Below are 111,760 nucleotides of genomic sequence, written 5' to 3'. Positions count from 1 at the left end.
TGTGGACACACAGGTCCGACGACGTCTCCGCGGTTTCGGGACCGACCGCACAGGCGAGCGGGGTGCGGGAGGTCAGGACACAAGGGGGCAGGGCACAACCGGGCAGGGGGCAGACGGGCGCGACACGGCCGGGCGCGACACGGGCGAGCAGGGCGCCAACGGGCGCGGCACGGGCGAGCGGGGCGCCAACGGGCGAGGCACGGCTGAGCGGGACGCGGGCGAGCAGGGCACTGGCCGGCAGAGCGCAGGCGGGCGGGGCACGGTCGGGCGGTGGTTGGCTGCGTTGGCCGGTGAGGTCGCCGACTTCGAGGCCGATCCGGCCGAGGTGAACCAACTCCGGGCCAAGGTGGTCGACTGGGGTGCCGGGGAGGCTCGTGGGAACCGGGTGCGGACGTGTTTTCGGCTGAGTTCGCCGGAGCAGGGCGGTCCCGGTGACGACGGGTGGCGGTTGGAGTTCCTGCTCCAGGCCGTCGATGAGCCCAGCGTGCTGGTGACCGCCCAACAGGTCTGGCGGCGGCAGGAGGCCGTGTTGCGGCGGTGGGTGTCCCGGCCGCAGGAGGTGCTGCTCGGCGACCTCGGGCGGGCCAGTCGGCTCTACCCGGCGCTGGACCGCGCGCTGACCGAGCGGAAACCGGCCGGGCTGGTGCTCGACGTCGACGGGGCGTACGAGTTCCTCACGCACGCGTCGTTGTTGGCGCAGGCCGGGTTCGGGGTGTTGTTGCCGTCGTGGTGGCGGCAGCCCCGGCAGCTCGGGCTCACGCTCACCGCCGCCGGTCGGGGCACGGCCGGCGCGGTCGCCAAGGAGAGCGAACTGGGCCTGAAGGTGCTGGTGGACTACCGCTGGGACCTCGCGCTGGGCGACGAGCGGCTGACCGAGGCGGAGCTGTCGGCGTTGGCCAAGGCCAAGACGCCGTTGGTGCGGCTGCGCAAGCAGTGGGTGCACGTCGACCGGAAGCGGCTGGCCGAGGGGCTCGCGTTCCTGGCCCGCGGCGGTGGGCAGATGTCGGCCGCGCAGGTGCTGCTGCACTCCGGGTTCGGGCCGGAGGACGCCGACCTGCCGTTGCCGCTCAACGCGGTGCGTGGCGAGGGTTGGTTGGGCGACCTGCTGTCCGGTGAGGTGGAGCACCGGCTGGAACCGGTCGAGCCGCCTGCCGGGCTGACCGCGACGCTGCGGCCTTACCAGCTGCGCGGCCTGTCGTGGCTGGTGTTCCTGGACCGGCTCGGGTTGGGTGCGTGCCTCGCCGACGACATGGGACTGGGCAAGACGGTCCAGTTGCTGGCGTTGGAGGCGTACACGCGGCAGCACGAGACGCGGCCGCCGACGTTGCTGATCTGCCCGATGTCCGTGGTGGGCAACTGGCAGCGGGAGGCGGCGCGGTTCACGCCGGGGCTTCGGGTGCACGTGCACCACGGGGTCGAGCGGTCGGCGGTGGGGCTCGGGCAGGGGCACGACCTGGTGATCACCACCTATGCCGTGGCGGCGCGGGACGTCGACGCCCTGGCCGAGGTGGGTTGGGACCGGGTGGTGCTGGACGAGGCGCAGAACGTCAAGAACAGTGCGACCCGGCAGTCCAGGGCGGTGCGGGCGTTGCCCGCCCGGCACCGGGTGGCGCTGACCGGGACGCCGGTGGAGAACCGGCTGGCGGAGCTGTGGTCGATCATGGACTTCGTCAACCCCGGTGTGCTCGGGACGGTCAACACGTTCCGCGCGCGGTTCGCCGTGCCCGTCGAACGGCACCACGACGAGGACGCGGCGGTGCGGCTGCGGCGGATCACCCGGCCGTTCGTGCTGCGCCGGCTGAAGACCGATCCGCGGATCATCACCGATCTGCCGGACAAGATCGAGGTCAAGCAGCTGTGCACGCTCACCGCCGAGCAGGCTTCGCTGTACCAGGCGGTGATCGACGACATGTTCGCGCGGATCGCCGAGGCCGAGGGCATCAAGCGCAAGGGGCTGGTGCTGGCCACCATGTCCCGGCTCAAGCAGGTGTGCAACCACCCGGCGCAGCTGCTCGGCGACGGGTCGCGGGTGGCCGGGCGGTCCGGCAAGGTGGCGCGGCTGGAGGAAATCCTGGACGAGGCGCTGGCCGACGGTGACAAGGCGCTGTGCTTCACCCAGTTCACCGAGTTCGGTGGCTTGGTCGTGCCGCACCTGGCCGCGCGCTTCGACACCGAAGTGCTGTTCCTGCACGGCGGGACGTCCAAGAAGGCCCGTGACGAGATGGTGCGCCGCTTCCAGTCCGACGACGGCCCGTCGATCTTCGTGCTGTCCCTGAAAGCCGGCGGCACGGGGCTGAACCTGACCGCCGCCAACCACGTCATCCACCTGGACCGCTGGTGGAACCCGGCGGTGGAGGACCAGGCGACCGACCGGGCGTTCCGCATCGGGCAGCGCAACCACGTGCAGGTGCGGAAGTTCGTTTGCGTCGGCACGGTGGAGGAGCGGATCGACCGGATGATCGAGGAGAAGCGCGGATTGGCGCAGCTGGTGGTGGGGGCGGGCGAGGACTGGCTGACCGAGCTGTCCACCGGTGAGCTGCGGGACCTGTTCGCGCTGTCCGGGGAGGCCGTCGGTGAGTAGCGGCGAGGTGGGTTCGGCGGAGGGCCGTTGCACACGTGGACACCTCGCAGGTCCTGGTTGGAGGCGTCGAGCGTGGTCGGTGCCGGCGGGGAGGCGCGGATGACCGACTGGCACGGCGAGTACCCCCCGTCGCGGCCGGTCCGGGTCGAAGGCGGGCTCACGTTGCGCAGTAAGCGCGGTGACATCGCCCGGACCTGGTGGTCGCGGCGGTTCATCGAGGTGCTGGAGTCGTTCGGCATGGGTGGGCGGCTGGAGCGCGGGCGCAGGTACGCCCGATCCGGGCAGGTGATGAGCCTTTCGCTGTCCACGAGTCTGGTCGTGGCGCTGGTGATGGGGTCGCGGCCGGAGCCCTACCGGGCGCGGATCGGGGTGCGGAAGTTCGGTGACGACGACTGGCGTCGGATCGAGCACGCGTTGGCCGACCGGGCGGTGTTCGCGGCGAAGCTGCTCGCGGGCGAGATGCCGCCGGAGATCGAAGAGGTGTTCGGCGAACTCGGGTTGACGTTGTTCCCGAGGAGCCTGCGCGAGCTGTCCATGGACTGCACGTGCCCGGACTGGGAAGTGCCGTGCAAGCACCTCGCGGCGACCTGCTACCTGCTCGCCGAATCGTTCGACACCGACCCGTTCGAGATCCTGGCGTGGCGCGGCCGGTCCCGCGAGGACCTGCTCGACCGGCTGCGCGAACTGCGCGACCCGATCCCGGCCGCCGACGAGTCGGCAGAGGACGCCCTGCCCCGGCTCGAGGACTCGCTGGACTCGTTCTGGTTGCGGCCCAAGGTGCCCGCCGTGCCGGAGCCGGAGGAACCGGTGGCCCGCCACCCGGACGCGATCCTGGACCAGCTCGACCCGCTGACGGTGCTGGGGCACTCGATCACCGAAGAACTGCGGCCGCTCTACCGGAGGATCGCCGACGCCTAGCCCCAACCGGCGCCCGACGACGGGTCGGGCGTGATCAGGCGCCGCCGACGACGACCACCGGCCTCGGTCCGGTCGGGGTCAGCCGCCGGCTACTGACGGCAGGATTCGGATCTCCGTGTCGGCGCGGAGGCGGGTGGCGGGGCCGTCGAGGCGGCGGCATTCCTCGCCGTCGACGTAGAAGTTCACGTACCGGCGCAGGATCGAGCGCTCGTCGCGCAGTCGCCGGTCCAGCATCGGGTAGCGGGCGGCCACGACGTCCAGGACGCCGGCGAGGGTCGCCGGTTCCTCGATGTCCAACTCCAGCTTGGAGCGGCCGTCCGCGACCGACCTCAGCACACCGGGCAACAAGACCACGACACGCATCGCCGCCTACACCTCCGCCGCGCGCACGCACACCACGTCCGGCAGGTGCTCGACGATCCGTTGCCAGCTCTCGCCCTCGTCGGCGCTCCCGTACACCTCGCCCGAGCGCGACCCGAAGTACACGCCCGCCGGGCTCGCCGCGTCCACGCACATCGCGTCGCGCATCACCGCCGTCCAGAAGCCGTCCGGCAGCCCGGTGCGCAGCGCCGTCCACGTGTCGCCCGCGTCGGCGGACCGGTAGACGGCGCACCGGCCCTCGGGTGGGAAGCGGTTGCTGTCGGCGGTGATCGGGAAGTTGTAGATGGTGTCCGGGTCGTGCGGGTGGACGACCATCGCGAAGCCGAAGTCGGTGGGCAGGCCGTCCGCTATCGACTCCCAGGTGCCGCCCGCGTCGGACGACCGGTACACGCCGTGGTGGTTCTGCAGGTACAGCCGGTCCGGGGCGGCCGGGTGGCGGGCGACCTTGTGCACGCACTGGCCGTACTCCGGGTACGGGTCGGGCAGGAAGTAGGCCTTGACGCCCCGGTTGCTCGCCTCCCACGACGTCCCGCCGTCGAACGTCCGGTACACCCCGCCGGTCGACATCGCCACGGTCACCTGGTCCGGGTCGTCGGGGTGCGGCAGCACCGTGTGCACGGCCTGGCCGCCGAAACCGGCACCCCACTCCGCCCGGTGCGGGTGCTTCCACAGGCCTTCGACGAGCGCGAACGACCGGCCGCCGTCGACCGAGCGGAACAGCGCGGACGGCTGCGTGCCCGCGTAGACGACGTCCGGGTCCGGGGTCAGCGCCAGCTGCCACACCCGTTCCAGCGCCGCGTCCTCCGGGAACGCGATGGGCGCGTGGTCCGGCTCCTGCCACGTCTCGCCGAGGTCGGTGCTGGTCAGCACGCTCGGTCCGAAGTGCGAGCTGTCGACGCCGACCAGGACGCGGGGCACGCGCGGGTCGATGGCGACCGCGTACACCTCCGTCATCGGGTGGTGCGGACCTCGCACGTCCCAGGACACGCGGTCCTCGCTCGTGGCGAGCCACAGCCCCTTGCGGGTGCCGATCGCGAGCAGGTGCATAGCGTCCTCCGACAGGCGAACCAGCAATCCAAGTGACGTGGAGCACGCTACGCCGGGGGTACGACATTCTCGCTCGGAGAAGGTCGGCCGGATAAGTTACCGACTGGTAGCGTGCGTCGGGGACGAAGGGAGAAGGCCGGTGTTGTTCGATCCCCACGAGTTCGACGGCGCGCACTTGGACCCGGAGAGCAGGCGACTGCTGCGGGCCACCATCGACTGGTTCGAGAACCGGGGCAAGCGCCGGCTCATCGCGGACGACCAGGCCAGGGTCTGGTACACCGACTTCCTCGACTTCGTCGGGCGCGAGAAGCTGTTCGCCACCTTCTGCACCCCTCGGTCCGAGGCCGACGGCGCTCCGGACAAGCGCTGGGACGCCGCGCGCAACGCCGCCCTCAGCGAGATCTTCGGCTTCTACGGCCTCCAGTACTGGTACGCGTGGCAGGTCACCGTGCTGGGCCTCGGCCCGATCTGGATGAGCGACAACGCCGTGGCCCGCAGGAGGGCCGCCGAACTGCTCGACGAGGGCGCGGTGTTCGCGTTCGGGTTGTCGGAGAAGGAGCACGGCGCCGACGTCTACTCCACCGACATGATCCTCACGCCCACCGGCGACGGCTCCGGCACCGATCTCTTCCGGGCGAACGGCGGCAAGTACTACATCGGCAACGGCAACGTCGCCGGCATGGTCTCGGTCTTCGGCCGCCGCGCCGACGTCGAAGGCCCCGACGGCTACGTGTTCTTCGCGGTCGACAGCCGGCACCCGAACTTCAAGCTGGTCAAGAACATCGTGGACTCCCAGATGTTCGTCAGCGAGTTCCACCTGGAGGACTACCCGGTGGGCGCGGACGACGTCCTGCACACCGGCCAGGACGCGTTCGACGCCGCCCTGAACACGGTCAACGTGGGCAAGTTCAACCTGTGCACGGCTTCGATCGGCATCACCGAGCACGCGTTCCACGAAGCCATCACGCACGCCCACAACCGGGTCCTCTACGGCAAGCGCGTCACCGACTTCCCGCACGTGCGGCAGAGCTTCGTGGACGCCTACGCGCGCCTGGCCGCGATGAAGCTGTTCTCCGACCGCGCGGTGGACTACTTCCGCACCGCCTCCCCCGACGACCGCCGCTACCTGCTGTTCAACCCCATCACCAAGATGAAGGTCACCAGCGAGGGTGAGCAGGTGATCGGCCTGCTGTGGGACGTGATCGCGGCGAAGGGCTTCGAGAAGGACACCTACTTCGCGATGGCCGGCCGCGACATCGGCGCGCTGCCCAAGCTCGAAGGCACCGTGCACGTCAACCTGGCGCTGGTGCTCAAGTTCATGCCCGCCTACCTGTTCGATCCGGTCGCCTACCCCGAGGTGCCGACCAGGCACGACGCCGCGGACGACGACTTCTTCTGGCGACAGGGCCCGGCACGCGGCCTCGGCGGGATCCGGTTCCACGACTGGGAGACCGCGTACCGGAAGTTCGCGCACGTGCCCAACGTGGCCCGGTTCCACCAGCAGGCCCAGGCGATCCGCACCCTGCTCACCACCGCCGCGCCGGACCACGAGCAGCAGCAGGACCTGGACTTCCTGCTCAACCTCGGCCACCTGTTCACGCTCGTCGTCTACGGCCAGCTGGTCCTGGAACAGGCCGACCTCACCGACCTGGACGCCGACCTGCTGGACCAGGTCTTCGACGTGCTGGTCCGGGACTTCTCCGGCTACGCCGTGGCGCTGCACGGCAAGGCGTCCTCCACCGACGGGCAGCAGGCGTGGGCGTTGGGCCAGGTCCGCAAGCCGGTCGTGGACCGGGAGCGGTTCGAACGGGTCTGGGCCCGGGTGGCCGCCCTGTCCGGTGCCTACGAGATGAATCCCTAGCGAACGCCGGGTCGGACGGCGCCCGTCAGCCGGGTGCCGTCTTGACTGGCGCACCGCGCCGGGTGTTTGGTCGGGCACCGAGGCGAGGGGAAGGGGACGCATGACCGCGTCCAAGTCGCTCCGGGCGCTGCGCGAGGCGATCGTGCTCGAGCACCTGGAGTCGGAGAACGAGCACGAGTTCGCGGCCGCCGTGGACGCGTTCGACCACCCGCGCTGCGAGATCGCCGCCACCGGCGAGGTGTTCGAGGGGCCGGCCGAACTCGCCGGGTACTACGCGCGCCGCCACGCCGCGTGCCCGGACCAGCGGAGTCGGCTGGTCGCGTTGCACCACGCCGACGACGCGGTGATCGTCGAGCTGGCGCTCGGCGGCACCCGGGCCGGGCGGCCGTTCACCTTGCGCACGACGGCGTTCTTCCTGTTCGACGGCGCGCGGCTGGTCGGCAAGCGGCTCTACGGCGACACCCACACCCCGGCGCTGACCGGGTGAGACGAGTCGAGCCGCCACCCCCTGGCCGGGGCTGGCGGCTCGACTACCCGAGTTGTGGAAACCCCGGTACTAGGTCAGAGCGGTCGGACCGTCTGCGCCTGCGGGCCCTTCTGGCCCTGGCCGATCTCGAACTCCACCCGCTGGTTCTCTTCCAGGGTGCGGTAGCCGTTGCTCTGGATCTCCGAGTAGTGCACGAACACGTCGGCGCCACCGTTGTCCGGGGAGATGAAGCCGAAGCCCTTCTCCGCGTTGAACCACTTGACGGTGCCCTGAACTGCCATCTTGCTACTTCTCCTCTAACAGGTGCCGGATCGCGCTTGCGACCACCGGGTCAGCTAGGGCGACGGCCCCTCCTGGCGGAGAAAGTTCGGCGCCCGCAACTCCGTTCCGCGAGCGTGGTGGAACACGAACACAGAAAGGTACGACCGAAGACAGTCAACCATGACACCCCGCCGGCAGTCGAGCGGTGAAGTTCGGCGAGTCGCACTGCTACCGTGGGCGAGGTCGCGATCACAGGGGGTCTGCCATGCCGGAGCCGGTGCTGGTCTCCATCGCCGCGTCGCTCGCCACCCGAGCCGTCGCCGGCCTGTACGAACTCGTCCGGGCGAGGTTCGCGGGAGACCCGGCCGCCATCGCCGCGCTGACCGCCGCCGAAGGTGCCCCGCCGGATTCTCCGCAGGTCCACGCGTTGGGTGAAGTTCTGGGACGGGCGGCGGCGACGGACCCGCGATTCGGCGAGGAACTGCGCCGCGCGCACGAGCAGGCCGGCGTGGCGCAGACCGGCCGGGTGACCAACCAGATCTCCGGCACGGTGCACGGCAACGTCCTCCAGGCGGGCGACATCCAGGGCGGCGTGAGCTTCAGATAACCAGCCCCGCACCCACCGCAGAGGTGAAGATGGGGCGGTGTTGTCGACGCTCCACCTGCCCCAGTCCCGGCTGCTGTTCTTCCTCCTCGGCCTCGTGGTCACGTTCGTCCTGATCAGGATCAGCGTGCGGCTCATCCGCGCCAAGGTCCGCTGGTGGCCGGGCAACATCAAGCCCGGCGGCACGCACATCCACCACGTGGTGTTCGGCACGGTCTTCATGCTGCTCGGCGGCGTGTTGGGGCTCGCCGCCCCGGACGACGAACACGGACTGCGGGTGTCCGCAGCGGCGCTGCTGGGCGTGGGCGCGGCGCTGGTGCTGGACGAGTTCGCGCTGATCCTCCACCTGCGGGACGTGTACTGGTCCAAGGACGGGCGGCTGTCGGTGGACGCGGTGTTCCTGGCCATCGGCATGACCGGCCTGCTGCTGTCCGGCGCACGTCCGCTGGGCTACGACGAGTTCTACGACGAGGGCGTCGGGCTGCGCGTGCTCGCGATCCTGGTGAACCTCGCCTTCGCCATCGTGGCGCTGCTCAAGGGCAAGGTCTGGACGGGTCTGCTGGGCCTGCTGGTGCCGGTGCTGCCGGAGATCGGGGCCCTCCGGCTGGCGCGACCGGGTTCGCCGTGGGCGCGCTGGCGGTACACCGAGGGTTCCCGCAAGCTGCGCCGCGCCTACCGCCGGGAAGCCCGGATCAGGCAGCCGCTGATCCGGGTGAAGATCCGGTTCCAGGAGTTCATCTCGGGCAGGCACGACGACGACTAGTCGTCGAACCCCATGCTCAGCCACCGGTCGGGGCGCGCCGTGAACAGCACGAACGTCCCGCTCGGCGCGGCGGTCTCGGCCTCGGCGAACCCGCGCGCGTCGGCCTCCGGCACGTACCGGCCGATCACCCCGAGCACCTGCTCCACCGCCGGTGCGCGGTCGGCGGCGACGACCGTGCACTCGGCGGTGATGGTCCGGTACGGCATCTCCGCCCGCTGCACGCACACGCTGACCTGCCCGGCGCGCTTGATCAGCTTCGTCTTGCGCGCCTTGCGGCCCTGCGTGCCGGTGAAGAACGTGATCAGCCCGTTCTCGTACCCGTAGAACACGGGCACGGTCAACGGCGGACGGCCGTCGTCCGCGGCCACGCTCAACACCGCCACCCACGGTCGCCCGAAGAACTCGTCACGAACCTCGTCCGTGATCGGCACGGCTCAGCCCTCGTACTCGTCGCGGACGCGCAGCCACTGCATCGTCGGCGTCTGCGGCCATCCCGCCGGCGAGTCCTCCCACTCCTCCTGACGCCCGTACGGCGTGAGGTCGAGCAGGTTGAAGTCCAGCCGAAGCCGGTCCACGCCCCTCGCGGTGGTGTAGTAGGTGCGGAACACCTCGTCGCCGTCACGCAGGAACACGCTGAGCCGAAACCCGCCGACCAGGCCGATCTCGTCGTAGAACGCGGGGTCGGCGGAGTACCACGGCACCTCGTAGCCCAGCCGGTCCCGCACGGCGCCGATCTCGTCCTGCGACGCGCGCGACATCAGCACCAGCGTCGTGTCACGGGCGTTCAGGTGGTCCTGGCGGCCGATGTTGTCGGTGAACGACGTGCAGCCGCCGCACAGCCAGTCCTGGCCGGGTTCGAGCATGTGGTGGTAGACGACCAGCTGCCGACGTCCGGCGAACAGGTCGAGCAGCCCCACGGGCGTGCCGTCTGGTGCGACGAACCGGTGGTCGGCCGACACCCGTGCCATCGGCAACCGACGGCGCGCGGCGGCCAACGCGTCCAGCGCACGGGTCTGCTCCTTCTCCTTGACCAACAGCTCGTCCAGGGCGGCCTGCCACTCGTCCGCCGAGACCACGTTCGGGCGATCCACGTCCACGCACCTCCGTTGAGTTCCCTGAGGGAACCGTAACAGCTCAAGTTCCTTGAGGGAACCTGGCGGCGTAGACTCGGTCCGTGCAGCGGACGAACTTCGGGGAGATCACGTGCTCGATCGCGCGCACCATGGACGTCATCGGGGAACCGTGGTCACCGCTGGTCCTGCGCAACGTCTACGTGGGCATCAACCGCTTCGACCAGATCCAGCAGAACCTCGGCATCTCCCGCAAGGTGCTCGCCGAACGCCTTCGCTGGCTGGTCGAGCGGAACGTGCTGGAACGCCGCGAGTACGCCGCCAACCGCTACGAGTACGCGCTCACCGAACGGGGCACGGAGCTCGTCGGCGTGCTCATGGTGATGGTCGCGTGGGGTGACAAGTGGCTGGCGGGCGAAGCCGGGCCGCCCGCGCTCTACCGCCACCACGCGTGCGGCGGGATCGGCCACGTCACCCTGACGTGCTCCAACTGCGGCGGCCCGATGAGCGCCACCGACATCGACGTCCTGCCCGGTCCGGGCCTCACGGCCCCGGCAGCCGAACCCGCCGGTTGATTCCACCGGTCGATCTCCGCTGGTGAATCGTCGCGGCGGGCCCTCGTCAGTTGACGAGGATGCCCAGCTCCTCGCAGTCCGACGCGATGTCGCCCGCGCACAGGTCGGCCGACTTGACCACGTTCTTCGCCACCAGGCCCCGCACCTTGTCCCGTGTGATCGGCTCCGCACCCAGCAGCACCGACTTCACGTCCCGCCGCGACACCAGGTCCCGGGTGTTGCCGGTGGCCAGGTCGTCCGCGCCGCTGATGTCGCCGCGCGCCACCGCGATCGCCAGCCGTGCCGCCGCGTCGGCCTCGTCCCGGATGGGCTTGTGGACGGTCATGCACTGGTCGCCGCGCAGCACCGCGCGCAGGCCCTCCAGCGTGGCGTCCTGGCCGGTCACCGGTACGCGCCCGGCCAACCCCTTGGCCCTGAGCACCTCGATCACCGAGCTCGCGAGCCTGTCGTTGGCCGCGATCACGCCGTCGACCCGACCCGAGTTGCCGTTCAGGATCTGCTCGAAGACGGCCTTGCCCAACACCGGATCCCATTTGTCGATCGCCTGGCTCTTCACCAGCCGCAGCGCGTTGCTGTCGTACTTCGGGCCGAGCACGCGGCGCTGCCCGTCCGCGAACAGGGTGGCGTTGTTGTCCGTCGGGGCGCCCTGGATCTCGATGATCTGCCCGCCCGGCTTGTCGCCCAGGCACCGCAACAGGCCCTCGGCCTGCAACTCGCCCACGTTCAGGTTGTCGAACGACACGTAGTAGTCGGCCGTGCCGCCCAGGCTGATCCGGTCGTAGTTGATCACCGGGATGCCCGCCTGCTTGGCCTTGCGCTCGACGGTCGCGCCGCCCTCGGTGCTCAGCGGCGTCGTCAGCAGCACCTTCACGCCGCGCTGGATCATCTCGTCGGCGATGCTCGCGAACTTCGCCTCGTCACCCCCGGCGTTCTCGATCACCGACTCGATGCCCGCGACGGTGAACGCCGAGGCGAGCAGCGGGCGGTCCTGCTCCTCCCACCGGGTGGACGACTCGCGGTCGGGCAGGATCACGCCGACGAGCAGCTTGTCCCCGGCCGGTGCGGCGGTGCCGGGGGACGACGCGCCACCGGTGCCCTTGGCGCCGCAGGACGCGACGAACGTGACGAGCACAGCGCAGGCCGCTGCTCTGCGTAGCCTTCGCATTCGCCAACCCCCTGCACGGACCGACCGCCCGTAGACCGCGAAAATCGGATTGTGCGGATTCCATCCCCCGGAGCCCGGCTTCGTCAAGACGTAGCAACCGCACAGCGCCGAATGGTCCGCACCAATAGGCTTGTTGACCATTAGAGGACATCGAAGCCGCTGGCAGGCTCGTTACCAAAGCGCAAAATGTCACGCTCCGCGCTCACTCGACTACGTTCCCGACTGACTACGAACGACGTCTAACCACATCGACTTTTCTGTGCCAGGGTGTCGCCCGTCCCGAACCTGACCGGACGTGAGGAGACAGCGTGAGAACACTCGGATTCGTTCTGTCAGCGCTCGTGGTGGCAGCCACCGCGGCTGTGCTGGCGGCCTGGGCGCAGCCCCCCGTCGCGAGCTCCGCACAGCCGGTCGCCGCCTCCGACGCCGTGCTCGGCGCGCCCGTGGTGAAGCCGCTCGGCGAGCCCCCGACCGACAGCGGCCCCGGCAACCGCGAGTGGTAGGCCCTATCAAGGCGGCAGTCCAACGATTCCGTCCATTCCGGACCGTCCCGCATGAAACCTTCGGCCACCTCGCAGAATCCACCGACACCGAAGAAACCAAGCCCAAACGGTTCCCACGGCCACGGAACCACCTCCGTCACACAAACGACGGAGACGATTTCACCCAATGCCGACCACTCACAATCAAGCCGCGCGCCAGCGCACACCCCTACCGCGCTGCGTGTCATCCCCGTACGGCCTGCGCGCAGCGAACCACGCTTGTCTTGGGGGTGCAAGCACGCTTCACCGCTTGCACCCCCAAGACAAGCGTGGTTGTCTTTTGACCAGGCCGTACGGGGATGACACGCAGCACCACGCCCACAAAGCTCGTAGAGCTTTGCCCTCATCCTTGGTGGTCTGCCCGTCCGGCGAGGACGCTTTTTCTTTTTAGCGGGATCGGTCGGCGACTTGGTGCTGGATCGCTGCCGGTCCAAAGAAAGGAGCGACGCTCGCCGCTTGGCAGACCTCCGGGGAGGAAAAACGGAAGGCGTCGTGTTCTCCCCGCATGGCCTGCCAAAGACGACCACCCTTGTCCAGGTAGTGCAAGCGGTGAAGCGTGCTTGCACTACCTGGACAAGCGCGGTAGCCCTGCGGGCAGGCCATACGGGGAGAACACGAAGAGACACTTCTGTACGGGCGCGTGCACGTGCGTCAAGCGTCGGTGTCCGTGTTCTGGTGTCGGCGGAAGTGAACAGCTCCTGGTGTCGGCGGAAGTGGTCAGCCCAGTGCCGTCCCCAACGCCTGCCAGTCCAGCACCGGCGCGGCCACGTCCCGGATCGCTGCCAGCAGGCCGAGCCGCGCCTGCTTGACCGCCGGGTCCTCGGCCATCACCAGCACCTCGTCGAAGAACGTGTTCACCGGTCCGGTCAGCCCGCCAGCCGCGGCCACGAAAGCGGCCAGACCGGTGACCCCGGCGGGCACGTCGGCGAAAGCCTTGTGCAGAGCCACTTCCGCCGGTTCGACCAGCACCGCGGGGTCGTACTCCCCCGCCGTCTCCGCCGGCACGATCCGCCGTACCCGTTGCAACGCCGCGACCAGCGCGGCGAACTCCTCGTCGCCGGCCAGCGCGCTCAGCTCGGCCAACGTCTCGTCGGCGCGAGCGGGCGCGTCGGCGAGGGGAAGCACGGCGTTGACGTACCGGTGGTCGTGCCCGGCGTCCAGCAACTGCTGCTCGTACCGCCGAACGGCGAACTCCCGCGCCACACCCAAGGCCTCCGCCGGGACGGACTCGACCGAACCCGAGCCGGCCGAAGCCTCCAGCCCTTCCGCCGCGAGGGAGAGCGCTCGGGACAAAGTGATCTCCCGCAGCTCCGGGAACGCCCGGAGCACGCTCACCGCGCCCAACGCCGCGCGCCGCAGCCCGAACGGGTCCGAACTGCCCGTCGGGTTGGCGCCGATCCCGAACAGACCCGCCAGCAGGTCGAACCGATCCGCCAGCGACAGCAACGCGCCGGCCTTCGACTCGGGCAGCGCATCCCCGGCCGACCGAGGGAGCTCCATCTCGTACAACGCCCGCGCGACCGCGGGAGTCTCGCCGGCGCGCTCCGCGTACTCCCGGGCCATCACCCCGGCGAGGCTCGACAGCTCGATCACCATCTGCGAACCGAGGTCGAACTTGGCCAGCTCGCCGGCGCGCACCAACGTCTCGTCCGCCCCGCCGACCACACCGGCCAGCCGCGACGCCAACGCGGCGATCCGCCCGGCCCGGTCCGCCATCGACCCGAGCTTGTCGGCGAACGTGAGCTTCTCCAGCCCGGCCTTCATCTGCTGCAACGGGGTCCGCAGGTCCGCCCGCCAGAAGAACGCCGCGTCCTCGTACCGCGCCCGCAGCACGGCCTCGTTGCCGGCCCGCACCAGGTCCTCGTCCACCGCGCCGTTCGCCACCGCCACGAAGTGCGGTAGCAACGCCCCGTCCGCGGCCCGCACCGGCAGGTACCGCTGGTGCTTGCGCATCACGGTGGTCAGGATCTGCCCGGGCAGCTCCAGGTACTTCGCGTCGAACGACCCGAGGATCGGTGTCGGCTGCTCGACCAGGTTCGTCACCTCGTCCAGCACGCCGGCGAAGTCGACGACCCCTCTCACCGACGCGGCCAGCTCCTCCGCACGGGCCACGATCGCCGCCCGTCGCGCCTCCGCCGAAACCGTGATCCCGTGGCCGGCGAGGAACTCCGGGTAACCGTCCGAAGTGGGCACTTCGACCACGGGCACCGGAGCGGTCCGGTGGACGCGGGTGGTGGTCCCGGACACCAGCGACGACACCGCGAACGGCACCGGCACCGGACCCAGCCGCGCCAGCAGCCACCGGATGGGCCGGGTGAACGACAACTTCGGGTCGTTCCACTTCATGTTCTTCTCGGCCCGCAGCTCGGCCACCACCGACGCGAGCAACGGCCCCAGCACCTCCACCGCGCCGCCGCCGACCTCAGTGCGCACCACGGCGACGTGCTCGACGCCGTTCTCGACCACCCGCGCCAACTCGGCGACAGCAGCACCCTGGCCCCGAGCGAACCCGAGCGCGGCCTTCGTCGGCTCACCGGAGGCGTCGAACGCCGCCGACACGCGAGGACCGCGCACGGTCTTCTCCGCGTCCGGCTCACGAGGCGCGACATCCGGCACCAGCACCACGATCCGGCGAGGCGTGCCGTGCACCTCCACCGCCCCGTGCGCGAGGCGCGTGCCAGCGAGCTTCTCGGTGACCGCAGCCCGCACCGCTTCCACGGTCCGCGTGACCTCGGCCGGCGGCAACTCCTCCGTGCCGATCTCGAACAGCAACGTCCCGGGCTGGTCGACCTCCGCCGACACCGCCGGCACGGCGGGCGCCGCCAACGGCTCCACCAGCCCCAACGGGTGGCCCAGTTCCTCCCGCCGCGCCGCCCAGAGCTGCGCCACCTCACGAGCCAGCCCCCGCATCCGGGCGAACGCGCGGGCCCGCTCGGTGGTGCTGATCGCGCCACGGGCGTCGAGCACGTTGAACGCGTGCGAGCACTTGAGCACGTAGTTGTGCGCGGGCACGGGCAGCCGGGCGTCCAGCATCCGCCGCGCCTCGGCGGCGTACTCCTCGAACAGCCGCTTGTTGGCCTCGACGTCGGCGTCGTCCAGGTAGTACCGGGACATCTCGTACTCGGCCTGGCCGAACGCCTCGCCGTAGGAGATGCCGGGCGCGTAGGCGATGTCCTTGAAGTGGTCCACGCCCTGCAACGCCATCATGATGCGCTCGATGCCGTAGGTGATCTCCACCGACACCGGGTCCAGCGACATGCCGCCGGCCTGCTGGAAGTAGGTGAACTGGGTGATCTCCAGCCCGTCCAGCCACACCTCCCAGCCCAGCCCCCACGCGCCGAGCGCGGGCGAGGCCCAGTTGTCCTCCACGAAACGCACGTCGTGCGCGCGCACGTCGATGCCGAGCGCTTCCAGGCTGCCCAGGTAGAGCTCCTGCGGGTCGCCCGGGTCGGGCTTGAGGACGACCTGGAACTGGGTGTGCGTCTGGAGCCGGTTCGGGTTCTCGCCGTACCGGGCGTCGTCGGGCCGCACGCTGGGCTCGGCGTAGGCGACCCGCCACGGTTCGGGACCGAGCACCCGCAGCACGGTGGCCGGGTTCAACGTGCCCGCACCGACCTCGGTGTTGTACGGCTGCACGGCGATGCAGCCCCGTTCGGTCCAGTACCTGGTCAGCGCGAGCAGCGCGTCCTGCATCGTGAGCACGGGTGGAGTCTACGAACGAGCCATCACGCAGTTCACAATCGGGCTACTTCGCTGGTCACGGTCCGTCAAGACCCGGTATCACCTCGTCGTGATGTGGGGCTGTGCCACGCTGTGGGCAACCCCAGAGGCGACCGGTACGTCCAAGAGGGCACAACCGGGCACAGGGAGGAGCACGAGTGGACAACCGGCCGCCGAGGCCCGGCGAACCCGACGGGTTCCGCAGGCGACCAGTTCCCCCTCGGAGTCCCTCCGCAGGCCACCCCGGTGCGCAGCCGCCGCGCCGCCCCGTCGACCGGGGTCGTGGTGAGGCCATGCCACCCCGGTCGGGTGGCCTTCCGCCTGGTGACCGCGCTCCCCGCGCCTCACGCGACAGCGACCGCACTCCCGGAGAGCGCTTCCCGAACAACCCGACGCGCAGTGGCGGAGGTACTCCGCCCCGGTCCGGTGACCGCACGCCGAACCCACCCCGCAACGCCTCGGGCACTCCGCCGCGTGACGGCGACCGCACTCCCGGCAACAAGGCGCGCAGTGGCGCGGGAACACCCCGCGCCGGTGACCGTCCCGCCGACCGCGAAGGCGCACGCACGCCGCACGACTCCCGTGGGGCAGGCCGGACCCCACCCGCCGACCGGACCGCGGCACGCGCCGAACGCGACCCCGAGGCCACCCGGGCCCGCCCCCAGCGCACGGACCGCCCCGCCGCCAGGCCGCGCACCGCACCACCCCGCCGCCCCCCGGCCCGGGAGAAGAACGGCTCCCTGGCCGGCCGCACGGTCGCCGCGTTCTGCTCGGTCGTGGTCCTGCTGGGCACCGGCTACGCGTGGTCCAACTTCCAGACGCTCAGCCAGAACCTCACCACCACCGACGTGATCAGCGCGGACGGCGGCGGCGAGCGGCCCGCGGACGGCTCGATCGACATCCTGATGGTCGGCATGGACAGCCGCACCGACGCCAAGGGCAACCCGCTGCCCCAGCACGTCCTGGACGAGCTCCAGGCGGGCGACGAGTCGTCGGGCGGGCTGAACACCGACACCCTGATCCTGATGCACATCCCGAACGACACCGGCAAGGCGGTCGCCGTGTCGTTCCCCCGCGATGCGTACGTGAAGATCGCGGGCGGCTACGGTCGGCACAAGATCAACTCCGCCTACGGGTACGGCAAGAGCGACGCCATCGCGAACCTGCAGAAGAAGGGCGTCACCGACGCCGGGCAGGTCGAGCAGGAGTCCAAGAAGGCGGGCGCCAAGAACCTCATCAAGACGGTCGAGGACCTCACCGGCGTCACCGTCGACCACTACGCCGAGATCAACCTCGTCGGGTTCTACGACATCACCAAGGCCGTCGGCGGCGTGGACGTGTGCCTGAACGACGACACCCGGGACGAGTTCTCCGGCGCGGACTTCCGGGCCGGCCCGCAGTCCGTCGAGGGGCGGGACGCGCTCGCGTTCGTCCGGCAGCGGCACGGGCTGCTGCGCGGCGACCTGGACCGGATCGTGCGCCAGCAGGTGTTCATGGCCGGCCTGGCGAAGAAGATGCTGTCCGCCGGCACGCTGTCCGACCCGGCCAAGCTGCGCGCCCTGATCGACGCGCTGACCAAGTCGATCGTGCTGGACAAGGACTGGGACGTGCTGAGGTTCGCCACCCGGATGAAGGACCTGTCCGGTGGCAACATCCAGTTCGAGACGATCCCGACCGGCGACCCGGAGCTGCAGACGCCCGAGGACGGCCAGGCGATCGAGGTCAACGAGTCCGAGGTCAAGCGGTTCTTCAAGAAGCTGAACGCCGAACCGGACGCGGGCAGCGCGGCCACGCCGAGCGTCGACCCGGCGACCGTCACCGTCGAGGTGCGCAACGCCTCCGGCGTGCCGGGGCTGGCGGCCCGGGTGCTGGAGGCGCTGGTGGCCAAGAAGTTCGTCGACGGCGGCGCGGACAACGCCGGCCAGAGCATGAAGACCTCGGTGGTCCGCTACGGCCAGGGCGGCGAGGCCGCCGCGGAGGCCGTCGGGCAGGCGCTGGGCGGCGTGAAGACCGAGCAGGACGACGACATCCCGGCCGGCAAGGCGCGGGTGTTCGTCGGCAGCGACTACTCCGGTCCCGGGACGCAGAACCTGGCGGGCTCGCCGCTGGTGGGCCTGGACGGGGCGCGCCGGGCACAGCCGGAGACGACGACGGAGCAGCCGATCACCGCGGACGGGGTGCGCTGCGTCAACTAGGGGGAGCTGTCGTGAAGGAGTTCGTCCGGCGCATCCGCTGGAAGCGCGTGCTGGTCGCGGCGGCGCTGCTGGGGGTCCTGGCGGCCACGCCGTGGGTGTGGGTGCGGACGGCCAGTGCGCCGCACCGGTACGCGGCGGCGGACGTGCCCGAGGCGCCCGTCGCCCTCGTCCTCGGCGCGGGCCTGCGCAACGGGCAGCCGACGCCGTTGCTGGCGGGCCGGTTGGACGTGGCCGCCGACCTCTACCGGCGCGGCAAGGTGAAGGTGCTGCTGGTCAGCGGTGACAACAGCCGCAAGGAGTACGACGAGCCCAGCGCGATGCGCGGCTACCTGGTCGCCAAGGGCGTCCCCGAACGCGTGATCGTCGCCGACTACGCCGGACTGGACACCTGGGACTCGTGCTCGCGGGCCAAGCGCATCTTCGGCGTGTCCAGGGCCACCGTGGTCACCCAGGAGTTCCACCTGCCGCGGGCCGTGGCGCTGTGCCGGGAGGCCGGGCTGGAGGCGTTCGGCGTGGGCCACGACACGTCCCGGGCGTTCCGGGCGACCACCGCGTACGGGCACTTCCGCGAGGGGTTCGCCAGCGGCAAGGCGATGTGGGACGGCCTCGTCGCCAAGCCGGACCCGACTTTCCTCGGACCGCTCGAAAACAGCGTGACCAGGGCTCTTGACTCCTGAACCAGCTACCGTGAGTACTTCTCGATTAGCCCGATCGGGTTATGTTTGGGGCGAGTCGCGTAAGCAGACGGCAAGTCGCGCTTTCCATCTGCGTGGGGTCTGTCGGGGCCCCCGCGAACATGGAGGACTTGACGGTGCAGATCGACACAGCGGCGTACCAACGCGTGCTCGGTGATGAGCTCCGCAGCCTTCGCAAGCAGCGTGGATGGACCCGCAAGGAGCTCAACCGCAGGCTGCAAAGCGAAATCTCGTTGCAGACGCTCGCCACGTACGAACTGGGCACCCGCCAGTGCTCGGTGGTCCGACTGGTGGAGATCTGCGTCGCGCTCGGCGTGCCCGCCCACCAGGTGCTGGCCCGGGTGCACGACCGGGTGTTCGGCGACGCCCCCGCCGGCCACCTGTCGGTCGACCTCGCCGCGGTCGTCGCCGACACCCGACCGCAACTGCTGCCGCTGCGCCGCTGGGCGCAGGGCAGGCTGCACCAGCTCTCCCCCGACCAGGCCCCCGAGGTGCACCTGGACCTGCCGGCGCTGGAGTACATGGCGCAGTTGTGCCGGCTCAGCACCGTGGACCTGATCCGGACCCTGCGGGAACTGGACGACCACCGCCCCCGGTAGCATCGGTGACACCCTCCTACCGATGCGGGAAGTCGCTTGCCGAACACTCCTGGTGCAGACCCAGCCCGCCTGCCGCTGCGCACCGCGGCGGCCGTGCGACTGGGCAACATGAGCTCGAAGCTGTCGCAGAAGATGGGTTTGGGCGCGGGCGGCATGATCGGCGGCCGCGTGGCGCTCAAGCTCGACCCGCAGGCGCTGGCGCACCTGACGTCGGGTCGTTCGGTCGCCCTGGTCACGGGCACCAACGGCAAGACCACGAGCACGATGATGCTCAGCCGCGCCGTGTCGTTCCTCGGGCAGGTGGCCACCAACCACGGTGGCGCGAACATGCCCGACGGGCACGTGACCGCGCTGTCCAAGCAGCCCGACGCCCCGTACGCGGTGCTGGAGGTGGACGAGGGCTACTTCCCCGAGGTCTGCCGCGCCGCCGCGCCCGCCGTGGCCGTGCTGCTGAACCTGTCGCGCGACCAGCTCGACCGGGTCGGCGAGGTGCGCACCATCGAGAAGTCGCTGCGCACCGCGCTCGGGTCGGTCGCCGGCGTGGTCGTGGCCAACTGCGACGACATCATGGTGACCTCCGCCGCCCGGGACTGCGCGAACGTCGTCTGGGTCGCGACCGGCACGGGCTGGCACAACGACGCGGCGTCCTGCCCGCGCTGCGGCGACCCGATCCGCTGGGAAGGCGAGCACTGGCACTGCACCGGCTGCGACCTGGCCCGGCCGCGCCCGGACTGGGTGACCGGCGACGGCTACCTGGTGGCTCCCGACGGTGAGAAGGTCGCCCTGTCGCTGCGCCTGCCGGGCAAGTTCAACCTGGCCAACGCCGTGATGGCGACCGCCGCCGCGTTCGCGCTCGGCGTGCCGGTCCGCGAAGCCGTGGAACGCCTCCGCGCGGTGTCCGACGTGGCCGGCCGCTACCGGACCATCCAGCGCAGCGGGCACCGCGCCCGCCTGCTGCTGTCGAAGAACCCGGCGGGCTGGAGCGAGACGCTGACCGTGGTGCGGGAGGCCGACCACCCGGCGGTGCTGGTGATCAACGCCCAGGAAGCCGACGGCCGCGACCTGTCGTGGCTGTGGGACGTGCCGTTCGAACGGCTGCGCGGCCGGCGGGTCATCGCCTCCGGCGAGCGCGCCACCGACCTGGCCGTGCGCCTGACGTACGCGGAGGTGGAGCACACCATCGTGCCGGACCCGCTGAAGGCGATCGACGCGATGCCACCCGGTGCGGTGGAGGTCATCGCCAACTACACCGCTTTCCGCGACCTGAACGCGAGGGCCGCCCAGTGAGCAGCAAGGTTTCCGTCGCCCTCGTCCTGCCCGACCTGCTCGGCACCTACGGCGACTTCGGCAACGCGGTGGTGCTGGAGAAGCGCATGACGTGGCGCGGCATCCCGGCCGAGATCGTGACGGTCCGCTACGGCGAGCCGGTGCCCGACTCGTGCGAGATCTACGTCGTCGGCGGCGGCGAGGACACCGCGCAGACCCTCGCCGTGCGCCACCTGCGGGAACACCCCGGGATGCAGCGCGCCGCGTCCCGCGGTGCGGTCATCCTGGGCATCTGCGCGGGCATCCAGATCTTCGGCGAGACGTTCACCCGGGCCGACCAGGTGACCCACCCCGGCCTGGGCCTGCTCGACTCGACGTCCCACGCCGGCGGCAGCCGCGCCATCGGCGAGGTCGTCGCGACCCCGGCCGACGGTCTGTTCGAAGGCGTCCTCAGCGGCTTCGAGAACCACCAGGGCCGCACCGTGCTGGGCCCCTCGGCCCGTCCGCTGGCCCACGTCAAGGTGGGCACCGGCAACGACGGCTCGGTGGAAGGGGCGGTGCAGGGCCGGATCGTCTGCACCTACCTCCACGGCCCGGTGCTGCCCCGCAACCCGCAGCTGGCCGACCTGCTGATCGAGTGGGCCACCGGCACCAAGCCGGCCCCGCTCGACCTGCCCGCGGTCACCCGGCTCCGCGCCGAACGAGCCAAGGCCGCCGGCGTCTGAGAGGGGACCTCGCGAACAGGCGAGGTCCCTTCCCCATCACACGGACACACGCTCCCGCCGGGCACGCGTCAACGTGTAGTCGTCCGCCCGCACGCTCTTGGTGCGCATCCAGTACCGCCACGTGAAGCCCGGCCACACGGTCCGGTTGATCCCCTGGGCGTCCAGGTACCAGCTCTTGCAGCCGCCCTCGGTCCACACGCCTCTGGTCAGCTTGCGCTGCAACTGCTCGTTGAACCGGGCCTGCACGTCCGGCCGGACGTCCAGCTCGTCGGCCTGGTGCCGGTCGAGCAGCTCCAGGCACTGCCGCACGTACCGGATCTGCGACTCGATCATGAACACCACCGAGTTGTGCCCGAGACCGGTGTTCGGTCCCAGCAGGAAGAAGAAGTTGGGGAACCCGGAGACCGTGATGCCGTAGTAGGTCTCGATCCCCCGCTCCCGCCACTGCTTGGCGAGGTCCACCCCGCCCTTGCCCCGGATGTCCAGGTAGTCGAAGCTGTCGACCACGTGGAACCCGGTCCCGTAGATGATCGCGTCGACCTCGTGCTCGACGCCGGCGTTGTCGACGACGCTGTGCGCCCGGACCTCCGCCACCCCGTCGACGTTGAGGTCCACAGTGGACTTGGCCAGCGCGGGGTAGTAGTCGTTCGAGATCAGGACCCTCTTGCACCCCATGGTGTAGTCCGGCAGCAACTTGGCCCGCAGTTCCGGATCCGACACCTGGGACCGCAGGTGGCGCTTGGCGATGTTCTGGGCCAGCTCCATGATCTTCGGGTTGACCGCGAACCCCAGGGCGCTCGACTCCCGAGTCCAGTAGACGAAGTTGCGGTACAGCCGCTGCGTGAACGGCAGTGCCCGGAAGAGCTTCTGCTCCCAGCTGTTGATGGAGCGGTCGATCTTCGGCATGATCCACGGCGGCGTGCGCTGGAACAGCGTCAACCGGGCGACGTCGTCCGCGATCCGGGGCACGAACTGGATCGCCGACGCCCCGGTCCCGACGACCGCGACCTTCTTGCCCTCCAAGTCGTACGAGTGGTCCCACTCGGCGGAGTGGAACGTCTTCCCCTCGAACTCCTCGATGCCCTTCAGCGCCGGGATGTTGGGGATGTGCAACGCACCGACACCGGCCACCACGGCCTTCGCCGTGTACGTGTCCCCACCCTCGGTCGTCACGTGCCAGACCTTGGCGTCCTCGTCCCACCGCGCACCGGAAACCTTGGTGTTGAAGCGGATGTGCTCGCGCAGCCGGTACTTGTCGGCCACCTTCTTCAGGTAGTCCCAGATCTCCGGCTGCCGGGCGAACATCCGAGTCCACTTGGGGTTGAGCTCGAACGAGTACGAGTACATGTGCGACGGCACGTCGCAGGCGCAGCCGGGGTACGAGTTGTCCCGCCAGGTGCCGCCCAGGTCGCCGGCCTTCTCCAGCACGACGAAGTCGCGCTCACCGGCGCGCTTCAACTCGATCGCCATGCCCAGGCCGGAAAAACCCGTGCCGACAACCAGGACTTTGACCTCTCGGTGCATCCCGTCCTCCAAGTCCGGCTACATACTCTCCAGTAGGTTACTCGAAGTAAGTTACCTGCGGTAGTCTGATTTGGTGACCACGACGGAGCCGCGCCGCAAGCGGATGCCCAAGGCACAGCGCAAGGCGCAGATGCTCGACATCGCCGAGCAGGTCTTCGCCGAGCGCGGCTACCTCGCGACGTCGATGGACGAGATCGCGGAACGCGTGGGCGTCTCCAAGCCGATGCTCTACGAGTACTTCGGCTCCAAGGAAGGCCTGCTCATCGGCTGCATCCACCGAGCGAGAACCGAACTGCTCGACCGCACCCAGCAGGCCGTCACCGGCGCCGACGGCCCGGAGGACGTCCTCCGCGAGGGCCTGCTGGCCTTCTTCGAGTTCATCGGCGAGCACAAGCAGGCCTGGTCGCTGCTGCGCCAGGAAGCCGCCATCACCGTCCCGTCGGCGGTGGAGGAGATCGAGGGCATCAGGCGGCAGCAGACCGACCTCATCGCAGCCGTCATCGCCGCCTTCGACACCGACATGGACCCCACCGAAGCCGAGGCGTTCGCCGAGATCGTCGTAGGCTCGACCGAACGCCTGGCCCTGTGGTGCGAACGCCGCCCCGACGTAGGACCGGCACAAGCCACCACCTACGTCATGGAAGTCGTCTGGCGAGGCGTAGCCACCCGCCTGACCCCCGACCAACACCCCTGACTCCGCCCCGCCTCCGGTCCGCGGGCTGCCGCGCCCCGCGCACACTCCTGCCTCTGCGTGTCATCCCCGTATGGCCTGCCCGTCCGGCGCGGACGCTTTTCAGCTCGTAGACCCATCGCCGCAGGAACGGCCCACGCCACACACAAGCATCGACTCACCCGAACGCGCCCCGACACTTCCGCCCACCCATTCGGGCTAATCGCGTCATGATCATGCCCGAATCCCGGTCAGATAGGCAGGAGAACGGAGGTCGCACCATGCCCACGCTTCCCATCACCGCGAACTACCGGCGCGCCGGCGACGACTGGGAGGTCACCGTGCGCACCGCCGGCAGATCGCTCGACGCCACCGCGCCCGGCCTGATCGCGGCCCGCGTCCAGGCCGACCAGCTGGTGGACGAGATCGCCGGAAGCCACGCCGACCGGGCGGTGGTCCACCTGCTGGACGGTGACGCGCTCGCGTTCTCCGTCGTCTACCTGCACGCGCGGCACGGCCTCACCGTGCCCGACACCCGGCAAACCGAACCGAGCACCCCTCATGACCAGGCAATCGAGGCCTAGGACGGCCCTGAGCCGCCTAGGATGTCCGGCCTAAGGCGAACGGGAGCGCAGACATGGCCACACCGGTGTACAGCGGGGCGCCACGGGCCCCACAACGAGGCAGACCCAGGGACGCGAGCCGCGACGACGCGCTGCGCCAAGCCGCGCTGGAGGTGATGGCGGAGGTCGGCTACCGCGCGCTGACCATGGACGCCGTGGCCGCCCGCGCCCGCGCGGGCAAGGCGACGATCTACCGGCGGTGGGAGTCCAAGCTGGACCTCGTCATCGACACGTGCACGCACCTCGCGGCGGAGAACCTGGCCGAGCCGGACACCGGGTCGCTCGCGGGCGACCTGCGGGAGTTCCTCAGCTCGTTCGCGGCGTTCCTGTCCGGCCCGATCGGCAAGGCGGCACAGGCGCTGGTGGGCGAGCTGCCGCACGAACCGGAGCTGGCCTCGGCGTTCCGCGAGACGTTCCTGATCGCGCAGCGCAACGTGCTGCGGCGGATCCTGGATCGCGCCGACGAGCGCGGCGAGCTGCGCCCGGACGCACCGCGCGGCATGGCGGTCGAACTGGCGGGCGCGGCCCTGATCTACCGGCTGATGCTCACCGGCGACCCGCTCGACCTGCCGTTCGTGGACCGGGTGGTGGACCAGGTGCTACTGCCCCTCGTCGGCGAGGGGCAGTAGCCGGGTCAGCGGAACAGCTTGCGCAGCAAGGCGAGCCCGACGAGTACGGCCACCGCGATCAGCGAGTACCGGACCTTGGGTTCGTCGAGCTTCGCGCGCACGCTGTCCTTGCCCGCCTCGACGAAGCGCTGGGGGTTGGCCCTCGTGCCCAGCTCGTCCAGGGTCGTGGCCAGCGCGTCGCGAGCCTGCTCGATCTCGCGCTGGATGGTGTCGGGGTCGCGAGCCACATCTCCTCCTAGCAGCGGTCTGCCGGTAACCGTAGTTCAGGCGTGGAAACGGCGTTGAGCGGCGTCACGTTCAGCGTTCCACAACGCCGTTTCCATTCGCCTCCCGGCAGCGGCCACCTCGGTACCGGCCCGCCGCACCCGGCCGATAGGCTGGGCGACCACGGGGTCGTAGCCCAATTGGCAGAGGCACACGGTTTAGGTCCGTGCCAGTGAGAGTTCGAGTCTCTCCGGCCCCACCACTCGCGTGGCGGCGGTCGACACCGGCGTCCGCGGGGCGCACCTGGCGCACGGGGTACCCCTGACACGAGGACCCACCGGCGCGGGGGCACTCCTGGCGGGGGTACCTGGCGCGGAACCTCACCCCAGGTACCGCAGGACCTCCAACATCGCCTGCGGGTCGACCGCCTCCGGCCGGGGCTCCGCACAGCCCTCCAGCCCCTCGGTCACCGCCTCGACGTCCAACCCGGTCCCGATCAGCACCAACTCCGTCCGCCGCGGCCCATCCCCCCACGGCAGCCGCTCGAACCGCAGGAAGGCCCCCACCGCGTGCAGGCTGAACCGCTGCCGGTGACCGGGCACGTCGAAGTCCACGAACCCCTTGATCCGGTACAACCCGGCCGGCCGTTCGTCCAGGAACGCCATCAGCCGGGTCGGGTTCATCGCCCCGCCGGTGAACTCGACGCTGTCGTAGTGCACGTGGGCGTGTTCGTGGTCATCGAGCAGGTCCTCGAACGACAGCTGCCCGAACCGCTCGCCACGTGGACGCGGGTCGAACAACAGCGCCGGGTCGATCCGACCGTGCGACGCGGCCACCACCGGCACGCCGGGCTTCAGCCGACCGATCGACTCGACCAGGTCGGCGACCCCGGTCACCCGGTCGGTCTTGTTCAGCACCACCAGGTCCGCCACCCGCAGGGGCCGTTCCAGGTCCGCCGGGAACTCGGCCGCGTCGACCAGCAGCACCAGTCCCCCGTAAGCGATGCGGGGGTTCTCGCTGCCCAGCACCAGGCGGGCCATGGCCTGCGGCTCGGCCAGCCCGCTGGCCTCGATCACGATCACGTCCACCAGCGGGTCCAGCTTGCCGAGCAGCTCGTCCAGCCCGCCCACGTCGACCGCGCAGCACAGGCACCCGTTGCTCAGCGACACCGTCGAGTCGACCTGCCCGGCCACGCTCATCGCGTCGATGCCGATCGCGCCGAAGTCGTTGACCACGACCCCGATCCGGGTACCGCGCGCGCTCGTCAACAGGTGGTTGAGCAGGGTCGTCTTGCCGGAGCCGAGGAACCCCGCCACGACGACCACCGGGATCCGCTTCACCCGGCGGATCCTAGTCGACCATCGTTTCCAGGAAGAGGTCCGTGGCGGGTGGCGCGCGCACGGCGTCCGGAAGATCCGCGTGTTTCACCGCCGGGGCAGGAGGAACCCCACCAGGGAGGGAGGTGGTCGAGCTCACGCCGAACCGCAGGGTCGGGTATGTGCTGCTGTCCGGCTTGGCCATCCGGGACCACCAGGCGTTCGTCGACCTGGTCCCGGACGGGGCGGGACGCGGATCCGCCGGCACTCGTCGTCCGAGTCCGCGGTGTGCGGCACCGGGTGGCTCCACCGCCGGGTGTCGCAGGCCGTGACCACCCGGTACGCCGAGGGACCGGCCGCGCACGCCGCGCGGTGACGGTGGGGCTGCCGCCCGCATAGGGGGGCTCTCCACTGAGGTTTTCCACACCCCGTTGTGCGGTCCGCTTCATGGCACCCCGGTCCCCCGCGTTCGTAGCGTGGTGATCATGGATGTTGTCGAGTGGGTCACCGATCTGATGGAAGCGTTCGGCGCGCCGGGCGCCGGGCTGGCGATCGCGCTGGAGAACCTGTTCCCGCCGCTGCCCAGCGAGGTGTTCCTGCCGTTGGCCGGGTTCACCGCGAGCCGGGGCGGGATGAGCCTGGTGGCCGCGATCCTGTGGACGACGGCGGGATCGGTGGCGGGCGCGCTGGTGCTGTACTACGTGGGCGCGCTGCTCGGCCGTGACCGGGTGCGGGCGATCGTCTCGAAGATGCCGCTGCTCAAGGTGTCCGACGTGGACAAGACCGAGGAGTGGTTCCGCAAGCACGGCCGGGCGACCGTGTTCTTCGGCCGGATGGTCCCGATCTTCCGCAGCCTCATCTCCATCCCGGCGGGGGTGGAGCGGATGCCGCTGCACACCTTCGTCGCGTTCACCGCCGCCGGCAGCGCGATCTGGAACACCGCGCTGATCCTCGCCGGCTACCTGCTCGGCGAGAACTGGCACGTCGTCGAGCAGTACATGGGCATCGTGTCGAAGGTCGTGCTGGGCGTGGTCGTGCTGGCCGTGGTGTGGTTCGTGGTGTCACGGCTGTCCAAGCGCAAGGCTCACGACCGCAGGTAGCGCAGGATCGCCAGCACCCGCCTGCTGTAACCGTCCACATCAGACAAACGAAGCTTGTCGAAGATGGCGTTCACGTGCTTCTCCACGGCGCTGCGCGACACGTGCAGCTTCGCCGCGATGGCGTTGTTCGTGTGGCCTTCGGCCATGTGCGCCAGCACCTGCCGCTCCCGCGCGGTCAGCACGTCCAGCGGGTGCTCCGACCTGGCCAGCAGCCGGCGCACCACCTCCGGGTCGAACGCCGCGCCGCCCTCGCCCACCCGGCGCAGCGCGTCCAGGAACTCCTCCACCTGCACCACGCGGTCCTTCAGCAGGTAGCCGACGCCCTCGGCGCGGTCGGTGAGCAGGTCGACCGCGTAGCGCTGCTCGACGTACTGGGACAGCACGAGCACACCGACACCGGGATGCCTCCGGCGGATCTCCAACGCGGCCTTCAGGCCCTCGTCGGAGTTCGTCGGAGGCATCCGCACGTCGGTCACCACCACGTCCGGCAGATGTGCGGCCACGACCCGCAGCAGCGCGTCCGCGTCGCCGACCGCCGCCACCACCTCGTGCCCCTCCTCGGCGAGCAGCCGCACCAGGCCCTCGCGCAGCAGCGTCGAGTCCTCGGCCAGGATCACCCGCACGGCAGCTCCGCGGTGATCACCGTGGGGCCGCCCACCGGGCTGTGCACGCCGAACCGGCCGTCCAGCGCCAGCACCCGCCGGGACAGCCCGGCCAGCCCGCCGCCCGCCGGGTCCGCTCCCCCGACACCGTCGTCCTCGATCCGCACCCGCACCGCGCCCCCGTCCCCGGTGATGTCCACGCTGATCATGGTCGCACCCGAGTGCTTCGCCGCGTTCGTCACCGCCTCGGAGACCACGAAGTACACCGCCGTCTGCACCCTCTTCGGTGCGCTCGTCCGTCCACAGTGGATCTCGACCGGGATCGCCGAGCGGTCCGCGACCGCCTCCAGCGCGTCCGCGAGGCCCAGCGCGTCCAGCGCCGCCGGGTACACCCGCCAGGCGACTTCCCGCAGGTCCTCCAGCACGTGCCGGGACTCGTCGTGCGCCTGGCCCAGCAGGTCTTCGGCGTGTTCGGGGTGGCGCCGGGCGCGACCGAGCAGCATCCCCAGCGCCACCAGGCGCTGCTGCACGCCGTCGTGCAGGTCGCGTTCGATGCGCCGGCGCTCGGCGTCCACGGCGGCCACGATGCCCGCGCGGCTCTCCGCCAGCTCGTCGATGCGCTTGCGCAGCACCTCCGCCTCGCTGGGGCCGAGGTACCGCCGCGCCACCTTCGCCTCCAGCGCCGCCACGCCGATGAGGCCCTGCACCTCGATGTAGAGCAGGACGCCGCCGATCAGCGCGGTCCACGCCACGGCGGCCAGGTCGTCGCCCAACTCGATGCCGTCCAGGCCGTTCACGACGATCCGCTGGGCCGCGATCACGCCGAGGCCGATGCCGTAGAACAGCCACGCCAGCACGAAACCGCCGAACAGGCCCACCAGCGCGCGCACGGCGAGGTAGCGGACCGCCTGCGGCCGGGTCGGTTCGGCGCTGTCGATGTCGAGGAACGCGCTGATCCGGCGGCGGTCCCACCCGGCGAACCGCTGGGCGGCCGGTCGGGCGAACACCACCACCAGCAGGCCGGCCAGCCCGCTGAAGAAGCCGAGCAGCAGGCCGGCGACCAACCGCAACCCCCGGAGCACGTGACCGAGGCTAGTCGACCCGATCGTCGTATTGGCACCTCGCGGCCGGCCGCTGAAAGATCGGGGGAATGCGTTCGGTCGCGGTGGTGGGTGCGGGGCAGGCGGGGATCGTGCTCTCGGCGGCTCTGCTGCGGGCCGGTTGGCGGGTCACGCTGTGCTCGGACCTCACCGCCGACCAGTACCTGGACTCGGGTGGTCGCCCCACCGCGTGCCTGTTCGGCGACCAGATCGACTACGAGGCGTCGCTGGGGCTGGACCTCTGGCCGGACGCACCGCGCAGCGGCCGCATCCGGCTCGACGTCCACACCGACGACAGGCTGTCGGCGTTCTCCGTCGACGCGCCGCTGCGCAAGCCCGCGCTGGCCGTGGACCAGCGGCTGAAGTTCGCCCGGGGGCTGCGGGAAGTGGCCGGGCGCGGCGCGGAGGTGGTGACCGGGTCGGTGACGTCCGGCGACCTGGACTCGCTGGCCGCGAGCCACGACCTCGTCGTGGTCACGGTGGGGCACAAGGACCTCCACGGGCTGTTCGCACGTGACGCGACGCGGTCGGTGCACACCTCCGCGCAGCGCGAGCTGTTCATGGTGAACGTCCACGGCTACGACCTCGCGGCGCACCCCCGGCACCGCGACATCCTGTTCACGTTCGTGCCCGGCACGGTGGAGGTGTTCTGGATCCCGTTCTGGGACAAGGACGTCGGAGAGTCGCGCAGCGTCGTGGTGGAGGCGGTCCCCGGCGGTCGGGCGGACCGGTTCGGCGCGGTGAGCTCCGCCGCGGAAGGGCTCGACGTGCTGCGGGAGCTGGTGGCCGAACTGCTGCCGGGGCAGTCGTCCTTCCTGGCCCCGGTGCGGCCGACCAGTCCCGTCACGTGGCTCAAGGGTTCCGTCGTGCCGGTGGTGCGGGAACCGGTGGCCGTGCTGCCGTCCGGGCGGCACGTGCTCGGGCTGGGTGACGCCGTGGTGCTCAACGACCCGCTGGCGGGACAGGGCGCGAACAACGCGACCCGGATGGTGCGGTTCTTCGCCTCCCGGCTGGACGACTACGACGGGACGGCGTCGTGGCTGCGGGACCGGTTCGACGAGTTCTGGGAGTTCGGCCGGTACACCAACGACTTCACCAACGGCCTGCTGGCGCCGTTGACCGGCTACCGGCAGGACGTGCTGCTCGCCGCCGCGCACGACCAGTCGATCGGCGAGGAGCTGTGGGAGGGCTTCAACGACCCCTCGGCGATCTTCCCGTGGTTCTTCGACGCCGCCGCCGCACGCGAGTTCCTGGCGCAGCGCGGCGTCCGGCGGTGGGACCTGCTCCGCTACCGGCTCGAAGTGGCGCGCAAGCTGTACGGGCGCAGGGTGTTCAGGCGGCCGTCGCCCTCGTGAGCAGGCTCGTGATCTCCTTCACCGCAGCGCGTCCGGCCCGGGTCGCACCGACCGTGCTGGCCGACGGGCCGTAGCCGACCAGGTGCACGCGCGGGTCCGCCACCACCCTCGTGCCGTCCAGCCGGATGCCGCCGCCGGGTTCGCGGAGGCCGAGCGGGGCGAGGTGGTCGAGCGCGGCGCGGAAACCGGTCGCCCACAGGATGACGTCGGCTTCCTCCGTGCGCCCGTCCGCCCACACCACGCCGTCGCGGGTGATGCGGTCGAACATCGGTCGGCGGTGCAAGGTCCTGTCCCGCAACGCCTCCCGTACGGCGGGGGTGAGGCTGAGGCCGGTCACGCCGACGACGCTCTTCGGCGGGAGGCCCGCCCTCACCCGTTCGTCGACCATCGCCACCACCGCGCGGCCCACCTCGGGGGTGAACGGCTCGTCGCGGAACTCCGGTTCCCGGCGGGTCACCCACGTGGTGGTCGCGGTCTCGGCGATCTCCAGCAGCTGCTGCACGGCGGACGTGCCGCCGCCCACCACGACGACGTGCTGGCCCGCGAACTCCTCGGGGCCCCGGTACTGCGAGGAGTGCAGTTGACGGCCCTCGAACAGCTCCTGGCCGGGGTAGCGGGGCCAGAACGGGCGCGTCCAGGTGCCGGTGGCGTTGATCAGGGCCCTGGTGTGCCAGACGCCGCGGTCGGTCTCGACCGAGAGCGCACCGTCGTCGTCGCGGACGGCGCGGACGCGCACGGGGCGGCGGACGTGGATGCCGTTGCGGCGCTCGAAGTCGGCGAAGTAGGCGGGCAGCACCTCGTTGGCCGGTGCCTCGGGGTCCGGCTCGTCGAACGGCATCCCGGGCAGGTCGTGGATGCCGTGCACGGTGGCCATCCGCAACGTGGGCCAGCGGTGCCGCCACGCCCCGCCGGGACCTTCGTCGGCGTCCAGGACGACGTGGTCGAGATTCGCCCGGCCGAGGAAGTAGGCCGCGGAGAGACCAGCCTGACCTGCACCGACGACCACGACGTCCATGCTCGTGGGAACGCCTGCGGCGCATCGGCGCTTCCCCGGTGTGACCAAGGTGTCAACGGTGGTGGTGCACTGGGTCACACCCGGAAGGCATCCGGAGCCGGGGGCGTTGTGCCGAGTTATGAGCCGACTCCGTGACATCCCGCTGTCCGTCCTCGACCTCGCACCGGTCACGACGACCACGGACGCGCGAACGGCCCTCCGGCACACCCGGGAGTTGGCGCAGCACGTCGAGCGGCTCGGCTACCGGCGGTTCTGGCTGGCCGAGCACCACAACATGCCCGGTATCGCCAGTTCGTCGCCGGCGGTCCTGATCGGCCACGTCGCCGACGCCACCACCACGCTGCGGGTCGGCTCCGGCGGCGTGATGCTGCCCAACCACCCGCCGCTGGTCGTGGCGGAGCAGTTCGGCACGCTCACCGCCCTGCACCCCGATCGCATCGACCTGGGCATCGGCCGCGCGCCGGGCACCGACCAGCGGACGGCCCGCGCGCTGCGCCGGACCGAGGGCCCGCTGTCCGTGGACGACTTCCCGCAGCAGCTGTCCGAGCTGATGGGCTACTTCGAGGGCACCGAGGAGCTGTCCGCCGTCCCCGCGCACGGCAACAAGCCGCCGGTGTGGCTGCTCGGGTCCAGCGGCTACAGCGCGCAGGTCGCCGGGCTGCTCGGGCTGCCGTTCGCGTTCGCCCACCACTTCAGCGCGGAGAACACCATCCCCGCCCTGCGCCTCTACCGCGAGCGCTTCCGGCCCTCGGCCGTGCTGGCCGAGCCGCACGCCATGGTGTGCGCCTCGGTGATCGTCGCGGACACCGACGAGCACGCCCGGTGGATCGCCGCGCCGGGCGGCCTGGCGTTCCTCCGGCTCCGGCAGAACAAGCCGGGCCCGCTCGCCACGCCGCAGGAGGCCGCGGACTACCCGTACACCGAGTTCGACCGGCTGGTCGTGCACGACCGGCTGTCGTCGCAGGTCGTCGGCAGCCCGGAAACCGCCCGAGGGCAGCTCGACCAGCTCCTGGCGGACACCGGGGCGGACGAGCTGATGGTCACCACGATGGTCGCCGACCAGTCGGACCGGCTGCGCTCGTACGAGTTGCTGGCGGAACTCGCCGGGCTCTCGGGTTCATCCGAACGAGTGAAGACTGAAGTTGAGGTGTAGCAGACCGGCGAAAGACCGCGATGATCCTACTGAGCGCGCACGCCCCCCGACGCGCTCCCCAACTCCCGGGCGGCGAGTTCCGCCCGAGCGGACGCCGCCGCGGTCCGCGTGGGCAGCGCCGCCCGGTGTGGCGCCGCCCACGCGGGCGGCGGCGTGGCATCACGTTCCGGCCACGCTCCGGCACCAGGTGCGAATCAAGGCCCCACATCCGCCCCCGGGCACCCCTCGGCACCGTCATGGTGGGGTGAGTCGCTGCAAGCCCACCGCCGGGGCGGGAAGGGGAGGTTCGTGAAGTTCGCCGGACTGGCCGTCGGCCTGTGCCTGGCGGGGGCCTTGGCGGGATGTGCGGACCACTCCGGGCTTTCCGACCCCTCCGTTTCCGAAACGACCTCCAGCGCCGGGGCGAAGCAGAACGACGCACCGCCCGCGCCCGCGTTCACCGCGTTCGGCGCGCAGCGCGTGTGGTCCAACGGGCTGTCCGTCACGGTGTCCCCGGCGCAGTCGATCAAGCCGAGCGACACCTCGTTCCCGCGCTCGCCGCGTACCGCCGTGTTCGTGTTGACCGTGGTCAACGGCACCAGCTCCACCTACCGCACCAGTCAGCTCGCGGTGCGCGCGCTGGTCGGCGGCGAGCCGGTCGCCGAGGTGCTCGACTCCGTGCAGGGCCTCAACGGGCTCGCGGCGGCGGTCAACGAGGTCCCGCCGGGTGGCGACACCAAGCTGACCCTGGCGTTCGCCGTGCCCGAGGCCCCGGTGCGGCTCCAGCTCGTGGTCGAGCCGAACGGCTCCGGCCAGGGCCCGAACGCCATCTTCGAGGGCTTGGCCTGACCTCCCGCTCCCGTCGGTGCGCGGACCGGCTGCCGGTCCCGGCGGACACCGGCTGCCGGGCGTCCCGGGCCGGTCCGTCCCTGCCCGTGGGCGCGCCCCGGGAACCGGTCCCGTGCCGAGCGGTGGTGTCGGACCCGGCCTGTAGCGTCTGGGGGCATGACCGAGCAGAAGCGCCTGTCCCCCGGCGACCAGGCCCCGGCGTTCACGCTGCCCGACAGCGAGGGCAAGCCCGTCTCGCTTTCCGACTACCTGGGTCGTTCGGTGGTCGTCTACTTCTACCCGGCGGCGAGCACGCCCGGCTGCACCAAGCAGGCGTGCGACTTCCGGGACAGCCTCGGCGAGCTGGCGGGCGCCGGCTACGACGTGGTGGGCATCTCGCCCGACAAGCCGGCGAAGCTGGTCAAGTTCGCCGAAGCCGAGGGCCTGAACTTCCCGCTGCTCTCCGACGTGGACCGCAAGGTGCTCACCGAGTGGGGCGCCTTCGGCGAGAAGCAGAACTACGGCCGCACGGTGATGGGCGTCATCCGCTCGACGTTCCTGGTCGACCCGCAGGGCAGGATCGCCAAGGCCATGTACAACGTCCGCGCCACCGGGCACGTGGCCAAGCTGCTGCGCGAACTGCCCGCCTGACCGACCCGGCTGCCCTGTCCGCTTGACCGACCCGGCTGCCCTGTCCGCCTGACCGACCCGGCCGGCCGGACTGCCCGCCCGTAGCCGTCGTCCGGTGGGGGCGGGCGTTCCGCCTGCGCCGAGGAACCGTCCCCGGCCCGTCAGCGCGCACGCGGTCGAGCGAACTCCCGGAGGTGCGGCAGCAGCAGGCGCAGCGCCTGGCCGCGGTGGGAGAGCTCGTCCTTGTCCTCCGGCGACAGCTCGGCCGACGTCACGTCGCGGCCCTCGGGCTGGAAGATCGGGTCGTAGCCGAAACCGTTGGTGCCGGCGGGTTCGCGGCGGATCGTGCCGCGCCACTCGCCGCGCACCACCGCCTCGACGCCACCGGGCGCGACGAAAGCCGCCGCGCACACGAAGGCCGCGCCGCGGCGGTCGTCCGGCACGTCCCGCAGCTGCCCCAGCAGCAACCGCAGGTTGGCCGGGTCGTTGCCGTGCGCACCGGACCACCGCGCCGACAGCACGCCGGGCATGCCGTTCAGCGCGTCGACCGCGATGCCCGAGTCGTCCGCGACGGACGGCAGGCCGGTGGCGGCGAAGGCGTCACGGGCCTTGGCCAGCGCGTTGCCCTCGAACGTCGGGTCGGTCTCGGGGGCTTCCGGGAACTCCGGCACGTCGGCCAGGCCGAGCACCCGGATGCCGTCCAGGCCCGCCGATTCCAGGATGCGGCGCAGTTCGCCGAGCTTCTTGGCGTTGCGGGAGGCGAGCAGGACCTTCACTTCTTCCGGCCCTTCGGCTCGGGCAGCACGCCGGGGTAGGGCTGGGCCAGCGCCTCGGACTGGATGCGGTTGAGCTCAGCGCAGCCCGCGAGCGCCACGTCGAGCATCCTGTCCAGAGTGGACCGGGCGAACGTCGCTCCCTCGCCGGTGCCCTGGACCTCGATCAGCGTCCCGGCGTCGGTGGCCACCACGTTCATGTCGACCTCGGCGCGCGAGTCCTCTTCGTACGGCAGGTCGAGCCGCACGCGACCGTCCACCACACCGACCGACACGGCGGACACCGCGCAGGACAGGGGCTGGGGGTCGGCCAGCCGGCCGGCGGCACCCAACCAGGTGACGGCGTCGGCGAGCGCCACGTAGGCCCCGGTGATGGCGGCGGTCCGGGTGCCGCCGTCGGCCTGGATCACGTCGCAGTCGATGACGATGGTGTTCTCCCCCAGCGCCGCCAGGTCGATGCACGCCCGCAGCGAGCGCCCGATGAGGCGGGAGATCTCGTGGGTGCGACCGCCGATGCGGCCCTTCACCGACTCGCGGTCGCTGCGGCTGTGGGTGGCGGACGGGAGCATCGCGTATTCGGCGGTCACCCACCCGAGACCGGAGCCCGACCTCCACCGGGGCACGCCCTCGGTCACGCTGGCCGCGCACAGCACGCGCGTGTTGCCGAACTCGATCAGCACCGAACCCGCGGGCCACTGCTGGAAGCCCCGGGTGATCCTGATGTCGCGCAGTACGTCGTCGTTCCTGCCATCGGTCCTCAGCACGGCACTACCCTAGGGCGCTGAACCCGAGGGCGTCCCACTGGCGTAGGGAGAGGCATGGCACTCGCAGACGACCTGGTGACGATCTTCGGTCTGCCGGCGCACCCGCTGCTGGTCCACGCGGTGGTGGTGCTGCTCCCGCTGTCCGCCGCGGCGGCCACCGCGCTGGCCGTGGTCCCGAAGTGGCGGCAGCGCTACGCGTGGCCGCTGCTGGCCGTCACGCTGCTCGGCGTCGGGTCCGTGCTGCCCGCGCAGAAGACGGGCGAGCAGCTGGACGCCCGGCTGGCGAGCCTGGACAACCCGCTGATCCGGCAGCACGCCGAGCTGGGCAACGACCTGCTGCCGTTCGCGCTCGGGTTCGGGGTCGTGGTCGTGGCGCTGCTGGTCGCGGGCCGGCTCGCCGACCGGGAGCGCACCGCGGCGGCGGACGACACGAACGTGCCCCGGACGTGGCGGCGGATCTCCGTCGTGGTGGCCGTGCTGGTCATCGCGGCGGGCGCGGCCACCACGGTGGAGACGGTGCGGATCGGGCACAGCGGCTCCACCGCCGTGTGGGACGGGGTGGGCGCGAACTAGCGACCGGCCCACGTCCCGGGGTTCGTCGGCCGGTGGTCACGACAGTGCCGGCCGGGCTCACGACAGCCCCGCCGATGACTACCGCAATGTCCACCGGGGACTACGCAGCCCGGCGGTTACGGCAGTGTCAGCGGTGTGGGCGGGGCCTTCTTCAAGGTCCGGGTGACGGTGCACAGCTGATCGATCGCCCGTCGCACCGCCACCTCCAGAGCCTCGCGCTGCTCCCGGGTCAGCGACGACACGTCGTAGTCCAGGGTCACCGGCACGGCGTCGAGTTCGTGCGCGCCCTCGGGGCGCACGTCGTCCGCCAGAGCGGTCAGGCCGTCCCCGACGCGACGGGTGATCAGCGTTTCCGCCGTCACCGCCGCACAGCCGGCCGCCGCCGCGAGCAGCAGCTCGACCGGCGTGAACGATCCTTCCGCGCCCTTGCGGCCGACGCGCACCGAGGCGCCCCGGTCGTTGGTGGCGACGAACTCGTGCTGACCGACCCGACGCACTTCGACGTTCGACACGTGATCGACGTTAGTCGATCCGGTCGGCGGTGGCCTTGGCGATCTTGCGCACGTATTCGAGGTCGCCGCAGTCGTCGTCCAGCCGGTCCTGCCGCACCTCCTGGAACAGCCGGCCCAGCTCGGCGCGGCGGTCGTCGGGGACCTGTTCCCGCGCGGCGTTGAGGATGGTCCGCTCCTCCTCGTCCACGTGGTGGTTGAGGGCTTCGACCAGTTCCTCCAGCGCGGACTCCCACTCCTCCGACCCGGTGTCGGACACCTCCATCAGCGCGAGCAGCGCCTGGTGGCCCTCGGCGTGCTCCTCGGCGCCGTGGTCGACCTCCTCGTCCTCGACGCCGCGGTACCGCTTGAGCGCCGGGTAGACCTCGGACTCCTCGGCCTCGGCGTGCGCGACGAGCAGGGCGGCCAGGTCCACGAGCAGCGCGGACCGGTCGGAGGACCGGTCCCTCAGCTCGCGGAACAGCTCCTCGAACCGGCGGTGGTCCGCCAGGATGAGTTCGACGACGTCAGTTGCCATGCCCGCCGATTACCCGGACCACCGGTTCGTCAACCGCGTACTTCTGGCCCTGACGTGCGAGTTCGACCGGCCCCGCGAACCGGCTCCGCGCCTCGGCGAGCACCGCCTCCGGGTCGGTCCACGGGGCCACGTGGGTCAGCAGCAGCCTCCCCGCGCCGGCGTTCGTCGCCAGTTCCCCCGCCTGCACCCCGGACAGGTGCGTGCCGGGTGGGCGGTCGTCGGCGTGCGTCCAGGTCGCTTCGGACAGCAGCACGTCGGCGTCCTTGGCGAGCGCGCGCAGCGCGTCGCACGGACCGCTGTCCCCGGTGAACGCCAGCGACGCGTTCTCGGTGGCGATGCGGAACCCGTAGGCCTCACCGGGGTGCGCGACGCGGGCGGCGGTGATCTCGAACGGGCCGACGCGGAGGGGTTCGGCGGTGAAGGCGTGGAACTCGAACACGTCGGACAGGTCGGCGGTGCGCAGTTCCTCCTCGTTCTCGGCGTAGGCGCGGGCGAAGCGCTGCGGCGCGCCGGACGGGCCGTGCACCGGGAGCCGGTGCTGCGTCGTGTCGTGCGGGGGGTCGGTGTGGTAGCGGCGCATCACGGTGAGCGTCGTGAAGTCCGCGCAGTGGTCCGGGTGCAGGTGCGAGAACAGCAACGCGTCCAGCGCGAACGGGTCGCAGTGCGCCTGCAGCGAGGCCAGCACACCGTTGCCCAGTTCGAGCGCGATCCGGTAGCCGTCCGCCTCGACGAGGTAGCCGGATGCGGGGCCCTGCGGCCCCGGCAGGCTGCCCGAGCAGCCGAGGATGGTCAACAGCACCGTTGGAGAGTGCCAAATCATTCGTGGGGGTGGAAGGACGCGTTTTCCAGCCGGGGCAGGAATCGCCGGGCCAGCCGGGCGAACGGCTCGACCGGTCCCGTGCAGGAGAACCGCAGGTCCGGGTCACCGGTTCGGAACCGGTCCAGTTCGGTGAGCACCCGGACGACGTCCTTCACGGTTTCCTCCGCGCTGGAGACCAACGTCACGCGGTCACCCATCACGATCTGCAGCACGCCGGTCAGCAGCGGGTAGTGCGTGCAGCCGAGGACGACGGTGTCGACCTCCGCGCGCTGCAACGGCTCCAGGTAGGCCTGGGCGAGGCCGAGCACCTGGCGGCCGGACGTGGTGCCGCGTTCCACGAAGTCCACGAACCTCGGGCACGCCACGGCGGTGACCTCGATGTCCCGTGCGGCGGCGAACAGGTCCTGGTACGCCCCGGACGCGATGGTGCCCTGCGTGCCGATCACCCCGACCCGCCCGGTGCGGGTGGTGGCGACGGCGCGGCGGACGGCGGGCAGCGTCACGTCGACCACCGGCACGTCGTAGCGCTCGCGGGCGTCGCGCAGGCAGGCCGAGGACGCCGTGTTGCAGGCGATCACCAGCATCTTCGCGCCGTCGTCCACGAGCTGGTCGAACAGTTCCAGCGACTGCTTGCGGACCTGGGCGATGGGCAGCGGGCCGTACGGGGCGTTCGCGGTGTCGCCGATGTACCGGATGTTCTCGTCCGGCAGCTGGTCCATGATCGCGCGGGCGACGGTCAACCCCCCGACCCCGGAGTCGAAGATGCCGATCGGCGCGTCCGCGGGGGTCACGCGGCGACGGCCCGACGGTCGTCCCGGGCGACACCCCAGGCGGCGAGCACCCCGCCCAGCGCGCCGAACAGGTGGCTCTCCCAGGAGACACCGGGCCGGCCCGGCAGCACGCCCCAGAGCATCGCGCCGTACAGCGCGAAGACGACCAGGGCGACCGCGATCTGCGCGGTGGAACGCGCGAAGACGCCGCGCACCAGGAGGAACACCAGGTACCCGAAGATCAGCCCGGACGCCCCGATGTGGCTGCCGGGCGAGCCGGCGATCCAGACGCCGAGGCCGTCGGTCAGCCAGATCACCGCCGTCACCTGGAGGAACTGCTTGACGCCGGCGGAGGAGGCGAGGAAGCCGAGGACGAGCAGCGGCACGGCGTTGCCCGCGAGGTGGTCCCAGCCGGCGTGCAGGACCGGCGCCCAGAGGAGGTTGTCCCACTCCGTGAAGTCGCGCGGGATGACGCCGCCGTAGTCCAGCCTCCCGCCCAGCGCGGTGTCGATGCCCTCGACCACGAAGAGCAGCGCGACGAAACCCAGCACGACGGCCGCCGACAGCACCGGGTTCGGCGGGATGACTCGCTTGGCCGGCGACCTGGGCGCGCGGGCCGTCGGGGACACAGTCGTGGGATCCACGTCTTCAGGCTACGTCCGAAGACGGGTTCGCAGTGTGCGGATTGTGGTGCGCGATCCGGGGGTGTCGACTCGCCCGCGCGGGCGCGGGCCACCCGGGCGGGCCTCGCCTCGCGGGTCCGGCTTCGCGGGCCTTATTAGTGAGCTTGCCTCGCGGGTCCGGCATCGCGGGCTTTGCCTCGCGGGGCCTTGCGCCGGGGTCCAGCTTCGCGGGCCCTGTCCATTGAGCTTGCCTCGCCGGTCCGGCTTCGCGGGTCTTGCCTCGCGGGGCCGTTGCGTCGCGGTCCGGCATCGCAGGCCTTGCGCCGCGGGCCGGCATCGCGGGCCTTGCGCCGGGGGCCAAGGCATCGCGAATCCTACGTCGAGGGCCCGGCATCGCAGGCCTTGGCCTCGCGGGGCCGGCGGCGGTGTCGTTGATCGGACGGACCACGAGCCGGACGTCGGCCGCTGAGGATTCGCGTCCCCGGTCCCAGCTCCGGCCCCTCGGAATGTCGTACCCCTCTGCTTGGCTGCACGAAGGGGTGCCCGGTTAGGGGGTACGCCTGCGTGGCTTTGCCGTGGCCTGCGCATACGCTGAGGCCCGTGTCGATCGAAGTAGCCGTCCGGACCGAAGCCGCGCTGGGCGAAGCTCCCACCTGGGACCACGGCAGCGGGACGCTGATCTGGGTCGACGTCCTCGGCAGCCAGGTCCACCGGTACGCGCCGAGCCGGGACGAGGACGCCGTGCTCGACGTGCCGCAGCACGTGGGCGCCGCCAAGCCCCGCACGCGCGGCGGCCTGGTGCTGAACCTCCGGGACGGTGTCGCGCTGGTCGACCAGGACGGCGCGAAGACGTGGCTGGTCTACTGGGCTCGGGACGACGTGCGGGGCAGCGACGCCGCGGTCGACCCCGCCGGGCGGTTGTGGGCGGGCACCATGCGGTACGACGAGGATCCCGGCGGGTGGCTCGCGCGCGTCGAGCCGAGCGGGGACGCCAAGGTCGTGCTGGACAAAATCGGCGCGGGCAACGGCATCGGCTGGAGCCCGGACGGTGGCCTCATGTACTACGTCGACTCGGCCACCCGTTGCGTCGAGGTGCTCGACTACGACCGCGACTCCGGCGAGGCCACGAACCGGCGGACCGTCGCCGAGGTCGACCGCGGGCTGCCGGGCGGGCTGTGCGTCGACGCGTCCGGGGCGGTGTGGGTCGCGCTGTGGGGTGGGGCGGCGGTTCGCCGCTACACGCCCGACGGGCGGCTGGACGCCGAGGTCGAACTGCCGGTGGGGCAGCCGACCGCGTGCGCGTTCGGCGGGCACGACTTCACCGACCTCTACGTGACGACGGCGCGGGCCGGGTTGTCCGGGGACGCGCTCAGCGAACTCGCCGGGTCGGTGCTGGTGCTCCCCGGTGTGGGCGAGGGGCGGCCGTCGACCGCGTTCGCGGGCTAACGGTCACACCACGTAGATCGCGCCCGGTTCGGCCAGGGAGACCGGGCCGGCGAAGGCCTCGGTGGCGTCGGCCAGCACGCCGTTGCGGTCCGACCACGGCAGGACGTGGGTCAGCACCAACCGCCCGACACCCGCTTCGGTCGCCACCACGCTGGTCTCCCGGCCGCTCATGTGCAGGTAGTTGGCGCGTCCGGCCTGTTCCCGCCACGCCGCGTCGGCCAGCAGCAGGTCCGCCCCGCGCGCCAGCTCCACCAATTCCGGGCACGGCACCGTGTCGCCGGTGAAGACCAGGGACGCGCCCTCGTACGAGATGCGGAACGCGTAGGCCTCGCAGATGTGCCGCATCGGGGCCACGTCGATGGTCACCGGCCCCACCGTGAAGCGCCCCGCCCGCAACGGCACGAAGTCGAACGTCTCCTCCAGCCGCAGCGTCGCGAGTTCTTCCTCGGAATCGGCGTGCGCGGCGGCCAGCCGGGACGGGGCGTGGGCCGGCGCGAACACCGGCAGCCGGCCGAGCGACGCGGGCGGTGACGGGTGGGCGCGCAGGTAGGTGGTGAGGGCGCTGAAGTCCGCGCAGTGGTCCAGGTGCAGGTGCGACAGCAGGACGGCGTCGAGCTCGAACGGGTCGCACCGGCGTTGCAGCGCGCCGAACACGCCGCCGCCGAGCTCGACCGCGATCCGGACCCCGGCCACTTCGACCAGGTAGCCCGAAGTCGGCAGATCGGGGCCGGGTGCGCTGCCCGAACAACCGAGCACGGTCAATTGCATGCCCGGCACGATAGCAGCCGGCTCTCGGCAAAAATGCGGAGAAGAACCTGCCGGGAACCTGACGATATCAATGGGTGAGATTCACTCGGATGCATCAACCGGGGTACCGATCCGAATTCCGGCTGCGGTTTCGCGTATAGCGGCCCGGACCGGGAAGGCGCGTACTGCGGTGGAGAACCCGCCGGGACCTCGAATCGGGCACTTCCGGCTATTCCCCGGAGCCCGCCGGCCGCATCGCGACCTCGTCACCGGCCGCGCTGCTCCAGCGCCGCCAAGTGCTCCGACCACCGGTACGCCTGGGGGAGCAGGGTGGTGACCGGTACCGCTTCGGCATCCGTCACGATCACGCTGACCCCGGGCATCAGGTCGCACAGGACCTGACGGCACCGCCCGCACGGCAGGACGACGCCGTTCGCGTCGGTCGCCACGATCGCGTCCAGTTCGTAGACGCCGTCGGCCGCCGCCACACCGAGCACCACGAGTTCCGCGCACGGCCCGCCGGCGAAGTGGGCGACGTTGAAGCCGGTGAACGTGCGGCCGTCGGCGGCACGGCCGGTCGCGGCGACGCTGTGGTGCCGCCACCGGGTGTGGGAGCGGGCGACCGCCAGCGCGTGGGCCAGCAGGTCCCGGTCCGCTTCGGACAACGTCAAGGGCCACCACCACGTCGCGCGCCGAGGGTTTCGGCGAATAGTAGGAATAGGGCCGGCACGACGGCTAGGACCGAATGGACGACAGCGGTATTCGGGCAGCTCGACCGGCCAATTGAGACCGCAGGTATCCGCCCGGAACCGTTGTCCGCCCGGGCCAGGTCACCAGATAGTGGGCGGACACCTATTCAAGGAGCCAAGATGCTTCTGAGAACACTCCTCGCACTGACCCTGCTGTCCGTCGCACCGATCGTCCCGGCCACCGCCGCACCCGGCGGCTGCTCCGGGTACGTGGCGCTGACCTACGACGACGGCCCGTACACCGACTTCACCCGGCCGCTGCTGGCCGCGCTGCGGGCGTCCCGCGCACGGGCCACGTTCTTCGACATCGGCTCACGCGCGCAGCAGCACCCGGACCTGGTGCGGGCGAAGGTGCGGGCCGGCATGTGGATCGCCAACCACTCCTTCTCGCACCCGTTCCTGACCCGGTTGACGCCGGACGAGCTGACGAAGGAGATCGCGGACACGCAGGCCGCCCTGCGCAAGATCACCGGCCGCACGCCCACCCTGTTCCGCCCGCCGTACGGCGACACGAACGCCGCCGTGAAGGCCGAAGCCGAACGTCAAGGGCTCACGCAGGTGCTGTGGACGGTGGACACGCTGGACTGGAGCGGCAAGTCGACCGAGGAGATCGTGCGGTCGGCGACCAGCGCGACGGCGGGCGGCATCGTGCTGATGCACGACGGCCACCAGAACACCGTGGACGCCGTGCCGCAGATCGTGCGCGGCCTGCGGGCGAAGGGCCTGTGCCCCGGCAGGATCGTGGACGGCCGGGTGGTCGCCCCGTGACGGAGGTGGGGAGGGGAGTCCGGTGACCGGACTCCCCTGCTCACGCCCAGAGGTGACCGTCGAGCCGTTCGGCGGCCTCGTCCAGCGTCCCGGCGTACGCGCCGGTGGACAGGTACTTCCAGCCCGCGTCGGCCACCACGAACGCCACGTCCGCCTGCTCGCCCCGCCCCACGGCCTTCTCCGCCACGGCCAGCGCCGCGTGCAGGATCGCGCCGGTGGAGATGCCCGCGAAGATGCCCTCCACCTCCAGCAGCTGCCGGGTCCGGCGCAGGGCGTCGTACGAGCCGACCGAGTAGCGGCCGGTCAGCACGTCCGCGTCGTACAGCTCCGGCACGAAGCCCTCGTCCAGGTTGCGCAGCCCGTACACCAGCTCCCCGTAGCGCGGCTCGGCGGCGATGATCTGCACGCCCGGCTTCTGCTCGCGCAGGTAGCGCCCGACGCCGACCAGCGTGCCGGTGGTGCCCAGGCCGGCCACGAAGTGCGTGATCGAGGGCAGGTCCTTGAGGATCTCCGGCCCGGTGCCGTGGTAGTGCGCGCCCGCGTTCGCCGGGTTGCCGTACTGGTAGAGCATCACCCAGTCGGGGTGCTGCTCGGCCAGCTCCTTGGCCCGCGCCACCGCCTGGTTCGAGCCGCCGGCGGCGGGCGAGAACACGATCCGCGCGCCGTAGGCCTGGAGCAGCTGCTTGCGCTCGGTGGACGTGTTCTCGGGCATCACGCACACCAGGCCGTAGCCCTTGAGCTTGGCGGCCATGGCCAGGGCGATGCCGGTGTTGCCCGAGGTCGGCTCCAGGATGGTGCACCCCGGGCTGAGCCGGCCGGACCGCTCCGCCTCCTCGATCATCATCAGGACCGGGCGGTCCTTGATCGAGCCGGTCGGGTTGCGGTCCTCCAGCTTCGCCCACAGCCGCACGTCCTTCGACGGCGACAGCCGGGGCAGCCCCACCAGGGGCGTGCCGCCGACCGCGTCGAGCAGCGACTCGTACCGGGCCATGGTCAGCCGCCTGCGACGGCCGGGAGGATCGTCACCGTGTCGCCGTCCTTGACCGACGCTTCCAGTCCGCCCGCGAAGCGGACGTCCTCGTCGTTGACGTAGACGTTGACGAACCGGTGCAGCGAGCCTTCCTTGACCAGGCGCGCCTTCAGACCACCGTGGTTGGCCTCCAGGTCGTCGATGACCTGGGCGAGCGTGGTGCCCGCGGCCTCGACCGACTTCTTCCCACCCGTGTGGGTGCGAAGGATGGTGGGGATGGAGACGGTGACGGCCATGCTGGAACCTCCGAGAGCAGCCGGATATCGGGAGAGGGGTGCGACAGCGGAGCGTCAGCGACAGTCGGGCGTGTCGTCCGAGCCCGTGTGCGCGAACATGTACGACTCGACGACCTCGACCGGTTCCTCGGTCACCACGCCGGCCACGATCCGGTAGGAGCGCAGTTCGTGCTGCTCCGGGTCCTTGGTGGACACCAGGACGTAGTGGGCGTCGGGCTCGCTCGCGTAGGACACGTCCGTGCGCGAGGGGTAGGCCTCGGTGGCGGTGTGCGAGTGGTAGACGACCACCGGCACCTCGTCGTTGCGGTCCATCTCGCGCCAGACCTTCAGCTGCTCCGCCGAGTCGAACCGGTAGAACGTCGGCGAGCGCTCGGCGTTGTCCATCGCGATGAACCGCTCGGGGCGGTCGGAGCCCTCCGGGCCCGCGATGATCCCGCACGCCTCGTCGGGGTGGTCGCGACGGGCGTGCGCCACCATCGCGTCGACGAGGTCACGGCGGATCACCAGCACGTGTTCATCTTACGTGGTGGCGGAAGGTGTCCCGGTGTGTGAGAACCCGCACTAGGCCGGCTCGCGCTCGACCCCCGCTGCCTGCGTGTACGCCAGGTGGCCGCCGAGCAGGCCGCCGGCGCCCAGGGCGGCCAGACCGACCGTGGACACCGCTCGGGCGACCAGCCCGAAGCCGTGCACGCGGAGCCGGAACGACGTGAGGTAGAGGACGTTCGCCGCCGCGTTGGCCACCAGGTGCACGAACGCGGTCCGGCGCTGCCGCTCGTCCAGGGTCGTGTACTCCGCCAGGCCGGTGGCGATGGCGGCCGGGGCGGCTGCGAGGCCGACGCCGATCATCGCCTGCGCGGCCTTGCCCTCGCCGGGGATGAGGTCGAGCAGGGCGGACGCCGAGAACAGGCCGATCGGGAGCATCACGACGACCGGGTGCGCCGGGTGCCCCAGCGGCTCGCCGCGCAGCAGGCGGGAACTGCGGATGGCCGAAGGGATCGCCTCGGCCAGCGCCCCCGCCGCCCGGTCCAGCCCCTTGCTCTGCTCGATCTTCCGCAACACCCGAGTCAACCGGCTCATAGGCCCTTGGTTACCGCGCCACGGGCACGGCAAACCGCCCACGAGCCGCACATCCACCGGCGGGTCGAGCCCTCACCCGGGAGTCGAGCCGCCACTCACGAGTCACGGGGCCACCCGCGAGTCACGCTGCTACTCACGAGTCGAGCGCTACCGGCGAGTCGCGCTGTCGAGCACCGCGTTCGCCGCCGCCGTGCACAGGTCGTCCAGCCCCGTGCCGGTCGGGTTGCCGGTGGCCAGCGCGAACACCGTCGCCGGCAGCCGCACGCCCGCCCGGACCAGGCCGTCGTGAGCCGACATGGCCACCCGCCGACACCCGGCCTTGTCCAACTCGGCATCGACCACCACCAGTGCCGCCGCCGTCTGACCCACCACGACGATCGCGTCCGGGACGACCGCCCCCGCCGCCGCCACGGCGGCCTCGCAGGCCTGGTAGCCCACGTCGTCCCCACCGGAGCCGACCGCGGCGGCGGGCACGATCGGCACGACCTCGCCTGCCCGCGTCCCCACCGGGAACCCGTGGTGGCGTTCCGCCAGCCACCGCACGACCCCGCCGACCGACGCCAGGTCGTCCGCCAGCACGATCGCGTGCACGCGCTGGACCAGCGTCGACGGGTCGAGCAGGTCCAGTTCGCGGGTTCCCCAGGGCGCGCCGCGGGTGTCCACGCCCGCCACCGCGCCGGCCGGCGTGAGCACTACGGTCGCGCCCGGCACGCGGCCGACCAGCATCAGCTCATGACCGCTTCGACCAGCGTCTCCTGCACCCACGTCAACCAGTGGTAGACGCCCAGGTGGGGCGAGCGCGGGTCGTCCGGCGGCAGTTCGTCCGGCATGTCCTCCTGCACGTCCAGCGCCGTGCCCAGGGCCAGCCGCACGTCGTTCAACGCCGACAGCCACGCCTCGGCCTCCTCCAGCCGCAGCCGCACCTCGCCGCCGTCCGGCGGGCACGTCTCCAGCACCACGGCCGCGACACCGGTCTTGCGGTCCAGCAGTTCCGGCTCGTGCAGGGAGCGCAGCGCGTTGGCCGAGTCGACCTCGGCCGGATCGGGCGCGTCCGGGTCCAGCCGGTGGAAGTCGGGCAGCAGCCGGCCCAGGATCGGGTCGTCCGGCGGCGTGGACGGGCCGGTCCGGATGCCGGTCAGCTCGGCCAGCTCGTCCTGCGGGGCTTCCTCGGCGCGGGCCACCAGCATGTCCTGGATCTGGCTCACCAGGCCGCGCACCACGGCGGCCTCCTGCCGGTCGAAGCGCCCCAGGACGGTGTCGCCGGTGCGGGTCCACTTCTTCACGACGAACGCTGCATGGTCGCCCAGAGCCCGGCCGCGTGCAGTTTGGCCACGTCGGCCTCCACCTTGTCCTTCGATCCGGACGACACGATCGCCCTGCCCTTGTGGTGGACGTCCAACATCAACTTCGTCGCGTGGTCACGGCTGTAGCCGAACAGCTTCTGGAACACGTACGTCACGTAGGACATCAGGTTCACCGGGTCGTTCCAGACCAGCGTCTGCCACGGACGGTCCTCGGTGCGGACCTCCTCGGGCGCCGGGTCAACCTGCGTCCGCTCATGCTCGACGGGCGTGGTCATACCGCCAATGGTGTCATGTTCCGGTTCGTGGCGGAGCCCATAGGGCCACCTCCTGCGACAACGAGCCGGGCGAGCTTAGGCTCTGACCTCATGTCGACGTCGCTGTTCACGGACCACTACGAGTTGACGATGCTCGCCGGAGCGTTGCGCGACGGCACCGCCGACCGGCCGTGCGTGTTCGAGGTGTTCGCCCGCAGGCTGCCCGAGGGCAGGCGGTACGGGGTGGTGGCGGGCACCGGCCGGCTGCTGGACGCGATCGACGCGTTCCGGTTCGGGCCGGCCGAGCTGGAGCTGCTGGAGCGGACGGACGTGGTGGACCGGGCCACGCTGGACTGGCTGGCGGACTACCGGTTCACCGGTGACGTGGACGGCTACCCGGAGGGTGAGCTGTACTTCCCCGGCTCGCCGATCCTGTCCGTGCGCGCCCCGTTCGGGGTGGGTGTGGTGCTGGAGACGCTGGCGCTGTCGATCCTCAACCACGACAGCGCGATCGCGTCCGCCGCCGCCCGGATGGTGGGTGCCGCGAACGGCCGCCGGATGATCGAGATGGGGTCGCGCCGGACGCACGAGGACGCCGCCGTGGCGTCGGCGCGCGCCGCGTACCTGGCGGGTTTCACGGCGACGTCGAACCTGGAGGCCGCGCGGCGGCACGGCATCCCGACGGCGGGGACGTGCGCGCACGCGTTCACCCTGCTGCACGACAGCGAGGAAGAGGCGTTCCGCAGCCAGGTGGAGGCGCTGGGCGCGGACACCACGCTGCTGGTGGACACCTACGACATCACCGCGGGCATCAAGACGGCCGTGGAGGTCGCCGGACCGGGGCTGGGCGCGGTGCGGATCGACTCGGGCGATTTGGGCGTGCTCGCCCGGCAGGCCCGCGACCAGCTGGACTCGCTGGGCGCGAAGAACACCCGGATCGTGGTGTCCGGCGACCTGGACGAGTACTCGATCGCCGCGCTGCGCGCCGAGCCCGTGGACGCCTACGGCGTCGGCACGTCCGTGGTCACCGGGTCGGGCGCGCCGACCGCCGGCATGGTCTACAAGCTGGTGGACGTCGACGGCCGGCCGGTGGCGAAGCGCAGCTCGCACAAGGAGTCCCGGGGCGGGCGCAAGAACGCGCTGCGCCGGCACAAGGACACCGGGACGGCGTTGGAGGAGGTCGTGTTCCCCTCCGACGACACCCCGGAACTCGGCCCGCACGACCGGCTGCTGCCGGTGCCGCTGATCCGCGCCGGCCGACGGGTCGACGGCCTGGACACCCTGGCGGAGAGCCGGGAACGGCTGCGGGCCGCGCTGGTGAGCGTGCCGTGGGAGGGTTTGAAGCTGTCCCGCGGCGAACCGGCGATCCCGACGACTTTCCTTTAGGCCTGGCGAGGAGGACGGCACATGACCAAGGCGCTGATCGTGGTGGACGTGCAGAACGACTTCTGCGAGGGCGGGTCGCTGGCGGTCGCGGGTGGAGCGGCGGTCGCGGCGGCGATCTCCGCGCACGTGGCGGCCGGTGGCTACGACCACGTGGTGGCGACGCGCGACTACCACGTGGATCCGGGCGGGCACTTCAGCGAGACGCCGGACTACGTGGACTCGTGGCCGGTGCACTGCGTGGCCGGGACGGCGGGCGCGTCGTTCCACCCGGAGCTGGACGTGACGGCGGTGGAGGCGGTGTTCTCCAAGGGTGCCTACGCGGCGGCGTACTCGGGGTTCGAGGGAGCCGCGGGCGGTGGCGAGGGGTTGACGGACTGGCTGCGGGCGCGGCACGTGGACCGGGTCGACGTGGTCGGGATCGCCACGGACCACTGCGTGCGGGCGACGGCCCTGGACGCCGCCGCGGCCGGCTTCGACACGACCGTGCTGCTGGGTCTGACGGCCGGGGTGGCGCAGCCGACCGTGGACGCCGCACTGGACCGGCTGCGCGACGCCGGCGTGGCCCTGGAGGGCTCACCGCACGTCGGCTGACCGGCTCCGACCCGACTTGCCGGCCGGGCACGGCTTCCGCGCCCGGCCCGCCGACCAGGCGCGGCTTCGGCCCGGCCCCGCCGATGACGGGGCCGGGCCGAAGTGGTGCGGGTTACGGCGTGGGCGAGCAGGCCGCCGAGCCGACCACGACGTCCCCGGTGACGGTCGACGCCTCGGTGAAGCGGAAGTGCATCAGGTTCATGGTCAGGCTGCCGTCGTTCGGGTCGGGCAGGATGACCTCGCTGAACGTGACCCGGGCCAGCACGGTGCCCGCCGAGTCCTTCACCTCGTGCACGTAGTTCGCCGGGATGTCCTCGGGCAGGCCGGGGAAGCCGCTCAGGCCGTCCACCTGCCAGCCCGCCTCGGTGCCGTTCTGCTTGCCGATGCAGCTGATCCGCCACTTGCCGACCTTGAGCCGGGGTCCGCCCGCGGACATCAGCGCGGACAGCTCGAAGTCGTTGCCGTCGGCGGTGGACTTCGTCTCGGTCGTGTCGCTCTGCGGGTCGACCACGGTGGTGGTGCAGGTCGAGCTGCCCTCGCCGAACCGGATGCCCGGCTGGGACACCGCGGTGGACGAGGCAGACGTCGGACCTCCGACCGCGCACTGCGCCTGGGCGGGCACGACGACCTGGCGGCCCGCCTTGGTGAAGTCGGCCGACCCGGTGGACGCGACGCCCGCCGGTGCCGCCGCGTGGGCCGGCGCGCCGGCCAGGCCGAGCGCCAGCGCCGCGGCCACCGCCCCGGCTCGGCGCGCGAGGATGTGGTTCATGGGATGCCCTTCTCGTATTGCTTTCCCATGGAATATTCGGGAACCGAACAGGACTCGCTCACCACCCGCTCGAATACGTCACCCCTATGGTGGAATTGAATACCCGATCGAGTGGTCTGCAATGGGGTGCGATTCACGACGGAATGCGCATCGGCAACGCCGAGGAGAACATCGCGGGCAATCCGACCAAGCGCTCCAGCGCGGCGCGCACCCTGGCCGCGGCACCGCCGTCGCCGAACGGGTTGCGCCCGGACGGCAGCCGCAGCCGCGACCCGAGCACCCATCCCGCCTCGGCCAGGATCCGGGTGGTGTCCGTACCCACCAGCCACGCGCACCCGGCGTCCACGGCCGGCATCCGCTCGGTGGACGAGCGCAGCACCAGCACCGGCACGCCGAACGTCGGCGCCTCCTCCTGGATGCCGCCGGAGTCGGTCAGCACCAGGGAGGCCCGGCGCAGGGCGCGCACCAGGTCGGGGTAGTCCAGCGGTTCGCACACCACGATCCGGGGGTGACCGCCCAGGACCGCCCGCACCGCCGAGCGCACCACCGGGTTCGGGTGCACGGGCAGCAGCACCCGCACGTCGGGGTGCCGGTCGGCGAGCGCCCGCACCGCGTGCAGCACGCGGTCCAGCGGCGCGCCCCACGACTCGCGCCGGTGCACGGTGACCAGCACCAGCCGGTCCGAGCCGGCGTCGAGTTCCTCCTCCAGCGCCGCCAGCGCCGGGTCGCGCACCGGCAGGTCGGCGTCGGCGACCCGCCGCACCGCGTCCACCACGGTGTTGCCGGTGACCACGATCTCCGCGGCCGGCAGCGCCTCCCCCACCAGCGCCGTGGCCGCGTCGTCGGTGGGCGCGAGGTGCAGCGCCGCGATCCGGGCGATCATCTGGCGCGTCCCCTCCTCCGGGAACGGCCCGGCCAGGTCGCCCGTGCGCAGCCCGGCTTCCAGGTGCGCCACCGGGATGCCGCGCCAGAACGCGGCCAGCGCACCGGCCAGCGCGGTGGTCGTGTCGCCCTGCACGAGGACGACGGCGGGGTCGCGCACCCGCAGCACCTGGTCGATCGCGGGCACCAGCGCGGCCAGCAACTCGGCCTGGCTGCCGGTCACCCGGGGCGTGTCCAGCACGATGTCGGGCCTGAGGTCGAACGCGCTCAGCGCCTGCTCCACCATGCGCTCGTGCTGTCCACTGCGGACGATCAGCGGGCGCAGCACGGGGTGGTCGGCCAGCGCGAGCGCCACGGGTGCGATCTTCACCGCCTCGGGTCGGGTGCCGGCGAGCAGCAGAACTTCCTTCACCTTGCTCCTTGTGTCGCAGGGAACGCCGCGGTGCGGAATGCGCGGCGGTCGAGGACGACGCGCCGCCGTCCGGGCAGTCGCGGTGCGCGACAGGCGGGGACGACGCGGTGCCGTCGGGTGCCGGGGCGTTGCGGCACCGGGGATTCGCACAACCAGGGGTTCTCACGGCGCGGTACCCGGCGGCGTCGGGGCAGTCCCGCCGGGCACCGCTCGCACTAGGCGTCCGGGCGCATCCGCCGCCGGCGGGCGGCGTGGGTCAGGAACACACCTGCCAGCAGCAGCACGACAGCCGCGACCACCCACCACGTCACACCCGCGCCGGTCGCCGCCAACGAGCCCACGCCCGTTCCCGCGGCGACCCCGGTACCGGGGACCTTGTACACCTCAGACCGCCGGGATCGCGCGCCGGCGGCGGATCGCCGCGGCCGTTGCCGGCACCGCGAACAGACCCAGCACGCCCAGCCCGATCCACAGGCCCGCGCCGGACGCCATCGGGATCGGCAGCCCGGCGGGCCCGCAGGTCGCGGACGACAGCACCAGGTCCCCGGTGCCCACGGAGCCGAGCACGCCGCCGATCAGCGTCAGGTGCACGGCGTTGACGGTGAGGCTGCCGTCGGCGTTGCGGATCTGCTCGTTGAACACGACCTTCGCGATGTCCACGCCGCCCAGGTCCACGTCGACCGTCGTGCCGGGCGCGGGGTCGGCGTCGACCGTGCCCAGCTCGCCGAGGTCCAGCCCGGTGAGCTTGGCCGAGCCGGTGACGCCCTTCTGGGTCGCCGAGCACTCGGCCTCGACCACCTCGGCGGAGACGCCGCCGGTGATCGCCTTGAGCAGGTCCAGCCGCACGTCGGCGGTACTGGCCCGCGAGTGGACCCCGCCCGTCTTGTCGTCCCGCTCGGCCGATGTGTCGATCACGCCGGTCGTCAGCACGTCGGGCAGGTCCACGCCCGCGAAGGTGTCGGTCGTGGGTCCGTTCGCGTCGGCGGCGGCGAACGGGCCGGCCGAGACCGCGTTGCCGGCCGGCAGCGACAGGCCGAGCTTCGCGCCGTGGGCGGCGGCGTCGCCGGGCGCCGCGGAGGCGGGCGCGGTGCCGACCAGGAGGGCCGCGATGGCGGCCAGTCCGGCCAGGCCCGTCATTCGCACACGCATGGAGCTCCTCTCTCGGGAACGACTCTTGTCAAGCAATTGCCCCTATCGGCGTTCCACCGCTCGGATTAAGGGTTGCTGACCGTAAAGAGGGACGCCGTCCACTCGAACCGCCCAGTTGCGGCCACCCAAAGTGGACCCCTAGACCGAAGAAGCTTCACGTTGTCACCCGATCCGGGAGTGAAGATCACCGTGAAGGGGGCCGATGACCACCTGGTAGCCCCATCGGGCGGCCTCGGACGGATGAAAGGAACTGTTCAGTGGCGTTTACCGTGCCCCGCACCGACCACCTCGACCGGGTGATCGTCGTCGCACTGGTAGTGGCCGCCGGCGGGCTGGTGCTCGCGCACCGTGCCTACCGGACAGCCGAGATCGCGTTGTCCGGACTGGTCCTGGGCGTCCTCGACCACGGCGGCGTCGCGGTCGTCGCGGACCGCCAGACCGTCTACTTCGGACTCGGCTCGGACACCCCGCTGGGGCTGCGCATGACGCCCGAGTGCACGTCCGCGTTCCTCGTCGTGCCGCTGCTGCTGGTCGGCGCGGCGATGATCGCGCTGCGCCCCCGCATCACCCGCCGGGTGCTGGTCGCCCTGGCCGCGGCGACGGCCGCCGTGGTGGTGGTCAACCAGTTCCGCGTGCTCTCGCTCGTCGGCCTGGTGAGGTGGCTGGGCGTGGACACCGGCTACTACTGGGGTCACACCCTGCTCGGCTCCGTGGTCAGCGTCCTCGGCGGCGCGGCTGCGCTGGTGGCCTTCGTCCGGTTGGCGACGAGGAGGTGACGCGCGCCGAGTCGTCCGCCGCCGCGGAGGCGACGTTGGACGCCGACGTCGTGCTGGGCTTCACCCAGGCCCTCGCGCTGACGATGAGCGTCGCCTTCGTGACCTACGTGTTGCTCATCGTCGTCCCGTACCTGCGCCACCGGCCCGCGCCGACCGGACGGGCCGAGTCGTTCGAGTGGCACTTCCTGGTGCCGTGCCGGGACGAGGAGGCGGTCGTCGGCGACACGGTCCACTACCTGCGCACGACGTTCCCCATCGCGCACGTCTGGGTCGTCGACGACGACTCCGACGACGCCACGGCGGCCGTCGTGCGCGGCTTCGGCGGCGACCGGAACGTCCACCTGGTCCGCCGCCACCGCCCGCACGCCCGCACCGGCAAGGGCGACGCCCTCAACGACGCCTACCGGACGGTCAAGCTGTGGATGGGCCGGCACGCCGACGCGGACCGCGCGGTGATCGTCGTGGTCGACGCCGACGGCCGGCCGGCACCGAACTGCCTGGAGGTGTGCGCGGCGGACCACCTGTTCGGCGACGGGACCGTCGGCGCGGTCCAGGTCGACGTCCGGATGATCAACGCCGGTGTCCGCCAACAGCACGTGTCCGGCGCCCGGGCCCGGTTCGGCGCGCTCCTGGTCCGCATGCAGGACCTGGAGTTCCGCACCGCCATCGCCGCCATCCAGCTCTCCCGCGGCGTCACCGGCACCATCTCCACGGGCGGCAACGGCCAGTTCACCAGGCTGTCCGCGCTGGACGCCATCGCCGGGCCCACCGGCCGGCCCTGGCGCGGCTCGCTCCTCGAAGACTTCGAGCTGGGCGTGCACCTGCTCACCGCGGGCTGGCGCACCGGCTTCACCACGGACACCCACGTCCACCAGGAGGGCCTCTACAGCCTCCGCCGCTTCCTGGCCCAACGCACCCGCTGGGGCCAGGGCACCATGCAGTGCCTGCGCTACCTCAGGCGGATCTGGGACTCGCCGCACCTGTCCACGCTCGGCGCGGCCGAGATGATGTACTACCTCGCCCAACCGTGGATGCAGCTGCTCGGCACCCTGGTCTACCCCATCCCCGTGCTCCTGCTCGCGCACCGCGCGCTCACCGACCCCGGCGAGGTGTGGCAGTGGTTCGCCGAGGGCGCGTGGATCCTCTTCACCGTCTACGGCGCGTTCGGCCTGCTGCCGTTCGTCCTCTGGGGGCCGGTCTACCGGGCACGGTGCGAACCCGGGGTGGGCTTCGCCAGGTCGATCGCGTACGGCTTCGGCTACGCCCTGTACATCTACACCTTCTACCTCACGTCGTGGCGCGCCCTGGGCCGTCTCGTCCGGGGCCGCAACGGCTGGACCAAGACCAGGCGCAACACCGAACGCGTGACCGGCAGGGTGGCGCTGGACTCGTGAACAGCGTGAGATCCGCGACTTTGTGGAACTCCGACGAAGACCGGGCGAGTGATCGCCCGTTAACCTCCGAGGCGAGTCCGATCCCCAGGAGGTCCCCGTGTCCGTCCTCGCTGTTCCCGGTCGCCGCGTCCTGGCCGACCTGGTGCCCGGCGCACTGGCCCGCGACATCGCCCTGGTCGTGGCCGGCGCGGGCCTGACCGGCCTGGCCGCGCAGCTCGCCCTGCCGGTGCCGGGCAGCCCGGTGCCGATCACCGGCCAGACGTTCGCCGCCCTGCTCGTCGGCGCGGCCCTGGGGTGGCAGCGCGGCGGCGCGGCGATGGTGCTGTACCTGATCGCGGGCGTCGCGGGCGTGCCGTGGTTCCAGGGCGCGTCGTCCGGGATGCCGGCGTCCCTCGGCTACGTGGTGGGCTTCGTCTTCGCCGGCGTGCTGGTCGGCCACCTGGCCGCCAGGGGCGGTGACCGCACCCCGCTGCGCACGGTCGGCACCATGGCCGTCGGCAACCTGGTGATCTACGCGTTCGGCGTGCCGTGGCTGATGGCCGCCGCCCACTTGAGCTTCACCAAGGCCCTGGCCGCGGGCGTCACCCCGTTCCTGATCGGCGACGCGGTCAAGATCGCCCTGGCGGCGGGCCTGCTCCCGGCCGCCTGGGCACTCGTCAAGCGCAAGTGACCCGCCGGTCGCACCCGGCCCGGTCCGCGGACGGCGGGCCGGGTGCCGACCGGATTCCGACGGTGCGTCCGGGTACCGTCTTCGCGTGCCGTCCACCACCGCCATCCCCGACACCCGGTCCCTGCTAGCCGTTGCCGTGCAGGCGGTGGGCGGAGCCGAGCGCGAGGGCCAGGTAGCCATGGCCGAAGCGGTGGAGCACGCGATCCGGACCGGCGAGCACCTCGCCGTCCAGGCGGGCACCGGCACCGGCAAGTCGCTGGCCTACCTCGTCCCGGCGATCAGGCACGCGGTGGCCGAGGAGTCGACGGTGGTCATCTCCACCGCCACCATCGCCCTCCAGCGCCAACTCGTGGACCGGGACCTCCCCCGGCTGGCCAAGGCCCTGCGCAAGGAACTGGGCCGGGAACCCCGCTTCGCGATCCTCAAAGGCCGCCGCAACTACCTGTGCATGCACCGCGTCCACACCGGTGCCCCGGACGAGCCGGAGGACGCCGGCCTCTTCGACCCGTTCGCCGTCTCCCGCCTGGGCCGCGAGGTCAAACGCCTGCACGACTGGTCCTCCGACACCGAGACCGGCGACCGGGACGAACTGGTCCCCGGCGTGAGCGACCAGTCCTGGCGCCAGGTCTCGGTGACCGCCCGGGAATGCCTGGGTGCGGCGAAGTGCCCCGTCGGCGTCGACTGCTTCGCCGAACGCGCCAGGGCCGAAGCGGGCCGGGCGGACGTGGTGGTGACCAACCACGCCATGCTGGCCATCGACGCCCTGGAGGGCTACCAGGTCCTCCCCGACCACGACGTGGTGGTCATCGACGAGGCGCACGACCTGGTGGACCGGGTCACCTCCGTGGCAACGGAAGAACTGAGCGCCTCCCTCGTGGCCACCGCGGCCCGGCGCTGCGGCCGACTCATCGACCAGGGCGTGGCCGACCGCATGGCGGAAGCGAGCGACGGCCTGGCCATGCTCCTCGAAGACGCTCCCGCCGGCCGTTTGGACTCGCTTCCCACCGCTCTCCAGGGAGCCCTGCGCGCCACCAAGGACGCCGCGCACGCCTGCATCACCTCCCTGGGCCCGGAACGCAAGGAGGACGTGGAAGGCGCCACCTCCCGCAAGCTGGCCCGGTCCCTGCTGGACGACGTGCACGACTGCGCGGCCAGGATCCTCGGCGCGTTCGAGAACGACCACGACGTCGTCTGGATCTCCGGCGACTTCGCCGACCGCAACAAGACCCCGTCCCTCCGGGTGGCCCCGCTGGGCGTGGGCGGCCTGCTGCGCGAACGCCTCTTCGGCAAGCGCACCACCATCCTCACCTCCGCGACCCTGACCCTCGGCGGCACCTTCGACACCCTGGCCCGCCAGTGGGGCCTCCCCGCTGCGTCCAACGCCCGCAAGGCCGAAGGCACCGCGACCGACAAGGAACCGCCGTCCGACGCGGGCCAACCCCGCTGGTCGGGTCTCGACGTGGGCTCGCCGTTCGAACACGGCAGCAGCGGAATCCTCTACGTGGCAAGGCACCTGCCCCCGCCGGGCCGAGACGGCCTGCCACCGTCCTACGTGGACGAGTTGGAGGGCCTGGTGAACGCCGCCGGCGGCCGGACCCTGGGCCTGTTCTCCTCGATGCGGGCGGCCAAGGCAGCCGCCGAAGCCCTGCGCACCAAGCTCGACTACCCGGTCCTCTGCCAGGGTGACGACGCCACCGGCCAACTGGTCAAGCGCTTCGCCGAAGACGACGAGACCTGCCTGTTCGGCACCCTGTCCCTCTGGCAAGGCGTGGACGTCCCGGGACCGGCCCTGCAACTGGTCGTCATGGACCGGATCCCCTTCCCCCGCCCGGACGACCCGTTGGCGTCGGCACGGCAGAAAGCAGTCGAGTCCCGCGGGGGCAACGGCTTCCTCACCGTCGCCGCCACCCACGCCGCCCTGCTGCTGGCCCAAGGCGCCGGCCGCCTGCTCCGCTCCATGAACGACAAGGGCGTAGTAGCCATCCTCGACCCCCGCCTGGCCACCGCCCGCTACGGCGGCTTCCTACGAGCCTCCCTACCCCCCTTCTGGACCACCTACGACCCGGAAGTGGTCCGAGCAGCCCTCAAACGCCTGGACGCAGCCAACAACTGACCCAGGCCCCCAGCCGCCCACCCCGGCCGCACCCACCCCGGCCGCCCCTCAGCCGCGCGCAGCGCGCACCTTCCCCGCTGCGTGTCATCCCCGTATGGCCTGCGCGCAGCGAACCGCGCTTGTCCGGGAGGTGCAAGCACGCCCTTCGCTTGCACCTCCCGGACAAGGGTGGTTGTCTTCGACCAGGCCATACGGGGATGACACGCAGCCCACCGCCCGCAAAGCTCGAAGAGCTTTGCCCCCCATCCTTGGCGGCCAGCCCGTCCGGCGAGGACGCTTTTACGCTCTTCACCCCACCGGTAGCGACCACCCAACCACCCGACCACCCGCACCTAGCGGAAGTCCGCCACGTGGTCCCGCGCCCACTGACCGTAGGACCGCGCAGCCCGCCCCGTCGCGAGCTCCACATCCGGCCAAGGCTTGAGCAACGCCGAGTAGTCGTCGTCCGAGAACCCCTCCCCCGACGCCTCCCCACCGTCGTAGTTCACGAACCCCAGCAGAAGATCGGCGTTCTCCGCGGCGAACCCGCCCAGCGCGAGCATTTCCTCCCGCGCCACCTCGCGTGACACGACCTCGAACCGCACCTCTTCCCCCAGCGCGTCCGAGATGGCCGCGACCTGCTCGCGGGCGGTGATGGATTCGGGCCCCGTCAACGTGTACGCCCGCCCGGCGTGCCCGTCCTCCAACATCGCGGCCACGGCGACGGCCGCGATGTCGGCCTCGTGCACCGGCACCGAAGCCTCGTCGGGGAACGGGTACCGCACCACCCGACGAGCCCGGATCGAAGGCGCCCACACCGGCAGCAGGTTGGTCATGAACCCACCCGGCCGCACGTGGGTCCACTCGGCCCCCGACTCCTCCACGGCCTGCTCCACCGGGTTGGTGTGCAGCCCGAGCGTCACGGCCGCCGCCGACAGGTCCACGATCCGCCGCACCCCACACCGAACGGCTTCCGCCGCCGCCTGCCCGTCCCCGGCCGGGAAGAGGTACATCCGCTCCACCCCGGCGAACCACTCCGCCCGAGGTTCGCCCAGATCCCCCGCCACGACCTCGACCTCGGCGGGCAGCCCGGCCTCCTCAGGCCGCCGCGTGACCGCTCGTACTCCCTGACCGGCTCGCAGGAGCTGGTCGACCACGTTCCGCCCCACCACACCGGTCGCACCGGTCACCAGAATCGTCATGCCCCGAAGCTACGGCCCGTGTAGGTCAGGTCATGACCTACACGGTCAGCCCCGGTATACCGCCACGGTCGCCGTTCCGGGGTCGACCTCGGTGTAGCCGGCATCCCGCACCACCACCGCGTCCGGCCTCGCCAGCAACGCATCCCACTCACCCGGAGAAGGCGTCCGCACCGCACACCGGTAGTCCACCGCGGCCCACTCCTTCAGCTCCTCCTCGCTCAACGTGGGAGCGAGGAGCATCGAAGCGTGCCCGACCTGTGCCGCGGCCTTCCCGGCGGTCATCTCCACCTGGGGGTTCAGCCACAGCACGTACGCGCCTTCGGGGATCTCCCCCGGCTCGTCGACCGGCAGCTCCGAACCGGAGATCTGCAACCGGGACAGCTCCTTGGGCAGGTCCGCCACCCGTCCTGGCACGAACGCCCGGACCTCCGCCCGTCCCACCGAGACGGTCACGCCGGGCAGGCCCTGGACAGCCTCCCAGTGCGCACCCCGGGCCCGCCGGGACACCTTCCGGATCCGTCCCCGCACCCAGGCCACCAGCTCGTCGTGCCACTCCCCGCCGGGCTCGGCCCGGGGGTCCAGGCACACCGCGACAGCCGCCGCGGCGGCGGCCTCCAGCACGTCCGTCCGGCAAGGGGGGTCGACCCGCTCGATCCGCAACACCACCGGCATGGCCCGCACCGCGGCGGGGTCCTCCGGGTCGGTGGCGTAGTGCCGGTCCACCAGCATCCGCAGGATCGGGTTCACGGCCGCACCAGCTCCAACCCGTCCGCCGCGTCGGCGGCCTCCACCTCCGCCCGGGTGACCCCGAGCACGAACAGCACCGCGTCCAGGAACGGGTGCGACAACGCCGTGTCGGCCACCTCCCGCAGGGCGGGCTTGGCGTTGAACGCGATGCCCAGCCCGGCGGCACCCAGCATGTCGATGTCGTTGGCCCCGTCGCCCACCGCCACAGTCTGCGCCAGCGGCACCCCCTGCTGCTCGGCGAACCGCCGCAGCGCCACGGCCTTGCCGGGCCGGTCCACGATGTCCCCCACGACCCGCCCGGTCAGCCGGCCGTCCGCGATCTCCAGCTCGTTGGCCGCGCAGAAGTCCAGCCCGAGGTCGTCCACCAGCGACTGGATGACCCGGGTGAACCCGCCGGACACCACCCCGCACCGGAACCCGAGCCGCTTCAACGTGCGCACCGTGGTCCGAGCGCCCGCGGTCAGCTCCAGCGACCCGGCGACCTCGTCCAGCACCGACTCGTCCAGCCCCTCCAGCAGCGCCACCCGCCGCCGCAACGACTCGGCGAAGTCCAGCTCCCCGCGCATCGCGGCCTCGGTGATCTCCCGGACCTGCGGCTCGACCCCCACGTGCGCGGCGAGCATCTCGATCACCTCGCCCTGGATGAGCGTCGAGTCCACGTCGAACACCACCAGCCGCTTCGCCCGCCGGGTCAGCCCGGCCCGCTCCACCGCGATGTCCAGGTCGACCCGGACGGAGACCTCGGCCAGCGCCTCGCGCAGCGCCGAATCCGCGTCCGCCGTGTCGGCGGCAACGGAGACCCGCAGCTCAAGACCGGTGACGGGGTAGTCGGCGACCCCTCGGATGGCGTCGATGTTCACCCCGAGCGACGCCAGCCGGCGAGCCACCTCGGTGAACGCCCGAGCGGTCACCGGACGGCCGAGCAGGATGATGACGTGGCTGGACTCCAGCCGCGCGGTGCGCTTGGAGTCCGCGCCGATCTCCACTTCGACGTGCATGGACACCGTCGCCATGGCCTGCTCGACGGACTCCTGCAACCCCTCCGGGTCGTGCCCGGCGGCGACCAGCACGCCGAGCACCAGGCGGCCCCGGATGACGACCTGCTCGACGTCGAGCACGTCCACGCCGTGCCGGGTCAGCACCGCGAACAGCACCGAGGACACACCGGGCTTGTCGGGACCGGTGACGGTGATGAGGACGGGGGTGGCGCCGGGCGTGCCTGCGCCGGGCCTGCTCGCGGCGGGCTTGCCTGTGGCGGGTGTGCTCGCGCCGGGTGTGCTCGCGCCGGGTGTGCTCGCAGCGCTGGGGTTGCTCACTGGTGGCTCCTCTGCCAGACAGCAACGAGCCCCGACGACCGGAGGGCCGTCGGGGCTCGTCGTTGAACCTGCGCTCAGGTTACTTGTGGTCGTGCTCGGTGCCCTCCGAAGCTGTGCCCGATTGCACAGCCTGACCGGCCGCCTCGAACACCGTGGGCTTGGCGTCGTCGTGCGGGATGGACTTGCCGGTGAACGTGACGTGCGCCTCTTCCTGCAACCGCTCGATCATGTGCGGGTAGTGCAGCTCGAAGGCGGGACGCGCGGACCGGATGCGCGGCAGCTCGGTGAAGTTGTGCCGCGGCGGCGGGCACGAGGTGGCCCACTCCAGCGAGTTGCCGAAGCCCCACGGGTCGTCCACGTGCACGGTCTCGCCGTAGCGGTAGGACTTGAACACGTTCCAGATGAACGGCAGCGTGGACGCGCCCAGGATGTACGCGCCGATCGTGGAGATCGTGTTCAGCGTGGTGAAGCCGTCGGACGGCAGGTAGTCGGCGTACCGGCGCGGCATGCCCTCGTTGCCCAGCCAGTGCTGCACCAGGAAGGTCGCGTGGAAGCCGAGGAACGTGGTCCAGAAGTGCAGCTTGCCCAGCGGCTCGTCCAGCATCCGCCCGGTGATCTTCGGGAACCAGAAGTAGATGCCGGCGAACGTGGCGAACACGATCGTGCCGTAGAGCACGTAGTGGAAGTGCGCCACCACGAAGTAGGTGTCCGACACGTGGAAGTCGATGGCCGGCGCGGCGAGCAGCACACCGGACAGGCCGCCGAAGAGGAACGTGACGATGAACCCGATGCTGAACAGCATCGGTGTCTCGAACGTCAACTGCCCCTTCCACATCGTGCCGATCCAGTTGAAGAACTTGATGCCGGTCGGCACCGCGATCAGGAACGTCATGAACGCGAAGAACGGCAGCAGCACGGCGCCCGTGGCGTACATGTGGTGCGCCCACACGGCGACGGACAGGGCCGCGATGCCCAGCGTGGCGTAGACCAGGCCGTTGTAGCCGAAGATCGGCTTGCGGCTGAACACCGGGAAGATCTCGGAGACGATGCCGAAGAACGGCAACGCGACGATGTAGACCTCCGGGTGCCCGAAGAACCAGAACAGGTGCTGCCACAGGATCACGCCGCCGTTGGCGGGGTCGAACACGTGGGCGCCCAGGTGGCGGTCGGCGAGCAGGCCGAGCAGCGCGGCGGTCAGGATCGGGAACGCGAGGAGCACCAGGACCGAGGTCACCAGGATGTTCCAGGTGAAGATCGGCATCCGGAACATGGTCATGCCGGGCGCCCGCAGGCAGACCACGGTGGTGATCATGTTGACCGCGCCGAGGATGGTGCCCAGACCGCCGACGACCAGACCGGAGATCCACAGGTCGGCGCCCGCGCCGGGCGAGTGGATGGCGTTGGACAGCGGGGTGTAGGCGAACCAGCCGAAGTCGGCCGCGCCGCCGGGCGTGATGAACCCGGCCATCACGATCAGGCCGCCGAACAGGTACAGCCAGTACGAGAAGGCGTTGAGCCGCGGGAACGCCACGTCGGGCGAGCCGATCTGGAGCGGCAGGATGAAGTTGGCGAAACCGAACACGATCGGGGTCGCGTACAGCAGCAGCATCACCGTGCCGTGCATGGTGAAGAGCTGGTTGTACTGCTCCTGCGAGAGGAACTGCATCCCCGGCCGGGCGAGCTCCGTCCGGATCAGCATCGCCATCGCGCCGCCCACCATGAAGAAGGCGAACGACGTGACCAGGTACATGATGCCGATTTGCTTGTGGTCCGTGGTGCGGAACATCCGCAGCAGGAACGAACCCTTGACCGCCTCGCGAGTCCCGAAGGGCCGCGTTGCGATCGGCTGCGGGGCTACGGCCGTCACGGTGCCTCCTGCACTGTCTGGTGCTGACTTGGCCGGGTGGCCGGGCTGGCTCGCCACGTCGGCTCACCGGATCGTAGACGGGCGCGTTCTCGGGGGCTCGCCTGGGCCGGGTCCTGGATCAAGTGAGGTAGCGCAGCTCACAGTGGTGGGAGCCGGGTGTGAGGCGGGGGTCGCGCGGGGTGAAGGCGGGGCGGCGGTGGCATCCGCGGGGGGAAGCGTCCTTGCTGGGCGGGTGGCCTCGCTGGGCAGGTCTGAAGGGCTGAAAGCGTCCTGCTGGGCGGGTGGCCTCGTCGGACAGGCTTGCAGGGCTGGAAGCGTCCTGCTGGGCGGGTGGACTCGCCGGGCAGGGTTGAAGGGCTGAAAGCGTCCTCGCCGGACGGGCTGGCCGCCAAGGATCTCCACAAGAGCCCTGCGAAGCTCTTCGAGCTTTGCAGGGCGGTGGGTCTGCGTGTCATCCCCGTATGGCCAGGTCAAAGACAACCACATGCGTCAAGGGCAGATCGATCATGGGTGTGCGGTGATCGCGCGACCGATCTGCCCTTGACACATGCGGTTCCCTGCGGGCAGGCCATACGGGGATGACACGCAGAGGGACCGGTGTGCGCTGGCGCGTGGGGCTGGTGGGGTTAGCGGCGGAGTAGGGCTCGCAGCTTGGGGGACGCCACGAACACCGCGCCGGCTGCGATCAGGGCGAGGCCGACGAACAGCAGCCACAGGGACCCGAAGCCGGTGCTGGCCAGGTCGTCGTTCGAGCGGGAGCCGCCGGCGTCGGCGGGCGCGAAGGCCGACGTTGTGGTGGTGATGGCGGTTGCCGCGGCTGACGTGCTGGTCGACGGGGTGGAGCTGCCGGCCGCCGGCGTGGAGCTGACGGTGGTCGGGGCGGTGCTGCCGGTGGCGCTGCTCGCACTGCTGCTCGACGCGGTGGTGCTGGAGGGGACGTCGCCCCTGGGGGTTTCGGCTTCCGCCGCGCACACGAACCAGTGGCTGATGCCGGCGGGTTCGTCGCTGGAGTTGAGCGGGGGGTGCAGGTCGAGCCACGGGATGGCGCCGAGCGGTTGCACGTTGGCCGGCGGCGTGGCGTAGTAGACGTTGGCGGCCGAGGAGCCCTTCACCACCACGCCGGTGATCCGGTAGCCGTCCGGGTGGGCGGTGATGTCGATGTTGGCGCCCTCGACGTGGTAACCGCCGGTCAGCTCCCGCTCCTCGCCCGGCAGGCCTACCGCGGCGCACGCGTTGCCCAGCTGGCCGATGTCGACGTTGGCCTCGTGCACGGTCGCGCGCGGGTCACCGGAGTCGTGGGTCTTGGGGGCGGCGGTGGCGAGGGGGATGACGGCCAGCGTGGTTGCCGCGAGCAGGGCGGCTGCTCCGAACAAGTGGCGCGCTGCTAGGCGCATGGGTGATCTCCAGGACATAGGGGGCAACGACGGAATCCAACTACGTCGAATGGCTCTGAGAACGTTACGGCATTCGGTCGGTCCGACTTGCCACCGATCCGTTATGCCGCTGGGATGTTTGCTTAGTGCGCAAATTGAGTAATTACGAAAATTCCTCACTTTGGCTGGTCGGGAGGGTTTCCGACTGAACGACCGCAGGTGCTTGAAGGTGGTGGCAACCTTCAGGTCCAGCTATGGCCGGCACCGGTCGTGTCGAGGAGTTGAACGTGACTTCGGGGGCTCGTTGGTGCCGGAAACCGAGGCGGTGTCCACCGTAGAGTTGGCCCATGTTGGAAGCGTTGTGGGACAAGGCGGTCCGCGTTCTGGGTGGGCGGCCGGGTACGGCGGGCGACCTGGACGCGAGGTACGCGGAGGCTCATCGGGGCTACCACAACACCGACCACGTGCTCCAGGTCGTGCGGGACGTAAAGGTGTTGGCCGGGCATCGCACCGCCGAGGAACGGGCGGTGCTCGCGTTGGCCGCGCTCGCGCACGACGTGGTCTACGACGGCAAGCCCGGCGAGGACGAGCGCAACAGCGCGAAGTGGGTACAACAGCGGCTTCACGAGGCCGGCGTCGAGCCCGGCCGGGTGGTCGAGTTGGTGTTGTCCACCATCGACCACACCGCGTCGGACGAGCCGGCCGCGCTGCTGTCGGACGCCGATCTGGCGATCCTGGGCTCGGACGAGGACGACTACGAGCGGTATCGGCGGGCGGTGCGCGAGGAGTACGCGCACGTGCCGGACGAGGCTTGGCGTGTCGGTCGTGCACAGGTGTTGCGGGGCCTGCTGGAACGCGACCCGCTCTACGTGACGTCCCCGGCGCGCGACCGTTGGGAGTCGCGCGCCAAGGCCAACCTCGCCGCCGAGCTGGACACCCTCAGCGACCGGCCATGAGCGTGTCGAACGTGGGGAACGACTTGGCGATCTCGCTGCCGGTGAAGTTGCCCACCCAGCCGTCGTCGTCGTGGAAGAACCGGATCGACACGTAGTCCGGGCGGGTGCCCATGTCGAACCAGTGAGTGGTGTTCTTCGGCACGCTCAGTAGGTCTCCCGCCTCGCACAGCACGGCGTGGACGCGATCCTCGACGTGCAGGTAGAAGACTCCGGCGCCCCGCGCGAAGAAGCGGTCCTCGTCGTCGTCGTGGGTGTGCTCGGCGAGGAACTTCCGACGCGCCGCACCCGCCGACTCCAGCCACGCCGGGTCGTCGGACGGGGTCATCTCCATGGCGTCGACCATGACGTAGCCCTCGGCCTCGGTGACCCGGTCGACCTGGGCGCGGTACGCCTCCAGCGCGTTCTCCCTGGTGACACCGGGGATCACCGGCCACTGCTCGTAGCGCACACCCAACTGCTTCAGCTCGTCCGCGATCTCGACGGGATCGGCGGTGCGCACCACCACGGTCCCGGGCTCGGTGTCCGGCCACACGGTCAGCAATGTCACCGCTGGTCCCTCCTCGTCTCGATCTTGAAGCGCAGCAGCCACTCCAGGCATTCCAGCCGGTGGCGTGCCCGGTACAGGTCCTCACCCCACACGTACACCCCGTGCCGGGCCACGATCAAGGCCGGCACGTCTTCTCGATACCCGGCCTCGAACGCGTCGCCGAGCACCCGCATGTCCTGGTCGTTCGGCACGACCGGCACCACCACGAGGTCGTCGTGCGCCGAACGGCCGAAGCCCTTGAGCATCTCCAGGTCGCGCAGTTCGACGCCCTCGGGCCAGTACTCGGCCGCGACGACCGGGGCCAGGGCGTGCACGTGGACGACCGCGCCCGCGCCGGAGACGGCGGCGATCCGGCCGTGCAGACCCGCTTCGGCGGAAGGCACCTTCAGCGGGTCGTCGGTCCGCCCCTCGGCGTCGACGACCACGACGTCGTCGGCGGTGAGCTCACCCTTGTCGCGTCCGCTGACGGTGACGGCCAGGCGCAGCGGGTCGCGTGCCACCACGACGGAGAGGTTGCCGGACGTGCCGCGCATCCAACCCATCGCGGCGTACCGGGCGCATTCCGCGGCCAGCGCCTCTCCAGGCGTCACAGCGCGCTCACCGTCCTGTGTGGACTGAAGTCCGCGTCGCCGTAGGGCTCGCCGGGCCGTGCCACGCCGACCGTCCGCCAACCCGCCTCGGCCGCCGCGTGCAGCTCGGCCGGCACGTCGGAGTAGAACGTGATGTCGTCCGACCCGAGCACGGCGGCGATGGCGCGGTAGGAGGCGGCTTCGCGCTTCGGACCGGCGTTCACGGTGTCGAAGTGGTGCTCGAACAGCCCGCGCAGGTCGCCTTCCGCGGTGTGGCCGAAGAACGCGACCTGCCCGGCCACCGAGCCGGACGAGAACACGGCCAGCTTCACGCCGTCCTCGTGCCACTTGCGCAGCGCCGGGACCACGTCCGGGAAGAACTCCGCCACCAGGTCGCCGTCGGCGTACCCCTGCTGCCAGATCAGGCCCTGCAACGTCTTGAGCGGCGTGACCTTCTGGTCGGCGTCCATCCAGCCGTGCAGCACCCGCACCAGCTCGTCCGTGACACCGTCCACACCGGACAGCTCGCGGATCTGCCGGACCGCTTCCGCGACAACGGGGTCGTCGCCGTGGCCGTCGATCCACGGCCCGAGTCGCGGCCGGGCGTAGTCGTACAGCACGACCAGCACCTGGTCGGTGGCGGACAGCGTGCCCTCGATGTCGAGCACGACCCATTCAGTCATGGACTTCCTCGCCGTTGTAGTACTCGGACAGGCGGTCGGGAGCGTACGCGCCCCGGTCCGTCACCACCGACGACACGAACCGGGGCGGCGTCACGTCGAACGCCGGGTACCAGCCCTTCACCCCGTCGCCGGCGGTGCGCCTGCCCAGCGTGTGCAGCACGTCGTCGCCGGGCCGGAACTCGATCGGCACGTCGGCGGCGGTGGGCGCGAGCCGGTCCGGGGCCTGCACCATGGCCAGGAACGGCACCGCGAACGCGGACGCGGCCACCGCGAGCCCGAGCGTGCCGACCTTGTTCACCACGTGCCCGTCCATGGTGACCCGGTCGGCGGCGGTCAGCAGCACGTCGACCTCGCCGGAGCTGAACGCCGCCGCGCCCATGCCGTCGGTGATGACCGTGGTGTCCACGCCCATCTCGGCCAACGTCCCGGCGGTCAGCCGGGCGCCCTGGAGGTACGGGCGGGTCTCCGTGCAGAAGAACCGCAAGCGCTTGCCCAGCGCGTTCGCCGCCTTGACGGTCTCGGTCAGGTACAGGTCGGCCCAGCAGTGCGTCAGCACCGTGCCCTCGTCGGGCAGCAGCACGGCCGTGTGCCCGCCCAGCGCCCGGCTCCGGCTGCGGTACCGCTCGTCACCGGCCCGCGCACCCGCCAGCGCGCCCGCTTCCAGGTCGTCGGAGGCGTCCACCCCGGCCAGCACGGCCGCGACCGCCTTGCGCAGGTGGTTGTTGGTGCGCCGGGTCTCGACCAGCAGTCGGCCCGCCCGGTCCAGGTAGGCCCGGCCCTCGGCGGCGGGCAGGCCGCGGGCTTCCCGGGCGGCGAGCACCATCCCCCACAGCGCCGCGAAGTACGGGCCGGAGGACTGGGTGACCATGTCCTCGATGGCCTTCGCGACCTCGGCGACCGTCGCGCAGCGCACCCAGGTCCGCTCGAACGGGAAGTTCCGCCGGTCCAGGATGTGCACGCCGTCGTCGGCGAGCCGGACGCTGTGCGCGAGGACCGGTTCCATCAGCTGTACCCGGTGAACGGTGCGCGCTCGCCGGTCAGGAAGTACGCGCCGACCTCGCGGGCCTTGTACGACACGGGGTCGTGCAGGGTGAGCGTGCGGGCGTTGCGCCAGAACCGGTCGAACGCGTAGCCGGCGGCGGTCGCGCGGGCCCCGCACAGCTCGAACACCTTGCCGGTGGTCTGGTTGGCGACTCTCGTGGCGACGACCTTGGCGGACGAGATCAGCGCGGCGGTCGCGGCGCGCTGCTCGACGGTCAGGTCGGCGCCCCGCTCGCTCGCCTCGCCCAGCGCGGTGGCGGCGTGGTCGGCCAGCAGGCCGGCGGCTTCCACGTCGGAGACCAGTTCGCCGTAGGTGGCCAGGATGTACGGGTCGGCGGTGGCCGAGTCGACGCCGGACAGGAACCACGGGCGGGTGGTGTTGCGGGTGTACTGGGCGGCTTCGGCGAGCGCGCCCTCGGCCAGCGCCACGTAGACCTGGGCCAGCACGAGCTGGAACCCGATGGCGGCCAGCGACTGGCGGGGGCTGGTCTCGTCGTGCGTGCCCAGGACCCGTCCGGCGGGCACGAACACGTCCGCGAACACGACCCCGCCGCTGGCGGTGAGGCGTTGCCCGATGTTGTCCCAGTCACCGGCATACGCGATGCCGTCGGCACGGGCGTCGACCGTGAACGTGACCTTCTGGCCGGTGTCGGTGCGCGTGGCGCTGACGACCAGCCGATCGGCCACCGACGCGCCCGTCGCGAACGTCTTCCGCCCGCTCACCTCGAACCCGCCGTCGACCGGCCGGAGCCGGAGCGCGGCGTCCAACGGGTTGCTGACGCCGGCCCAGAACAGGTTGTCGTCCTCCTCGACGACCGGACCGTCGAACAGCCCCTGCCGCCACACCTGGAGGTAGTGGTACCCGAGCAGGTGCCCGACGTTGGCGTCCGCCGCCGCGACGACCCTGGTGACGGCCTGCCGGGTGCCCCAGTCGGTGATCGTCAGCAACCCGGACCGCCGCAACGCCGCCACCTCGGCCACCGGCTCGGCCCCGGCCCGGTCCCGCTCGGCGGCGTCCACCCGCAGCCCGGCGGCCACCTCGTCGGCGACGGTCAGCCACTTCTGCCGACCATCGGTGCTCGTCATCCGACCGCCTCCACGCTCGCTCGTACCCGGCTTGCCGAGCGTAATCGCCGCCGGCCGGCCAGGGTTGAGCGTTCCGCCACATGGGAGGACCCGCCCGAGGTTCACCCGCGAGGCACGTGGACCGCGCAGTCGGTCAACCGCAGGACGTCCAGCGCGTGCTGGGCGTCGGAGATCCGCCAGGCGTGCCGCCCACCGATCCGCCGCACGAACCGCGCCCACCGCCGCCGGTCCACCGCCAGCGCGTCCAGGTAGTCCACGCAGAACCGGGGTCGGATGGCCGCGCACCGCTTCCGCGCCCCCAGCAGCGCCATCTCCATCCGGTGCGCCTCCTCCTCGCCCCGCACCCCGTCGCGCACCTTGCCGAGGATGCCGTCGATCAGCGCGAGCCGCCCGGCCAGGAACTCCTCCCAGTACCCCACCGCGCGGACCTCGGCGTACCGACCCTCGTCCAGCAGCGCGAACACGCCCTCGGCGAGGCAGTCCCCGAACTCCTCCACCTGGGCCCGCGCATCACCGGCGAAGGGGTCGTAGGGCTTCTGGATCACCCGCCCGGTGACCGCCGACCCGCGCAGGCCGAAGTCGTCCAGCAGGAAGAACCAGTCCTCGTTGTAGATCGTCGGGAAGAACGACTCGGTCGACTCCCGCCCGACCACCAGCGCCCCACCGCCGATGAACGTGCCCTGGTCCCCGCCGGTCTCGCGGTGGGCGTGGCAGACCACCGAGTTGTCCGGGAACCCGCCCACCGCCAGCCCGACGGCCGCGATGGACGACGACAGCATCCCCGCCGCGACCTCCAGGTCGCCCGGGGTGGGCACGGTGATGTCGTCGTCCAGGAACGCCACGTGCTCCCAGTCCATCAGCCGGGCGATGACCAGGCCGAGGTTGCGCTTGAGGCTGGTGTCGGTGCGGCGGTCGAAGTCGGTGCCGCGCAGCAGTTCCGCGGTGGCGGAGCCGGGCAGCACGCGGGGCGGCAGGCGGTCCACGTCCACCGCGACCAGGTCGACGCGGGACGCGAGGGCGACCGTCCCGGCGACCGACGCCGACCCGCTGCACAGCACGACCAGCGTGCACCCCAGCGTCCGGGCCAGCGCCACGGCCTCGGTCAGGAACGGCGTGGGCCGGTTGGTCGGCACGATGATGGCGTCGACCCGTGCCGTGGAGCACCTCGCGGTGTCGACGGCGGTCAACAGGCCGCCGTGTGACTCGTGGTGCTCGACGGTCACCGGCGCGATGGCGTTCAACCCTGGCCCTCCGGCCATTCGTAGAGTCGGGACTCGGGCAGGTTCCAGTCCGGTGTGACCACCTGCCCGTTCACCACCGAGACCTTGGTCAGCACGCTGTAGGCGTCCATCCCCGCGAAGGTGCGCCGGAGGTACTCCGCGTTGCGGTCGCGGAACCGCTCGTCGGTGAGCGCACGCACCGCGCCGAGGGTTCCCCGGCCGTACATGCCGTTGCAGATCGTGACCGTCCGCTTGTGGTTGAACGGGTTCGGCCCGCGGTAGAAGTGCGCGATGTCCTCCAGGAGCACCTCGCGCTCGCCGTGGCGGGCCAGCTTGGGCGCGAGGATGCGCTTGGCGTCCCCCTTCCCGACGACGAACCCGCCCGATTCGGACTCGTCGTGCCGGGCGACCTGGCTGACCGGCAGGTCGACCCGGTCCAACAGCTCGCGGGTGACCACGTTCCAGTCGACGCCGCCGAGCAGCACCAGGTGCGACGTGTAGTCGTCCGGCGCGAGTTCGGAGGCGATCCGGAACGCCACCCGGCTGCGCGGGTTGAGCGCGCGGATGTGGCCGTGCAGCTCGATCAGCGCGTCCAGGTCCGCGTAGGTGTACAGCTCGATGTAGTCCGGCTGCGTCGGGTCCGCGTACGGCATCTCGTCGCGCATCGACTTGGGCAGCTGCGCGACCACGATGGTGATGTTGTTGCGGTCCGGGAAGTACCAGAAGTCGCGACGGCCGTTGCGGTCCACGTCGGACACCGTGCCCGCGTCGAGCTGTTCGGCTTCGCGCAGCGCGGTGAGTTCGGCGAGCAGGTCTTCGCGGTGCCGGAGCTCGTCCGGGGTCAGTTCGTCCAGCGGCAGCAGCCGGTAGGGCTTGCGGGCCACCGAGCGCCTGGTCGCGAAGAACGTGGCGTACGCGGCGAGCCTGCTCAGCGGCGGCACCTTCGGGTGCGTGCGGCTCTCCCAGGACGACAGCAGGGGCACGCTCGCCGGCTTCTCGGTGCTGAACGCGGCGGCGAGATCGCTCTGCGTGATCAGCAAGTCCGGCCAGTGCTCTTCGCGCAGCGCCCGCAGGCGGTGCGCCAGCGCAAAGGAGTCACCCGTTCCGACCACGTCCCGCGCCCTTCAGTTAACTTCAGCATACAAGCTGAAGAGGGCAACATACACGAAGTCGGTCACAAGTCTCGACCCGATACCCGCCGGGTGCCCCTTGTCAGGCATATACAGGCGACTTACTCTGAACCTTGCTGAGGTTCATTCAACTTCAGTGAGCTAAGTGAAGTTCACCCAGGAAGCCATCCGGGGGTTGCCATGAACACGCTCGCCGCTTTAGCTCAATCGTCCGAGACCACCGAGTGGACGCCGCTGGTGGTCGTCATCCTGATGGGCGCGATGGCGCTGCTCCTCGGTCTGGTCAGGCTGCTGCGCCGGGTGCTCGGCCTGATGACCCGCGTGCTCGTGTCGGCGGGCGCGGCCATGACCGGGATCGCCACCATGCTCGCCGCCTGCACCGTGCTGACCACCCTGCTCCTGGTCTACGTGCGCTGACGGGAACCACGTGCGGCAGAGCCCTTTCGACTACGGTGTGCGGGCCCGTACCGAAGGGGGAGTCGCACGATGGACCGGTCACGCAGATCGTCCTCCGGGGGGACCGCCGTCGCGGTGGGCATCACCGCGACCCCCGGGACGACCGCGCTCGCCGAGGCCCACGCGACCGGTCCGCACCGCACGTCCGCCCCGCACCTGCTCGAAGCCGAACAGCTCATCGGCTACCTGTCGCTGCCCACGTGCCCGCTGGCCAACAACACCTACAAGACCCCGGACCAGCCCAACGTGGTGACCTGGGGCTCCCCCGGCGACGCGACGACGTGGTTCAACCAGAGCCAGTGCGCTTCGTTCCAGACCGCCGTGCTCAAGCGCACCTACCGCTGGGCCACGTCGAAGTTCTTCCGCAGGCACTTCGGCCTGTCCAGCCCCTTCGCCCGCGACTACCGGGCCGCCTTCGAGCGCTCCGGCATCCCGCACTTCCGACGCGTGCGCCGGGTGGCGGACCTCAGGCCCGGCGACCTCATCGCCGTCGACTACCGCAACGACCAGGACACCAACACCGGCCACATCGTGATGGTCCGCTCCCTGCGAGGCGTCTACGCGGCCCCGGTGGCGAGCCTGAACTTCCCCGGCGAAACCCAGTACGCCGTGGAGGTCGTGGACTGCACGTCCGAACCCCACGGCCTGCACGGCGTCGGCAGCTACTCCTCCTTCCCCGACAGCCGGATCTTCAACGCCACCGCCAAGATCAACGGCGCGGGCACCGGCCACATGATGTTCTACGCCTCCGACGAGACCGGCGAGTTCACCCGCTACCGGTGGAGCGTGAACACATCGTCCACCGCCACCTACACCGTCGCGCAACGCCCCACGTCCGCCGCCCGGATCAGCTGAGCGCACGCCCGAACGAGACCGGATCCCGGTTCGGGACGTGCCACGCGGCCGAGGTCCTCCGGTCAGAGTCCTGCGACGCTCGTGACCCAGGTCCGGTGCGCCGAGGCGTCGGAGTAGATCGAGGGCCCTTGGCCGCACTGGGGACTGGAGCTCCGGGACGCCGCGCCCGCCAGGTGCCAGACGGTGCCGACCTTCAGCATCGCCGGGCCGCCGGAGTCACCGTGACAGATCCCCCGGCCGTTGCCGCCGATGCAGAGTTCGGCCGCCCCGGTGCCGCAGCGGCTGTCCGGCAGGACGGGAGCGTCCACCTCGTGCAGCCCCAAGGGGAGCGGGTCGGTGCAGGTGGCGCAGGTGCGACCCCAGCCGAGCAGGCGGACGGTGGAGCCGATCGGCACCGAAGACGCCAGGGGGATCGGCTGGTGCGTGACGGGCGCGCGCAAGCGCAGCAGCGCTACGTCGGAGCTCGGGTGCTGGACGATCTGGCTCACGAGTTCGAGGGTGCCGCCGGACGCCCGGTTCGCCGAGCCGACGCGGACTCGGAGGTTCGTGGCGCCGGTGCCGGCGACGCAGTGCTTGGCGGTGAAGATCCAGCCGGGCCGGACCAGGGCGGCGCCGCAGAGGTGACTGCCGCTGGTGTTCTGCAGGGAAGCGGCGAAGGAGTACGCCTGCGAGGCAGGGCCTCCGCCGACGATGTAGGGCGCGGGGTCGGCGGTCGCCGTGGGTGCGACCAGCATCAGCACCGTGACCAGTAGGGCACGCATCAGGGAGTGCCTCCTCGGGTGTGCCGGGAGGCGTGGGTGCCACGCCTCCCGGCTCGGTCGGGCTACACGGACTACACGGCCTGCCAGAGCGCCGGTGCGTTCGGCGGCTCCCAGCCCGGCTGCGAGGTGTGCGGTTGGCGGCACCGGTAGGTGACGCCGTTGTAGGTGACCGTCTGTTCGGTCGGGTAGCTGGTCCATGGTGCCCAGTTGCCGGACGGCACGCCAGAGGTCGTTGTGGTGGTCGTGGTCGAACTCGACGTGGTGGTTCCGCCGTTGTCCCACGGGACCTGGGCCGAACGGTAGAAGTTGATGCCCAGAGCGGACCAGCGCGGGGCCTGTGCGCCCAGGCGGACCTTGAAGGCGTCCCAGTTGTGCGTGGACCACGGCGACCAGCCCAGTTCCGCGATGACCGCGAGACGGGGGAACGCCATGAAGTCGATGTGAGCGGGCGTCACGATCGTCTCCGTCCACAGCGGAGCCTCGACGCCCCGGACGGCCGACTCGGGAACGCCGCCGAGGTGGGTGCCCGGGTTCCAGTTGTAGGCGTCCTGCACCTCGATGTAACCGGCCCAGGACAGGCCCAGCGGCGTGCTGGAGTTGTACTTCATGTCCAGGTACGCCTTGTTGGCCGGGGACATCAGCACCTTCGCGCCGCGCGCGGCGGCGGCCTGGACGACCGCGTTGGACGTCGTGGTGCCCCAGTACTGCGGCACGGCCGAGGTGTCCGTGGTGGTCTTGATGAACTCGTGCCAGCCCATGGGCTTCTTGCCGTACTTGGCGACCAGCGGCAGGACCTTGTTCATGAACGTCTGGTAGTCCTGGTCCGTGGTGGCGCTGGCCTCGTCACCGCCGATGTGGAAGTACGGGCCGGGGGTGAGCGCGGCGATCTCGCGGATCACGTCCTCGACGAACTTGTACGTGACGTCCTTGCCGACGCACAACGAGCTGTAGCCGACCGCGATGTCCGTGCGCAGACCGGGCGCGACCCCGTTGCAGTTGAGCTCGGCGTACGAGGCCAGCGCCGCGTTGGTGTGGCCGGGCAGGTCGACCTCGGGGATGACCGTGATGTGCCGGGACGCCGCGTGGGCGATGATCTCCTGGTACTGCGCCTTGGTGTAGTACCCGCCGGGTCCGCCGCCGACCTGCGTGCTGCCGCCGTGCGTGGCCAGCTTCGGCCAGCTGTCGATCACGATCCGCCAGCCCTGGTCGTCGGTCAGGTGCAGGTGGAGGTAGTTGACCTTGTAGAGGGCCAGCTGGTCGATGTACCGCTTCACCGTGCCGACGGGGTGGAAGTGCCGTGCCACGTCGAGCATCGCCCCGCGGTGGGTGAACCTGGGGTGGTCGGTGATGTTCGCGCCCGGCACCGTCCACGGTCCGGTCTGCGGGGACGGGCTGTCCACCCTGCCGGGCAACAACTGCCGCAACGTCTGGACACCCGCGAACAGCCCGGCCGCCGTGTTCGCGCGGATCGTGATGGTGGCGGTGGTGACGCTGAGCTGGTACCCCTGCTCCCCCACCGTCGACGGCGCTCCACCCAGCAGCAGCGCGATCCCGTCGGTCGGTGTCCCGGTGGTGTCCTCGACCGGGAACGGGTAGCCGGTGGACGGCCTGAGGACGCCGGCCAGGTAGTCGCCGACGCTGTGCGCCGCCGCAGTGGTGTAGATCTTGGTGGTGGCGCTCAACGTGTGCGCGGCACCGGACACCGCCTGCACGGACACCGGTACCGGGACAACGCTCCGGAGCGGTTCGGCCGCCGCGGCCTCGATCGGGTTCGAGCTGACGTTCCACACTACGGTGGCGCCGAGCAGCAACACCAGGACGGCGATTGCGCGCGCCACCCTTGCTTGGAGTTTCACCGTTGGACCTCCTCCGGGGGCAGGCGGCGACCGGCTGGCGTCCAGCGTGCGTACCCGCGCGAGATCATGTCAATGGGTCTAGACCACTTGCCGGCAACGATCCGCGACGATCGGCACCGGGACACGGCCGCGTCACCCGTGGGAGAGGTCGAGCCTGCCCAGTTCGACGCGCGAGGCGACCCCGAGCTTCGGGTACGCCTTGTAGAGGTGGTACCCGACGGTCCTCGGGCTCAGGAACAGCTGCGCGCCGATGTCCCGGTTGCTCAGGCCCTCCGCGGCCAGTCGCACGACCTGGAGCTCCTGCGGCGTCAGGCTGCCCAACGGGTCGGGGCCGGGCCGGGCGCGGCTCTCCCCGGTCGCCCGCAGCTCGGTGCGGGCGCGGGCCGCCCACGGGACGGCACCCAGCCGGTCGAAGGCGTCCGACGCCGAGCGCAGGTGGGTGCGGGCGTCGTTGCGGCGGCGGGCGCGGCGCAGCCATTCGCCGTAGAGGAGTTCGGTCCTGGCCCGTTCCAGCGGGCGGCGGCCGGAGGTCCGGTGCAGCTCGACGGCCTCGGTGAACCACCGCTCCTCGTCGGTGAGCAGCGCCCGGCAGCGCAGGGCGACCGCCCGAGCCCACGTCTGCCCGGTGTGTTCGGCCCATTCGCCGTACCAGGCGGCCGAATCCTCGGCCACGGACGGCTTCCCCACCCGAACCGCCGCCTCCACCAGGTCCGGCAGGCTGGAGATCGCGTAGAGCCGGTGCGCCCCGGCCGCCACCTCCGCCAGCCGCTCCAGCACCGCATCGTGCCGCCCCAACCCCAGGTCCAGCAAGGCCAAGGCGCACGCGGCACGGGTGGAGCGCGGCGGGCCACCGGTCATCGCCGCCACCAACTCCAGGCAGCGTTCCTCGTCGCCCTCGATCGCCGCCAGCTCGGCCAGCACGCTGTGCAGGTACCCCACGCTGAACACCTGGCCGATGTCGGACGCGATCCGCAAGCCTTCCTCGGCGGTGGCCCGGGCGTCGTGCGGCTGTCCCAGGTGCAGCCTTCCCCTCGCCAGGTAGGCCAGCGCCCTGGGCAGCACGCCCAACGCCCCGGCGTCGCGGCTCTCGCGTTCCAGCGCCACCGCCCAGTCGAACGCCGCCTGGTCGTCGCCGAGCACCAGGTGCCACCACGCGACCACCGCGTTGCCCTGCCGCCTGACGCGTTCGGTCGCCAGCAGTTCCCGGATCGCGGCGAGGGCGTCCGCGACGGCGGCCCCCTCCAGGCCGAGAGCCGCACGGGCCAGCGCCCGCACGTCGGACGCGCCGGGCAGCCCGTCGGCCTGCGCCGCGATCCGCCGGACGGCCGCGAAATCCCTTGCCGCCCAGGCGTTCTGGGCTGCCGTGAACAGCAGCTCCTCGGTCAGCTCGAGGTCCTCGTGCACGGCGCACCCCGCCGCCCGTGCCAACACGGTCGCCGCCTCGGCGGAGCGGCCCTGCTCGCCGGCCAGCGACGCCCGGATCCGGGCCACCCGGGCCATCTCCACCGGGTTGTCGAGCAGGTCCGCCGCCTGGTCGGCGAGCAGCCCGGCACGGTCGAACTGCCCCGCCTCCAACGCCGCGCCGGCGGCAGCGGTGAGACGACGACCGCGTTGTGCCACATCGGGACTGAGTGCCGCCGCGCGCTGGTAGGCCGCCGCCACGGCCGCGTACCCGCCCCGACGGCGGGCGTCCTCCGCCGATCGCGCCAGCGCCCGGGCGACGTCCTCGTCCGGAGCGGTGGTGGCGGCAGCCAGGTGCAGGGCACCGCGGTAGGCGTCCTCCGACACGTCCGCCAAGGCCTTGTGCACGGCCAGCCGTCGCGCGAGAGGCGCGCTCTGATAGGCCGCCGCACGGATCAGCGGGTGCCGGAACGTCAGCCTGCCCTCGTCGGAACGCAGGAGCTGGCGCTGTTCCGCCGCTTCCAGGTCCGCCAACCCGGCACCCAGCAGGGAAGCCGCCTTGAACACCACCCCCGGATCGCCGGTGTCGTCGGCGGCGGCCACCAGCAGCAGGTCACGCGTCCCGGCGGGCAGCGCCCCGATCCGGTCGGCGAAGGTCTGCTGGATCCGGCTGTACGTGGGCAGCGCCCCGACCCGGTAGGCGTGCGCCGCCGGCAGGTGGCCTTCCCGCTGTGCCGCGGGGAGTTCCAGCAGCGCCAGCGGGTTCCCCCGTGCCTCCACCACGATCTGGTCGCGCACGTACCGGGGCAGGTCGGCCGCGTGCTCGTCCAGCAACGCCGTCGAGTCCTCCGTGGACAGACCGGTCAACCGCAGTTCGGGCAGGCCGGGGGCCGGGAACGGCGGCGCGTGCAGGTCGCGGGCGGCGAAGATCACCACCACGCCCTCCGCCTCCAGCCGGCGGGCCGCGAAGACCAGCGCGTCGGCCGAACCGGGGTCGAGCCAGTGCGCGTCGTCCACCAGGCACAGCACCGGGCCGTGCTCCGCCAGGTCGGCGAGCAGGGTGAGCACCGCCAGCCCCACCAGGAAGCAGTCGCCGCCGTCCGGCGGGGCCAGCCCGAGTGCCGAGCGCAGCGCCGCCGCCTGGTTCGGCGGCAGCGAACCCGCCTGGTCGACGACCCGGCCCAGCAGCAGGTTCAGCCCGGCGAACGGCACCACCGACTCCGACTCGACCGCCGTGCCGCGCAGCACGCGGAAGTCGTCCGCCGCCACGTGGTCGAGCAGGGCCGACTTGCCGATGCCCGCCTCGCCGCGCACGACGAGCACACCGCTGCGCCCCGCGCGGGCGTCGGCGAGCAGCCGATCGACCACGGCGAGTTCCGAGGACCGCCCGTGCAGCACGTCCACGACCCTAGCCGGCGTCCGGGACGAGGACGACCTTGCCGACCGTGCAGCGGTTCTCCAGCGCCTCGTGCGCCTCGGCGGCCGAGGACAGCGGGAACCGCTGCACCACCGGCGTGAACCGGCCGGAAGCCGCGTCCGCCAGGGCCCGCGACTCCAGCGCCCGCAGGCCACCGGCCCGTTTCGCCACGTGCGGGCCGACCGCCACGGTCGCGCTCAGACCCCGCTCGAACAGGTCCGCGGTGGACAGTTCGGTCGGCTCCCCCGACGACGACCCGAACATGACCACCCGACCGCCGGGCGCCAGCAGCTCCACCGCCCCGCGCCCGTGCGCACCACCGACCCCGTCCAGCACCACGCTCACCTCCCGGCCTCCCAACGCCGATCGCACCTCGTCCGCCCAGTCCGCCCGCCGGTAGTCGACCGCGACCGACGCCCCCGACCGCAGCACGGTCTTCCGCTTCTCCGCACACCCCGCGACCCCGACCACGTGCGCCCCCGCCCGGGACGCGCCCTGCACCAGCAGGTTCCCCACCGCCCCGGCCGCCGCCGTGACCAGCACCACGTCGTCCGGCTCCAGCGCGGCGGCCACCAGCACGCCCACCGCCGTGCTGCCGGTGCAGATCATGGTCACGGCGGCGTCGAACCCGAGCCCCTCCGGCACGACGTGCAGCGCCCCGACCTCCCGCACGGCCAGCTCGGCGTACCCCCCGCTGGCGAGGCCGAGCTGCGTCACCACCCGTTCACCCAGCCACGAGTCGGGCACCCCCGGCCCCACGGTGTCGACCACCCCGGAGACCTCGCTGCCGGGCACCACGGGCAGTTCCGGCAGCGGCAGCGACTTCGCGCAGCCGCGCCGGATCACCGCGTCCACCAGGTGCACCCCGGCGGCCCGCACCGCGATCCGGACCTGACCGGGGCCGGGCTCGGGGTCGTCGGTCTCCTCGTAGCGCAGTTCGGCGGGCGACCCGAACCCGTGCAGTCGGACGGCGCGCACGTCAGGCCCCGTACGGCCGCTTGGAACGCGCCTCGTTCAGCGCGGTGCCCCACCAGACGAGCTGGTCCAGCATGGTCTTCGCGGCCCCGTTCACGCCTTCCGGGTCCAGCGGCGCGCCGTCGTCGTCGAACCGCGACCACGCGCCGTGGAAGCTGACCGTGTCCCGCACCGTCACGGCGTGCAGCTCGGCGAACACCTGCCGCAGCTGCTCCACGGCCCGCAGCCCACCGCCGACCCCGCCGTAGGAGACGAACCCGACCGGCTTGGCCTGCCACTCGGTGTAGTGCCAGTCGATGGCGCTCTTGAGCGGCGCGGGGAAGCTGTGGTTGTACTCGGGCGTGACGACGACGAACGCGTCCGCGTCCGCCAGCCTCGGCGTCACCGCCCTGACCTCCTCGGCGGGTTCCTCGCCGAACCCGTGCAGCACGTCGGGCAGCCCCACCTCGGCCAGGTCGAGCACGTCGACGTCCAGGTCGTCGCGCTCCTTGGCCTGGTCCGCGAACCAGTTCGCCACGACCGGCGCGAACCGTCCCCTGCGGGTGCTCCCGATGATGATCGCCAGCTTGATCACGGTGTTCCCTCCCTCGGACATGACCCGACGCTACGAACCGGGGACACCGGCCGGCATCTGTCACGCGACTGGTCACGTGACGGATTCGACTGGCCGGGCCGACTCGTAGGTTCGGTTCATGACACAGGACGTGCAGGTCAAGACGAGGTGGACGCCCGTGGTGGCGCTCGCGCTGGCCATGCTGGTGGTGACCACCGAGATGACCGTGGCGGCGGTCGCGCTGCCCAGCATGGGTGCCGAACTGGACGTCGGACCGGGTGCGACGGCGTGGGTGCTGCTCGCCTACACGCTGCCGATGGCGGCGATCGCGATCCCGGCCGGGCGGTGGGTGGACCGGACGGACGTGCGGCTCGCGTTCCTGCTCGCGATGGCCGGTGTCGGGGTGGCGAGCGTGCTCACCGCCGTGGCGCCCGCGTTCTGGGTGCTGCTGGTGGGGCGGGCGTTGCAGGGCGTCGCGGCGTCCCTGGTGCTGGCCGGGTACATGCCGATCGTGGTGGCGGCGGTCGCACCGGCGCAGCGCGGGCGGGCCGTGGGGTACGTGATGACGATCATGACCGTCGGCGGGATGGCGGGCGCGCCGCTGGGCGGGTTGGTGGCGGGGGCGTTCGGGTGGCGGGCGGTGTTCCTGATGAAGCTGCCGCTGCTGGTCGTGGTGCTGCTGATGGTGTTCCGGGGGCTGCGCGGGGACGGCCGGGGGTTGCCGTTGCCGGACCGCGGGCTGCTGGTGGAGGCGCTGCTGCTGGGTGGCGCGATCACGGCCGTGCTGCTGGCGTTCCAGGACAGGGCGTGGCTGGTCGCGGTCGGTGTGGTGCTCGCGGTGTGGTGGGGGCGGTTGCCGGCGTCACGCTCGGTGCTGCGGTTGGTGCGGCGGCGGGAGTTCGGGTTGCCGATGACGGCGCTGATGCTGGTCGCGACGCTGGGCGGGCTGTTGTTCCTGCTGGTGCCGTACTTCGTGTCGGACGTGCTGGGCGGGACTCCGGAGGACGTCGGTGTCGCGCTGCTGGTGTTCGTGGCCGGTGTCGGGGCGTTGTCCTCGGTGGCGGGGAACCTGGCCGACCGGTACGGGCCCTGGCTGGTCGCGGTGTCCGGTGCGGTGGTGACCGTGCTCGGGTTGCTGTTGTTGTTGCCGCACATCGGGAGTCTGCTGGACCTGGGCTGGCGGCTGGCGGTCATCGGGGTGGGGCAGGGACTGTTCAACGCCGCCATCAACACGTTGGTGATGTCCGTTGCGCCGGAGGGGATGGAGGGTGCGGCGGGCGGTGTCAGCGCCACCGGGCGGATGGTGGGCTCGACCGTGGGTCCGGCGATCGCCGCTCTGGCAGCGGGTTTGGCGGGGAACGGGGAAACCGGTTTCCGCGTCGGTGTCGCCGTTCTGACCGCCATCGTGGTGATCGGAGCCGGAGTGCTGGCGTTGGGGCGCCCGAGGTAGCGGCGCGTCGAGCAAATCTTTTGGTGACGGCGAATGGCACGAGATGTCGTTGTGCCGGAGTGGGGACCGGGTTGAGCCGACCGTCAGGCCTTGGAGCCGGATCGGACTTCGGCCAGTCCTTCGTTCAGCTTGTCGATCAACTGGGTCATGGCGGCCTCGCCGAGGAGAAGCGAAAGTCCTTCGCTGACACCCAATCCGTGGGCGCTTCGGCCTACGGAGAGGATCAAGGTGCGATCAGCGTTCAACTCGTAGGTGATCTTGGTGTCCTGCTCGATTTCCATGTAAGTGACCAATTCCATGGCCCGAAGGCTAGCGGTAGACATCTACGCAGAACATCGATCGATCGAGTGATATACGTCTACGGGCGATCTCGCTAGTGTTGACCGCATGTTCGAACTGGCCGCACCTTCGGCACTCCAGTGGTTGATCGGGGTAGAGATCGCGCGTTTCCGGAACGAGGCCGGGCTGACGCTCAGCCAACTCTCCGACGCCACAGGTATCGGCAGACCCAAACTCGGCCACATGGAAACCGGTCGGTCGGTTCAATACGCCAACGATATCCGGAGGGTACTCAAGGCCTGCAAGGTCCCCCGCGAGGACATCGACCGGCTGGTCCTGTTGAGCAGCCGGCCGGACGAGGCGGCTTGGATCGGGCCGTGGACCGATGTGGCATCGGACTGGCTGCGCACGTTGGTCGGCCTGGAGTCCTTGGCCCGCAAAGAGTTCGTCTTCGAACCGATCGTCCTGCCCGGCCTCCTGCAAACCGAGGCGTATGCCCGTGCGATGACCGCAGGTGCGAGCCGGGTGCGTCCCGACGCCGGTGAGCGGCTGGTGGAGTTCCGGATGGAGCGCACCCGGTTGCTCACCAAGGACCCTGCGCTGGAGCTGCACGCGGTGATCAACGAGCAGGCCCTCAATCTCTGGGTGGGTGACTGGAGGCTGTTGAACCAGCAGTACGAGCACCTCTTGCGGATGAGCGAGCTGCCGAACGTCACGATCCAGGTCCTGCGGGCACAGGGAGGGCTGCACTCGGCGACCACCGGGCAGTTCATGCTGCTGGACTTCGCCGAAGCGCGCTCGATCGTCTACGTCGAGATCCAGGATGCCGGCATCTTCGTGGACGACGCGCGCCGCGTTCACACGTATACGCTGAGTACGGAGAGCCTCAAACGGGTCGCGCTGTCGCCTGCCGAGAGCGTGACTCTGATCCATTCGCTGATCACGTAGGAGTTCGCTATGTGGCGTACCAGCAGCTACAGCTCCGAGAACGGCAGCTGTGTCTCCGTCCGCTTCCCCTCGGCCGGTCCGGTTGCCGTGCGCGACTCGAAGCACCCCTCCGGCCCGCAGCTCGCGTTCCCCGAGAACGCGTGGGCCGCGTTCCTCCAGCACCGGAAGTGACAGCGACAGGCCGGGGCGACGACCACCCCGGCCTGCTCGCTCCCTCCCCGCTCACCACCTGCCGCTCGGGTAAGTTGGAAAACAGGACCGAGGGAGGAGGAGCATGGCGGCCCGGGAGTGCTCGATCGCGAACGCGCTGGCGGTGGTCGGCGAGCGGTGGAGTCTGCTGGCGATCCGGGAGGTCATGTTCGGCGTGCGGCGGTTCGACCAGATCGCCCGCAACACCGGTGCCAGCCGCGACATCCTGACCACCCGGCTGCGCAAGCTGGTCGACGTCGGGCTGCTCGAACGGGAGCGGTACGAGGAGCACCCGCCGCGCTACGAGTACGTGCTCACCGAGTCCGGTCAAGCGCTGCACACCGTGCTGCTCGCCCTCATGGACTGGGGCGACCGCCACATCACCCGAGGCGAACCGCCCACCGTGCTGGAACACACCTGCGGCCACACCCTGCACCCGCTCACGGTGTGCGCGCACTGCCACGAACCCGTCGTGCCCGGCGGGACGACGGTCGTGCGGATGCACCAGCCCTGATCGCTCACGCTACGAGGAAGGGCGCACTGGGGCCATGCGGGTGGAAGTGCTGGGCCCGGTCCGGGTCTTCGGCGACGACGGCGCACCGGTCGAACTCGCGGGCGCGAGGCTGCGCATGTTGCTGGGCAGGCTCGCGCTGTCCGCGGGCGAGGCGGTGTCGTCCGACGCGCTCATCGAGGACATCTGGGGAACCGGATCCTCTGCCGGCACCGCGAACACGCTGCACGCGTTGGTGCACCGGCTGCGGCGGGCGCTGCCGGACGCCGGGGTGGTGGAGTCGCCCGCGGTGGGCTACCGGCTCGCCCTCCCGGCCGACGGCGTGGACGCGCACCGGTTCGAGGTGCTGGCCGCGCGGGGCAGGCGTGAGCTGGCGGCGGGTGAGCCCGGTCGGGCGGCGGCGACGCTCGGGGACGCGCTCGCGCTGTGGCACGGGTCCGCGTTCGAGGACGTGCTCGCGGCCCCGTACGCCGGGACGGCCGGTGTGCGGCTGGAGGAACTGCGGGCAGCGGCCCGGGAGAGCCGCTTCGAAGCGGAACTGCGCCTGGGCCGGCACGCCGAGGTGCTGCCCGACGTGGAGGCGGCGTGCGCGGCCAACCCGCTGCGGGAACGCCTGGCCGCGTTGCGGATGCGCGCCCTGTGCGCGGCAGGCCGCCAGTCGGACGCGCTCGCCGTGTACGAGGACGTCAGGGCCAGGCTCGCCGACGAACTCGGTGTCGATCCTTCCGCCGAGCTGCGGCAGACCCACGTGGCGGTGCTGCGCGGCGAACTCGACCGACCGGTGGCGGCCCCGGCCCGGTCCGCGCCGGGTCGGCTGCCGTCGCGGTTGACCTCGTTCGTCGGCCGTGCCGACGAGTTGGAGCTGCTGGCCGAGCTGCTGAAGACCTCCCGGCTGGTCACCGTGGTCGGCCCGGGTGGCGTGGGGAAGACCCGGCTGGCGGTGGAGGCGGCGTCCCGGCACCCGGCGCGGCGCGACGGCCGGCTCTGGCTCGTCCCGCTGGCCGGGGTCGAGAGTCCGCAAGGGGTGGCCGGCGCGATCCTCGGCGCCCTCGGCGCGGGTGCCGGTCAGCCCGCCGGCCCCGTCCCCGCCGACCCGCTGGACCGGGTGGCCGAGCTGCTCGGCGGGGACGAGGCCGTGCTGGTCCTGGACAACTGCGAGCACGTCGTCGCCGAGGTGGCCCGGACCGCCCGGCGGCTGCTGGAGGCGCGGCCGCAGCTGACCGTCCTGGCCACCAGCCGGGAATCGCTGGAGGTCATGGGTGAGGCGTCGGCCCGCCTCGGGCCGCTCGACGTCCCGCCCGAGGGCGCGGACCCGGTCGACGCCGCCGAGTCGACCGCGGTGCGGCTGTTCCTGGATCGCGCGGCGGCCGTCCGGCCCGGTTTCACGCTCGACGAGTCCACCGCGGAGCCGGTGGTGGACGTGGTGCGCCGGCTCGACGGCCTGCCGCTCGCCGTGGAACTGGCGGCGGCGCGGCTGCGGTCGATGGGCATCGGCCAGATCGCCCGGCGGCTGGACGACCGGTTCCGGCTGCTGTCCACGGGCAACCGGGCGGCGCAGCCCCGACAGCGCACCCTGCGCGCGGTGATCGGGTGGAGCTGGGAGCTGCTGACCGACCGGGAACGGGTGCTGGCACGGCGGCTGGCGATCTTCCCCGCCACCACCGCGGTCGACGCGGTCGAGGCGGTCTGCGCGGACGGGCGGCTGCTGGTGTCCGAGGACGTGTTCTACGTGCTCGGCTCGCTGGTCGACAAGTCGCTGGTGGAGCAGCGCGGCGACGGCTACCGGATGCTGGAGAGCATCCGCGCCTTCGCGATCGACGAGTTGTCGCGGGCCGGTGAGCGGGAGGCGGTCCGGGACCGGTTCACGCGCCACTTCGCCGCGCTGGCCGCCGAGCACGAGCAGTCGGTGCGATCCCACGACCAGCCGTCGTCGCTGGTGCTGCTCGCGGCCGAGTACGACAACCTGGTGTTCGCGCTGCGGTCGGCGATCGACGGCGGTGACCCGTCCGCCGCGGTGCGGCTGCTCGGCCTGTTGCACTGGTATTGGTACGTGGTGCGCTACGACGCCCGTGCGGAGTCCTTCACCGCCGAGGCGCTCGCGTTCGGCGACGCGCTCCCCCGCGACGCGCGGGCCGCCTTCACCGCGATCGACGCCCTGATCGGCGAAAGCGCTCCGACCACCGACCCCGAACGGGTGCGTGTTCTGATCGCCGACTGTTCAGCCGGCGGCGCCCTGGAGCGGTACCCGCTGCTGCTGATGGTGACGCTGCCCATCGCGCACCAGCTGGGTCTTGGCGAACTGGTCGACGCCGAGATCCGCCGGGTGCGCAGCCGTCCGGACAGTTGGGCCCGAGCCTGCATGGCGCTGCTGGAGGGCGTCATCGCCAGGGACGGCGGGGACTGGGAGGCCATGACCACCGCACCCGGGCGGGCGGCCCGCGAGTTCGCCGACACCGGCGACCGGCTGTGGACGGCGGTGTCGCTGGCCGTCCGGGCGGGCGTCCACTCCGTGCGGGGCGATCACCACGCGGCGGTCGCCGACCTGGAGCGCGGCATCGCGCTGACCGCCGGGGCCGGCTCGCAGGACGAGGTCTCGTTCCTGGTGGCGCTGGCCACCGTGCGGATGCGTGCCGGCGACCTGGACGACGCCCGGCGCGACGTCGACGCCGCCGAGCGGCTGGCACGGGAGCGCGGCGGGCGGTACACGGAGCAGGTCGAGGTGCTGCGGGGCCGCGCCGAGCTGCACCGCCGCTCCGGCCACCCGGATCGGTCGGAGCGGGCGCTGGACCGGCTGGCGGAGCTGGCGCGCCGGTCGCGGTCCGCGGACCTGGAGGGCTCGCTGGCGCCGGCCCGGATGGCGCTGCGGCTGACGACCGGGGACGCCGCGCGGGCCCGCGAGCTGCTGCCCGCCGCGATCCGGGCGGCCCGGACCGACGGCGACCCCGCCTCGGCCGCGCAGCAGCTGGCCCACCTGCTGTTCCTCGAAGCCGACCTCTCCGGCGCGGCGACCGCCCTCGGCATGAGCCAGGCCATTCGCGGTGCGTTCGACGACGGCGACCCGGAGCTGCGGGAGCTGGCCGCCGAACTCACCCGGCGACTCGGCCGGCGCGGCTACGACGCGGCGTACCGCGCGGGCGTCCGACAGGCCCGTCCCGACGCGATCGCCCGCCTCGACGCCCTCGCGACCCGGCCTCACACGCCCACCTCGGCCGGATAAGCGCCGTGTAAGACCGATGTCATCGCGGACGCGCACCGTTGGGTCGAACGAGACAACGGTTGACCGTCCGGCGATCGCGTCGGGACGGTTCCGATCCGAGAGGAACCGACATGGCACACGTCGAAAGCCCGGGACGTCAGAAGGTGCGCGACGCCATGGACTCGGCGGTGAACGACCTGGGTGCTCCCAGCGTCGTCGTCCAGGTACGGGACGAGAACGGGACCTGGTTCGGCTCCGCCGGACTGGCCGACACCGTCACCGGCGCCCGGCGGGTGCCGGGTGAACAGCTGCACACCGGCAGCATCTCCAAGGCGTACACCGCCGCCACGGTGTTGCGGCTGGAGGCCGAGGGACGGTTGGGCATCGAGGACACGGTGGACCACTGGCTGCCGGGCGCGATGGCCGAGAACGGCTACGACGGCACCAAGGTCACCATCCGGCACCTGCTGTCCAACACCAGCGGCCTGTTCTCCACCGGCATGGCCGTGGAGGCGCAGCGCCGCTACTCGATCCGCTCCGCGTTCGCCGAGCACCGCTTCGACGTCCACCGGCCCGAGGACGCGCTGAAGCTCGCCCTGTCGCAACCGCCGGTCCACCGGCCGGGAGAGGCGTTCTGGTACTCCAACGGCGGTTTCGCCTTCGCCGCGGCGATCGTGGAGAAGGTCACCGGCAACAGCTTCGAGTCCGAGGTCGACCGGACCGTCGTGCGACCGCTGGGGCTGGCGCACACGTTCGCGCGCCACCGCGAGGAGACCGGCTACCGGGGCCGTCACCCGCGGGCCTACTCGAAGGTGTTCCTCAAGGAAGGCGTGCGACCCGAGGACGTCACGCCGGACAACTGGCCCTCCATGATGGAGGACCCGGACCTCGCACCCCTGGACACCACCGAGTTCAACTCGTCATGGGGTTGGGGTGCGGCCAACGTCGTGGCGCCGCTGGACGAGCTGATCGTGTTCTTCGACGCGATGATCACCGGCAGCCTGCTGCCGGCCGACCAGCACCGCCGGATGTGGACCACGGTCTCCACCGAGGGCGCGCACTGGCTGGCGAACACCCGCTACGGCCTGGGGCTGTACGAGCTGACCCTGTCCAACGGCCTGAAGCTGCGCGGTGGCACCGGTCAGAGCGTGGGCACGTGCACCTTCGTCATGGGCACGACCGACGGCAGGCACACGCTGGCCGTCCACACCAACAACGACTGGCTGTCATTCCCGGTCCTCGACAAGGTCATCGAGGCCGAGTTCGGGGCGTCGGGTTTCAGCCTGGACCTCTGACGGACGGGACCGGCCCGGCCCGGTGGGAGCCGGGCCGGGCGGGCGGTGCTCCCGTCACCGGTTGCCCACCAGGATGCGGGTGGAGCCGGTGCCGAGTCCGGTCGGCCCCCGGAACGCCTGCGGCGTGACGGTTCCCCGGTCGGCGAAGTGGCGGGACAGGCTCTCCTGGTCGTACCGGCGCACCTTCTCGTGCCAGTTCAGGATGCCCGCCATCCAGTCCTGCAACTCCCTGGTGTACCGGGTGAGCGCCCGCCGCACGTCCGGTGCCAGGGCGAACTCCTCGAACAGCGCGGGCAGCTCCCGCGCCACCGAGTGCCGGAACTGCCGCAGCCGCTGGTTGGCCAGGTCGACCACCAGCGCGTAGGCCCGCTGGACGTCCAGGTCCAGGAAGTTCTGCGTCACCAGCACCAGGTTGTGCACCTCGCCCTCGTACTGGATCTCCTTGCGGTACGAGTACAGGTCGTTGGTCAGGGTGGCGTAGTCGATCGCCGAGTTCTCGATGTTGCGGATCGCCCGGGTCCGGTAGATCTCCGGCGGCACCAACCCGCCGTGCCCGAGCCGGGCCAGGCTCATGGTCAGGTCGGAGCCGAACGTCTGGCGGCGCATCTCGATGTAGTCGACCGGGTCCGGCACGCGGTGCTCGTGCATGTTCTTCAGTTCCCACAGCCAGCTGTCCAGCATCGCCTCCACCGCGGCGCGGAACTGCTCGCGGTTCGCCCGCGGCATGTCGGCCGTGGTGCGCCCCCAGGCGTCGGCGAGGCCGCGCTCCAACGGGCTCACCGCGTTGATCGGCGCGGGGCCGGCCACCGGCATCAGCTGCCTGAGCCGCGCGGTGGCCACCTTCGCCGCCGGCATGTCACCCGGACGACCGAACACGCGGGGGTAGTAGTCGTCGCCGTAGGTGCCCCAGGTCAGCCACAGCGCGGAGATCTCCAGCTCCGCCGGCGTGGCCGTCGGGTCGATGCCCGCCGAGCACAGCGCGAGGTCGTAGTCCCACGCCTTCTCCTCGGTCCACACGCCTTCGTCGAGCATCCCCATCTCGCCGGCCCACCGCACGCCCTTCGCCTGCGCGTCCGCCGCGTGCGGACTGATCGCGAGCGGGAACGGCATGTCCAGCGCGGGCTTCGGCAGCGGCGGGACCGTGGCGAACGGCACGTGCGTGAAGCCGCGCAGGCGCTGCGGGGCGGTGTCGAGCAGGGACTTCAGGGCCCGGGTGCCCAGCCCCGTGGGGCCGCCCAGCACCGGGTTCGCGCCGAGAGCGCCCTCGTTCATGTAGCGGCTCGACCGCAGGTGCCACTCGTGGCCGCCGGACTGCCAGTCCTGCAGGCCCTTCACGTACGCCATGACCGCGAGCCGCCCGGCCGGGTCGATGCCGTTCTCGTCCAGCAGCGACGGGACCTCGGTCAGCGCGGTGTGCTCGAACTGGTGCAGCCGGGACGTGAGCAGGTCGTTCACCGCCTCGGCGGCCTCCTGCGTGGGGATGTCCAGGAACTTCTCCAGCACCAGGACGCCGTTGCTCAGCTCGCCCTCGTCCAGCACTTCGCGCTCGTAGGAGAACAGGTCGTTGCGCAGGTGCACGGCGTCGGAGAAGGTGTCGCGGAGCACGCCCAGCGGGCGGGTCAGCGCGATCCGCGCGGGCACCTCCAGGCCGGTGACGTGCTCGACCAGGTTCGCGCTCCACGGCGCGCCGCCCACCTTGCGGCGCATCTCGATGTACTCGATCGGGTTGGACAGGCGTCCCTCGGAGATGTTGAGCAGCTCCCACATCGACTCGTCGAGCAGGTGCTTGGTGTTGTCGGCGAAGCGCTTGCGCCAGTCCGCGGAGTGCGCGGGGACCGTGCGTTCCCACAGGTCCTTCAGGCCCTTCTCGACCGGGTTGGTCGGCTCCGCGGTGATCACGCCGTCCACCGGCATGAACAGCGGGAGGCGGTCCAGGTAGGCCTTCGCGCCCCGGATGTCGTCCGGGTTGCGCTTGTAGAGCTCGACGAAGTGGTCGTCGAAGTAGAAGACCCAGACGTACCAGTCGGTGACCAGGTCCAGGTCGTCCGCCGTGGCGTCCGGGTGGGTGTACGCGCAGAGCAGCGCGTAGTCGTGCGAGTCGAGGTCGTGGTCGGTCCAGATCACCGTGCCGTGCTGCGGGACGTCGATGAAGTCCATCCGGTGCGCCCACGCCTTGCTGTGCGCTCGCGCCCGCTCCAGGTCGGGGTTCAGCCGCGCCGGATGGGGCAGGTAGAACTCCGGCAACTGGAACGGCTGCATCGGCCGGCACCTTCCTGTTGGACGACTACGGGAAGTACGCAACCAGTCGCGGACCGGATAGGCCAAGCCCTCCAGCGCCGGTTCAACCCGTTCGGGCAGTCATGTCCCTCCAGTGGCTCAACGCGGTAGTGCCCAGCGTGTCCGCACTTCACGGCCTCGGTTCACCCGCCGTGAGTGATCGACTCCGCCATTGAGTGCAGTAGATCACGCCCGTATGGGCCATACCTCTCATTAGGTTAGGCTCACCTCATGTCGAATGGCGATGGCGCTCTGCTGGCCGGTCGCGGTCTGGTGCTCGCGCACCACGACCGGACCGTGGTGCACGGCGTGTCGCTGGAACTGCGCGAAGGCACGGTGACCGCGCTGGTGGGGCCCAACGGCTCCGGCAAGTCGACGGTGCTGCGGTCGCTGGCGCGCCTGCACAAGCCGAAGACCGGCGACGTGCACCTCGGCGAGCGCCGGGTGTGGCACGGATCGGCCTTGTCCGGCAAGGAGTTCGCCCGCAGCGTCACGCTGCTCACCCAGCAGCGGCCCACGCCGTCCGGGGTCTCGGTGCGCGACGTGGTGGCCTACGGCCGCCACCCCTACCGCTCCGGCTGGCGGGGCGTCGACGTGGACGGTGCCGCCGCGATCGACCGGGCCATGGCGTTGACCGGCGTGTCCGCGATGGCCGGGCGCGGCGTCGACGAGCTGTCCGGCGGTGAGCTGCAGCGGGTGTGGCTGGCCTCCTGCCTGGCCCAGCAGACCTCCGTCCTGCTGTTGGACGAGCCCACCAACCACCTCGACCTGCGCTACCAGGTCGAGGTCCTCGACGTCGTCCGCGACCTCGCCGACGACCACCGGGTGGCGGTCGGCGTGGTGCTGCACGACCTGGACCACGCCGCGATCATCGCCGACCGGGTGGTGCTGCTGAGCGAAGGCCGGGTCGTCGCGAGCGGCGACGTCGGCGACGTGCTGACCACCGGGCACCTCACCCGCGCGTACGGCGTCACGGTGCACGTCGCCAACGACCCCGTCACCGGCGCGATCCACTGCCGTCCGCTCGGCAGGCACACGCCCCGCCCCGTCTGAAGGAACAACGGAGAACCATGCGCATCCCTGCTCTGATCGCGGCTGCCGCGATCGTGCTGACCGCCTGCGGCACGACGGAGACCCCCTCCTCCCCGAGCGGGACGAACGCCGCCGGCGGACCGGTGACGGTCACCGATTCGCGGGGCAAGGCCGTCGAGCTGGAGGCCGCCGCCAAGCGGGTCGTCGCGCTGGAGTGGGCCGAGGCCGAGACCGTCACCTCGCTCGGCGTCATGCCGGTCGGCGTGGCGGACACCGCCGGCTACCGGACGTGGAACTCCGTGGCGCCGCTCGACGACTCGGTCAAGGACATCGGCAAGCGCAACGAACCCAGCGTGGACGCCATCGTCGCGCTCGACCCCGACGTGATCATCATGGCGTCCGGCCGGGACACCACCCTGGTGGGGCAGCTGGAGAAGTACGTCCCCGTGATCGTGACGAAGGCCAGTGACGCCGCGCGCAACCTCGACCGGCTGCGGGACGACGTCCGGATGATCGCCAAGGCGGTCGGCAAGTCCGCCGAGGGCGACAAGCTGCTGTCCGACCTGGACACCAGGCTGGCCGACGGCAGGAAGGCAGTGGAGGCCAAGGGCGTGACCGGCACGCCGTTCGTGATGGCGGACGGCTGGCTGGAGGGCAGCACGGTCAACATCCGGCCGTTCGGCAAGGGATCGCTGGTCTCCGACGCCGCCGAGCAGGTCGGCCTGAAGAACGCCTGGACCGGGCAGGTCGACCCGCAGTGGGGTCTGGGCCAGACCGACGTCGAGGGCCTGACCTCGCTGACCGACCCGAAGACCGTGCTGTTCTACAGCGCCTCCGAGGAGGACGTGTTCACCACCGGCCTGGCGCAGAACCCGGTGTGGCAGCGGCTGCCGTTCGTGACCTCGCGGAAGATCGTCCGGCTGGCGCCGGGCACCTGGACGTTCGGCGGACCCAGGTCGGTCGGCCACGTCGCCGACCAGCTGGTCGAGGCCGTCACCGCCTGACGTGTTCCGGACCACCGCCGTGACGGCGGGGATCGTGGTGCTCATCGCCGCGCTCTCCGCCGTCCACCTCACCCAGGGCACGTCCGCGACCGGCGTGCTCGACGTGCTCGAAGCCGTTGTCGGGCAAGGCGACGCGGAAACGCTCGCGGTGCTCGCCGGCTCCCGTGTGCCACGCCTGCTGACCGCGCTGCTGCTCGGTGTCGCGCTCGGCGTGGCGGGCGCGGGGATGCAGTCGGTGGCGCGCAACCCGTTGGCGTCACCGGACACGCTCGCCGTCAACGCGGGCGCGCACCTGGCCGTGGTGGCGATCGCGGCGTTCGGCGTCAGCCTGCCGACGCTGCCCGCCGGAGCCGCCGCGTTCGTCGGCGGGCTGGGCGCGGCGGCGGCGGTGCTGGGGCTCTCCGGTGGTGGTTCGGCCAGTCCGCGGCTGGTGCTGGTCGGCTCGGCGGTCGCGCTGACGTTGCAGTCGCTGACCATCCTGCTGCTGCTGATGTACGAGCAGGAGACGACCGGGCTGTTCGCGTGGGGCAGCGGCTCGCTGACCGTCAGCGACCTCGACGCCACCGCGCGGATGACGCCGGTCGTGGCGGTCGCGGTGGTGGCGCTGATCGCGATGGGGCGGTCGCTGGACGTCCTCGCGCTGGGCGACGACAACGCGACCGTGCTCGGCCTGCGCGTGCGGCGGACCAGGATCGGCGCGGTGCTGCTGACCGTGGCGCTGACGGCGGCGGCGGTGACCGTCGCCGGGCCGGTCGGGTTCGTCGGGCTGTGCGCCCCGGTGATCACCCGGCTGCTGATCCCGCTGGCGCCGGGGCTCGGCAGGCACCGGGTGCTGCTGCCGGTGTCCGGGCTGGTCGGTGTGCTGCTGGTGATCGGCGCGGACGTGCTGCTGCGCGCGGTCATGGGTTCGGCCGAGGCGCTGCGCGTGCCGACGGGCGTCACCACGACGATCCTCGGTGCGGTCGTGCTGATCTGGCTCGCCCGGCGGGGCCGTTCGTCGGCTGGGCACTCGGGGCGGCAGGCGCCCGCCGGGCGGGTCGGCGTGGCCGGGTCGCGGGGCAGGCTGGTGGCGGTCGGCGTGGTGCTGGCCGCGCTGCTGGCCGCCGCGCCCGTGGTCGGGCTGATGTCCGGCGATCGGCTGGTGCTGCTGGGCGATCTGCTGAACTGGTTCGCCGGGCGCACCGGTACCGCGCTGACCTTCGTGCTGGACCAGCGGCTCCCGCGCGTGCTGGCCGCGCTGGCGGCGGGCGCGGCGCTGGCCGTGTCGGGCTGCGGCATCCAGTCCGTGAGCCGGAACCCGTTGGCGGAACCGGGTCTGCTCGGCATCACCGCCGGGGCCGGGGTGGGTGCCATCACGCTGATCACGGTCGTGCCACTGGCCGGGGCGTGGTCCATCGCGGGCGCGGCGGGGATCGGCGCGATGGTGGCGTTCGGCCTGGTCTACGGCCTGGCGTGGCGTTCCGGACTGGCACCGGACCGGTTGGTGGTCATCGGCATCGCCATGTGGTCGGGCGGGATGGCCCTGATCACGCTGCTGATCGTCACCTCGGACCCGTGGAACACCGCGAAGGCGTTGACCTGGCTGTCCGGCTCGACCTACGGGCGGACCCTGGAGCAGGTGCTGCCGGTCGCGCTGTCCCTGGTGGTGCTGACGCCGCTGCTGTGGGCGCGGCACCGGGAACTGGACCTGCACAGCCTCGACGACGACACCCCGCGCGTGCTGGGGATGCGGGTCGAGCGGTCACGGCTGGCGATCCTGGTCGCGGCGGGGATCCTGGCGGCCACGGCGGTGTCCGCGATCGGCGTGGTGGTGTTCGTCGGCCTCGTCGCGCCGCACCTGGCCCGGTCGCTCGTCGGCGGCAGGCACTCGCGGGTGCTCCCGGTGGCGGCGGCCATCGGCGCGGTGCTGGTCAGCGCGGCGGACACGTTGGGCCGCACCGTGATCGCACCCGCGCAGGTGCCCGCCGGGCTGGTCATCGCGCTGGTCGGCACGCCGTACTTCGTGCTGGTGCTGTGGCGCACCAGGGAAGCCCGCTGACCCCGCTCTCCAACCCTCGGCTCGCTGACCTGCTCGGCTGGTCGCCGCAGGCGCTAGCCGTCCACTTCGGACAGCTCGCCGACCACCTCGGCGAAGTCGGCGACCAGCGGGTTGGTGCTGCTCGCCGGTCGGGCGAGAGCGATGCGCAGCGGCGGGATGTCGGTGATCGGCCGCCACACGAGGTCCGGGCGCGGGTAGTAGGAGGCCATCGACCGGGGGCTGATGCAGACCGCCGCACCCGCCGCCACGTGCTCCAGCATCTCCTCCCCGGCGCCCGGTACCGGGACGGTACTGACGACATCGACGAGTACACGAAGGTTGCCGACCGGCTCTCCGAGCCGGCGCTGCCCGAGCGTGAGTCCCGGTCGATGATCACAGCAGTTCGAGAGGAGATCGCCCGATGACCAGTGTCCGGACCTGGCGCAAGAGCAGCCGGTCCGCAGGACACGCTCACCGTGCACGACCCGGACGGCTACTACAAGAGGTTCACGTTCACCGGAGGAAACCGCCGTGGCGTCGTTGATGGCTTGGTACAAGAGGGGCGAGGTGCCAGCTCCGATCACGAGTGCGGCCGATCTCGACGTGCTGCTGGAACGCATGGCCGCCGACTTCGCCGCACAGGACGGCCCGGTCCCGCCGATGGTCGAACTGGCCCGCCCCGACCCGTGGGCCGAGGGCTGGGTGGCGATCCGGTTGGGCATCGCCCCCGACCGCGGCTTCATCGCCCACGCCGACGCCACCGGCTCTTACATCACCACCAACGGCGGCGACCCGGACGGCGACCCGGCCTTCTACGACCACCAGGCCCATACCGGGAATGGCCCTCCGACGCCGAGCTGCCGCTGGCCGACGTGATCAAGGCCGCCCACGACCTCGTCGCCACCGATGGTGAGCGGTCGACGACCGTCAACTGGCGGACGTGGGGTCTCTAGGCGTCGTGTCCGACCACGGCTGTTGATCCGCACTCGGCCTCGTACACGGCGAACAAAGTTGACGACGAAAAGTCCAGCAGCGGCATTCCGTCAGGGTTATTCAGTTGGCTGGACCTGCTTCCGCCTCGTGGGAACCCACTTTCCTGGTCCTCGGTCGGGGTTAGGCAGAGCGACCGCGCGGGCGGTCTCCCAGCGCCCGCGCGGTCGACTACCCGCCCAGTGCCGAGATGTCCTGCGCGAGCACGAGTACGGACCTCACGGTGTGGAAGCCCATCTCGCGGTTCACCCGGATCATGTGCTCGTTGTCGCTTTCGGTCGCGGTGGTGATCCGCTGCAACCCGGGCCGGTCCGCGACCAGCCACCGGGCCATCTCGCCCTTGAGCCACAACCCGATCCGCCGCCCGCGATGTGCCGCGAGCACCGCCGTGTCACCCTGGTAGTACTCGTCAGGCCGACGCGGCAGCCTGATCACCTCGGTCAACCCGACCACGGCGTCCCCGTGCAGCGCGACCACGACCCGTTGCTCGACACCCTGCCCACGGGCTTCCGCCTCGCCCTCCCGGATCCGCTCCGGCGTCCAGTCCGGCTGCCGGAACTCGGTCTGCCCGGTCGGTGCGTCGTGAATCGCGCTGCGCGCCTCGGCGTACGGGGCCAACAACCCCTCCGGGACCGCCCCGACCCACCGCTCCAGCCGGTAGCCCTCGGGCGTCCGGACCTCCCACCGCGACCGGTCGGCGTCGGCGATCTCCAACCCCATCCGCACGACCGTCCGCACCGTCCGGAACCCGAGGGACTTCGCCCACCGGTCACCGGGACTGTCCTGCACCACCAGCCAGCCTTCGACCACTCGCCGCGCACGGGCCCGCATCTCCGGCAGCAACGCCCGCAGCACCGCAGTGCCGATGCCCTGCCTTCGATGTTCCGGGTCGACCACCACCTCGGTCAGCGCCATGTGGCTGTTCTCGTCCTCCGGCAACCTCAGGTAGGCCAGCCCGACGACGCCGTTCTCGTTGCGCACCAACCAGTACGCCGCGTCACCGAGGCCGGGGAACGGGTTCCGCATCCGAGCCACCACGCTGTCGAAGTCCAGCTCGTCGTCCTCCGGGTCGGCGTTGGCCTGCCGGATCCGCACGTACTCCGCCAGTTCCGCCTGTCCGGCCCGATGCGGATCGAGCTTGACCACTTCCGGACTCATCGCGCCCCCCTGGCTCCGACTTCCACCCTCATTGTGCCGAAGAGGGGGCGGCACATCAGCAGAACTGATCAACCCTGCCCGGGGGACCGCAGTACCTCCCTGGCCCGCAAGCCGCACGGACCTACCGCACGCCGGCCAGGTCGACCGTCCGCGTCTCCTTCGCGATCAAGGCCGCGACCAGCGACACCACGCCCATCACGGCCAGGTACGCGGCGATCGCGAAGCCGGTGCCGAACCGGCTGTAGAGGGCGATGGCGATGATCGGCGCGAGCGAACCCGCGAGCACCGACGCCAGGTTGTACGCCAGGGAGACCCCGGAGTAGCGGATTCCGGTGGGGAACAGCTCGGAGAAGAAGGCACCGATGACCGAGCTGTACGCGGCGAAGATGAGCAGACCGCCGGACACCGCGAGGATGATCGCGGCGGTGTTCCCGGTGTCCAGCAGACCGAAGAACACGAACGCCCACACGATCGTCGCCGCCGAGGCCGCCAGGTAGATGGGCCTGCGCCCGATCCGGTCGGCGAGGATCGCGAACAGCGGGATGGTAATCACCGCGACGCCCTGGCCGATCATCACAGCGGTGAGCGCCACGGATTGGTCCAGCCCCAACATCTTCGTCACGTAGGTGATGACGAACAGCGAGTAGATGTAGAAGCCCGCGTTCTCGCCGAACCGGGTCGCGGCGGCCAGCACGACCTGCCGCCAGTGCTTCCGGACGACCACCCCGGCGGGCAACCCCACCGGGGCCTTGGCCTGCTCGAACAACGGTGTCTCCGCGACGTACAGCCGCAGCCACAGGCCGATCAGGACGAGCACCGCGGACAGGGCGAACGCGATGCGCCAGCCCCACGACAGGAACGCCTCCGGGGACATCATCGCGCCGAGCCCGGCCAACGCCGCCGCCGCGAGGAGGTTGCCCAGCGGTGGCCCCACGTTCGGCCACGAGGACCAGAACGCCCGCCGCGAGCTGTCGCCGTGCTCGGACACCAGCAGCACCGCGCCACCCCACTCACCACCCAGCGCGAACCCCTGTACCAGGCGGAGGAGCACCAGCAGCGCCGGGGCCGCCACACCGATCGACGCGTACGACGGCAGCAGCGCGATCAGGAACGTCGACACGCCCATCAGCACCAGGCTGGCGATCAGCGTGGCTCGCCGGCCCTTCCGGTCGCCGTAGTGCCCGAGCACCACCGCGCCGACCGGGCGGGCGATGAAGCCGACCGCGTAGGTGGCGAACGCCAGCATCGTGCCCACCAGCGGGTCCGAGGCCGGGAAGAACAACTTGTTGAACACCAGTGCCGACGCGGTGCCGTAGAGGAAGAAGTCGTACCACTCCACGGCGGTGCCCGCGAGGCTGGAACCGGCGATCAGCGGCAAGCTCTTGTGCGCTTTCCGTTTTCCGACAACGGTGTCGGTCATGTCGCCCTCCGGGGATCAGAGTTCGTAACTGCCGAGGAACGAGTCGACGGAAGCGACGGCCTGCTCGAAGCCGTAGTTGCGGAACGCGTAGCCCTTGGCCACGAACGGCGCCCCGGCGTAGAACATCTCGTACTGGTGGTGACGCCCCGCGAACTCGCTGCCGATCGCGTCCCACACCAACTTGAACAGCTTCACCCGCTCCTCGGCCGGCACGCCGGGGCTGTGCACGTACCGATCGATGTCCGGACGCGTCTCCGGGCTCGTCATGTCCGCCACGCTGGACGGCACCTGCAACACCCCACCGCCGACCAGGTCGCGCAGGATCGCCAGCACCCTCGGGTACAGCTCGGCCTGCAGCCCCATCACGCCGTACAGCGCCCGCGCGCCAGGCCGCCACATCCCCTGAGCGTCGGGTTCCGCCGTGTGCTCGGCCGCCAGCACCGCCGACTCGACCAGCGACGTCAGCGACGCCAGCTCGCCCAGCTTCTCGACCACGCCGGGGAACCTGTCCACCCCGTTGACCGCAGCGACCTTCCTCGCCAGACCGGCCAGGAACCGCAACTTCACCGCGAACCGGATCTGCGCCTGCCAGTTGCCCAACACATGCGCACCCGTCTCGAAGAACTGGCGACGCAGACCCGCGATATCGCGGTACACGAACACCCGCTCCCACGGGATGAACACGTCGTCGAACACCAACAACGCATCCGTCTCATCGAACCGCGACGTCAACGGGTAGTCGTACCGACTGCTCGCAGCCGGAGCGTAAGGTCTGCGGCACAACAGCTTCAAGCCGTCCGCACCGACCGGCACGGCGAAGCTGATCGCGAAGTCCCGGTCCTCCGGCCCGAGTGGTTTGATGCAGGACACCAGGATCTCGTCCGCCACCGCACCACCCGTGGCCAGCATCTGCGCGCCCCGCACCACGATCCCGTCAGCGCGCTCCTCCGCAACACCCACCTGCACGAAGTCCCCGTCCCACGCACTCGCCGTGGTCGCGCGGGACACCTGCGGCGGGATGATCGCGTAGGAGACGTAGAGGTTCTCGGCCAGCACCCGTTCGCGATAGGCCACGACGTTCGCCGCCAGGTCGTCGGAGAACGCCTCCGGGTGCGCGGCGAACGCGGCGACGAACGCGGCGACGTGGTCGGGGCTGCGTCCGACCCAGCCGTGCGTGTGCTCAGCCCAAGTCGTCGCGGCGGAACGGAAAGCGGCCAGGTCGTCCCGGCTGCGCGGTGTGGTGAACAGCCGGTTCACCGTCCGGTCGCCGTCCCGCACGGTCATCCCGGACGACGGGTCGGCGGCGAGGTCGAACAGCTCTGCCACCGTCTGCGCGATCGGCGCGAACGCCGGGTGGTGCGCGACGTCGTCCACCGCCACACCGTCCACGTAGACCCGACGACTGTCCTTCAACGAGGCGAGGTACTCGGCTCCAGTGCGCATCACGCACTCCTCTGCTTGGTTTCGTAGGCGTGGGTCAGGAGGAGGCCACCCGGGAATTCGAGGTGCACCCGCCAATAGGCGCCGTAGCTGAACTCCCCCGCCAGCAACTGGAAGGTGCCGCAGAACAGCACGAGATCACCGTCCACGGCGCCGAGCACCCCGGTCATCCGCTCCAGGAGGTCCGCCGGGTGTCGGAGTGCGGCCACTGGACCGCGCTGGTACTGCCAACCGTCCACACTGGACTCGGCGATGAGGTCGTCCCAGTCCACGGCGGCGAGGTCCACCTCCACCACCTGTGCGCCCAGCGGTTTGGGGCAGGCGGCCTTGGACGCGGCGATGTCGGTCCGCTCCAGGTCCCGGTCGGTGTGGTCGGAGCCGACGCCGACGAAGTACCGGCCGCCCGACCGGACGACCACCGGCTCGACCTCGCCGGAGGTGGCCGGCCCGCCGACCTCCACCACCGCGTCCGTGGTGAGCAGGCGAGGGTCGAGGTCGTAGAACGCGGGCACGCTCGGCGGGCGCGGCACCCCGATCGCGGCCAGTTCCTCGATGTGCGCCTCCACGGAGGCGACGTCACGCGCGGTGTACCCGGCGACGACCAGCCGGTCGGGCGCCACCGCCAACTGCTCGCCCGTGCCCACGACGTGCAGCGCCAGGGTCATGACCGCCCCCAGCGCCGGTCGGCCAGCACGGGGAACTCGGCGCGCACCTTGCCCACCGCGGCCGGGTCGAACTCGGCGAACGTGACGCCCTCGGCGGAACCGGCCTCGGCCGACACGGTCCCCCACGGGTCCACCACCCGGCTGCACCCGGCCAACTCGACGCCGTCCTGCACGCCGACCGCGTTGCACGCGATGAGCAGCACCTGCTCCTCCACCGCCCGGCACGAGGTGAACAGCCGCCAGTGCTCGCGACGGGCGGCCGGCCACGCCGCCGGCACCACCACGGTCTCCGCGCCGCGGTCCACCAGGCCCCGCCACAGCTCGGGGAACCGCAGGTCGTAGCACGTGGTCGCGCCGACCGGGCCGAACGCGGTGTCGGCCACGTGGAGCGTGTCGCCCGGCGTCAACAGCTCGGCTTCCCGTGACGCATGACCGAAGACGTGCACCTTGCGGTAGGTGTGCGCGATCCGCCCGTCGGGCGCGACCAGGATCGCGGTGTTGAACAGCCGGCCCTGCTCGTCGCGCTCGACGATGCTGCCGAGGTGGACGTGTGCCCCCAGCTCGGCGGCCCACTGCCGAGCGGCTTGCAGCGTCGGCCCGTGCAGCGGCTCGGACCGCTTCGCGTACGTGTCGAACGCGAAGTAGCCCGCCGCCCACAGTTCGGGCAGCACCACCAGGTCCGCGCCCCGCGCGTCGGCGACCATGCGCCCCACGCGGGCGCGACGGGCGTCGGGTGACTCCTCTGGTGGGCTGGCCACTTGGACCAGTGCGATCTTCATGCCGGTTCCCCGATCATCGGTACTCAGAGCGAAATAGGCGGTTGATATACGAGATGCATACAAGTGGTGGGCACAGTTCGGCCCCAGTGACGAACCTCCGGAGGATCTAGAGGACGCGGCCGAGGAAGTCGATCGCGTGGTCGATCACCGGTGTCGGGTCGACGCCGGCGAAGACGTGGTCCGCGTCGGGCACCGGCAGGAACTCCACCGGAGCACCTCGGGCGCGCAGCGCCTCCCCGAGGACCCGGCTCTGGTCGAACGGCACCAGCCGGTCCCGCTCGCCGTGGACGATGAGCATCGGCGGGGCGTTCCCCGTCGCGTACGCGAGCGGGCTCGCCGCGTCCGCCCGCGCCGGGTCGGCCCGCACGGGATGCCCGAGCAGCAACGACTCCGGCGAGTCCGACGCGTCGTGGTCCAGCGCGGACCCCGGCGGGGACTGCGCCTGCATCCGGGCGAGGTCGGTCGGGCCGTAGAAGTCGACCGCCGCCCGCACCCCGCTGCCGACACCGGTCACGCCGTGCGTGCCCTCCGACTCCGGCACGGCGGCGGTCAGCGCCACCAGCGCGGCCAGGTGCCCTCCCGCCGACTCGCCCCACACGGCGATCCGTTCGACGTCCAACCCGAGGTCCGGCCCGAACGCGCGAAGCCAACGCACAGCCGCTTTCACGTCGTGCAACTGGCCGGGGAACGCCGTCTCACCGCTCAACCGGTACTGCACCGAGGCGAACGCGAACCCGGCGTCCAGCACCCGTGCCGGCAGGTCGTGCAGCCACGGCGGCGAGTCCGCGGTCGCACGGTGGGAGCCGTGCAGCCAAGCGCCGCCGTGGATCCACACCACGACCGGAACGCCCGGACGGGGCACGGTCAGGTCCAGCAGCAGCGGCCGGAAGCCGGGGATGTCGGCGAACACCACGTCCCGGTACCGCCCGGACTCCGGCACCGGCGGCTCACCGTACGGACGGGGCTTCACGCCTTCCCCTGCGGCGCCCAGGAGAGCACGTCCAGCGCACCGTTCGGCGCGAACGACCCCAAACCGTCGATCCCCTTGGCGAACACGTAGTTCTGGATCGCCGCCACCGGCAGGAACCACGCCTTGTCCACCACCGTGCGGTTGAACGCCTTCGCGGCGGGCTCCTGCTCGGTCTCCGACGCGGAGGCCAACGCCGTGAACGCCCGGTCGACGTCCGGATCCGTGCTCTGGAACGGGTTGAGCGGCGAGGCGGCTCCGGTGATGTTGAACAACGCGCTCGCGAACAGCGGTGTGTTGAGCCGGAACGTGGTGGCGGAGAACTTCCGCGACGACAGGTCGGCGACGTACCGGTTCAGGTCGTTGCCGTCGGTGTGGATGGTCGCCGTCACGCCGACCTTGGCCAGTTGCGCCGCCACCGCCTGGGACGCCGTGTTCATCCCGAACGTCACGAGGTCCACCAGCTCGAACGAGAACCCGTTGCCGTACCCGGCCGACGCGAGCAGTCGCCGCGCTTCCTCGGGGTCGTAGGAGTGAGTGCCGTCCAACGACGGGTCGTGCCCGTCGGTGCCCGCGGCGGCGATCTGGCCGACCGCGCTGTACCCCGCGCCCAGCGCGGCGGCGATCGCCGAGCGGTCCACCGCGTGGTTGAGCGCCTTGCGCACCCGCACATCGCCCAACGCGGGCGTGGTCTGCCCGGCCCGGTCGACCAGGTACAGCGCCAGCACGCCGGGGTTGCCCTCCAGCACCGTCGCCCCGCCGGCCCGTGCCTGGTCGGCCAACGTCGCGGTGGCGTTCAGGTTCACGTCGATCTGGCCGCTCGTCAGCGCCTGCATGGCCGAGTTCGGGTCCGGGACGACCCGCACCACGACCTTGCCGAACCGCTGCGCCTCGGGCCGGTAGTAGTTGGTGTTCTTGACGAACGTGTAGTGGTCGCCCGCGATGGTGGCCGACGCGTCGAGCGTGTACGCGCCCGCCCCGAACGTCTTCGACGCCAACTGGTCGGGCTGCGCGAGCCCGGCGGGGCTGATCACGTCGCCCCAGTTCACCAGTTGGCTGAACACGTACGGCAGGATCGGGTTGGGCGCGGTCAGGTGCACCCGGACGATCGGGCCGTCGCTGGTCACGTCGCTGATGCCGGTGAGGAACGGCTTCATCGAGCCGGGGCTCGACAGGTAGTACTTGAGCGTGGCGACGACGGCCGCCGGGTCCACCGGGGTGCCGTCGGCGAACCGCACGTCCGGCCGGATGGTCATCTCGAACAACGTGTTGCCGGGGCCGACGTACTTCCAGTCCGACGCGAGCGCCGCGCTGAACGTGCCGTCGGAGTTGGCCCGGATCAGCGGTTCGTAGGTCAGCCAGTGCACGATGCCCTGACCGCCCGAGCCGTTCTGCGCCGGGTTGAGGCTCTCCGGCGGGGCGGGCAGGGCGATGACGAGGGTGTCGTCGGCGGCTGCCGGCGATCCGGAGCAGCCGGCGGCCAGCAGCGCGCACGCCGCGAGCAGGGCGGGGAGTCTTCGCATCGGAGGAGTCCTTTCTCAGGCGAGGGCACGGCGCTCGGCGCGGCGGCGGGCCTGCGCGACGGGGTCGGGCACGGGCGCGGCGGCGAGCAGCGCCCGCGTGTACGGGTGGCGCGGGGTCTCGCAGACGTCGTCCACCCGGCCCGACTCCACGACCTCCCCGCGGCGCAGCACCACGACGCGGTCCGCGAGGTGCCGGACCACCGCGAGGTCGTGGGTGATGAACAGGTAGGACAGGCCGCGCTCGGCACGCAGGTCGGCGAGCAGGTTCAGCACGTGGGCCTGCACCGACAGGTCCAGCGCGCTCACCGCCTCGTCGCAGATCAGCAGGCGCGGGTCGGGCATCAGGGCGCGGGCGATGGCGATCCGCTGGAGCTGGCCGCCGGAGAACTGGCCGGGGTAGCGGTGCGCGGCGTCCCGGTCGACGCCCACCCGGTCGAGCATCGCGCCGACGCGTTCCCGCGCCTCGTCCCGAGGGGTGCCCTTGGGCAGGGTTTCCGCGACGGCCTGGCCGATGGTGCGGCGGGGGTTGAACGACGAGTACGGGTTCTGGAACACCACCTGGATCCGGCCGCTGAGCGCACGCCGCTCCTTGACCCCCAGGTCGGTGATCTCTTTGCCGTCCAGTCGGATCTCGCCCTGCGACACCGGCACCAGGCCGAGCACGGCCTTGCCGAGGGTCGTCTTGCCGGACCCGGACTCCCCCACCAGGCCGACGGTCTGACCGGACCGCACGGACAGCGAGACGTCGCTCAACGCCAACGCGTCGCCGTAGCGCACTTCGAGGTTCGCGATGTCGAGCAACGGCCTCATCGTCGGGCTCCCGTCGTCGTGCCGTGCCGCGGGTGCACGCAGCGGTAGCTGCCGCGCATCGGTTCGGCGGTCATCGCCACCGGACCCGCGCACTCGGCGGTCGCGAACGCGCAGCGCGGCGCGAACCGGCAGCCGTCGGGCCAGTGGCCGGGAGCGGGCACCGAACCGGGCAGCACGGGCAGTCGGGTGCCGGGCACGGCCGCGTTCGGGTCGGCCGCGAGCAGCGCTTCCGTGTACGGGTGGCGGGGTGCTTCGAACACCCGCTGCACGGAGGTCTGCTCGACCACCTGACCGGCGTACATGACCACGGCCGTGTCGCAGGTGTCCGCGACCACGCCCCAGTCGTGGGTGACCAGGATCAGCGCCATGCCGGTGCGGTCCCGCAACTCCCGCAACAGGTCGAGGATCTCCGCCTGCACGGTGACGTCCAGGGCGGTGGTCGGTTCGTCGGCGATGAGCACCCGCGGCTCGCCCGCCAGCGCCCGCGCGATCGCCACCCGCTGCGCCATCCCGCCGGAGAGCTGGTGCGGGTACTCCGCCATCACGCCGGGCGGGTCGGGCAGGTGGACGGCCTCCAGCAGGTCGACGACCCGCCGCCGCACCTCCGCACGGGTCGCGCCCCGGTTGTGGTGCCGCACGGCTTCGGTGAGCTGGTCGCCCACCGTGAACAGCGGGTCCAGGCTGGCCACCGGGTCCTGGGCGATGTAGCCGATACCGCCGCCCCGCACGCGGGACATGCCGCGTTCGTCCAGGGACAGCAGGTCCTGTCCGGCGAACCGCACCTCAGCGGCTTCGACCACCGCGCCCGGCGGCAGCAGGCGCAGCACCGCGGACACCGTCATGGTCTTGCCGCAGCCCGATTCCCCGACCAGTCCCAGCGCGGTGCCGGGGTGCACGTCGAAGGCCACGTCGTCGACGAGTGCGGTGCCGTCGGCCAACCGCACGGACAGCCCGCGCACCGACAGCACCGCGGCCTCGTCCGGCGGCTCACCGGGGCGCCGGGTGACCTGCGTGCGCATCCGCCTCCAGGACAACGGTTCCCGGCTCGTGCGGTCGTCCGTGGCGTCCCGCAGGACGTCGCCGAGGACCGCGCACGCGACGGCCGTCAGCGCCACCACCCCGCCGCTGGGCACCAGCAGCCACGGCTGGCGGTAGATCGCCTGGGACGCCTCGGCGATCAGCCCGCCCCAGCTCGGCTCCGGCGGCTGCACCCCCAGGCCGAGGAACCCCAGTGAGGCCTCCACCAGCAGCGCCGAACCCGCGACCAGGGCGACCAGCGAGATCACCGGGCCGATGACCGAGGGCAGCACGTGCCGGCCGAGGATGCGGAACGTGCTCAGGCCCGCGACCCGCGCCGCCGCCACGAACGGCTCCTCGCGCACGGCCACCGTCGACGCCCGCACCACCCTGGCCAGCCCGGCGGCGGACAGCGCGCCGAGCGTGATCATGGCGGCCGACTCGTCGTGCGGGAAGATCGCCAGCACGACCAGCAGGATCACCACGGCGGGCATGGACAGCGCCAGGTCGCCGAGCCGCAGCACGACCCGGTCCAGCAGTCCGCGCCGGTAGCCCGCGAGCACGCCCGCCGCGCAGCCCAGCACCAGGTAGGCGGCCAACGCCTGGCCGACCACGAGCAGGCTCACCCGGCCGCCGTGCAGCACCCGGCTGAGGATGTCGCGGCCCAGCTGGTCGGTGCCGAGCCAGTGCGCCCACGTCGGTCCGCTGTAGACGGACGACAGGTCCTGCTCCTGCGGGTGGTGGGGTGCGATCAGGTCGGCGCCGGCACAGGCCAGGACGACCAGCCCCAGCCACGCCAGGCAGATCGCGCCGAGCGGTCGGCCCGCGACCGCGCGCCACGCGTTCACCGGGTCACCGCACGGGGGCTCAGCCAGCCGGTGACCAGGTCGACCAGCAGGTTCACCACGACCACCAGGACCGTGAAGCAGAGCACCACCCCTTGCAGGACGGGCAGGTCGTGCTGGGCGGCGGCGGTGACGGTGAGCTGGCCGAGGCCGGGCAGCGCGAACAGCTGCTCCACCACGATCGACCCGCCGAGCAGGCCGATCAGCACCACGCCGAACACCGTGACCACCGGCAGGGCGGCGTTCTTGGCCACGTGCCGGCAGATGATCCGCCGCGCGGGCAGCCCGTTGGCGCGCAGCGCCCGCACGTAGGCACGCCCCAGCACCTCCACCACCGCGCCGCGCACCTGCTTGGCGATCACCGCGATCCCACCCGCCGCCAGGCACACCACCGGCAGCGCGAGCGACAGCGCCCACCCGCCCGGAGACTGCGCCGCCGGCACGTAGCCGGTGACCGGGAACCACGCCAGGTTCACCGCGAACACCACGACCAGCACCAGGCCGAGCCACGGCGTCGGCACGCTCATCGCGACCACCGACAGGCCGTCCAGCGCACGTCCCACCACCCCGCCGCGCAACGCCCCGACCAGGCCGACGGCGACGCCCACCACGGCGATCACCAGGGCGGACAGCAGGAGCAGCGACAGGCTCACGGCCAGCCGGGAGTCCACCACCGCGGCGACCGACTCGCCGGTGAACAGCGAACGGCCCAGGTCGCCGCGCACCGCGCCGGCCAGCCACGTCCCGTACTGCTCCGGCAGCGACCGGTCCAGCCCGAGCTGGGACCGGACCCGCGCGTACGCGGCGGGATCGGTGTCGGTGCCGAGCACCACGCGGGCGGCGTCGCCGGGCGTCAGCCACGCCAGCAGGAACGTCAGCGCGGACAGCACGACCAGCAGCGGCACCGACCACAGCAGCCGTCCGCCGACCAGGCGGAGCATCACCGGCTCCCGGGCAGCAGCACGACCGTGCCGGGCAGCAAGGTGGCGGTGGCGGGCGTCCCGGACTCGTCGGCCCGGGTGACCGTGACGCCCAGGCGCAGCGCGTCGCCCGGTTCCAGGCGCAGGTGCACGGGGTAGACCTCCACCTCGAGCGTGACCGGCTCGCCCTGCGGCAGCTTCTCCGCGCGGTCGTGCGGGTGCCACGGGACTCCGGGCTCGCTGCGGGCGGGGTCCACGGCCCGGTGCGAGGCGCGCAGCCGGCCCTCGGTGACCTGGTGGACCTCGCCGGCCCGGACCACCGAGATGCGGGCGTGCAGGTCTACGTCGTCGCAGCCGTCCACGGACAGCACGGCGGTCAGGCCGACGTGGCCGAGCAGTCCGGTCGGTTCGTCGATCGGCAGGTCGAAGGTCGCGGACTCGCCCCACAGCCGCATCCCGGACTCGGTGGCCAGGTCGACCAGCACATCCACCGGGGTCGGCGGCGCGGGCGGCACGCTGAGCAGGCTCGCGGCCACGTCGACCGTCGTGGGCTCGGCGACCGGTTCCCAGCGGGTCAGGTCGGGCTCGGGCCAGCCCGCGTGCGACGTCCACTCGTCGGTGCCGAAGACCGAGAGCCGGACGTTGTCCGTGAGGTAGTCGGTGCCGGTATTCGTGCTGTCGTCGGTGTGGGTGTCGGTGGAGCTGTCGTTCCCGTCCCGCAACCAGAAGTCCAGCCAGCCGACCAGTTCGGCACGAAGTTCCGGGCCGAGGAACGGTTCGTGGCTCCAGTTGCCCACCAGCAGCCGCTTCGGGCCCGCAGCCTGGCGGAAGCCGCGCACGGTGCCGCGCAGGAAGTAGTCCTGCCACCCGCCGATGAACAGCGCGGGTACGTCCAGGTTCGCGAAGTCGATGCGGTGGAACAGTTCCGTGTCGAACGGCTCGTCCACCAGCTCGGTGTAGAAGTGCCGCAGGCCGTCCCGGCGGGTCTGGTCTCGTTGGGCGTTGAGGAACGTCCGCGCGCCCCACGCGGTGTGCGACGGGATGCCGCCGCGCTTCCACATGTCCCGGTAGGTGTCGGTCGGCGCGATCCACGGTGCGATGCAGCGAAGCCCGCGCGGCCGTCGCACGGCGGCCGACAACTGGTTGATGCCGCAGTACGATCCGCCGACCATGGCCGTGCGGCCGTCGCAGAAGTCCTGGTCCGCCAACCATTCCAGCAGCTCCGCGCTGTCGCGGGCCTCGCGTTCGGACAGCACGCCGTGGTAGGGGCCGGTCGAGCCGCCGAAGCCGCGCACGTCCGCGACCACCACGTTGTAACCCGCGTCCAGCACCGCCGCCACGAGGTCGGCGTTCTGCGCGGCTTCCTTGCGGTACGGGGTGATCGTCACGACGACCGGCGAGGGCGAGGTGCCGCCCGGGTAGCGCAGCGCGGACAGCACGGCGCCGTCGCTCATCGGGATGTCGAGCCGCTGCGGCAGCGGCAGGGGGGAGTTCTCGGGCATGGCGAAGAAACCTCGCATCTTCGAGGGAGGTCCTGGGCGGGACTTGTCAGGAGATCCAGGGCGCGGGCGCGTGCCCGCGGTCCAGCACGTCGCTGAACCTGCCGCGCAGGAAGCCCAGCGGCTCGCCGTCGCGCTCGCACACGTCCCGCACGTGGCCGACGACCACGACGTGGTCGCCCGCGGTGAAGTGGCGTTCGACGTCGCACTCGAGGTGGGCGAACGCGTCCGGGATCACCGGGACGCGGTGCCGGCCGTGGGTCACGTCGAGGCCCGCGAAGTGGTCCTCGCCGCGGCGGGCGAAGCGCAGCGCCAGGTGTTCCTGGCGGCTGGACAGGATGTTGACCGCGAACCGGCCGGCCGAGACGACGGCTTCGGTGCTGCGTGCGCCGGTGGTGAGGCACACCAGCAGCAGTGGCGGTTCGAGGGAGACGGAGGTGAGCGAGTTGACGGTCATGCCGTGCGGTGCGCCGTCGGCGGCGCGGGTGGTCACCACGGCGACGCCGGTCGCGAAGCGGCCCATCGTGCGGCGCATGGTCGACGGGTCGACGGGGGTGGTAGCCGGGATCATCGGATCCTCCAGGGTGCTCAGGTCCGGTAGCGGACCTCGAATGTCAGGACCCCCTCGTCGGTGCGCCACGGGCCGTGCGGCATACCCGGCGGGCGACAGGCGTACATCCCTCGGGTGAAGGTCTGCCCGAGGGTCAGGTCGGTGAACGAGCCCTCCAGGATGTAGACCTCTTCCCAGAAGTCGTGTCGCTGCACGCCCATCGCGGACGAGTCGGCACCCGGCGCGTAGCGCAGGACCCTGGTGGCGACGCCGGTTTCGTCGTCGCGGGCGAGGATCCGTTCGGTGATGGCGGGGTCGTCGCCGGGGCAGACGGTGAACCCGACCTCCGTGACGGGGAAGAACTCGCGTTCGGGTTTGCTCATGGTGTCTCCGTGTCGTAGGAGGCGAGGAAGGAGTCGACCGCCGCGAGCGCGGTGTCGAAGTCGTAGTTGCGGAACGCGTAGCCCTTGGCCACGAACGGCGCCCCGGCGTAGAACATCTCGTACTGGTGGTGACGCCCGGCGAACTCGCTGCCGATCGCGTCCCACACCAACTTGAACAGCTTCACCCGCTCCTCGGCGGGCACACCGGGACTGTGCACGTACCGGTCGATGTCCGGTCTGGTTTCGGCGCTGGTCATGTCCGCCACGCTGGACGGCACCTGGAGCACGCCACCGCCGACCAGGTCGCGCAGGATCGCCAGCACCCTCGGGTACAGCTCGGCCTGCAACCCCATCACCCCGTACAGGGCTTGGGCGTCCGGCCGCCACATGCCCTGGTCGTCGGGCTGCGCGGCGTACTCGGCGGCCAGCACCGCCGACTCGACCAGCGACGTCAGCGACGCCAGTTCGCCCAGCTTCTCGACCACGCCGGGGAACCTGTCCACCCCGTTGACCGCAGCGACCTTCCTCGCCAGACCGGCCAGGAACCGCAACTTCACCGCGAACCGGATCTGCGCCTGCCAGTTGCCCAACACATGCGCACCCGTCTCGAAGAACTGGCGACGCAGACCCGCGATATCGCGGTAGACGAACACCCGCTCCCACGGGATGAACACGTCGTCGAACACCAACAACGCATCCGTCTCGTCGAACCGCGACGTCAACGGGTAGTCGAAACGGCTGGTCGCAGCCGGCGCGTAAGGCCTGCGGCAATGCAGTTTGAGCCCGGCGGCGCCCACCGGCACCGCGAAACTGATCGCGAAGTCGGTGTCCTCGGCGGTCAGCGGCTTGATGCAGGACACCAGGATCTCGTCGGCCACCGCACCACCCGTGGCCAGCATCTGCGCGCCCCGCACCACGATCCCGTCAGCGCGCTCCTCGGCGACGCCGACCTGGATCAGGTCGCCTTCCCACGCACTCGCGGGGGTCGCGCGGGACACCTGCGGCGGGACGATCGCGTACGAGACGTACAGGCTCTGCTCGGCGACGCGGCGCTGGAACGCGACCACGTTGGGCGCGAGCCTCTCGGCGAACGCCTCCGGGTGCGCGGCGAACGCGGCGGCGAACGCGCCCACGTGGTCCGGACTGCGACCGACCCAGCCGTGCGTGTGCTCCGCCCAGACCGTTGCGGCCGAACGGAAGGCGGTCAGGTCCTCACGGCTGCGCGGCGGCACGAACAGCCGGTTCACGCCGTCGTGCGCGAACGCCGGACCGTGGGCGAGGTCGAACAGCTCCGCGATGGTCCGCGCGATCGGCGCGAACGCCGGGTGGTGCGCGACGTCGTCCACCGCCACACCGTCCACGTAGACCCGACGACCGTCCTTCAACGAGGCGAGGTACTCGGCTCCAGTGCGCATCACGCACTCCCGGCGTCGGACAGGTGCAGCGCGGTCAGCGTGCTCGTGAGGTGGGCGGCGACCGCGCGGCCCGCCTCCTCGGGGTCTCCGGTGCGCAGCGCGGCCACTATCGCGGCGTGCTCGTCCAGCACCCGGCGGGACCGGTCGGCGCTGGTGGTCACCGCCCGCAGGCCCATCCGGACCTGGCGCTCGCGCAACGTCTCGTAGAAGTCGGCGAGCACCGGGTTGCCGGCCCGCCGCACGATCGTGCGGTGGAACACCCGGTCGCGCTCGATGAACCCGAGCGGATCGGTGATCGCGTTCTCCTGGTCGGCCACCAGCCGGTCCAGCTCGGCGGCGAAGGCCTCCCCGGCCGGCACCGCCCGGCGCACGCACCAGTCCTCCACCAGCGCCCGCGCCTCCATCACCGCGCGCACCTCGGCGTCCGAGATCGGCGGCACGAACGCACCCTTCTTGGGCATGATCCGCAGGAAGCCCTCGGCCTCCAGCCGCAGCAGCGCCTCCCGCACGGGGGTGCGCGAGGTGCCCGCCGCCTGGGCCACGCCGGACTCGGTGAGGAACGTCCCGTCATCCGGCGGCAGCGTGGCGATGTGCTGCTTGAGCCAGCGGTAGGTGGTGTCCTGGGCGGACCCCCCGGACGGTTGTGAACTGCTCATGGACGAGATGTATACAAGGCGCGGACAACGAGCACAAGAGGCCGTGACCTCATTGGTTTCCGCCGGTCGGGCGAGCACCGACGGCCGGCGCGAGAGGTGCCCGACCGGCCGGGAACGGGTCGCGCGGCTAGTCGACCGGCGGGGTCGGTCGCAGGCTCCGGACCGCGGCGTCGGCCACCTGCGCGGCCAGCGCCGGGGAGGGCCCGACCGGCAGCCGCCGGTCCGGCGGGGTGGCCATCACCAGGGCCAGCGCGGACGCGAGCAGCACGTCGACCTCCGGGGACGCGCCGGGCACCCGGCGCAGTGCGTCGAGCAGGCCCGGCAGGACCAGGAGCAGGTCGGCGACGCCGGCCAGGGCGATGACGGGGAGTTCGCGGGCGGGGCCGAGGGCATCGGCCGGGTCGCCTCCTCCGTCCGCGGGCTCCGCCCCGACCCGCTCGCCCCCCGGATCGTCCGCACCATCCGATCGCTGCGCGCCGACGAGCCCGGCGGCCGGGTCCGGCCGGCCCGCGTCCCCGATCGTGACCGGCGGCGCGGGCAGCCGGGCGGGCAGGCCGTCGAGCGGGTCGATCACCGCGTGGGCGCGGGACGCGATCCGGGACAGCGGGAAGGCCCGGGCGTCGGCCTCGTTCCACAGCGTGATGTCCCGGATGCCGGCGGCCAGCAGCAGCGGGCCGACCGCCGGGCAGGACGACGCCCCGGCGACCACGACCCCGCTGCGCTTCGGCGTCCGACCGGCGGCGGCCAGCGTCGTGAGCAGCTTGGCCAGCAGCACCACCGCGATCGCGTCCAGGTCGGCGACCACGGGTGTCCCGGCCGGGATCCGCCAGGCGTGGTCGGGGCGGGTGTGGGCGAGCACCACCGCGTCCACCCCGGCCGGCAGGTCGAACGGGTCCGGACCCAGCCGCAGGGCGTGGACCGGGCTCGCGGTGGCGTGGGCGAGGGCGTCGGCGAGGCGCCGCAGGGCGGGCTCCACGTCGGGTCCGCCGAAGGCACTGCCGTCACCGACCACCGCCACGCTCACGGTCCCCCGCACCTCCCCGGACGTCGCCGACGAGGGCCATGATCTGAACACTTGAAGAGTTTCGCAAGTGCTCGACCGTGCGACCCCGGTCTCAGGAGCCGGGCGTGCGGAGGTCCTCCAGCAGCTCCACCTGACCGGACAGCACGCCGGTGAGGATGCGCCGCGCCACCGCCAGCAGCTCCGCCACGTGCGGGCTGGTCAGCGAGTAGTAGACGTTCGAGCCTTC

Annotated in this window: 113 protein-coding genes, 1 tRNA gene and 1 pseudogene (2 of these 115 only partly in view); 45 read left to right on the top strand and 70 right to left on the bottom strand. The window is 71.6% G+C overall.

Going from position 1 to position 111,760, the window contains the following annotated elements:
• Together FHS29_RS20580 and FHS29_RS20575 are read left to right on the top strand one after the other, a co-directional pair.
• Nucleotides 1–2,581, top strand: the 3' portion of a protein-coding gene (locus tag FHS29_RS20580; RefSeq protein WP_312865017.1) for an SNF2-related protein. 467 nt of this gene lie to the left of the window's left edge; the window shows 2,581 of its 3,048 coding nt (coding positions 468–3,048); its start codon lies beyond the left edge, outside the window; it ends in the stop codon at nt 2,579–2,581.
• A 99-nt stretch (nt 2,582–2,680) separates the two neighbouring features.
• The gene (locus FHS29_RS20575; protein WP_184692778.1) at nt 2,681–3,499 is read left to right on the top strand and encodes an SWIM zinc finger family protein; all 819 of its coding nucleotides are present in this window, start codon (nt 2,681–2,683) and stop codon (nt 3,497–3,499) included.
• 78 nt (nt 3,500–3,577) lie between these two features.
• Here the strand turns inward: FHS29_RS20575 and FHS29_RS20570 are convergent, their stop codons facing one another.
• On the bottom strand, nt 3,578–3,862 hold the full coding sequence (locus FHS29_RS20570) for a MoaD/ThiS family protein (RefSeq protein WP_184692776.1): 285 nt from the start codon (nt 3,860–3,862) through the stop codon (nt 3,578–3,580).
• A 6-nt stretch (nt 3,863–3,868) separates the two neighbouring features.
• Complete coding sequence (locus tag FHS29_RS20565) at nt 3,869–4,927, bottom strand: WD40/YVTN/BNR-like repeat-containing protein (RefSeq protein ID WP_184692774.1); 1,059 nt, start codon at nt 4,925–4,927, stop codon at nt 3,869–3,871.
• A 139-nt stretch (nt 4,928–5,066) separates the two neighbouring features.
• On the opposite strand from FHS29_RS20565, the gene FHS29_RS20560 reads away from it, so the two are divergent.
• The gene (locus tag FHS29_RS20560; RefSeq protein ID WP_184692773.1) at nt 5,067–6,788 is read left to right on the top strand and encodes an acyl-CoA dehydrogenase family protein; all 1,722 of its coding nucleotides are present in this window, start codon (nt 5,067–5,069) and stop codon (nt 6,786–6,788) included.
• 100 nt (nt 6,789–6,888) lie between these two features.
• Entirely contained in the window at nt 6,889–7,275 is a 387-nt protein-coding gene (locus tag FHS29_RS20555; RefSeq protein ID WP_184692772.1) for a nuclear transport factor 2 family protein, read from the top strand.
• A gap of 74 nt (nt 7,276–7,349) precedes the next feature.
• Here the strand turns inward: FHS29_RS20555 and cspE are convergent, their stop codons facing one another.
• A complete protein-coding gene (gene cspE / locus FHS29_RS20550; protein ID WP_053717138.1) occupies nt 7,350–7,556 on the bottom strand; it encodes a transcription antiterminator/RNA stability regulator CspE in 207 nt (68 codons plus the stop codon).
• 245 nt (nt 7,557–7,801) lie between these two features.
• Between cspE and FHS29_RS20545 the strand changes: the two genes are divergently transcribed.
• Together FHS29_RS20545 and FHS29_RS20540 are read left to right on the top strand one after the other, a co-directional pair.
• Nucleotides 7,802–8,143, top strand: a complete 342-nt coding sequence (locus FHS29_RS20545; RefSeq protein WP_184692771.1) for a hypothetical protein — start codon at nt 7,802–7,804, stop codon at nt 8,141–8,143.
• A gap of 37 nt (nt 8,144–8,180) precedes the next feature.
• On the top strand, nt 8,181–8,903 hold the full coding sequence (locus FHS29_RS20540) for a hypothetical protein (RefSeq protein ID WP_184692769.1): 723 nt from the start codon (nt 8,181–8,183) through the stop codon (nt 8,901–8,903).
• Here FHS29_RS20540 and FHS29_RS20535 read toward each other — a convergent pair.
• Both FHS29_RS20535 and FHS29_RS20530 read right to left on the bottom strand, forming a co-directional pair.
• On the bottom strand, nt 8,900–9,334 hold the full coding sequence (locus FHS29_RS20535; RefSeq protein WP_184692767.1) for a pyridoxamine 5'-phosphate oxidase family protein: 435 nt from the start codon (nt 9,332–9,334) through the stop codon (nt 8,900–8,902). The genes FHS29_RS20540 and FHS29_RS20535 overlap by 4 nt on opposite strands.
• A gap of 3 nt (nt 9,335–9,337) precedes the next feature.
• A complete protein-coding gene (locus tag FHS29_RS20530; RefSeq protein WP_184692765.1) occupies nt 9,338–9,994 on the bottom strand; it encodes a DUF899 family protein in 657 nt (218 codons plus the stop codon).
• A gap of 83 nt (nt 9,995–10,077) precedes the next feature.
• Here FHS29_RS20530 and FHS29_RS20525 point away from each other — a divergent pair, with 83 nt between their 5' ends.
• A complete protein-coding gene (locus FHS29_RS20525) occupies nt 10,078–10,548 on the top strand; it encodes a winged helix-turn-helix transcriptional regulator (protein WP_184692763.1) in 471 nt (156 codons plus the stop codon).
• Between the two features lie 46 nt (nt 10,549–10,594).
• On the opposite strand, the gene FHS29_RS20520 is transcribed toward FHS29_RS20525, so the two are convergent.
• On the bottom strand, nt 10,595–11,713 hold the full coding sequence (locus FHS29_RS20520) for a sugar ABC transporter substrate-binding protein (protein WP_184692761.1): 1,119 nt from the start codon (nt 11,711–11,713) through the stop codon (nt 10,595–10,597).
• Nucleotides 11,714–12,021: 308 nt separating this feature from the next.
• Here FHS29_RS20520 and FHS29_RS20515 point away from each other — a divergent pair, with 308 nt between their 5' ends.
• Entirely contained in the window at nt 12,022–12,216 is a 195-nt protein-coding gene (locus FHS29_RS20515; protein ID WP_184692759.1) for a hypothetical protein, read from the top strand.
• 756 nt (nt 12,217–12,972) lie between these two features.
• On the opposite strand, the gene FHS29_RS20510 is transcribed toward FHS29_RS20515, so the two are convergent.
• Complete coding sequence (locus tag FHS29_RS20510; RefSeq protein WP_184693328.1) at nt 12,973–15,948, bottom strand: glycine--tRNA ligase; 2,976 nt, start codon at nt 15,946–15,948, stop codon at nt 12,973–12,975.
• A gap of 320 nt (nt 15,949–16,268) precedes the next feature.
• Between FHS29_RS20510 and FHS29_RS37730 the strand changes: the two genes are divergently transcribed.
• The 5 genes from FHS29_RS37730 to FHS29_RS20485 all read left to right on the top strand — a co-directional run bounded on the left by FHS29_RS37730 (nt 16,269) and on the right by FHS29_RS20485 (nt 21,455).
• Entirely contained in the window at nt 16,269–18,170 is a 1,902-nt protein-coding gene (locus tag FHS29_RS37730) for an LCP family protein (RefSeq protein ID WP_184692757.1), read from the top strand.
• A gap of 11 nt (nt 18,171–18,181) precedes the next feature.
• Nucleotides 18,182–18,847 carry a SanA/YdcF family protein gene (locus FHS29_RS20500; RefSeq protein WP_184692755.1) on the top strand — a complete coding sequence of 222 codons (666 nt, stop codon included), beginning with the start codon at nt 18,182–18,184 and terminating at the stop codon, nt 18,845–18,847.
• A 134-nt stretch (nt 18,848–18,981) separates the two neighbouring features.
• Nucleotides 18,982–19,464: a helix-turn-helix domain-containing protein gene (locus FHS29_RS20495; RefSeq protein WP_184693326.1), complete on the top strand. Its 483-nt coding sequence runs from the start codon at nt 18,982–18,984 to the stop codon at nt 19,462–19,464.
• A 108-nt stretch (nt 19,465–19,572) separates the two neighbouring features.
• Complete coding sequence (locus FHS29_RS20490; protein ID WP_184692753.1) at nt 19,573–20,751, top strand: Mur ligase family protein; 1,179 nt, start codon at nt 19,573–19,575, stop codon at nt 20,749–20,751.
• On the top strand, nt 20,748–21,455 hold the full coding sequence (locus tag FHS29_RS20485; protein WP_184692751.1) for a type 1 glutamine amidotransferase: 708 nt from the start codon (nt 20,748–20,750) through the stop codon (nt 21,453–21,455). Before FHS29_RS20490 ends, FHS29_RS20485 begins: the two co-directional genes overlap by 4 nt.
• Before the next feature lie 36 nt (nt 21,456–21,491).
• Here FHS29_RS20485 and FHS29_RS20480 read toward each other — a convergent pair whose 3' ends face one another.
• Nucleotides 21,492–22,979, bottom strand: a complete 1,488-nt coding sequence (locus FHS29_RS20480; RefSeq protein ID WP_184692749.1) for a flavin-containing monooxygenase — start codon at nt 22,977–22,979, stop codon at nt 21,492–21,494.
• Nucleotides 22,980–23,052: 73 nt separating this feature from the next.
• Between FHS29_RS20480 and FHS29_RS20475 the strand changes: the two genes are divergently transcribed.
• The 3 genes from FHS29_RS20475 (at nt 23,053) to FHS29_RS20465 (ending at nt 24,901) form a co-directional block, all read left to right on the top strand.
• Nucleotides 23,053–23,673: a TetR/AcrR family transcriptional regulator gene (locus FHS29_RS20475; RefSeq protein WP_376774451.1), complete on the top strand. Its 621-nt coding sequence runs from the start codon at nt 23,053–23,055 to the stop codon at nt 23,671–23,673.
• A 257-nt stretch (nt 23,674–23,930) separates the two neighbouring features.
• A complete protein-coding gene (locus tag FHS29_RS20470) occupies nt 23,931–24,233 on the top strand; it encodes a hypothetical protein (RefSeq protein ID WP_184692747.1) in 303 nt (100 codons plus the stop codon).
• Between the two features lie 53 nt (nt 24,234–24,286).
• Nucleotides 24,287–24,901, top strand: a complete 615-nt coding sequence (locus FHS29_RS20465) for a TetR/AcrR family transcriptional regulator (RefSeq protein ID WP_184692745.1) — start codon at nt 24,287–24,289, stop codon at nt 24,899–24,901.
• 5 nt (nt 24,902–24,906) lie between these two features.
• Here the strand turns inward: FHS29_RS20465 and FHS29_RS20460 are convergent, their stop codons facing one another.
• Nucleotides 24,907–25,128, bottom strand: coding sequence for a DUF3618 domain-containing protein (locus FHS29_RS20460; protein WP_184692743.1), 222 nt, complete (start codon nt 25,126–25,128; stop codon nt 24,907–24,909).
• A 162-nt stretch (nt 25,129–25,290) separates the two neighbouring features.
• On the opposite strand from FHS29_RS20460, the gene FHS29_RS20455 reads away from it, so the two are divergent.
• A tRNA-Leu gene (locus FHS29_RS20455) sits at nt 25,291–25,367 on the top strand.
• 118 nt (nt 25,368–25,485) lie between these two features.
• On the opposite strand, the gene FHS29_RS20450 is transcribed toward FHS29_RS20455, so the two are convergent.
• Nucleotides 25,486–26,445 (bottom strand): CobW family GTP-binding protein, encoded by a 960-nt coding sequence (locus FHS29_RS20450; RefSeq protein WP_184692741.1) that lies wholly within the window; start codon nt 26,443–26,445, stop codon nt 25,486–25,488.
• Nucleotides 26,446–26,906: 461 nt separating this feature from the next.
• Between FHS29_RS20450 and FHS29_RS20445 the strand changes: the two genes are divergently transcribed.
• Complete coding sequence (locus FHS29_RS20445) at nt 26,907–27,521, top strand: DedA family protein (RefSeq protein WP_184692739.1); 615 nt, start codon at nt 26,907–26,909, stop codon at nt 27,519–27,521.
• Here FHS29_RS20445 and FHS29_RS20440 read toward each other — a convergent pair.
• Together FHS29_RS20440 and FHS29_RS20435 are read right to left on the bottom strand one after the other, a co-directional pair.
• Nucleotides 27,506–28,144, bottom strand: a complete 639-nt coding sequence (locus FHS29_RS20440; protein WP_184692737.1) for a response regulator transcription factor — start codon at nt 28,142–28,144, stop codon at nt 27,506–27,508. The two genes, FHS29_RS20445 and FHS29_RS20440, sit on opposite strands and share 16 nt — an antisense overlap.
• Nucleotides 28,135–29,205: a sensor histidine kinase gene (locus tag FHS29_RS20435; protein ID WP_184692735.1), complete on the bottom strand. Its 1,071-nt coding sequence runs from the start codon at nt 29,203–29,205 to the stop codon at nt 28,135–28,137. The genes FHS29_RS20440 and FHS29_RS20435 overlap by 10 nt, the downstream gene beginning before the upstream one ends.
• A 68-nt stretch (nt 29,206–29,273) precedes the next feature.
• Here FHS29_RS20435 and FHS29_RS20430 point away from each other — a divergent pair, with 68 nt between their 5' ends.
• Nucleotides 29,274–30,578, top strand: a complete 1,305-nt coding sequence (locus FHS29_RS20430; RefSeq protein WP_184692733.1) for a styrene monooxygenase/indole monooxygenase family protein — start codon at nt 29,274–29,276, stop codon at nt 30,576–30,578.
• Here FHS29_RS20430 and FHS29_RS20425 read toward each other — a convergent pair.
• A complete protein-coding gene (locus FHS29_RS20425; RefSeq protein ID WP_184692731.1) occupies nt 30,556–31,593 on the bottom strand; it encodes an FAD-dependent oxidoreductase in 1,038 nt (345 codons plus the stop codon). The two genes, FHS29_RS20430 and FHS29_RS20425, sit on opposite strands and share 23 nt — an antisense overlap.
• Before the next feature lie 118 nt (nt 31,594–31,711).
• Here FHS29_RS20425 and FHS29_RS20420 point away from each other — a divergent pair, with 118 nt between their 5' ends.
• The 3 genes from FHS29_RS20420 to bcp all read left to right on the top strand — a co-directional run bounded on the left by FHS29_RS20420 (nt 31,712) and on the right by bcp (nt 34,204).
• Nucleotides 31,712–32,746: an LLM class flavin-dependent oxidoreductase gene (locus FHS29_RS20420; protein ID WP_184692729.1), complete on the top strand. Its 1,035-nt coding sequence runs from the start codon at nt 31,712–31,714 to the stop codon at nt 32,744–32,746.
• Between the two features lie 288 nt (nt 32,747–33,034).
• The gene (locus tag FHS29_RS20415) at nt 33,035–33,574 is read left to right on the top strand and encodes a hypothetical protein (protein ID WP_184692727.1); all 540 of its coding nucleotides are present in this window, start codon (nt 33,035–33,037) and stop codon (nt 33,572–33,574) included.
• Between the two features lie 156 nt (nt 33,575–33,730).
• Complete coding sequence (bcp, locus tag FHS29_RS20410) at nt 33,731–34,204, top strand: thioredoxin-dependent thiol peroxidase (RefSeq protein WP_184692725.1); 474 nt, start codon at nt 33,731–33,733, stop codon at nt 34,202–34,204.
• 140 nt (nt 34,205–34,344) lie between these two features.
• Here the strand turns inward: bcp and rdgB are convergent, their stop codons facing one another.
• Nucleotides 34,345–34,959 (bottom strand): RdgB/HAM1 family non-canonical purine NTP pyrophosphatase, encoded by a 615-nt coding sequence (rdgB, locus tag FHS29_RS20405; RefSeq protein WP_184692723.1) that lies wholly within the window; start codon nt 34,957–34,959, stop codon nt 34,345–34,347.
• Entirely contained in the window at nt 34,956–35,720 is a 765-nt protein-coding gene (rph, locus tag FHS29_RS20400) for a ribonuclease PH (RefSeq protein WP_184692721.1), read from the bottom strand. The genes rdgB and rph overlap by 4 nt, the downstream gene beginning before the upstream one ends.
• A 54-nt stretch (nt 35,721–35,774) precedes the next feature.
• Here rph and FHS29_RS20395 point away from each other — a divergent pair, with 54 nt between their 5' ends.
• The gene (locus tag FHS29_RS20395; RefSeq protein WP_184692719.1) at nt 35,775–36,293 is read left to right on the top strand and encodes a DUF2231 domain-containing protein; all 519 of its coding nucleotides are present in this window, start codon (nt 35,775–35,777) and stop codon (nt 36,291–36,293) included.
• 116 nt (nt 36,294–36,409) lie between these two features.
• Here FHS29_RS20395 and FHS29_RS20390 read toward each other — a convergent pair whose 3' ends face one another.
• From FHS29_RS20390 to FHS29_RS20370, 5 genes are read right to left on the bottom strand one after another with little or no spacing between them, the layout of a single operon-like run.
• On the bottom strand, nt 36,410–36,805 hold the full coding sequence (locus FHS29_RS20390; protein ID WP_312865015.1) for an OsmC family protein: 396 nt from the start codon (nt 36,803–36,805) through the stop codon (nt 36,410–36,412).
• Between the two features lie 10 nt (nt 36,806–36,815).
• Nucleotides 36,816–37,319 (bottom strand): hemerythrin domain-containing protein, encoded by a 504-nt coding sequence (locus FHS29_RS20385; protein ID WP_184692717.1) that lies wholly within the window; start codon nt 37,317–37,319, stop codon nt 36,816–36,818.
• Nucleotides 37,309–38,118: an MBL fold metallo-hydrolase gene (locus FHS29_RS20380; protein ID WP_184692715.1), complete on the bottom strand. Its 810-nt coding sequence runs from the start codon at nt 38,116–38,118 to the stop codon at nt 37,309–37,311. The genes FHS29_RS20385 and FHS29_RS20380 overlap by 11 nt, the downstream gene beginning before the upstream one ends.
• Nucleotides 38,119–38,135: 17 nt before the next feature.
• The gene (gene murI / locus FHS29_RS20375; protein WP_184692713.1) at nt 38,136–38,930 is read right to left on the bottom strand and encodes a glutamate racemase; all 795 of its coding nucleotides are present in this window, start codon (nt 38,928–38,930) and stop codon (nt 38,136–38,138) included.
• Nucleotides 38,927–39,553 (bottom strand): rhomboid family intramembrane serine protease, encoded by a 627-nt coding sequence (locus FHS29_RS20370; protein ID WP_184692711.1) that lies wholly within the window; start codon nt 39,551–39,553, stop codon nt 38,927–38,929. Before FHS29_RS20370 ends, murI begins: the two co-directional genes overlap by 4 nt.
• A 579-nt stretch (nt 39,554–40,132) precedes the next feature.
• Here FHS29_RS20370 and FHS29_RS20365 point away from each other — a divergent pair.
• Complete coding sequence (locus tag FHS29_RS20365) at nt 40,133–40,978, top strand: SMP-30/gluconolactonase/LRE family protein (protein WP_184692709.1); 846 nt, start codon at nt 40,133–40,135, stop codon at nt 40,976–40,978.
• Nucleotides 40,979–40,981: 3 nt separating this feature from the next.
• Here FHS29_RS20365 and FHS29_RS20360 read toward each other — a convergent pair whose 3' ends face one another.
• Both FHS29_RS20360 and FHS29_RS20355 read right to left on the bottom strand, forming a co-directional pair.
• Nucleotides 40,982–41,746 (bottom strand): MBL fold metallo-hydrolase, encoded by a 765-nt coding sequence (locus FHS29_RS20360; protein ID WP_184692707.1) that lies wholly within the window; start codon nt 41,744–41,746, stop codon nt 40,982–40,984.
• Between the two features lie 245 nt (nt 41,747–41,991).
• On the bottom strand, nt 41,992–42,396 hold the full coding sequence (locus tag FHS29_RS20355; RefSeq protein ID WP_184692705.1) for a cytidine deaminase family protein: 405 nt from the start codon (nt 42,394–42,396) through the stop codon (nt 41,992–41,994).
• A 198-nt stretch (nt 42,397–42,594) separates the two neighbouring features.
• Here FHS29_RS20355 and FHS29_RS20350 point away from each other — a divergent pair, with 198 nt between their 5' ends.
• Nucleotides 42,595–43,242 (top strand): polysaccharide deacetylase family protein, encoded by a 648-nt coding sequence (locus tag FHS29_RS20350; protein ID WP_184692703.1) that lies wholly within the window; start codon nt 42,595–42,597, stop codon nt 43,240–43,242.
• A gap of 40 nt (nt 43,243–43,282) precedes the next feature.
• Here FHS29_RS20350 and FHS29_RS20345 read toward each other — a convergent pair whose 3' ends face one another.
• The 7 genes from FHS29_RS20345 to clpS all read right to left on the bottom strand — a co-directional run bounded on the left by FHS29_RS20345 (nt 43,283) and on the right by clpS (nt 47,164).
• Nucleotides 43,283–44,233 carry a PLP-dependent cysteine synthase family protein gene (locus FHS29_RS20345; RefSeq protein WP_184692701.1) on the bottom strand — a complete coding sequence of 317 codons (951 nt, stop codon included), beginning with the start codon at nt 44,231–44,233 and terminating at the stop codon, nt 43,283–43,285.
• A gap of 2 nt (nt 44,234–44,235) precedes the next feature.
• Complete coding sequence (locus FHS29_RS20340) at nt 44,236–44,508, bottom strand: MoaD/ThiS family protein (protein ID WP_184692699.1); 273 nt, start codon at nt 44,506–44,508, stop codon at nt 44,236–44,238.
• 54 nt (nt 44,509–44,562) lie between these two features.
• Nucleotides 44,563–45,018, bottom strand: a complete 456-nt coding sequence (locus FHS29_RS20335; protein WP_312865014.1) for a M67 family metallopeptidase — start codon at nt 45,016–45,018, stop codon at nt 44,563–44,565.
• 51 nt (nt 45,019–45,069) lie between these two features.
• Nucleotides 45,070–45,585 (bottom strand): DUF2231 domain-containing protein, encoded by a 516-nt coding sequence (locus FHS29_RS20330; RefSeq protein ID WP_184692697.1) that lies wholly within the window; start codon nt 45,583–45,585, stop codon nt 45,070–45,072.
• A gap of 147 nt (nt 45,586–45,732) precedes the next feature.
• Nucleotides 45,733–46,311 (bottom strand): peptidase S58, DmpA, encoded by a 579-nt coding sequence (locus FHS29_RS20325; RefSeq protein WP_221456338.1) that lies wholly within the window; start codon nt 46,309–46,311, stop codon nt 45,733–45,735.
• A complete protein-coding gene (locus FHS29_RS20320) occupies nt 46,311–46,868 on the bottom strand; it encodes a DUF2017 domain-containing protein (protein ID WP_184692695.1) in 558 nt (185 codons plus the stop codon). Before FHS29_RS20320 ends, FHS29_RS20325 begins: the two co-directional genes overlap by 1 nt.
• Nucleotides 46,865–47,164: an ATP-dependent Clp protease adapter ClpS gene (gene clpS / locus FHS29_RS20315; RefSeq protein WP_184692693.1), complete on the bottom strand. Its 300-nt coding sequence runs from the start codon at nt 47,162–47,164 to the stop codon at nt 46,865–46,867. Before clpS ends, FHS29_RS20320 begins: the two co-directional genes overlap by 4 nt.
• 90 nt (nt 47,165–47,254) lie before the next feature.
• Between clpS and FHS29_RS20310 the strand changes: the two genes are divergently transcribed.
• Both FHS29_RS20310 and FHS29_RS20305 read left to right on the top strand, forming a co-directional pair.
• The gene (locus FHS29_RS20310) at nt 47,255–48,529 is read left to right on the top strand and encodes a nicotinate phosphoribosyltransferase (RefSeq protein ID WP_184692691.1); all 1,275 of its coding nucleotides are present in this window, start codon (nt 47,255–47,257) and stop codon (nt 48,527–48,529) included.
• 21 nt (nt 48,530–48,550) lie between these two features.
• On the top strand, nt 48,551–49,120 hold the full coding sequence (locus FHS29_RS20305) for an isochorismatase family protein (RefSeq protein WP_184692689.1): 570 nt from the start codon (nt 48,551–48,553) through the stop codon (nt 49,118–49,120).
• Nucleotides 49,121–49,232: 112 nt separating this feature from the next.
• On the opposite strand, the gene FHS29_RS20300 is transcribed toward FHS29_RS20305, so the two are convergent.
• The 4 genes from FHS29_RS20300 to FHS29_RS20285 form a co-directional block, all read right to left on the bottom strand.
• A complete protein-coding gene (locus FHS29_RS20300) occupies nt 49,233–49,889 on the bottom strand; it encodes a hypothetical protein (RefSeq protein ID WP_184692688.1) in 657 nt (218 codons plus the stop codon).
• 133 nt (nt 49,890–50,022) lie between these two features.
• Nucleotides 50,023–51,183, bottom strand: a complete 1,161-nt coding sequence (gene wecB, locus FHS29_RS20295) for a non-hydrolyzing UDP-N-acetylglucosamine 2-epimerase (protein WP_184692686.1) — start codon at nt 51,181–51,183, stop codon at nt 50,023–50,025.
• 215 nt (nt 51,184–51,398) lie between these two features.
• A complete protein-coding gene (locus FHS29_RS20290; protein WP_184692684.1) occupies nt 51,399–51,566 on the bottom strand; it encodes an LAXTG motif-containing small protein in 168 nt (55 codons plus the stop codon).
• 1 nt (nt 51,567) lies between these two features.
• Nucleotides 51,568–52,332 (bottom strand): choice-of-anchor protein CoaP, encoded by a 765-nt coding sequence (locus FHS29_RS20285; protein ID WP_184692682.1) that lies wholly within the window; start codon nt 52,330–52,332, stop codon nt 51,568–51,570.
• 257 nt (nt 52,333–52,589) lie between these two features.
• Here FHS29_RS20285 and xrtP point away from each other — a divergent pair, with 257 nt between their 5' ends.
• From xrtP to FHS29_RS20265, 4 genes are all read left to right on the top strand, one after another.
• Nucleotides 52,590–53,108, top strand: a complete 519-nt coding sequence (gene xrtP, locus FHS29_RS20280) for an exosortase P (protein ID WP_312865012.1) — start codon at nt 52,590–52,592, stop codon at nt 53,106–53,108.
• 35 nt (nt 53,109–53,143) lie between these two features.
• A complete protein-coding gene (locus FHS29_RS20275) occupies nt 53,144–54,502 on the top strand; it encodes an XrtP-associated glycosyltransferase (protein WP_512700868.1) in 1,359 nt (452 codons plus the stop codon).
• Nucleotides 54,503–54,599: 97 nt separating this feature from the next.
• Complete coding sequence (locus FHS29_RS20270) at nt 54,600–55,172, top strand: biotin transporter BioY (protein ID WP_184692680.1); 573 nt, start codon at nt 54,600–54,602, stop codon at nt 55,170–55,172.
• Nucleotides 55,173–55,257: 85 nt separating this feature from the next.
• Nucleotides 55,258–57,285, top strand: coding sequence for an ATP-dependent DNA helicase (locus tag FHS29_RS20265; protein ID WP_184692677.1), 2,028 nt, complete (start codon nt 55,258–55,260; stop codon nt 57,283–57,285).
• Between the two features lie 332 nt (nt 57,286–57,617).
• Here the strand turns inward: FHS29_RS20265 and FHS29_RS20260 are convergent, their stop codons facing one another.
• The 5 genes from FHS29_RS20260 to FHS29_RS20240 form a co-directional block, all read right to left on the bottom strand.
• Nucleotides 57,618–58,466, bottom strand: a complete 849-nt coding sequence (locus FHS29_RS20260; protein WP_184692675.1) for an NmrA family NAD(P)-binding protein — start codon at nt 58,464–58,466, stop codon at nt 57,618–57,620.
• A gap of 45 nt (nt 58,467–58,511) precedes the next feature.
• On the bottom strand, nt 58,512–59,195 hold the full coding sequence (locus FHS29_RS20255; RefSeq protein WP_221456385.1) for a peptidyl-tRNA hydrolase: 684 nt from the start codon (nt 59,193–59,195) through the stop codon (nt 58,512–58,514).
• A 14-nt stretch (nt 59,196–59,209) separates the two neighbouring features.
• Entirely contained in the window at nt 59,210–60,406 is a 1,197-nt protein-coding gene (serB, locus tag FHS29_RS20250) for a phosphoserine phosphatase SerB (protein ID WP_184693311.1), read from the bottom strand.
• Nucleotides 60,407–60,608: 202 nt separating this feature from the next.
• Nucleotides 60,609–62,396, bottom strand: a complete 1,788-nt coding sequence (ctaD, locus tag FHS29_RS20245) for an aa3-type cytochrome oxidase subunit I (protein WP_184692671.1) — start codon at nt 62,394–62,396, stop codon at nt 60,609–60,611.
• A gap of 626 nt (nt 62,397–63,022) precedes the next feature.
• The gene (locus FHS29_RS20240) at nt 63,023–63,790 is read right to left on the bottom strand and encodes a hypothetical protein (protein WP_184692669.1); all 768 of its coding nucleotides are present in this window, start codon (nt 63,788–63,790) and stop codon (nt 63,023–63,025) included.
• A 326-nt stretch (nt 63,791–64,116) separates the two neighbouring features.
• On the opposite strand from FHS29_RS20240, the gene FHS29_RS20235 reads away from it, so the two are divergent.
• Nucleotides 64,117–64,725 carry an HD domain-containing protein gene (locus FHS29_RS20235; protein WP_184692667.1) on the top strand — a complete coding sequence of 203 codons (609 nt, stop codon included), beginning with the start codon at nt 64,117–64,119 and terminating at the stop codon, nt 64,723–64,725.
• Here FHS29_RS20235 and FHS29_RS20230 read toward each other — a convergent pair.
• The 7 genes from FHS29_RS20230 to FHS29_RS20200 form a co-directional block, all read right to left on the bottom strand.
• On the bottom strand, nt 64,709–65,272 hold the full coding sequence (locus FHS29_RS20230) for a 1,2-dihydroxy-3-keto-5-methylthiopentene dioxygenase (RefSeq protein ID WP_184692665.1): 564 nt from the start codon (nt 65,270–65,272) through the stop codon (nt 64,709–64,711). The two genes, FHS29_RS20235 and FHS29_RS20230, sit on opposite strands and share 17 nt — an antisense overlap.
• Nucleotides 65,269–65,862 carry a methylthioribulose 1-phosphate dehydratase gene (mtnB, locus tag FHS29_RS20225; protein ID WP_184692663.1) on the bottom strand — a complete coding sequence of 198 codons (594 nt, stop codon included), beginning with the start codon at nt 65,860–65,862 and terminating at the stop codon, nt 65,269–65,271. The genes FHS29_RS20230 and mtnB overlap by 4 nt, the downstream gene beginning before the upstream one ends.
• Nucleotides 65,859–66,524: an acireductone synthase gene (gene mtnC / locus FHS29_RS20220; protein ID WP_184692661.1), complete on the bottom strand. Its 666-nt coding sequence runs from the start codon at nt 66,522–66,524 to the stop codon at nt 65,859–65,861. Before mtnC ends, mtnB begins: the two co-directional genes overlap by 4 nt.
• Entirely contained in the window at nt 66,517–67,527 is a 1,011-nt protein-coding gene (locus tag FHS29_RS20215; protein WP_184692659.1) for a s-methyl-5-thioribose-1-phosphate isomerase, read from the bottom strand. Before FHS29_RS20215 ends, mtnC begins: the two co-directional genes overlap by 8 nt.
• Nucleotides 67,527–68,651 (bottom strand): acyl-CoA dehydrogenase family protein, encoded by a 1,125-nt coding sequence (locus FHS29_RS20210; protein WP_184692658.1) that lies wholly within the window; start codon nt 68,649–68,651, stop codon nt 67,527–67,529. Before FHS29_RS20210 ends, FHS29_RS20215 begins: the two co-directional genes overlap by 1 nt.
• A gap of 101 nt (nt 68,652–68,752) precedes the next feature.
• Nucleotides 68,753–69,910 carry a hypothetical protein gene (locus FHS29_RS20205; RefSeq protein WP_184692657.1) on the bottom strand — a complete coding sequence of 386 codons (1,158 nt, stop codon included), beginning with the start codon at nt 69,908–69,910 and terminating at the stop codon, nt 68,753–68,755.
• Nucleotides 69,889–70,983, bottom strand: a complete 1,095-nt coding sequence (locus FHS29_RS20200) for an XRE family transcriptional regulator (RefSeq protein WP_184692656.1) — start codon at nt 70,981–70,983, stop codon at nt 69,889–69,891. Before FHS29_RS20200 ends, FHS29_RS20205 begins: the two co-directional genes overlap by 22 nt.
• 198 nt (nt 70,984–71,181) lie before the next feature.
• Here FHS29_RS20200 and FHS29_RS20195 point away from each other — a divergent pair, with 198 nt between their 5' ends.
• Together FHS29_RS20195 and FHS29_RS20190 are read left to right on the top strand one after the other, a co-directional pair.
• Entirely contained in the window at nt 71,182–71,418 is a 237-nt protein-coding gene (locus tag FHS29_RS20195; RefSeq protein ID WP_184692655.1) for a hypothetical protein, read from the top strand.
• Nucleotides 71,419–71,487: 69 nt separating this feature from the next.
• Nucleotides 71,488–72,312, top strand: a complete 825-nt coding sequence (locus tag FHS29_RS20190; RefSeq protein WP_184692654.1) for a hypothetical protein — start codon at nt 71,488–71,490, stop codon at nt 72,310–72,312.
• A gap of 62 nt (nt 72,313–72,374) precedes the next feature.
• Here FHS29_RS20190 and FHS29_RS20185 read toward each other — a convergent pair whose 3' ends face one another.
• The 5 genes from FHS29_RS20185 to FHS29_RS20165 all read right to left on the bottom strand — a co-directional run bounded on the left by FHS29_RS20185 (nt 72,375) and on the right by FHS29_RS20165 (nt 79,317).
• Nucleotides 72,375–73,073, bottom strand: a complete 699-nt coding sequence (locus FHS29_RS20185) for a S1 family peptidase (RefSeq protein WP_184692653.1) — start codon at nt 73,071–73,073, stop codon at nt 72,375–72,377.
• A 71-nt stretch (nt 73,074–73,144) separates the two neighbouring features.
• Nucleotides 73,145–74,929, bottom strand: coding sequence for a family 20 glycosylhydrolase (locus FHS29_RS20180; RefSeq protein ID WP_184692652.1), 1,785 nt, complete (start codon nt 74,927–74,929; stop codon nt 73,145–73,147).
• Nucleotides 74,930–75,061: 132 nt separating this feature from the next.
• On the bottom strand, nt 75,062–77,728 hold the full coding sequence (locus tag FHS29_RS20175) for a helix-turn-helix transcriptional regulator (RefSeq protein ID WP_184692651.1): 2,667 nt from the start codon (nt 77,726–77,728) through the stop codon (nt 75,062–75,064).
• A gap of 10 nt (nt 77,729–77,738) precedes the next feature.
• Nucleotides 77,739–78,725: a zinc-binding dehydrogenase gene (locus FHS29_RS20170; protein ID WP_184692649.1), complete on the bottom strand. Its 987-nt coding sequence runs from the start codon at nt 78,723–78,725 to the stop codon at nt 77,739–77,741.
• Nucleotide 78,726: 1 nt separating this feature from the next.
• Nucleotides 78,727–79,317: an NADPH-dependent FMN reductase gene (locus FHS29_RS20165; protein ID WP_184692647.1), complete on the bottom strand. Its 591-nt coding sequence runs from the start codon at nt 79,315–79,317 to the stop codon at nt 78,727–78,729.
• Nucleotides 79,318–79,414: 97 nt separating this feature from the next.
• On the opposite strand from FHS29_RS20165, the gene FHS29_RS20160 reads away from it, so the two are divergent.
• The gene (locus FHS29_RS20160) at nt 79,415–80,725 is read left to right on the top strand and encodes an MFS transporter (protein ID WP_184692645.1); all 1,311 of its coding nucleotides are present in this window, start codon (nt 79,415–79,417) and stop codon (nt 80,723–80,725) included.
• A gap of 83 nt (nt 80,726–80,808) precedes the next feature.
• On the opposite strand, the gene FHS29_RS20155 is transcribed toward FHS29_RS20160, so the two are convergent.
• Nucleotides 80,809–81,024 (bottom strand): hypothetical protein, encoded by a 216-nt coding sequence (locus tag FHS29_RS20155; protein ID WP_184692643.1) that lies wholly within the window; start codon nt 81,022–81,024, stop codon nt 80,809–80,811.
• Nucleotides 81,025–81,112: 88 nt separating this feature from the next.
• On the opposite strand from FHS29_RS20155, the gene FHS29_RS20150 reads away from it, so the two are divergent.
• The 5 genes from FHS29_RS20150 (at nt 81,113) to FHS29_RS20130 (ending at nt 87,143) form a co-directional block, all read left to right on the top strand.
• On the top strand, nt 81,113–81,952 hold the full coding sequence (locus FHS29_RS20150; protein ID WP_184692642.1) for a helix-turn-helix domain-containing protein: 840 nt from the start codon (nt 81,113–81,115) through the stop codon (nt 81,950–81,952).
• A gap of 9 nt (nt 81,953–81,961) precedes the next feature.
• A complete protein-coding gene (locus FHS29_RS20145; protein ID WP_184692640.1) occupies nt 81,962–82,123 on the top strand; it encodes a DUF397 domain-containing protein in 162 nt (53 codons plus the stop codon).
• A 103-nt stretch (nt 82,124–82,226) separates the two neighbouring features.
• The gene (locus tag FHS29_RS20140) at nt 82,227–82,655 is read left to right on the top strand and encodes a winged helix-turn-helix transcriptional regulator (protein ID WP_184692638.1); all 429 of its coding nucleotides are present in this window, start codon (nt 82,227–82,229) and stop codon (nt 82,653–82,655) included.
• A gap of 34 nt (nt 82,656–82,689) precedes the next feature.
• Nucleotides 82,690–85,869, top strand: a complete 3,180-nt coding sequence (locus FHS29_RS20135; RefSeq protein WP_184692636.1) for an AfsR/SARP family transcriptional regulator — start codon at nt 82,690–82,692, stop codon at nt 85,867–85,869.
• A gap of 110 nt (nt 85,870–85,979) precedes the next feature.
• A complete protein-coding gene (locus tag FHS29_RS20130) occupies nt 85,980–87,143 on the top strand; it encodes a serine hydrolase domain-containing protein (RefSeq protein ID WP_184692634.1) in 1,164 nt (387 codons plus the stop codon).
• Nucleotides 87,144–87,197: 54 nt separating this feature from the next.
• Here FHS29_RS20130 and FHS29_RS20125 read toward each other — a convergent pair whose 3' ends face one another.
• Nucleotides 87,198–89,402 carry a terpene synthase family protein gene (locus tag FHS29_RS20125; protein WP_184692632.1) on the bottom strand — a complete coding sequence of 735 codons (2,205 nt, stop codon included), beginning with the start codon at nt 89,400–89,402 and terminating at the stop codon, nt 87,198–87,200.
• A gap of 249 nt (nt 89,403–89,651) precedes the next feature.
• Between FHS29_RS20125 and FHS29_RS20120 the strand changes: the two genes are divergently transcribed.
• The 3 genes from FHS29_RS20120 to FHS29_RS20110 are packed head-to-tail and all read left to right on the top strand — an operon-like array spanning nt 89,652 to nt 93,494.
• Entirely contained in the window at nt 89,652–90,473 is an 822-nt protein-coding gene (locus tag FHS29_RS20120) for an ABC transporter ATP-binding protein (RefSeq protein WP_184692630.1), read from the top strand.
• A 17-nt stretch (nt 90,474–90,490) separates the two neighbouring features.
• Nucleotides 90,491–91,456 (top strand): ABC transporter substrate-binding protein, encoded by a 966-nt coding sequence (locus tag FHS29_RS20115; RefSeq protein WP_184692628.1) that lies wholly within the window; start codon nt 90,491–90,493, stop codon nt 91,454–91,456.
• A gap of 1 nt (nt 91,457) precedes the next feature.
• Entirely contained in the window at nt 91,458–93,494 is a 2,037-nt protein-coding gene (locus tag FHS29_RS20110) for an iron ABC transporter permease (RefSeq protein ID WP_184692626.1), read from the top strand.
• 53 nt (nt 93,495–93,547) lie between these two features.
• Here the strand turns inward: FHS29_RS20110 and FHS29_RS20105 are convergent, their stop codons facing one another.
• Entirely contained in the window at nt 93,548–93,754 is a 207-nt protein-coding gene (locus FHS29_RS20105; RefSeq protein WP_184692624.1) for a LysR substrate-binding domain-containing protein, read from the bottom strand.
• Here FHS29_RS20105 and FHS29_RS20100 point away from each other — a divergent pair.
• On the top strand, nt 93,743–93,898 hold the full coding sequence (locus FHS29_RS20100; RefSeq protein WP_184692622.1) for a hypothetical protein: 156 nt from the start codon (nt 93,743–93,745) through the stop codon (nt 93,896–93,898). The genes FHS29_RS20105 and FHS29_RS20100 overlap by 12 nt on opposite strands.
• A gap of 118 nt (nt 93,899–94,016) precedes the next feature.
• Nucleotides 94,017–94,426, top strand: a pseudogene (locus FHS29_RS20095) (Imm1 family immunity protein).
• Nucleotides 94,427–94,634: 208 nt separating this feature from the next.
• Here the strand turns inward: FHS29_RS20095 and FHS29_RS20090 are convergent.
• The 17 genes from FHS29_RS20090 to FHS29_RS20010 all read right to left on the bottom strand — a co-directional run.
• Nucleotides 94,635–95,621 (bottom strand): GNAT family N-acetyltransferase, encoded by a 987-nt coding sequence (locus FHS29_RS20090; RefSeq protein ID WP_184692618.1) that lies wholly within the window; start codon nt 95,619–95,621, stop codon nt 94,635–94,637.
• Nucleotides 95,622–95,742: 121 nt separating this feature from the next.
• A complete protein-coding gene (locus FHS29_RS20085) occupies nt 95,743–97,041 on the bottom strand; it encodes an MFS transporter (protein WP_184692616.1) in 1,299 nt (432 codons plus the stop codon).
• Between the two features lie 15 nt (nt 97,042–97,056).
• A complete protein-coding gene (locus FHS29_RS20080; protein ID WP_184692614.1) occupies nt 97,057–98,484 on the bottom strand; it encodes a 4-hydroxyphenylacetate 3-hydroxylase family protein in 1,428 nt (475 codons plus the stop codon).
• The gene (locus tag FHS29_RS20075; protein ID WP_184692612.1) at nt 98,484–99,146 is read right to left on the bottom strand and encodes a DUF2848 family protein; all 663 of its coding nucleotides are present in this window, start codon (nt 99,144–99,146) and stop codon (nt 98,484–98,486) included. The genes FHS29_RS20080 and FHS29_RS20075 overlap by 1 nt, the downstream gene beginning before the upstream one ends.
• On the bottom strand, nt 99,143–99,925 hold the full coding sequence (locus tag FHS29_RS20070; protein ID WP_184692610.1) for a carbon-nitrogen family hydrolase: 783 nt from the start codon (nt 99,923–99,925) through the stop codon (nt 99,143–99,145). The genes FHS29_RS20075 and FHS29_RS20070 overlap by 4 nt, the downstream gene beginning before the upstream one ends.
• A gap of 106 nt (nt 99,926–100,031) precedes the next feature.
• Nucleotides 100,032–100,895, bottom strand: a complete 864-nt coding sequence (locus FHS29_RS20065) for an alpha/beta hydrolase fold domain-containing protein (protein WP_312865010.1) — start codon at nt 100,893–100,895, stop codon at nt 100,032–100,034.
• Entirely contained in the window at nt 100,892–102,415 is a 1,524-nt protein-coding gene (locus FHS29_RS20060; RefSeq protein WP_184692609.1) for an ABC transporter substrate-binding protein, read from the bottom strand. Before FHS29_RS20060 ends, FHS29_RS20065 begins: the two co-directional genes overlap by 4 nt.
• Before the next feature lie 15 nt (nt 102,416–102,430).
• A complete protein-coding gene (locus FHS29_RS20055) occupies nt 102,431–103,225 on the bottom strand; it encodes an ABC transporter ATP-binding protein (RefSeq protein ID WP_184692607.1) in 795 nt (264 codons plus the stop codon).
• Nucleotides 103,222–105,090, bottom strand: a complete 1,869-nt coding sequence (locus FHS29_RS20050; protein WP_312865009.1) for a dipeptide/oligopeptide/nickel ABC transporter permease/ATP-binding protein — start codon at nt 105,088–105,090, stop codon at nt 103,222–103,224. Before FHS29_RS20050 ends, FHS29_RS20055 begins: the two co-directional genes overlap by 4 nt.
• Complete coding sequence (locus tag FHS29_RS20045; RefSeq protein ID WP_184692605.1) at nt 105,087–106,028, bottom strand: ABC transporter permease; 942 nt, start codon at nt 106,026–106,028, stop codon at nt 105,087–105,089. The genes FHS29_RS20050 and FHS29_RS20045 overlap by 4 nt, the downstream gene beginning before the upstream one ends.
• Nucleotides 106,028–107,509: a CocE/NonD family hydrolase gene (locus tag FHS29_RS20040; protein WP_184692603.1), complete on the bottom strand. Its 1,482-nt coding sequence runs from the start codon at nt 107,507–107,509 to the stop codon at nt 106,028–106,030. Before FHS29_RS20040 ends, FHS29_RS20045 begins: the two co-directional genes overlap by 1 nt.
• A 46-nt stretch (nt 107,510–107,555) precedes the next feature.
• On the bottom strand, nt 107,556–108,077 hold the full coding sequence (locus FHS29_RS20035; RefSeq protein ID WP_184692601.1) for a flavin reductase family protein: 522 nt from the start codon (nt 108,075–108,077) through the stop codon (nt 107,556–107,558).
• Nucleotides 108,078–108,094: 17 nt separating this feature from the next.
• A complete protein-coding gene (locus FHS29_RS20030) occupies nt 108,095–108,439 on the bottom strand; it encodes a cupin domain-containing protein (RefSeq protein ID WP_184692598.1) in 345 nt (114 codons plus the stop codon).
• Nucleotides 108,436–109,854: a 4-hydroxyphenylacetate 3-hydroxylase family protein gene (locus FHS29_RS20025; protein WP_184692596.1), complete on the bottom strand. Its 1,419-nt coding sequence runs from the start codon at nt 109,852–109,854 to the stop codon at nt 108,436–108,438. The genes FHS29_RS20030 and FHS29_RS20025 overlap by 4 nt, the downstream gene beginning before the upstream one ends.
• Nucleotides 109,854–110,510 (bottom strand): GntR family transcriptional regulator, encoded by a 657-nt coding sequence (locus tag FHS29_RS20020; RefSeq protein WP_184692594.1) that lies wholly within the window; start codon nt 110,508–110,510, stop codon nt 109,854–109,856. The genes FHS29_RS20025 and FHS29_RS20020 overlap by 1 nt, the downstream gene beginning before the upstream one ends.
• Before the next feature lie 127 nt (nt 110,511–110,637).
• Nucleotides 110,638–111,534, bottom strand: coding sequence for a serine/threonine-protein kinase (locus tag FHS29_RS20015; RefSeq protein WP_184692592.1), 897 nt, complete (start codon nt 111,532–111,534; stop codon nt 110,638–110,640).
• A gap of 91 nt (nt 111,535–111,625) precedes the next feature.
• On the bottom strand, nt 111,626–111,760 hold the end of the coding sequence (locus FHS29_RS20010) for an ArsR/SmtB family transcription factor (RefSeq protein WP_184692590.1). The gene runs 198 nt beyond the window's last position; only the last 135 of its 333 coding nucleotides appear in the window; its start codon lies beyond the right edge, outside the window — the gene reads right to left on this strand; the stop codon is at nt 111,626–111,628.

This window comes from Saccharothrix tamanrassetensis, assembly GCF_014203665.1.
Taxonomy (GTDB): Bacteria; Actinomycetota; Actinomycetes; order Mycobacteriales; family Pseudonocardiaceae; genus Actinosynnema; species Actinosynnema tamanrassetense.
This window is presented reverse-complemented; position numbering and strand designations above follow the sequence as displayed.

What these genes read in the sequence shown, in the direction of transcription:
- FHS29_RS20575 (WP_184692778.1), top strand. Translation starts at nt 2,681, where the DNA reads ATGACCGACTGGCACGGCGAGTACCCCCCGTCGCGGCCGGTCCGGGTC.
- FHS29_RS20570 (WP_184692776.1), bottom strand. Translation starts at nt 3,862, where the DNA reads ATGCGTGTCGTGGTCTTGTTGCCCGGTGTGCTGAGGTCGGTCGCGGAC.
- FHS29_RS20565 (WP_184692774.1), bottom strand. Translation starts at nt 4,927, where the DNA reads ATGCACCTGCTCGCGATCGGCACCCGCAAGGGGCTGTGGCTCGCCACG.
- FHS29_RS20555 (WP_184692772.1), top strand. Translation starts at nt 6,889, where the DNA reads ATGACCGCGTCCAAGTCGCTCCGGGCGCTGCGCGAGGCGATCGTGCTC.
- cspE (WP_053717138.1), bottom strand. Translation starts at nt 7,556, where the DNA reads ATGGCAGTTCAGGGCACCGTCAAGTGGTTCAACGCGGAGAAGGGCTTC.
- FHS29_RS20545 (WP_184692771.1), top strand. Translation starts at nt 7,802, where the DNA reads ATGCCGGAGCCGGTGCTGGTCTCCATCGCCGCGTCGCTCGCCACCCGA.
- FHS29_RS20520 (WP_184692761.1), bottom strand. Translation starts at nt 11,713, where the DNA reads ATGCGAAGGCTACGCAGAGCAGCGGCCTGCGCTGTGCTCGTCACGTTC.
- FHS29_RS20510 (WP_184693328.1), bottom strand. Translation starts at nt 15,948, where the DNA reads ATGCAGGACGCGCTGCTCGCGCTGACCAGGTACTGGACCGAACGGGGC.
- FHS29_RS37730 (WP_184692757.1), top strand. Translation starts at nt 16,269, where the DNA reads ATGCCACCCCGGTCGGGTGGCCTTCCGCCTGGTGACCGCGCTCCCCGC.
- FHS29_RS20490 (WP_184692753.1), top strand. Translation starts at nt 19,573, where the DNA reads ATGAGCTCGAAGCTGTCGCAGAAGATGGGTTTGGGCGCGGGCGGCATG.
- FHS29_RS20480 (WP_184692749.1), bottom strand. Translation starts at nt 22,979, where the DNA reads ATGCACCGAGAGGTCAAAGTCCTGGTTGTCGGCACGGGTTTTTCCGGC.
- FHS29_RS20470 (WP_184692747.1), top strand. Translation starts at nt 23,931, where the DNA reads ATGCCCACGCTTCCCATCACCGCGAACTACCGGCGCGCCGGCGACGAC.
- FHS29_RS20465 (WP_184692745.1), top strand. Translation starts at nt 24,287, where the DNA reads ATGGCCACACCGGTGTACAGCGGGGCGCCACGGGCCCCACAACGAGGC.
- FHS29_RS20445 (WP_184692739.1), top strand. Translation starts at nt 26,907, where the DNA reads ATGGATGTTGTCGAGTGGGTCACCGATCTGATGGAAGCGTTCGGCGCG.
- FHS29_RS20430 (WP_184692733.1), top strand. Translation starts at nt 29,274, where the DNA reads ATGCGTTCGGTCGCGGTGGTGGGTGCGGGGCAGGCGGGGATCGTGCTC.
- FHS29_RS20425 (WP_184692731.1), bottom strand. Translation starts at nt 31,593, where the DNA reads ATGGACGTCGTGGTCGTCGGTGCAGGTCAGGCTGGTCTCTCCGCGGCC.
- FHS29_RS20420 (WP_184692729.1), top strand. Translation starts at nt 31,712, where the DNA reads ATGAGCCGACTCCGTGACATCCCGCTGTCCGTCCTCGACCTCGCACCG.
- bcp (WP_184692725.1), top strand. Translation starts at nt 33,731, where the DNA reads ATGACCGAGCAGAAGCGCCTGTCCCCCGGCGACCAGGCCCCGGCGTTC.
- FHS29_RS20395 (WP_184692719.1), top strand. Translation starts at nt 35,775, where the DNA reads ATGGCACTCGCAGACGACCTGGTGACGATCTTCGGTCTGCCGGCGCAC.
- FHS29_RS20385 (WP_184692717.1), bottom strand. Translation starts at nt 37,319, where the DNA reads ATGGCAACTGACGTCGTCGAACTCATCCTGGCGGACCACCGCCGGTTC.
- FHS29_RS20360 (WP_184692707.1), bottom strand. Translation starts at nt 41,746, where the DNA reads ATGCAATTGACCGTGCTCGGTTGTTCGGGCAGCGCACCCGGCCCCGAT.
- FHS29_RS20350 (WP_184692703.1), top strand. Translation starts at nt 42,595, where the DNA reads ATGCTTCTGAGAACACTCCTCGCACTGACCCTGCTGTCCGTCGCACCG.
- FHS29_RS20345 (WP_184692701.1), bottom strand. Translation starts at nt 44,233, where the DNA reads ATGGCCCGGTACGAGTCGCTGCTCGACGCGGTCGGCGGCACGCCCCTG.
- FHS29_RS20340 (WP_184692699.1), bottom strand. Translation starts at nt 44,508, where the DNA reads ATGGCCGTCACCGTCTCCATCCCCACCATCCTTCGCACCCACACGGGT.
- FHS29_RS20330 (WP_184692697.1), bottom strand. Translation starts at nt 45,585, where the DNA reads ATGAGCCGGTTGACTCGGGTGTTGCGGAAGATCGAGCAGAGCAAGGGG.
- FHS29_RS20325 (WP_221456338.1), bottom strand. Translation starts at nt 46,311, where the DNA reads ATGCTGGTCGGCCGCGTGCCGGGCGCGACCGTAGTGCTCACGCCGGCC.
- clpS (WP_184692693.1), bottom strand. Translation starts at nt 47,164, where the DNA reads ATGACCACGCCCGTCGAGCATGAGCGGACGCAGGTTGACCCGGCGCCC.
- FHS29_RS20310 (WP_184692691.1), top strand. Translation starts at nt 47,255, where the DNA reads ATGTCGACGTCGCTGTTCACGGACCACTACGAGTTGACGATGCTCGCC.
- FHS29_RS20305 (WP_184692689.1), top strand. Translation starts at nt 48,551, where the DNA reads ATGACCAAGGCGCTGATCGTGGTGGACGTGCAGAACGACTTCTGCGAG.
- FHS29_RS20300 (WP_184692688.1), bottom strand. Translation starts at nt 49,889, where the DNA reads ATGAACCACATCCTCGCGCGCCGAGCCGGGGCGGTGGCCGCGGCGCTG.
- FHS29_RS20285 (WP_184692682.1), bottom strand. Translation starts at nt 52,332, where the DNA reads ATGCGTGTGCGAATGACGGGCCTGGCCGGACTGGCCGCCATCGCGGCC.
- FHS29_RS20260 (WP_184692675.1), bottom strand. Translation starts at nt 58,466, where the DNA reads ATGACGATTCTGGTGACCGGTGCGACCGGTGTGGTGGGGCGGAACGTG.
- FHS29_RS20255 (WP_221456385.1), bottom strand. Translation starts at nt 59,195, where the DNA reads ATGCTGGTGGACCGGCACTACGCCACCGACCCGGAGGACCCCGCCGCG.
- FHS29_RS20240 (WP_184692669.1), bottom strand. Translation starts at nt 63,790, where the DNA reads ATGCGCCTAGCAGCGCGCCACTTGTTCGGAGCAGCCGCCCTGCTCGCG.
- FHS29_RS20235 (WP_184692667.1), top strand. Translation starts at nt 64,117, where the DNA reads ATGTTGGAAGCGTTGTGGGACAAGGCGGTCCGCGTTCTGGGTGGGCGG.
- mtnC (WP_184692661.1), bottom strand. Translation starts at nt 66,524, where the DNA reads ATGACTGAATGGGTCGTGCTCGACATCGAGGGCACGCTGTCCGCCACC.
- FHS29_RS20215 (WP_184692659.1), bottom strand. Translation starts at nt 67,527, where the DNA reads ATGGAACCGGTCCTCGCGCACAGCGTCCGGCTCGCCGACGACGGCGTG.
- FHS29_RS20210 (WP_184692658.1), bottom strand. Translation starts at nt 68,651, where the DNA reads ATGACGAGCACCGATGGTCGGCAGAAGTGGCTGACCGTCGCCGACGAG.
- FHS29_RS20205 (WP_184692657.1), bottom strand. Translation starts at nt 69,910, where the DNA reads ATGGCCGGAGGGCCAGGGTTGAACGCCATCGCGCCGGTGACCGTCGAG.
- FHS29_RS20195 (WP_184692655.1), top strand. Translation starts at nt 71,182, where the DNA reads ATGAACACGCTCGCCGCTTTAGCTCAATCGTCCGAGACCACCGAGTGG.
- FHS29_RS20190 (WP_184692654.1), top strand. Translation starts at nt 71,488, where the DNA reads ATGGACCGGTCACGCAGATCGTCCTCCGGGGGGACCGCCGTCGCGGTG.
- FHS29_RS20185 (WP_184692653.1), bottom strand. Translation starts at nt 73,073, where the DNA reads ATGCGTGCCCTACTGGTCACGGTGCTGATGCTGGTCGCACCCACGGCG.
- FHS29_RS20165 (WP_184692647.1), bottom strand. Translation starts at nt 79,317, where the DNA reads ATGTCCGAGGGAGGGAACACCGTGATCAAGCTGGCGATCATCATCGGG.
- FHS29_RS20160 (WP_184692645.1), top strand. Translation starts at nt 79,415, where the DNA reads ATGACACAGGACGTGCAGGTCAAGACGAGGTGGACGCCCGTGGTGGCG.
- FHS29_RS20155 (WP_184692643.1), bottom strand. Translation starts at nt 81,024, where the DNA reads ATGGAATTGGTCACTTACATGGAAATCGAGCAGGACACCAAGATCACC.
- FHS29_RS20150 (WP_184692642.1), top strand. Translation starts at nt 81,113, where the DNA reads ATGTTCGAACTGGCCGCACCTTCGGCACTCCAGTGGTTGATCGGGGTA.
- FHS29_RS20145 (WP_184692640.1), top strand. Translation starts at nt 81,962, where the DNA reads ATGTGGCGTACCAGCAGCTACAGCTCCGAGAACGGCAGCTGTGTCTCC.
- FHS29_RS20140 (WP_184692638.1), top strand. Translation starts at nt 82,227, where the DNA reads ATGGCGGCCCGGGAGTGCTCGATCGCGAACGCGCTGGCGGTGGTCGGC.
- FHS29_RS20135 (WP_184692636.1), top strand. Translation starts at nt 82,690, where the DNA reads ATGCGGGTGGAAGTGCTGGGCCCGGTCCGGGTCTTCGGCGACGACGGC.
- FHS29_RS20130 (WP_184692634.1), top strand. Translation starts at nt 85,980, where the DNA reads ATGGCACACGTCGAAAGCCCGGGACGTCAGAAGGTGCGCGACGCCATG.
- FHS29_RS20125 (WP_184692632.1), bottom strand. Translation starts at nt 89,402, where the DNA reads ATGCAGCCGTTCCAGTTGCCGGAGTTCTACCTGCCCCATCCGGCGCGG.
- FHS29_RS20120 (WP_184692630.1), top strand. Translation starts at nt 89,652, where the DNA reads ATGTCGAATGGCGATGGCGCTCTGCTGGCCGGTCGCGGTCTGGTGCTC.
- FHS29_RS20115 (WP_184692628.1), top strand. Translation starts at nt 90,491, where the DNA reads ATGCGCATCCCTGCTCTGATCGCGGCTGCCGCGATCGTGCTGACCGCC.
- FHS29_RS20105 (WP_184692624.1), bottom strand. Translation starts at nt 93,754, where the DNA reads ATGCTGGAGCACGTGGCGGCGGGTGCGGCGGTCTGCATCAGCCCCCGG.
- FHS29_RS20090 (WP_184692618.1), bottom strand. Translation starts at nt 95,621, where the DNA reads ATGAGTCCGGAAGTGGTCAAGCTCGATCCGCATCGGGCCGGACAGGCG.
- FHS29_RS20085 (WP_184692616.1), bottom strand. Translation starts at nt 97,041, where the DNA reads ATGACCGACACCGTTGTCGGAAAACGGAAAGCGCACAAGAGCTTGCCG.
- FHS29_RS20080 (WP_184692614.1), bottom strand. Translation starts at nt 98,484, where the DNA reads ATGCGCACTGGAGCCGAGTACCTCGCCTCGTTGAAGGACAGTCGTCGG.
- FHS29_RS20075 (WP_184692612.1), bottom strand. Translation starts at nt 99,146, where the DNA reads ATGACCCTGGCGCTGCACGTCGTGGGCACGGGCGAGCAGTTGGCGGTG.
- FHS29_RS20070 (WP_184692610.1), bottom strand. Translation starts at nt 99,925, where the DNA reads ATGAAGATCGCACTGGTCCAAGTGGCCAGCCCACCAGAGGAGTCACCC.
- FHS29_RS20060 (WP_184692609.1), bottom strand. Translation starts at nt 102,415, where the DNA reads ATGCGAAGACTCCCCGCCCTGCTCGCGGCGTGCGCGCTGCTGGCCGCC.
- FHS29_RS20055 (WP_184692607.1), bottom strand. Translation starts at nt 103,225, where the DNA reads ATGAGGCCGTTGCTCGACATCGCGAACCTCGAAGTGCGCTACGGCGAC.
- FHS29_RS20045 (WP_184692605.1), bottom strand. Translation starts at nt 106,028, where the DNA reads ATGCTCCGCCTGGTCGGCGGACGGCTGCTGTGGTCGGTGCCGCTGCTG.
- FHS29_RS20040 (WP_184692603.1), bottom strand. Translation starts at nt 107,509, where the DNA reads ATGCCCGAGAACTCCCCCCTGCCGCTGCCGCAGCGGCTCGACATCCCG.
- FHS29_RS20035 (WP_184692601.1), bottom strand. Translation starts at nt 108,077, where the DNA reads ATGATCCCGGCTACCACCCCCGTCGACCCGTCGACCATGCGCCGCACG.
- FHS29_RS20030 (WP_184692598.1), bottom strand. Translation starts at nt 108,439, where the DNA reads ATGAGCAAACCCGAACGCGAGTTCTTCCCCGTCACGGAGGTCGGGTTC.
- FHS29_RS20025 (WP_184692596.1), bottom strand. Translation starts at nt 109,854, where the DNA reads ATGCGCACTGGAGCCGAGTACCTCGCCTCGTTGAAGGACGGTCGTCGG.
- FHS29_RS20020 (WP_184692594.1), bottom strand. Translation starts at nt 110,510, where the DNA reads ATGAGCAGTTCACAACCGTCCGGGGGGTCCGCCCAGGACACCACCTAC.